Origin of the sequence: Streptomyces actuosus (assembly GCF_016921115.1) — a bacterium.
In the GTDB taxonomy this organism is placed as follows: domain Bacteria; phylum Actinomycetota; class Actinomycetes; order Streptomycetales; family Streptomycetaceae; genus Streptomyces; species Streptomyces actuosus_A.
In genome coordinates, this window is the sequence record NZ_JAFFZS010000001.1 from 170,963 (window position 1) to 285,031 (window position 114,069).

The window sequence follows — 114,069 nt, forward strand, 5'->3', positions numbered from 1 at the left end:
TGTGGCACGTACCCGTCCGTCACCGGAGAGCACTCGGATCCTGTTCTACCCCACCCGTGACAAAATCAAGCACCGACGGCGTCCATGTCTCGGCCGACACGGCACCCAGGGCGATGCCGGGCGCCGAAAAGCCGCGCGCCGTGCCCGCGACCTGCGGGGCCTTCGCCACTGCCTGGTCGTCGTGATGCCGCCTCGCGAAGCCGGACCAGCTCGTCGCGCTCGGTACGGGTCGGCGCACCCCCGGCCCCACGCCCCGGTCGCCCTGCTTCGCGGAGTGCCCCCGGCCCATGGGACCTCCGGTCCTTGTGAACGGCTGTCTTGGTCGACTGCCGGTTCTACCGGGGCCCCGCTCTTCGTGTCCAGCCGAACACCCACCTACAAGCCCCTGGACAACCCCGCACGACCCGCCGACTTCACAGCAGCGGCACTAGCCCGGCGCGACCAGGTCCAAGGCCCTTTCCCAGCCGAACCGCGGCCGGACGCCCCGCTCGTCGGGCTCGCCGGAGTAGCGGTCCCCGAAGCGGACGCCCATCGCGCGCAGCCGGGCCAGGCTCTCGCGGTAGGCGGGGTGGCCGGCGAGGGCGTCGGCCACGCACGGCAGGACGGCGACGGGGACCCCGAGACCGCAGGCCTCGCACAGCGTCGCCACGGCCAGGGTGTCGGCCAGGCCCTGAGCCCACTTGTTGACGGTGTTGAAGGTGGCGGGGGCCACCACGACGGCGTCGGGGGGCGGGAAGGGCCGCGGGGCACCGGGGCGGCGCCAGGCCGAGCGGACGGGGCGACCGGTGAGCGCCTCGGCCTCGGCGGCGTCGAAGAAGCCCTCCATGGCGGTGGGGGTGGCGAGGACGCCGGCCTCCCAGCCGCGTTCGTGCGCGGCGGTGATCAGCCCGCCGACACCGTCGGCGGCGCCGGCCGCGCAGACGACGACGTAGAGGAAGGGTCTCCCGGCGCGTTCGGTCCGTTCGGTCATCCGCCGCACTCTACTGAAGCGGGAGCAGGCGGCCCCGCTCGATGTCGGGCCGCGGTCCGTGGATGCGGCGCTCGGACACCTCGATGGGCACGTCGTCGATGCCGGCCTCGCGGCGGGTCATCAGTCCCTGCGCGTCGAACTCCCGCAGTTCGTTGCCGTAGGCGCGCCACCACCGGCCGTCCGCGTCGCGGCACTCGTACTGGAAGCGGACCGCGATGCGGTTGCCGTCGAAGGCCCACAGGTCCTTGCGCAGGGCGTACTCGCGCTCGCGCGCCCACTTCGCGGTCAGGAAGGCGACGATCTCGTCGCGGCCGGTGAGGAAGGTGTCGCGGTTGCGCCAGACCGAGTCCTCGGAGTAGGCGAGCGCGACCCGCCGCGGGTCGCGGGTGTTCCAGGCGTCCTCGGCGGCCTGGACCTTCTGCGCGGCGGTCGTGCGGGTGTACGGGGGCAGGGGAGGGCGGTCGGCCGTGAGGTGCTCCTGACGGGAACGGGGGACGGGACGGTCGGGCGGGGCGGTTGGAGCGGAGAACGGTCGTTCTCCATCTGGTCGCTCAACTAGGAGAACGTTCGTTCTCAGGTCAAGGGAGTGTGGTCCATGGACGGCGCGGACGCCCGCGAGCGGGCGCTGGACGCCGCCGAGCGGCTGTTCTACGCGCGCGGGGTGAAATCGGTCGACATGGACGACATCCGCGCCGCCTCGGGGGTCTCGCTCAAGCGGCTCTATCAGGTGTTCCCGGCGAAGGAGCGACTCGTGGAGGCGTGTCTGGAGCGACGCGACGTGCAATGGCGGGCCAGGCTCGCCGCGTACGTGGACGGTCGCACGGAGCCGCAGGAGCGCGTCCTGGCGGTCTACGACTGGCTGCGGGAGTGGTTCGGGGAGGACGGTTTCCGCGGGTGCGCGTGGATCAATGCCTACGGCGAGCTGGGCGCGACGTCGGAGGCCGTGGCGGCGCAGGTGCGGGCGCACAAGGAGGCCTTCCGCGGATACCTCGGCGCCCTGGTGGCGGATGCCGGGCTGCCCGCCGCGCTGACCGGGCCGCTGTTCCTGCTCGCCGAGGGCGCCATGGTGAGGGCGGGCGTCACGGGCAGCACGGACCCCGCGGCGGAGGCGCGGGAGGCCGCACGGGTGCTGCTGAGCCGGAGCCGCTGAGGTCGCGCGGGCGTGTCACGCACCCGTAGGCCCTGCGATGCCCCGCGGTGCGTTGCCACCGCGCCCGGCCTGCGCGGAGAGCGCCGGCTCGGCCCGTGGGGCGGCGGGTCGGCGGTGCTGGGCGGCGGGCCCGGGCGACGCCGGCGCCCCGTCGCCCCGCCCTGTTCGCGAGGGACGCCGGGCATCCCCGCGGCAGGCCTCGGCCGCGCATGGGGCCGGCCGCGGGACGTGGCCGCGCCCGCCCGGTTCCGCGAGGAGGGCTCCGGTCGGGCGCCGCGGGGCCCGCGCGGACGGCGACCGCGACCGTCCCGGGGCGGTGGCCCCGCTTCCCGGAACGGCCGTGGGCGCCGCACCTCGGGGTGCGCGAGACGAGGCCGTCAACCTCCTTGCCGGGACAGGGTGATGGCCCCGACCGGGCAGGCGCGGACGGCCTCCCCCACCATCGCGTCGCCGTGGCCGCCGTCCTCCCGGCCCGGCCGCAGCGTGCTGTACCCGTCGTCGTCCTGGGTGAAGACGGCCGGAGCGGTCAGGGCGCACTGGCCCGCCCCGATGCAGACGTCCCGGTCGATGTCGATGCGTGTGCCGGTGTGCATGCGCGGAACCTCTTACCAGGTCACGGGGAGTTCCAGCATCCCCTGGATCGTGTCGCCGGGCTTGAAGGGGATCCGGTCGGCTGGGATCGCCAGCCGCAGGCCGGGCAGCCGTGCGAAGAGGGTCTGCAGGGCGATCTCCAGTTCGGCGCGGGCCAGATTCTGGCCCAGGCACTGGTGGACACCGAAGCCGAAGGCCACGTGGTGGCGGGCCGGGCGGTGGAGGTCCAAGGCGTCCGGGTCCGCGTAGACGGTGTCGTCGCGGTTGACGACCGAGGTGGCGAAGAGCACCCCTTCACCGGCCCGGATCACCGTGCCGGCGACCTCGACGTCCTCGGTGGCCAGCCGCAGCAGACCGTCGGCGATCGACAGCATCCGCAGCAGTTCCTCCACGGCCGCCGGGACCAGCGCGGGGTCACCGCGCAGCTCGGCCAGCCGGTCGGGGTGCCGCAGGAGGGTGTAGGTACCCAGGGAAATCATGTTCGCGGTGGTCTCGTGCCCCGCGATCAGCAGGATGACCGCCAGGGCGACCAGTTCGTCCCGGTCGACGCCGCCCTCGCGCAAGCGCTCGCGGACGAGGTCGTCGAGGACGCCGTCGCCGCACGGTCCCGTGCGCTTGCGGTCGATGAGTCCGCCGAGGTACTCGTCCAGCCGATCGCGCGCATCCAGCGTGTCCTCGACCGAGGGACCGCGCAGCAGCCGCCGGGACTGCTCCTCGAAGAACTCGTGGTCGGCGTAGGGCACACCGAGCAGGGAGCAGATCACCATCGACGGCACCGGCAGCGCGAAGGCGGCGACCAGGTCGGCGGGCGGGCCCTGGGCGATCATCGCGTCGAGGCGCCCGTCGACGACGCGTCGGATGCCGGGCCTGAGGGCGGCGGCGCGCCTGAGGGTGAAGCTGGGGGCGAGCATGCGGCGCTGGGTGTGGTGCTCGGGGTCGTCCACTCCCAGCAGGGCCGTCCTGCGCCGGCGCGGCGACCCGAAGCGGGCGGTGGCCACGGGGAAGCCGGGGCGGGTGCGGTCGGACGACAGACGGGGGTCGGCGAGCAGTGCACGGGCAGCCGCGTGGCCGGTGACCAGCCAGGCGGGGCGGCCGTCGAAGAGGGTGATCCGGGCCAGTGGCCGGGTGGCGCGCAGCGGGTCGTAGGCGGCGGGCGGGTGGTAGGGGCAGGTGCGGTCCTGCGGGAAGGCGACGGGAGCGGACGGCTCCGCGGCAAGGGCCTCGGGAGCGGTGGCCGAGGCGGAAGGGCTGGAAGGGTCGGATGAGGTGGAAGACGCCGTCATGGCAGACCTCGCAGAGGAAGAGTGCGTTCCGTTCGCCATTAGATGCCTTGGGCACCTATGGGGCGATGTGCAGTTCGGCCAGATCGGCGACGGCACCGATCTGGCCGAACCACACCGGGGCGGCGCCGCTGAACCGCACCGGCGTGGCGCCGCACCGGGGGCGGGACGCATCGCGGCAGGGGCCGAGCGGGACCGGTCTGGCGCGAAGGCACCGCCCGGGGAGACCCGGCGCCCGCCGGATACCGGCCCGCGCCCCGGCCCGCCTGCGCGACACCGGGACACCGGGACACCGGGACACCGGGACACCGGGACACCGGGACACCGGGACACCGGGACACCGGGACACCGGGACACCGGGACAAGCGTGGCGGTGGCTCCCGGCTGGGCGGACGAAGGACGGCGGCTTCCACCGGGGTGGATGAAACACGGCGCGGAGCGTGTTGAACCGGTGGCGAATCGAGTGATCGTTGCCGGATCCCCGCCGGGTGGCGGGGCGGCATGACATGAGGGGACGGATGTCCATGCCCTTCCACGGCGAGTACGAGCCGAGCCCGACCCCGTGGGTGCGCAGGCAGGTGGAGCTGTACGAGAGCTCCGGCGGCACCGAGGGGACCACGCTGCAGAACACCGGGATGCCGGTCGTGATCGTCACGACGCTGGGTGCCCGGAGCGGGAAGATCCGCAAGACCCCGGTGATGCGGGTGGAGCACGAGGGCCGCTACGCCGCGGTCGCGTCCCTGGGCGGTGCGCCCCGGCACCCGGTCTGGTACCACAACCTCAAGGCCGACTCCCGCGCCGAACTGCAGGACGGCCCGCACCGGCAGGACGTCGTCGCCCGGGAGGTCACGGGCGCCGAGAGGGACGCGTGGTGGGAGCGGGCCGTGGCCGCGTTCCCCCAGTACGCCGACTACCGGAGGAGGACGTCCCGGGAGATCCCCGTGTTCGTGCTGGAGCCGGAGGCCTGGCCGGACGCGGGGAACGGGGCGCCGACAGCCGACGGGCGCGGGGACGGCCCAGGGGGAACGGGGACCGGAACGGCGTGACGAACGTGAAAACCGCATAGAAAAATCTGTTCCCGGCGTGCATGGACCGCCGCGTGCCGGGCACTTGACTCTCAGGCCCCGCCGCGTTCCCCCGTCGCGGCGGGGCTCTCGTACGACTCCCGGGCCGCCCGGTCGGTGATGTCGAGGAAGATCTCCGAAGCATCGGGCACGGCGTGCGAGACGGTCCTCTTGATGCGGACGGCGACTTCCTCGACCTGTTCGCTGTCGAGCCCGGGCACCAGGTCGATGCGGGCGGCCACCAGCGCACTGTCCATGCCGGTCTTCATGGTGAACAGCGCCTCCACACTGTCGATCTCCGGCTGGGCGCCGAGCACCGACCGGATCCTGTCGTCGTCCTCCGGGTCGGCCGCCACTCCGATCAGCTGGTCTCGGGCCTCCAGGCCCAGTCGGTACGCGACGTAGACGAGCAGCACGCCGATGGCGAGCGAGGCGGCGGCCTCGTACGCCACCTGCCCGGTGACCATGTGCAGGGCCATACCGACGGCGGCGAGGGCGACGCCGCACACCGCGGTGCCGTCCTCGGCGACGACGGTGCGCAGGGCGGGGTCGCGCAGCCCGCCGCTGCCTTCGCTGCGGCGCACCTGGTGCAGGGCCCTCACCAGCGAGATCCCCTCGGCGAGGAAGGCGACGCCGAGCACGGTCAGGCCGATGACATAGCCGCTGAAGTCCTCGTCGGCGCCGCCGCGCAGGGCCGTGACGCCCTGGTAGAACGAGAAGCAGCCGCCCATGACGAAGATCCCGACGGCGGCGAGCAGCGACCAGAAGAACCGTTCCTTGCCGTAGCCGAAGGGGTGGCGCCGGTCGGCGGGGCGGCGGCTGCGGCGCAGCGCGGCCAGGAGGAACACCTCGTTGAGACTGTCGGCGACGGAGTGGGCCGCCTCCGACAGCAGCGCGGGCGAGTGCGCGAGGAGACCGCCCACGGCCTTGGCGGCGGCGATCACCAGATTGGCGCCGAGGGCCACCAGGACGGTGACCCGTGTCCGGCGGTCGCCCGGCTCCCTCTCCCGTCGCTCGGGGGTCCTGTTTCGCTGCTGCTGGCTGTGCGTCGTCCCACTCACCTTGGCCGACTGCCCTCGGCGATCCGGCTCACACCGTGCGACGGGCGGTGAACGGGGAACCCGACCCGGCACACGCCGTCTTCAGGAGGGAGCGGTGACGATCGCCGAAGCCGGTACCCGGCCGCTCACCGCGACGGTGCGCTTCGATGGCGTCCGCCATGGCGGTCTCGGCTGCAACCACCGGAAGCCGGAGGGGTGTTCGGTGCCGCGGGATGGTGTCCGAGACTCCTTCCGGAGGAGGCGGGGGTCGGGCGCACGGCCGCCTTCGGACCCGTGGAGGGGGGACCTCCACCCCTCGGTGCGCCTCGTCGTCGATCCGACTCGGGCGGTTTTGCCGGGACCGGATGGCGCGGACGGGCGCACACCCTCCGGCCACGAGAGGCTGTGCGGACGGACCTGCGAGCACGGCACGCCGCCGGGCCCCGCCCCCGCGCATGAGGCGGTTCCGGGTCCCGGGCAGGCATGATCGGGGCAGACCGTCCGCGGCACCAGCGCAGGAAGAGGAGTTCCAGTGGGCAAGAAGAGGAAAAAGCTCCCCCTCGCCTACCAGCCCGTCGGGTTCATGCTCGGCTGGGCGGGCGGCGCGCTGGCCGGGCTCGCCTTCCGCAAGACATGGAAGGCGGTCCGGCACGAGGACGACGCGCCCGACGCGCTCGACCCGGACCGCGGCTGGGGGGAGATCCTGCTGGCCGCCGCGATCCAGGGCGCGATCTTCGCAGTGGTGCGCAGCGCGGTGGACCGTACGGGCGCGAAGGCCATCGCACGCTCGACGGGCGTCTGGCCGGCCAAGGACAAGGGCGGCCGGGACTGAGCACCCACGTCGGGGCGGTGCGCGTGCCCGGATGCCGGGTGACGGGGGCCGGGAAACGGGCAGCCGGGTGGCCGGGGAGCTGACGCGGTGGTACGAGGCCGGGCCCGGGAGCCGGCCCCGGTCGGGGGCGTCCGGTCCTGCGTCCGGGTTCCGGGGTGCCTCGCCCCGGCTGCCGATGCCCGGGGGTGGCCGGTGCCGCGGGTGTGGGAGCGCGCGCCGGCTCCGCGGGCTCCGGGCCGCAGCCGTCGCAGCGGGGGCTCGGCGCCGCAGTGCGCGCCCGGTGCCGGGTACCTCGGTCCCCCGGGCTCAGCCGCGCTTCGGCGCCGCCTGCGGGGTGCGGCGGAGGGTGAAGGAGTGGCCGGCCGGGTCGGCGAAGCTGCGTTCCTCGTGCGGGCCCGGGGCACCCTTGGCGCCCACGGGAAGGCCGCCCAGTGCGACGACCCGGCGCTCGGCCGCGTCCAGGTCCTCGACGAGGAAGTCGAGATGGATCTGGAGGGAGTTCTCGGGGCGGGGCCAGCTCGGCGGAGTCGCGTTGGCGTCGCGGCGCAGCGCAAGCCGCATCCCTCCGGGGGCCGTCAGCTCGACGTGGTCGACGGTCGTGTCCTTCTCCTGGGCGTCCAGGAACTCCTTGGAGAACTCGGCGAGTTTCTCGGGCTCGGCACAGTCGAGCACCACGACGCCTGCTGTCACCAGTGCCATGTCTCCTCCGCGGGTGGGTCCGGGGCGGGGCGACTCCCGCCCCGGACCTTGCGGTTACCCCGGATTCACTCGGCCACCAGCCATTTGGCGCCCCGCATCAGCTCCCGGCCGGCGGGCCCGTCGGCCTCGCGCCAGGCCTGGATGCGGTGCGGGTGGACGCGGAAGTACAGGAAGGGTACGGCTTCCTCACGGGGGTCGAAGCCGGTCTTGCCCGCGAAGATCTCCGCGTCCTCCTCGGGCAGATCGGCAGGCGGCACGGCGGTCGCGGTGCCCTCCACGAGCACGACGTCCCGGGGCTCGCCGACCGCGAGCCGGACCGCTCCGGTGCTGCGCAGGTTCCGGCCGGTCGGACTGTCGGCGCGGGTGGCCAGCAGCAGGACCGCACCGTCCCAGACGAACGGCAGCGGCATCAGTTCGGGGGCGCCCCCGTGTTCGCCGGCGGTGGCGACCCAGGCGTCGACGTCGTGTTCGAGGCGGTGCAGGGTGTCGAGCCTGCGCTGTTTCCCCGTGCGGGCGGGTGGTGGCGTCATGGTCCCAGTGTGACCGTCTCCCCCGTCCACGGCGGGTTGTGTGCAGGGCATGCCGCGCGCCCGGTCGCACACGCCGGTCTGTCCCCCGGTGACAAACAACATCCGGTCGACTGTCCGTTCGCGATGAGCCCCGTGAGTTACTCGCGGGTATCGTCGCATGGTGTCCATGAGAGCCGCACCGGTGGACGAGGAGCCGGAGGGCCCCTTCCGGGCCCTTCCGCCCGGCCTCCACGCGCAGTTGAGACCGTACTTCGCCGACATCACCGAGGAGGTCGTCGAGGCGATCCGCACGGAGATCGCGGAGTACGCCCGTCCGGCGGACGACACGTACATGCAGGGGGTGCACCGGGGCGTGGACCACGCGCTCCAGGGGTTTCTGGAACGGATGGCGACGCCGGACACGGACTGGGAGCCGGTGAAGGCGACGTACGAGCGGATCGGCCGCGGCGAGGCGGAGGAGGGACGCAGTCTGGACTCCTTCCAGGCCGCGCTGCGGCTGGGCGCACGCGTGACCTGGCGCCGGGTCAACGCCCTCGTGGACGCCGGGCTGTTGCCGCGCACCGTGCTCGGTGCGTTCGGAGAGGCGCTGTTCGTCCACCTGGACAGGATGGCGGCGGCGACGACCGCGGGCTACACCGAGGCACGGATGCACGCCGCCGGCGAGTTGCAGCAGCGCCGGTCCCGGCTGGTGGACCTGCTGACCGCGGACCCGCCGGCCTCCGCGGAGGCCATCGCCGGCCTGGCCCACACGGCGCGCTGGCCGGTGCCGCGTGCGGTGGCGGTGGCGGCGATCGACAGCGCGGCGCTGCCGGTGGCGCGGCCGATCGTGCCGCCGGAGTTCCTCGCCCGGTTCGACATGCAGCCGGGCGTGCTGGTCGTACCCGACCCGGAAGGGCCGGGGCGGGCCCGCGACGTGGCCGGGGCGCTGAACGGGCTGCCCGCCGCGATGGGCCCTGCGGTACCCCTGCGCGAGGGGGCGCGCTCGCTGCGATGGGCGGCCGAGGCGCTCGGACTGATGCGCCGGGGGGTCCTCGCGAGCACCGGTCTGATTCGCTGCCGGGACCACCTGTCGACGTTGCTGCTGCTGCGGGACGACGCGCTGGTGGACGCGATGGCGGAGCGCTGGCTGGGGCCGCTCGCGCAGGTGCGTCCACCCCAGCGGGAGCGGCTCGCGGAGACGCTGCTGGCGTGGCTGGGCAGTGGCCGCAACGCCAACGAGGTCGCGGACCGGCTCGCCGTGCATCCGCAGACGGTGCGGTACCGGATGCGCCGCCTGGAGGAACTGTTCGGGCGCCGACTCGCGGATCCGTCCGCCCAGTTCGAGATGCAACTGGCCCTGCGGGCGCACGAACTGCGCCGCCGCGCCCCGGCGGATGCCGCGGAGTGACCGCCCGGGACCTGTGGCCGTGCCGCTCGGCGATGCGGAGGGCGCCGAGGTCGTCGGCGTAGGCCGCCACTCCCCTGCCCGGCTACGGTGCGGCGGGTGTGCAGGGTGTCGCGGATTCCGTGGGAACGCGGGCAGGTGGCTCACCGCGGCGGTCCGGCCCACTGGCACGCCGTGTCGTATCACTTCACTCACGATGCGAAAGAAGTCAGTCGCAATTCGACGACATATGTCAATCGAACATGCTCAAATACATTCGCCCGAGGGTAACTTGCAGGGCGGGGAACCCAGTTGGAGACCCCTCCCCCCAGCCGCTGGAGGCGATGTCGTCGTGCAGCACGATCCCGCACCGCGCACCCCGCATCTGCGCGTCCGCCGCGACCGCGGCTACACGGTGCTGGAGTTCGCGGGCGAGATCGACATCGCCGCCGCGGCCGAGATCGCGCCGCATCTGGACTCCGCGACGGCGGGCGACTGTCCGCACGTCGTGATCGACCTGACAGGGGTCGAGTTCTTCGACTGCTCGGGGCTGCGCCTGCTGTACCGGGCCCGGAGCCGGACGCTGGACCGCAAGGGCCGACTCCACCTGGTGTGCACGCACCCGCTGACGCTTCGGATGCTGCGGCTCACGGGACTCTCCCGCCTGCTGCCGCCGCACCCCACCGTGGAGGCGGCGCTGGGCTGCCCGGAGGCCGCGTCCGGCATGGTGTGACCGGCGCCTCCGGCACCACGGGCGTTCGTCCCGGGCCTCCTGGCGGGCACCCGGTGCCGCGACGGCCTTCTCCCCGGCACGTCCGCCCCCCTGCCCCTTGAGCAGGACCGTCGGACCCGTCGGGCCGGAGACGTCCGCGTCGGAGAGGCTCGAACGGGCCACGGCGACTGTCGCCCAGGAGGGCGCGCCGGACGCCCCCGCTCGGCCTCGGCCCGTGCCCTGCCCCTGGCTCCGGGCCTGCCCCTGAGCCCGACGCCGACCGCGGTCCTGCCCCCGACTCCGACCGCGGCGGCTACGGCCGGCAGGCCGCGGCCGGCCGGCCCTCCGGCGCCGTTCGCCGCGTGCGGGCATCCCGGGTCGGGGCACCGGCCGCGTGTCCATGTACACCCCCGCCTCCCTGGCCCGCATGAGCGGCGCTTCCCGCCCCCCGTGCGCCCCCATGCCCCCGCCATGGAAACAGATCGGCCAACCTGCCGGTCTGGTACGGGATTTGAGGGGCATCCGGACAACAGGAAGGAGGACCGCCACCATGACGAATGCTCTCAGACGCCTGCCACGGCGGATGCCCGGCTGGGCCAAGGCGGTGACCGCGCTCGTGCTGGTGCTCGCCGTGTTCCTCGCCGGCATCCGCTGGAGCCTACTGCCCGGCCTGAAGGACCTGTTCGGCACCGAGAGCCGCGACCGGTCCGGTCCCGCCCTGCTGGAGTCGATCCAGGACATGAGCCGCTACGACGCCGCGTCGGGCAACTTCCAGGTCGTCGTGGACCTGGAGAAGAACGCGAAGTACCTGCCCGACGCCATCCACGGCACCCGCACCCTCTACGTCGGGGCCGGCACGGTGGACGCCTACGTCGACCTGGGCCGGATCGGCCAGGACGACGTGTCCGTCGACGAGGAACGCACCTCGGCCACGATCCGGCTGCCCCACGCGCAGCTCGGCAGGCCTGCCCTGGACGCCGACCGCTCCTACGCCGTCTCCAAGCAGCGCGGCCTGCTGGATCGGCTCGGCGACCTGTTCTCCGACAACCCCAACAGCGAACAGGCCGTGCAGCGGCTCGCCGTGCAGCACATCGGTGAGGCCGCCGAGGACAGCGGGCTGACCGAGCGGGCGGAGGCCAACACGACCGAGATGCTCGGCGGCCTGCTGCGTTCCCTGGGCTTCGAGGAGGTGCACGTGACCCACGGCGCCTGAGCACGAGCCCGTGCACCGCACGGGAACCGACGCCCCGACCGAGGAAGGCCACGGCTGGAGGACTCGTCATGCGAACTGCACCACGCCCCCGCACCACCCGCACGCCGGCCCCCGCACGGCGCCGCCCGCTGCCCCTCGCCGCGCGCCTGCCGGCCATGCTGCTCGCGTTCGCCGTCATGGTGGCGTTCGCCGTCGTCCTGGCCCGGCTCACCCTGGAGCCCTCCCCCGCCTCCGCGGCACTGACCCACACCAACCTCCGGCCGGGACGGTCGCTGAGGGCCTACCTGGAGCAGCCCGCGCTACGGGAGGCGGTCCGGCAGATCGGCGGGAACCTGCTGCTCGGGGTGCCGTTCGGACTGCTGATCCCGGTCCTGGCACCGGGGGCGCGGGGCATCGTGCGCGTGCTGGCCCTGACCGCCGTCACGATGCTGCTGGTGGAGCTGGCCCAGGGCTCACTGATCACCGGGCGCACCTTCGACATCGACGACGTCATCCTCAACACCAGCGGGGCGCTGGCCGGTTGGCTGCTGCTGGGCCGACGGCTGGGACGGGCGGTCCATGCGGAGAAGGAACGGGGGTGACGGCCGCCGATCGGTCCGTACCAATGTCTTGACGGCCACTTAACTCACTTCTTGAATAAAGAAGCGACGCATTCACCTGTTCACCCCCACGTCAGTCGGCGCACCCCGCACGCCGTACGGAAGGGAATGCCGTGGTCTCCCCGTGCCCGCTCCGCAGAGGTCTGTTCGCCGCCGCCCTGGCCGCCGCACTGATCGTGTCATCCGCCGGCGGCCCCGCCGGGGCGGATCCGCCCCGCCCCGTGGCCGCGGCGGTGGCCTTCTCCGACACGTTCGACGGTCCGGCCGGGGCGCCGGCCGACCCCGCGAAGTGGCAGTCGGAAACCGGCGACAACGTCAACAACCACGAGCGGCAGTACTACACGTCCCATACGGCCAACGCCGCCCTCGACGGGCAGGGCCATCTGGTCATCACGGCACGACGCGAGAACCCGGCCGGGTACCAGTGCTGGTACGGCACCTGCCAGTACACCTCCGCCCGGCTCAACACCGCCGGACGTTTCAGTGCGCGGTACGGGCACGTCGAGGCACGGATGAGGATTCCGCGCGGGCAGGGCATGTGGCCGGCGTTCTGGATGCTCGGCACGGACATCGGGCAGGTCGGCTGGCCCGCCTCGGGCGAGATCGACGTCATGGAGAACGTCGGCCACGAGCCGTCCACCGTGCACGGCACGATCCACGGCCCCGGCTACTCCGGCTCCGGCGGTATCGGTGCCGGCTACTCACTCCCGGGCGGACAGGCCTTCGCCGACGCGTTCCACACCTACGCCGTCGACTGGGCGCCCGGCTCGATCACCTGGTCGGTGGACGGGGCCGTCTTCCAGCGGCGCACTCCCGCAGACCTGGGCGGCAGGACCTGGGTGTTCGACAAGCCCTTCTTCCTGATCATGAACCTGGCGGTCGGTGGCTACTGGCCGGGCGACCCGGACGGCTCGACCGCCCTGCCCCAACAACTGGTGGTGGACTCGGTGTCGGTGACGACGGCCGACACCGCGACCGGCGTCCCGGTCCGCGGTCCGGGCGGCAAGTGCATGGACGTGGCCGGGGCGAACCCGGCCAACGGCACGCCCGTCCAGCTCTACGACTGCAACGGCACCGCGGCCCAGCAGTGGACCGCCGGCGCCGACGGCACGCTGCGCGCGCTCGGCAAGTGCCTCGACGTCACCGACCGCGGCACCGCGGACGGCTCGACCGTCCAGCTGTGGGAGTGCACGGGCTGGGCGAACCAGAAGTGGACCGTCACGGCCGCGCACGACATCGTCGATCCGCAGGCGGACAAGTGCCTCGACGTCACCGGCGGCAGCACGGCCGACGGGACACGGCTGCAGATCTGGACCTGCACCGGCGCCGCCGACCAGAAGTGGACCCTCGGCTGACGCCACGGCACCGACGGCGGGGCCGCAGCGACGGACCCGCCGGACGGCACCGTGACCGCGCCCGACGCCGCCCGGCGCCGGTGCGAGGCCTTCGCGAGGAGCCGCCGCAGCCCTTGCCCTTGGCCGTGCCCCAGCCGTAGCCGTAGCCGTAGCCGTAGCCGTAGCCGTAGCACCAGCCGCGGCTGTGCCTTCGCGCCGTCGTCGTCGGTCCCCGGGGGCGGCGCACCCTATCGTCCGGGTGGCCCGGCGGACCGCACATCCCGCGAAGACGGCGTACGGACCGGTCGGCGCACGCACACTCGTCCCGCATGCGGGCGTCCGCGGCCACGGGGCCGTCGTGGGGCGATCCGCCGGAGTGGTCCGGGGGGACGATGTTCGGGGTCATCATCAGACGGGTGGGTGCCCGGATGGTCGACGGGGTCTTCGTCATGCTGCCGACGGTGCTCCTGGGCTGGACGGCCGTGCCGCTGATGGAGTCCGTCCTGACGTATCAGGCGCGTCGGCTGCTCCGCCGCGGAGGCTCCCGGATCGTCTCGTCCGGTCTGGACGGCCAGGTGATCAAGGACAGTGCCCGCGAGTCGGTGGTCGTCCTCGCGAAGACGGGATCCGCCTTCCTCGTCGCCCTGACGCTCTTCGCGATGGGGTTCTGGCTGGTCTACGACTGGCTGGCGCACGCGGCGTTCGGCCGGACCCTCGGCAAGGCGGTGTTCGGCCTGGAGGTGGTGCGCTTCGACGGCGCGAAGCCCGGCGTGCTGTGCGGTCTGATCCGGGCCGCCGTGCTGATCGGCGCACCGGCGGCGACCGTGCTCTACGGCTGGGCGTACGCCATGGCGGGCCGTACCGACGAGCCGCTCGTCCTCCTGGTGATGCGGTGGGTGATCCTCGTCGGTCTGCTGCCGGCCCTGCTGCCGACCAACCGCGCGCTGCACGACTGGTTGTCGCTCACCCGGGTGCACTCCACCCGCTGAGGACCCGCCGAGGCCACCGGGCACGTCCCGTCGTCCGCCGGGTGCGGACATGCGTCCCGGACGCCGGTGCATGCCGCCGGAGCGGTACCGGGGAGTGCGGGCGTTCCGGGCGTCGCCGGGCGGGCGGGACGCGCGTCACGCTAGCGCGGGACCCAGGTGAACTTGTCTCCGCCCACCCAACGGACGACGTCCGGGTCGTCCAGGTCGTGGACCGGGATGCCGTACGCGGCGGCGACCTCCAGGACGTCGGTGATGGTCGTCGCCTGCCCGACCACCTGGCCGTCGATCTCCACGATGCGGAACGGCGGAGTACCCGGCTGGACCCCGAGCACCAGGATCCGCGGGCGGGACATGTGTGGGCTCGAAACTTCCGTCATGTCATCGAGGGTAAAGCGGAATCCGTACAAACGACGCACCCGGATCATGCATCGCCGAGCTCGGGAACGAGTTGTCCCGACGACGTCCCTCCTCACCGGCCGCACGAAGGTGCCCTGCTCGCCCCTCGGGGTGGACGCGGGTGCGCCGATCCGACCCGAGCGAGCGGCCCGGAGGCAGGTGAGCCCTTGGCCCGGGACCGCCCCGCGGGAGGGGTGCCGAGCCGCCGACCCACCTCCGTGACGGCCCGCGTGGTCAACCGGCACCGGGCCCGCGGCGGTGGTCCGCGCGTCTCCGGAACCTCCGCCGGTGCTCGCGGCAGCCCCGGGGCGGCGGGGGCTGGGCGGCCGTGGTGACCCTCTCTCCCCCCCCCGGGTCGCACACGGACGCGCCGTCGCGGCGCCCCGGGCCGCGCCGCGACGAGCCGCGCCACAGACGGCCCGCGGCCGGGCCGCTCGCCGTGCGGCTCGCCGTGCGGTGGGGAACCCTGGGGGCAGGAGGTGGCGATGGACCCCGTGGCGGCCCTGGACCGGATCGCCTTCCTGCTGGAGCGTTCTCTGGCACCGGCCTACCGCGTCCGTGCCTTCCGTACCGCGGCCCGGGTGGTTCGGGAGCTGCCCGAGGTGGAGCTGCAGGACCGGGTGGCCGCCGGGAGCCTGGAGGCCCTGCGTGGGGTGGGCCCGAAAACGGCCCAAGTGGTGCGGGAGGCCCTGGACGGGCAGGTGCCGGGCTATCTGGAGAAACTGGAGGCCGAGGCCGAGGCCGGCGCGACGGCGCGGGTCGCACGGGGCGGGGAGGGACTGAGGTCGCTGCTGCGCGGTGACTGCCACCTTCACTCCGACTGGTCGGACGGCGGCAGCCCGATCGAGGAGATGGGCCGCACCGCAGCCGCGCTCGGCCACGCATGGGCGGTGCTCACCGACCACTCGCCCCGGCTGACCGTGGCGCGCGGCCTGTCGGCGGAGCGGCTGCGCGAGCAGCTGACGGTGGTCGCCCGGCTCAACGAGACGTGGGCGCCGTTCCGGCTGCTGACGGGTATCGAGTGCGACATCCTCGACGACGGTTCCCTCGACCAGGATCCGCGGCTCCTCGCACGTCTGGACGTCGTGGTCGTGTCCGTCCACTCCAAGCTGCGCATGGACGCCAGGTCGATGACCCGGCGCATGGTGGCGGCGGTGCGCGATCCGCACGCCGACGTGCTGGGCCACTGCACCGGGCGGCTGGTGACGGGCCGGGGTCGGCCGGAGTCGCAGTTCGACGCCGACGAGGTGTTCGCAGCGTGCGCGGAATCCGGTACCGCGGTGGAGATCAACAGTCGTCCGGAGCGGCTGGATCCGCCGCGCCGGCTGCTGCGGAAGGCGGTCGAGGCCGGCGTGCTGTTCTCCGTGGACACGGACGCGCACGCCCCGGGCCAGCTCGACTGGCAGATCAACGGCTGTGCACGGGCCGAGGAGTGCGGGGTGCCGCCCGCACGGGTGGTCACCACGTGGTCGGCCGACGCACTGCTGACGTGGACCCGCGAGGGACGGATCCCGGTCGGCGTGCCGGGCGGCTGACCGGGGAACCGGAGCAGCGAGCCGCGGCGGGCGCCGGGGCGCGAGCGGGAGGAGCCCGCCCGCGCACGTGCCGACGGCGGGCGGCATGGCGTCGTCGAAGGCTTGCGACGCCGGGCGCTCGTTCACCGCGTCCGGTTGGCACCGCCCGGCGATCGCGGCTGATCAGCCCCTGCCCAACCGGTCCGACGATCTCCACGACCTGCGGGGGTCGCGGACACCGGCGCCGACGGACCGATCGGTCAGGACGTCGAGCAGGGCGGGTCCTCGCACCGAGCCAGTGGTACGCGCACCGGAACGGACGGCGTGCCGGCCGGAACGGACCGCGTGCCTCCGCGGCGCGGCGCGGGAAATGAGGCCGGGCACCGCGCAGGGGTGCGTAGCACGGGAGCACCCGGGAGGCGAGATCCCGTGCGCCGCTGAGGAGACAGCGGCGCACGGGAAAGCACCAGGACACGGCTCTTCCGCCCGCGGCGGCGAGGCCGGAAACGGGCCGGTGAGGCGTATCACCCCAAACGGAGACAAGCCCGGGAACATCGAAGGGTGGTTCGCCGTTGAACCAGACGTGGGTGTGGACGGAACAGTGTCCCCGGGCCCCACCATTCGCCCACAGGGATGATCGTTCGGCTGAAGCCCTGTGGAGCCTCCCGCCGAGAGGCGACCGCCGCCCGCACCCACCATCCGGGCGAGCCCCGGCCGCGATCCCCCCGTCCGGCCGGGGCTCTCTTCTGCCCGCGCGGGTTTCGCCCGAGCCGTCCTTGACTTCGAGCGCGCTCGAATACGTAGCGTGCCGGACATGAGCGACACCGCACAGCACAGCATCGGCTCGGGCTTCGGCGCCCGCAGCACCGCAGACGACGTTCTCCGGGGGATCGACCTGACGGGCAGGCTCGCCCTCGTGACCGGCGGCTACTCCGGTCTCGGCCTGGAGACCACCAAAGCGCTGGTCCGGGCCGGCGCCCGCGTCGTGGTACCCGCCCGGCGCCCCGACGCCGCACGCGAGAACCTGGCCGGGCTGCCCGGCACCGAGGTGGACGAACTCGACCTCGGGGACCTGGACAGCGTCCGGGCCTTCGCCGAACGGTTCCTCGCCTCCGGCCGCAGCCTCGACATCGTCATCGGCAACGCCGGGATCATGGCCTGCCCCGAGACACGGGTCGGGCCAGACTGGGAGGCGCAGTTCGCCACCAACCACCTCGGCCACTTCGCCCTCGTCAACCGGCTCTGGCCGGCCATCGAACCGGGCGGCGCCCGCGTGGTCTCCGTCTCCTCGCGCGGCCACCACCTCTCCGGCATCCGCTGGGACGACCCGCACTGGCAGCACGGTTACGACAAGTGGGCGGCCTACGGCCAGGCGAAGACGGCGAACGTGCTGTTCGCCGTCCAGCTCGACCGGCTGGCCCGGGACCGGGGGGTGCGCGCCTTCGCACTCCACCCCGGCGGCATTCTCACCCCGCTCCAGCGTCACCTGACCAGGGAGGAGATGGTCGGGCTGGGCTGGATCGACGAGGACGGCAACGCGCTCGACCCGGCGGGATTCAAGACGCCGGAGCAGGGAGCGGCCACCCAGGTCTTCGCCGCGACCTCGCCGCAGCTGGACGGCATGGGCGGCGTCTACCTGGAGGACTGCGACATCGCCGAGCCGGCCCCTGCCGACGGCGCGCGCTCCGGGGTCAAGGACTGGGCCACCGATCCCGAGCAGGCGGCCCGCCTGTGGGCGTTGTCGGCGCAGGCCACAGGCGTCGACGCCTTCGCGCCCGGCACGTCCTGACCGTCGCGCCGGCCTCGGGGCCGTGTACCGGCGAGGCGCTCCGGCCGCCGTAGGGGGCGGCGCCGAGTTCCCCGGGCGGGCGCAGGGCGGGGCCGCAGCCCGGTCCGAGAGGTCGTCGACGCGAAGGGCGGAGCGTGCCTCCACGAGGGGCACCGCCGGGTCCGGCCTCTCGGCCGGCTCGATCCATGCGCACTACCGCGACAAGGCCGACCTGGTACGTGCCGCCGCCCGCGAGGTGCTCGCCGAGCGCGCCGACGCCCTCGGCGAGTACGGCGCGGCCGACGCCCCACCCGGCCCCGACGAACTGCTCGCCCGCCTGATCGTCGCGATCGACCCGGCCGAGGCCCGGGTCGGCGTGCGGACCTGGGGCGAGACGACCACCGACCCGGCCGTCCGCGACATCGTCGTCGACATGACCTACCGGATGCGCGCGATGCTGCACGACTGCGTCGCAGCCTGGCTCGTCGAGGTCGAGCACCACGGGCCGCCCCGAGATCGGGAGCACGCCACCCCGATCGCCCACCGGGTCATGGCGCTCTACCAGGCCCAGCTGCTCCACACCGCCATGCGAACACCGAAGGAGGAGACAGCGTCATGACCACCGCGACCGCTTCGTTCGCCGCCCGCACGGTTTTCCGGATCGGCTACGGCGCGTTGCAGCTCGAGCGCCTGCACGACCGCCGCGGCGAGGCCGTCGCGCTGCTGCGCCGCGCCGTCGAGCCGGGCGTCGACCACGTGGACACCCCCGAGTACTACGGCTTCGGTTTCGCCAACGACGTGATCCGCGAGGCGCTGCGCCCCGAGGACGACGTCCCCGCGGCGATGAAGACCCCATCGGCTGACCGGAACCAACGTGGCCCGGGTCGCGACCACACCCCACGCCGGACACCCTGACGAACCGTCAGGCCATGCCGGGAAACCCCGCTCCACCAGAGATTCGATGTGAGTGACGGGCGTCGGCCTGTGGCCACAGACGCCGAATCGCCCTGGAGGCGATTCGCCATACCCTGCCCTGCTCCGCAGGAACCTCGCTTCCTCCCCGGCCTGAAGGCCGGGCTATCCACGAAGGAGACCCGATGAAGGCCATCGTCTACCGCGACAACGGCGCCCCCGACGTTCTCCAGTTCGTCGACCGTGACCTGCCCGCGCCCGGGCCCGGCGAGGTTCGCGTCCGGGTCGCCGTGTCCGGGGTCAACCCGACCGACTGGCAGGCGCGCTCCGGCGTCGGCCACCCCAAGCGCTTCTCCGAGGTCACCCCGCACCTCGACGGCGCCGGCACGGTCGACGCCGTCGGTGAAGGTGTCGACCGGAGCCGGGTCGGTCAGCGGGTCTGGCTGTTCATGGCCGCCGCCGGGCGGCCCACCGGGACCGCCGCCGAGTTCACCGTCGTGCCCGCCGAACAGGCCGTGCCGCTGCCCGACGAGGCCGGCTTCGACGTCGGCGCCGCACTCGGAGTCCCCGCACTGACCGCGCACCGCGCGCTCACCGTCGCCGAGGACGGGCCGCGTCGGCTGCGGCCCGGGGCACTCGACGGGAAGGTGGTGCTCGCCGCGGGCGGGGCCGGAGCGGTCGGGCACGCGGTGATCCAGCTGGCCCGGTGGGCCGGCGCCACCGTGATCAGCACGATCAGCAGCCCGGAGAAGGCCCGGCTGGCCACCGCCGCCGGAGCCCACCACGTGATCAACTACCGCGAGGACGACCCGTCCGCCGAGATCCGCAAGATCGCCCCGGACGGCGTCGACATCGTCGCAGAGGTGGCCCTGGGCACGAACCTCGCACTGGACCTGGCCGTGCTGCGAACCCGCGGCACGATCGCGACCTACGCCAACGACGGCGGCAGACCAGTGGAACTGAACGTGCCGCAGAACATGGTGCTGAACACACGCTTCCAGTTCCTGGTGCTCTACACGGCAGGTACGGAGGCACGCGCCGCAGCCGTCCAGGACGTCGCCGCCGCGGTGCGCGACGGCGCGCTGCCGGTCGGCGAGGAGCACGGCCTGCCGCTGAACCGCTTTCCCCTCGACCGCACCGCCGACGCGCACCGAGCGGTCGAGAGCCGCGCGGTCGGCAAGGTCCTCGTGGACGTCATCTCCTGACGTCCAGTCGGCCACCGCTCGCCCACCCTCCGCCCCGTGAGGAACCCGGCATGGGGCGGCGGGTGGGCGAACTCACCCCGACCTCTGTCCGGCCTGCGGCCAACCCACACCTCACGGGTTCTCATGAGCGATCCTTTGCCGGAGCAAGATCGAAAATGGCCCGTCGGGCGCTCGATGAAATCGAACGTTCTTCGCGGCGATGGCGGAGACCGAGCGGGAGAGCATCCGGGAGTCGACGCCGGAGGGGCTCGACACCGCCTCCCACAAGGGCAAGCACGGCGGCTGGCCACCGGTCATCACCGACGACATGCTCCACACCGTCCTCCGGCGCCGGGAGAACGGGGAGTCAGTCGAGCGGATCCAGCCTGACCCGATCATCCTCACCGGCAAGCGCACGGGGCGGAACCCGTCTGTCGCGAGCATCTACCGGGCGCTCGCCGAGCACGCCGAGCGCGAGGCGTACCCCGAGGCCGTCGAGCAGGCGCACACCGACTGCACCGCCCTTCGGACCGGCGAACTCCCCGGTCCGCGCGCCGAGAGAAGGCGGAGTGCGCCCGGTGACGCAGTGCCGCGTCAGCTGCTACCGCCGATTCCCGTTCCCGGCAGGCGTGCCGGGTTCCTGGTCGTCTGCCATCAGGGAGGCGAACTTCCTGATGTCCTCGGTGAGTTGTGCGGCATGTGTGGCGAACAGGCCGTGACCGCCGTTCTCGTACACCTTCAGCTCCGCCTGCGGGGCCAGTGCGGCGGTGCGGCGCCCGGTCAGCTCCAGGGGCGCGGACATGTCGCTGTCTCCGTGGACGACCAGGACCGGCAGGTCGAGTGCGGCCACTTCGGGCGCCAGGTCCAGCACGGCCATGAGGTCGCGCAGGGCGACGCCGGCACGCGGGGTCGACACGTGACAGGCGCGGACCATGGACTGCACATAGGCGTCGGAGAGTTCGTTGCCCGGCAGGTGGCGGGCGAAGAAGGCGTCCGCGCCGTCGGCGTAGAAGGCCGCCCGGTCCCGCCGGACGGTCTCGTTGAACGCCGCGAGCGTCTCGGGGGCGAGTCCGTCCGGATGGCCGGCGCACCGCACGAGCCCCGGCGCCACACCGGAGACGAGGGCGACCCGGTCCACCCTCCGGGTGCCGTTGCGGGTGAGGCAGCGCACGGCCTCCGCGGTGCCGACGGAGTGGGCGACCAGCGTCACCCGGTGCAGGTCGAGGTGGTCGAGCAGGCCCTGGACGTCGTCGGCGAGGGAATCGAGGTCGAATCCGCCCCACACGTCGTCCGAGCGGCCGTGCCCGCGCCGGTCGAGCCCGACGCAGCGGAAGCCCTCCTCGGCCAGTGCGATCATCTGCGCCTCCCACATGTCCGTGCCGAAGTAGGCGCTGTTCACGAAGGCGATCACGGGCCCGTCCGCGGGGCCGTGATCGACGTGGTGCAGCCGGGTGCCGTCGACGGGGCTGGCGAAATACGGCATGGGGCGTCCTTCCGTGGGAGGCGGGCGGGTACGTCCCTCATCGTTCCGGCCCCGCGGGGCGGGCGTCGATTACCTCCCGCGTCATGGCCGCTCGTCAGGCAGGTGACTCGTCCGGCACCGGGTGCTCCGGGTGGACGGCGCCCGAGTGCGCCGCGCCGCGCCGCCCGGTGCCCGCCTCGTCGGTGTCGGGGACGCCTTCGTCGGTCTCCGGCGTCTCACCGGTGTGCTGCTGGGCGACGTCCCAGGGGTCGTCGCCGTCGGTCGCCTGCTGGTCCGGCAGGTCCCGCGGGACAGGGGTGCCGGAGCTCCCGGGGTCGTGCGGGCGGTGGTCCGCCATGGCGCCCTCCTCTCGTCCTCCCGGGCAGCGGTCGCTGCGGCGGCTCGAAACGGGTACCTGCGGCCGCGCCGGCGAAACCTCAGTGCGGGGTCCGCTCCGCCAGCGCGGTGCGCCAGGCGGGTGCCGGCCCTTCGGGTTCCGGCTCGGGGCGCCGGCCGCCGCGCGCGAAGAAGTCGGCGAGCGGAAGGATCGCGGCGCCCACGGTGACCGCGTCGGGGCCGAGCCGGCCCAACTCGACGGTGACCCGCTCCGCGGGATGGCGCAGGGCGTAGGCGGCGGCGTGGCGGCGTACGGAGGGCAGGAAGCGGGCGCCGAGCTGGAGTCCCGCCCAACCGCCGATGAGGATGCGCTCGGGCTGGAAGAGATTGATCAGGTCGGACAGCCCGGCGCCGAGGTACTCGGCGGTCTCCTCCAGGACGGCGAGGGCCACCGGGTCGGGCTCGGTGCCCTCGGGAGGGTAGGCGGCGGCGAGCATCGCCGTCAGCGCGGCCTCCTCGTCGGTGTCGGGCGGCGGTGCGCCGCCCTCCTCCCGCCAGCGGGCGAGCAGGGACTCGGCGCCCGCGTAGGCCTCCAGGCAGCCGAGCGCCCCGCAGCGGCACCGGCGCCCCCGGACCCGTACGGTCAGGTGGCCCCACTCGACCGCCCGTCCGCTGTCGACGTCGGGGGTGACCAGGCACGCTCCGACACCGGAGCCGAAGAGGACGACGACGGCGTTGCGGGCGCCGCGGCCGCCGCCGAACCACATCTCGGCCTGGCCGAGGGTCTTGGCGCCGTTGTCGATGAAGTACGGCACGGCCGGGGGCAGCGGGGAGCCGTCGCGCAGCAGGCTCTCCAGCGGCACGGCGTCCCAGCCGATCGTCTGACCGTGCACGACGGCGCCGCGCACGGGGTCGCGTTCGACGATGCCGGGGACTCCCGTGCCGACTCCGAGGAGCCGCTCGGGCCCGACGCCCCCCGCGCTGAGCACGTCGGCGATGCCGTCGCGGATGTGACCGACGATCACCTCGACGTCGTAGCGCTGGTGTTCCAACGGGCGTTCGGCGCGGGCGAGTTCGGTGAGGCCCAGGTCGAACAGCTCGATGCGGACCCGGGTCTCGCCGACGTCCACGCCGATCATGTGTCCGCTGCCGGGGGCCACGCGCAGCAGAGTGCGGGGCCGGCCGCCGTCCGAGTCGACGCTGCCGGCCTCCTCCAGCAGGCCGTCGGCGACGAGGTCGGCGACGACGTTGCTGACCGAGCCGGAGCTCAGGCCGGTGGCCGGGCCGAGCTCGAAGCGGCTGAGCGGTCCGTCGAAGTAGAGCCGCTGCAGTACGGCCGTGCGGTTGGCCCGCCTGAGGTCGCGTACCGTGCGCCCGTTGCGCCCCGCCATGTGACTCCCTCCGAACCGTGCTCGACCTGCACCCTATCGCCACGCGGTCCGCAAGGACACCTTATCCCAGCACTTAATTCATGCAGCGAACTAAGCCGGGCCGGACCGCTCGCCGCTCGGGTCCCGGGCGGTGGCGGGCCGCAAGGCGACCCCACCCCGGCGGGCCGGGGCGGTCGGGAGCGGGCCCGCGGGGTCCCGTGATGGTCCCGGCGCCGCTCGTTCGCCCCGGGTCCTTCGGCACCGTCCCGCCGCGGCTCCTTCTCGGCGGACTCCGTGCGCCCCCCGGTGCGCTGTCCGGCACAGGCAGGATCCGCCCCGTCCGGGCGGCCACCGCGGCCGTGTCCGTCGTGCGGCCGCGGTACAGGGTACGGAACGGGGGCCCCGGTCGGCGACCCCGCGGCCGGCCGAGGCCGCGGCGGAGTGGGGAGCGGGCACCGGACTTCGACGGGATCCGCCTACATGGCCGGCGCACCGGGGTCCGGCGTGCACCCGTCACGTCCGGCGTCGGCGCCCGGGGAGCAACCGTCGTGACCAACGCCGGGCCCGGCGGCCGACTCCCCGTGCCCGTGGGCGGTTCCCGCGCCCGCGGGGGCACCGAAGCGGGCGAGTGTGTGCCACACCATCTTCAGGTCCTGGAGGGCGAACCGCCCGGTGCGGGCGGCGTCCCCGATGACCCGGGGATCCACCACGCCGTCGCGGGCGATGCGGGCGCCGAGGTCGGCAGACTCCCGTCCGCGAAAGTCGGCGTGGCGGTACAGGCCGGCGACGGTGATGCGGTAGCCGGGGTGCCATGCGAGGGGGCAGGGCAGCAGGCGGGCCGCGGCCTCGACGGGCGTGCCGCGGTAGCAGGCGTCCAGCACCAGCGCCTCGGCGTCCCGGGCGAGGTCGACGCCGCCGTGCACATGGGCTTCGACGTAGTCGTCGAGGGCGTCCCGGGCGTCCGCCGCGGCGAGCGCGACGAGGTGCGTGCCGGCGGCGACGCCGAAGTCGGTCGGCTCGGCCGCGCTGTCGGGGTAGCAGAACGTGGCGCGGGCCAGGACGTCCGGGGCGAGGCGGAAGTGCGAGGAGCCGAACCGCGGTGCGGCGCCGACGACCTGGCGACGGAAGTCCAGCGCACCGTAGACGGGGCGCTCGTGGGGTTCCGCGTCGTCGTAGGCTCCGCCGAAGATCCTGCTCTCCCAGCGCCAGCGGTCGCCTCCCGGCCGGGCGGTGAGGCCGCCGTTGCCGGTACCGGTCACGAACTGCGGGTGGTACGCACCGTCCCGGGCCATCGCGTGCAGGATCGGCAGGTCGCGGGCGGCCCGGTCCGGGTGGAAGTTCAGCGTGATGTGCAAGCGCGGGTCCACGGGCGGCCCCGCCGAGCGGGCCGCGACGTGCCGCAGCGCGGCCCGCGCGCGCGGCGCTGCGATCCTGTCGTAATTCACTCGCCCTCCCCCTCGGCGCCCGCCTAGCCTGACGCCACAAACCTAGAGCCCCTAGGTTTTCTTGTCCGTGCGATCACGAAAGCCCCACCATGAGACCACTCACCGAGCGGGACATCCGCAGCTCCTTCGTCAACTGCTCGCAGGGCGAGGCCAAGCGCCTGGCGGTCCCGCGCGATCTCGCCGAGCGCCCCTGGGCCGATCTCGACTTCCTCGGCTGGCGCGATCCGGGCGCCCCCGACCGCAGCTACCTGGTCGCCGAACGGGGCGACCGGCTGGTGGGGGTGACCATGCGGTTCCCGCCGGCACAACGCGGCTTCCTGCAGCGGAGTCTGTGCTCGCTGTGCCTGACCGCGCACCCGCGCGGCGGCGTGTCGCTGATGACGGCCCGCAAGGCGGGCGCGGCAGGGCGGGAGGGGAACTCGGCGGGCCTGTACATGTGCACCGACCTCGCCTGTTCCCTGTACATCCGGGGGAAGCGACTCCCGGACACGGCGCAGCGGTTCGAGGAGAGCCTCACCCCGGAGGAGCAGATCGCCCGGATGCGGGGACACCTGTTCGCCTTCCTCGACAGGCTGGGCGCTCGGCCCTGACGTGCCGCCGGGCCCGCGCGGGCGGAACCGTCCGGCCGAACGCCCGGCGTGCCTTCCGCACCTCCTGCGGCCTCCGGCGCACCATCCGAAGGCCCCGGTGCGCCGCCCCGAGGGCCTCCGCCGCAGCCGGAGGCCCGCCTCCTGAGGGCGACCGGCGACCGCCGGGTGTCGCGCAGGTGTTCGGCAGGGCCGCGGAAAGGGAACAGGCCAAGCGATGCAACGCGTACGGGAGCGGTCCGACACCGTGGTGCGGCTCGTGCGGCGGGGCCGGGAGCCCGTGGTCGTCCAGGCGCTGCGGTCGGCGACCGCTGCGACGATCGCGTACGTCGTCGCCCTGCACCTGAGCCCGGAACCGGCCCCGCTGACCGCACCCCTGACCGCCCTCCTGGTCGTCCAGGTCACTCTGTTCGCCACCCTGACCAACGGCATCCGCCGGGTGAACTCGGTGGTGGCGGGTGTCCTGGTGGCGATCGCCTTCAGCCTCCTGGTGGGCCTGACCTGGTGGAGCCTCGCTCTGCTGATCGTGGCGTCGCTGGGGGTCGGCCATCTGGTGCGCGTCGACGAGTACGTGCCCGAGGTGGCGATCAGCGCGATGCTCGTCCTCGGCGTCACCACGGTCGGCGACACCGCCTGGGCGCGGGTGCTGGAGACCCTGATCGGCGCGGTCGTCGGACTCGGCGTCAATGTGCTGCTGCCCCCGCCCGTGTGGGTGGGCGAGGCGGGCGAGTCGATCGAAGGCCTGGCGCGCCGGATGCGCCAGCTGATGCTGCGGGTGGGCGAGCAGGCCGCCGGCCGGACGCCGTTCGAACTGGCGGCGGCCCGGCTGCACGAGGCGCGCCGCCTCGATCACGCGATCGTCGAGGTGGACGCGGCGCTGCGGCAGGCCGAGGACAGCCTCCGGCTCAACCCTCGGGTGCGGGAGGGCCTGCTGCACCGGGTCGTCCTGCGCACCGGACTGGACACGCTGGAGATCTGCACCGTCGTGCTGCGTGTGCTCGCCCGCAGCCTCACCGACCTGGCCAAGGAACGCGATCCCGAGCCGCTGTTCCCGCCCGAGACCGGCGCGGTCGTCGAACAGATCCTTTCGGAGGTGGCCGACGCGGTGGTGAGCTTCGCGGTGCTGGTGACCACCCATGTCAGCCGCAGCGCCGAGTCGGCCGAGGACCGCCTCGCCGCGGAGCTGCACCAGGCCGCGGCCACTCGCGACAAGCTCGCCCAGCTGCTGCTGGAGGAGGTCCAGCGCGACGCCCGGCAGTGGCAGCTGCACGGGGCGGTGCTGACCGAGGTGGACCGCATGCTGGACGAGCTGGACACCGAGCACCGCACGCGCCGGCTGTTCGAGGAACTGGACCGGCACTCCCAGGAGCTGCGCGACCGGAAGCTGTCCGTGCCGTGGCTGAGGGAGCGGGTACGCCGGCTGGAACGGCGTCGGCGGAACCGGAGGGGGGCCGTCGGGCGTTCTCCGTGACAGTACGGCTCCGTCCGCGGTGTTCATCGGCGGCGGGGGGTTCAAGACGATCGAGGGGGACGGGCGGATGACGGATGTGCGGCTCGACGGGAACACCCTGCGGCTGCCGGGCGGCGTGGCGGTGCGGTTCGTGCGCACCCTGCGTCTGCCCGAGACGGGCACGCACCCGCTGCCGCCGGGGCTCGGCGAGTTCCCCGTGCGCCGGGTCGCCGACCACCCGGACACCGTGCCCGAGGCGTGGCGCTCGCGCGGCGGCGTGATGCTGCCGGTGTACCTGCGGGAGGCCATGTGGCTGAGCTTCGCGGGCACCACCGAGCCCGCCGCCCTCCAGGTCGGGGCCGGCAAGGTGTGCGCGGTGTCGGGCCGGCCGTGGAGCGGCCGGCTCTCCCGGAATCCGCAGAACTACCTGGTGCTGCCCCGCCAGCCCTGGCTGGACGGCATCAACTCCGGCAAGGGCACGGTCCGCCAGTTCGTCGCCGTGCCGCTCGGACTGGGCGCCACGGTGGAGGGCCAGGTCACCGGCGAGGAGGTGTGGGGCGGCGTCCAGTTGCAGTCCTTCCCGCTCGGCGAGCGCGCGCTGGCCCGGTGGCGTGAGGAGGAGCGGGACCGGGCGGAGCGGCGCCGGGCCGCCCCGCTCAGCGGGTACGGTGGCCCGCCGCCGGGCACCGGTGCGTTCCCCGCGGCCCCGGCAGCCGCCCCCGGGGCGGCCCCGGGCGCGGCGCCCCGCGCCGCCGCGGCGATGGGTCTCGGCGTCGGCGGGTCGATGCGCCAGGAGGTCTACCGCGACGACCGGCCGCCGACGGACTGGGCGGCGGAGCCCTCCGGCCGGGTCTTCGTGCACCTGGTGACGCCGCCGGAGTGGCGGCGCATCACCGGCGAGGAGCCGCCGCCCTCGCCCGTGGACCGGGCCGCTTACACCCGGGCGGGACTGCCCTGGTACGACTACTACGACGAGGGCGCCGAGGACCTCGCCCCGGCCGAGGCCCTCGGGGCCGTCAAGCCGGTCGGGGACTGGCTGGGCGACGACCACGAGCCCTGGCAGCCCCCGGCTCCGCACCAGGTCGAGCCGCTGGGGGACGCACCGGGCGAGCCGGTGCCCGACGGCGAATGGTGACGTCCCACCGCCCGTCCCCGCGCACCATGGCGGAGGCCGCGAGGTTTGCGTCCGGGGGTCCGTGCGGGTCAAGGTGACCGTCACGACCGGGACGGACGACAACCCGAGGTGCGCGGAGGGTGGACGGTGCGGTGGCGGAGCGAGGGGGCTGGAGCAGGCGGCGCTTCGTGGGCGCACTGGGCGGGGCGACGGTGGCTGCGGCGGTGAGCGGCTGCGGAGGCAGGCCCGTCTCCCCGGCCCCGGCCGGTGGCTACTCCTCCGCGTCCTCCCCGGCTCCGTCCGGTGACGCGTCCGCCCCGGCGACGAGGCCCGCCGCCCCGACCGCCGGCTCCCACCCGGGTCACCGCCCGCTGTGGCTGGGCACCTACACCTCGGCCGAGGGCGGCGGGCACGGCATCGGCCTCGCCGTCTACGACCCCGTGACGGGACGCGTCACGGGCACCGGCACCGTCAAGGGCGTGTCCGACCCGTCGTACCTGGCCGCGCATCCCGACGGGCGGACGCTGTACGCGGTGAGCGAGCGCGAGCACGGTGCGGTGGCCGCGGTGCGGCTCGCCGACCGCAGGGTGCTGGGCAACCGGTCCACCGGCGGATCGGGGCCCTGCCACCTGTCCGTGCACCCGGGGGGACGCTGGCTGCTGAGCACGCACTACGGCTCGGGCAGCGTGGCGGTGCACCCGATCGACGCAGCAGGCGCGCTGGGCGAGCGCACCGACCTGGTGGTCCTTTCCCGCCCGGCCGCAACGGAGGGGCGGCAGCCGCGCGCCCACCAGGTCGTCACCGCGCCCGACGGCAGGCATGTCCTCGCCGTCGACCTCGGCACCGACACCGTGTACACCTACCGCATCGACGCGCACGCCGGACGGCTGTCCGAGGTGGCGCGGGCCCGCACCGAGCCGGGCGCCGGTCCGCGCCATCTGACCTTCCACCCCGGCGGGCGGTACGCGTATCTGGCCAACGAGAACGACGACACGATCACGGTGTGCGCCTGGGATCCCGCCACCGGGCGGCTGACGGTCGGCGAGGCGCAGGCGACCGGGTCGGGCACGGGCCAGAACTATCCGGCGCAGATCCTGGTGACGGCGGACGGCTCGTACGCCTTTCTCGCCAACCGGGGCCACGACAGCATCGCCAGGTACGCCGTGGAGGCGGGCGGAGCGAGGCTGAGACTGCTGGGCACGGTACCGGCGGCCGGTGACTTCCCCCGGCAGATCGCCTTCTCGCCGGACGGGCGGCTGCTGTTCGCGGCGAACCAGCGGTCCAGCTCGGTCAGCGTGTTCCACGTGGACGGCGGCAGCGGTGCGCTGCGGCTCGCGGGGGCACCGTTCGCCTCACCCGTCGCGGTCTGTGCGGTGCCGCTGTAGGGCGCGGGGGCAGGTCGCGGTACTCGCCCGGGCCAGCAGGACGTGCATGCGCTCCGTGAGTTCCGCGATGTCGTCCGCGGGCGCGTGGAAGGTCAGGCGTACGTCGCCGTGGGTACGCGCGCGTTCGATGCGCAGCGTCAGTCCGTGCCGGTCCACGGCCAGGGGGCGGACCCGGACGGCGCCGTGCAGGCTGTCGCGGTCGACGAGACGGGTGAGTCGTTCGACGGCGTCGGGGTGGGCGTCGGCGAGGTGGGTGAGCAGCCGGGCCTCGGCGGCGACCAGCGGGTCGGGTTCGGCGGCGGCGTAGTCGGCGAGGTCGACGACGGCCATGCCGGTGGGCCGGCGCAGCGCGACGCGGGCGGGCCGGAGGACGACGCGGCCGCCCTCACGGGACAGCCGGCCGGCCAGCCAGAGCCTGGCCCGGATGCGGTGGCGCACGGGCACGGGGGCCACGTCGGCGAACTCCAGCACCGTGGACACCTCGCCGCGCGGTGCGCACAGGGCGGCCGCGGCCAGGGCGCTGTCCTCGGGCAGGTGCAGCAGGACCCGGCCGCCCTCGGCCACGGTGTGTGCGCCCGCCAGTTCCTCGCGGACGCCGCTCGCGGTCACCGCGCAGGACCATGCCGCGGCGAGCACCGACCGGGCCCGCTCCGCCGCGGCGGGCGCTGCCGTCCAGGTGTGCCTGTCACCCATCCCAACCTCCCTTAGGTAAGCCTTGCCTAACCTATCGGAGATCGGGGCGAACGCCAACCAGGCCCCACCGAGCGCGGCGGGGCTCAGGAGGGGGCGAGGTCACGGCGCGAGGACGCCCAGCAGCGCGCGGGCGCACAGGTCGCGCACCTGCGCCCGGTCCAGTTCCGCACCCCGCAACCACTCCAGGCACACGGCCGTGGTGAAGGCCAGCCAGCCCCGCACGGCGAGACGGGCGTCGGGGCGGCCGGAGACGACCGGCCCGAACTCGGGGTCGGCCGCCAGTGCCGCCAGGATCTGGCGCTCCTGGGCCGCCAGGGCGCGCCGGTAGACGCGCCGCACGGACTGGTCCCCGGCGGCGTCGGCGCGGTGGAAGGCGCGATAGCCGTGAGCGTGGGCCCGGACATGCTCCAGGTAGGCGTCGAGGCCCGCGGCGAGCTGCTCACGCACCGGCACACCGGGTTCGGCGGCCGTCATACGGAGCATCCGCTCGCTCTCCCGCTCCACGACGGCCGCGAAGAAGTCGCGCTTCGTCGGGAAGTAGTGGTAGAGCAGCCCGCGGGAGACGCCCGCGATCTCGGCGACCTGCTCGATCCACACGTCGTCGTACGGACTCTCGGAGAACAGGCAAGCACCCACCGACAGCAGTTGTTCCCGGCGTTCGGCGGTACTGAGCCGGCGACGGGTGCGTCCACCCTGGTTCGCGACCATGCACGCACTCTACTTGACGTGGATTCAACAACGGGACCAGACTGATGCCCGTTGTTGAATCCACGTACAACAGCTCGTACGAACCACTCACCTGCAGCCCGCTCCAGGGAGATCGCGTCATGGCGGAGACGAGGACCGAAGACGGACTGCCGAAGGGGTTCCGCAGTGCCGAGCACGGCTGGCCCGAACTGCGCCGGATCCCTCACCCGCCGGGACGCCTGCCACTGCTCGGCGACCTCATCGGCGCGAGCCCGCGCACACCGCTGCAGGACTCGATGCGCCATGCCCGCCGACTGGGGCCGATCTTCCGGCGCCGGGCGTTCGGCAAGGAGTTCGTCTTCGCGTGGGGTGCGGACCTGGTCACCGACCTCGCCGACGAGACCCGCTTCACCAAGCACGTCGGCCTCGGCATCGCCAATCTGCGGCCCGTGGTCGGGGACGCGCTGTTCACGGCCTACGGCCACGAGCCCAACTGGCAGCTCGCGCACGACGTCCTGGCCCCCGGCTTCAGCCGCGAGGCGATGGCGGCCTACCACCCGATGATGCTGGAGGTGGCCGGCCGGCTCACCGGGCACTGGGACCGCGCGGCGGCCGACGGGCGAGCGGTGGACGTGCCCGGGGACATGACGAAGCTGACCCTGGAGACCATCTCCCGCACCGGGTTCGGGCACGACTTCGGCTCCTTCGAACGCGCCCGGCCGCACCCGTTCGTGACCGCGATGGTGGGCACCTTGACCCATGCGCAGCGCCTCAACACCGTGCCCGGCCCCGCCGTACCGCTGCTGCTGCGGCAGGCGAGCCGGCGCAACGCCGCCGACATCGCCTTCCTCAACCGCACGGTCGACGAGATCGTCCGGGTGCGCAGGTCCTCGGGCGGCGGGGAAGGGGACCTGCTCGACCGGATGCTGGAGACGGCTCATCCCGAGACCGGGGAGCGGCTGTCGGCACAGAACGTCCGCCACCAGGTCATCACCTTCCTCGTCGCCGGGCACGAGACCACCTCCGGCGCCCTGTCGTTCGCCCTGCACTACCTCTCCCGGCACCCGGAGGCCGCCGCCCGCGCACGGGCCGAGGTCGACCGCGTCTGGGGCGACACGGAGAGCCCGGGGTACGAGCAGGTGGCGAGACTGCGGTACGTGCGCCGGGTGCTGGACGAGTCGCTGCGGCTGTGGCCGACGGCACCGGCGTTCGCCCGGGAGGCCCGCGCGGACACCGTGCTGGCCGGGAGGCATCCGATGCGGCGCGGCGCATGGGCCCTGGTGCTGGCCGCGATGCTGCACCGGGATCCGGCGGTGTGGGGCGACGGCGCCGACCGCTTCGATCCCGACCGGTTCGAGCCGGTGGCGGTACGGGCCCGGCCCGCGCACGTCTTCAAGCCGTTCGGCACCGGGGCGAGGGCGTGCATCGGCCGCCAGTTCGCCCTGCACGAGGCGACACTCGTCCTCGGCCTGCTGCTGCGCCGGTACGAACTGGTGCCGGACCCCTCCTACCGGCTGACGGTGGCCGAGCGGCTCACGCTGATGCCGGAGGGCCTGCGGCTGCACGTGCAGCACCGGACACCCCCGGCCGGCCGGCCCGGCCGGGACGGCGACCCGGTGCCCGAGCCCCGCTGCCCGGTCCACCCGGCCGCGCGCTGAGGGACACCCGGGCGACGTCTCGGGCGGCCACGGGGCTGCGGCACCACCGGGCGGCTGGTGGACCCTGCCCCGCCGGCCGGCCGGTAGTGCCGCAACCCCGAGCAACCGGCGAGGATCCATCAACAAGCTGACGCAACCTTCATACATGATCGAGGCCAACCGGACATCATTCGAAAGATCGGCAACATTCGAAGCGAGCGACGGTTTCTCGTGGAAGACTCCTCCCCGTTCTGATTCTCGGGGGGAGACCATGAGCGCACAGCATCCACAGCCGCCTACTCAGCCGGCAGCCCCGGCCGGGCGCATCAAGAGGTTTCCGCAAGCCTTGTGGTCCCCAGGAGGAGCCGCCTGGGCCGCCGCTCTCGCCGCCCTCGTCGTCGGCTTCCTCGGAGGCGCCGCCGCCGCGTCGTACGAAGTCGTCAACATCTTCCCCGGGCCCGGCGATGCCCCGCCGGCAGCGCCTTCCGACTCTGCTTCGTCGACGGTACCCGGGGCCACCGGCTCTTCCTCCGCAACGGCCGGGCCCACGGACAACCCCGCGGTGACTCCCGGGCCCGCCGACACTCCCGCGGTGACGCCCCGGCCCACCGACACTGCGCCCAACGCCGACTCCGCAGATGGCAGCGTCTACCGGGAAACCGGGAACACCCCCGTCACCATCAAGTGCCAGAGCAAGATCGACCTGGATTCGACCGCACCGGACTGGGGAACCGACACGGCGCGAGGCACCGACATCGGCTTCTGCCAACCCCTGGACTCCACCAGGTTCCTGTGGAGCCGGGACAAACTGTCGATCATCACCTCGGAACCCACCGTCGCCACGTGCGCCGCGACGACGATCAACGACCGCCGCCTCACCGCGGAGCAGACCCGCAAGGGCACCCAGATGTGCGTCCTGACCTCTGAGGGCCGCTGGGCCTACGTGTCCATCGCCGGCGTCGACCAGGAACGCGACACGATCTCGATGAACATCACGGTATGGAACACCTGAGGGCTTGCAGGGAATCAAGGTGTTGCTACCCGTTCTGGGAAGTGTCGGTGTGGTATGCGTATCCCGGACGAGATCCATCTCCAATTCGCCATGACGCATCCACCGACATGGTCCGCGAGTGGGGTTCGGGCGTGCTGGCCTGTCGGGTCGGCCGGTGATGGATCAGCAGGCGGCCTGCCGGGCGAGCACGAGCTCGGTGGTCGGCTTGCGGCGGGTCGGTCGGCGAGCCGAACGGTCCGGAACCGATGAAGCGATCGCCTGGTGGGTCACGGCGTAGTCCTCGTGTGAGCCGGTGTAGCGCTGGAGCACGCGCCGTTGCCGCACTGCGGCGTCGGCGTGCTCGACGCAGATCCGCTGCGAGGACTGCCGCCGGCGCATCTCCCGCCAGACGCGCTGCTCGCCGAGCGGCGCGTCGCCCTTCGGTCTCAGGATGGGTCAAGGCCGCACGGGCCCACTTCTTGGTCAGACTCGAAACCCGTGCGGCCACTGCCACCTCACGGCTGCCCGCCGGTGGTCAACGGGGGGGCTCTTCTGCGGGAACTACCCGAGCTGGGGTTTTTCCACGGAAGAGCAGAGCCACCGAAGCACCGGCCCGGGCCTCAGGGCCTCAGCAGTCCGCCCACCCACCAGTCGTGCGGCTTGCCGTCGTTGGCGATGCCGCGATTACGCAGTGTCCCTAGGACAGTGAAGCCGAGTTTCTCGGCGACGGCACGCGAGCCGGTGTTCCCGGCCATGGCCCACCACTCGATGCGGTGGACGTCGAGGGTGGCCCAGCCCCAGTCGCGCAGGGCCCGAGCGGCCTCCACCGAGTACCCGCGTCCGCGCTGATCCTTGACCGCCCCGTGGGAGGGCCTCGTCACCTTGCCCGACACCATCACCATGCACCTGGACACCAGCCGCGCTCTGCTCAGCGAACGCGGCCTGCACGGACGCATCGCGCACAAGGGAGGGAAGACGCCCATTCAAGCCAGTCGCCGTTGGCGCGTCGAACGCACCCACGCCTGGCAGAACGCCTTTCACCGTCTCGCCCGGTGCTACGAGCGTCGCGTCACCGTCATCGATGCCTTCTTCGACCTCGCCGACACAATCATCACCGTGCGCAGCCTGATCCGGCGGTCCTGGACAACTCACCGCTGGGACGAACGCCCGAACCGCCGACCATGACCACACGCCTACTGTCTCCGCGCGCCCTCTTACCGCAGCGCGACGCCCGCGAGTACTCCCCGCGCAGCCGTTCCGTCTGGCCAAATCCACCCGGCGACAAGGCATACGGACGACCTCTGCGCGGCCTCCGCCGACCGCAGGACACGGTTGACCTGAACGTCAAGCCCGTCGTCGGGGCCGGTTCCGTGCACGGTCACGGTCGGGTCAGGAGTGTCGCTCTTGCTCTGGTCCTGCGGCATCGCCTCGCCGCGCAGGAGCGCAAGCAACTGCGCCATCACCACCGGGTCGTGGACGCCATCGTAGATCCACCGGGTGCCGAGCACCCCATGCTCAGACGTTCCGATCAACGCCTCGCCGGGGACGCCCTCCAGCGCCGCACCGCGGTAGCCCATCGGCACCAAATACGCCACCGGCTCCTGCGCGGTGGCGTCCACCACGACCATGAACTCGATCCCGACCGCGCCATCCGGATCGTCCAAACGGAACCCACCGGCCTTAACCAGTTCCGGCGTTTCTGCGTCGCCCACGTACCAGTTCTGCTTCGGCAGCCAGCCGGTGAGCAGCTCCAGCTTGGTAGGCGTCATTGTCGTGCGATGGATGGCGGCCATGCGAGCTCCCTCACGCGTATAGGTCTGGGCCCGTCCTCCAACGGGAGGTGATCGAACCTATAGGACACCGCCGTGCTTCCCGAGCGGCAGCGAGTGGCCCCGCTACTGATGGTTCCGGTCCTCCCCAAGGGGCCTGTCTGCGCGACCTCTCAAGAGTCACCGGAACCATCGCGGCGGTATGACCACCGTCGACGAGCGGCGACCAGCGAGTATCCCGACCGAGCACCGCCCATCACAACGCCCCGGGCCGGTCAACGGCCGTCCCAGCAACGCAGATCAGGCTGCCCCGAGACGGAGCTGCACCCCCATCGATCGCGGAGCGAGCCGTAGACGTCGCGCACCGAGAGCAGTTCGACCGCTGCCCCGGACGACTCCGACAGTGGTGCGGTGGCAGGACGCCGGGGATGCCCGGTAGGCAGCGGGATCCTCGCTGCTGGGAAAGGGTACGAGGCGGGCCTCGACCTGATCGTCCAGAGTACGCGGTCGGCGCTCAAGACGCCCTCCGTGATCGGGCGGTGTACGGGTCGTGCGGATCAGTGGGCGTCGCAGCCGATGAGCAGTACACCGGTGAGGATGAGCCGAAGCCGGGGGGACTGAGCGGCTCAGTCGTGGAGAGTGACATTCGGCAGTGGGCGGCCAGTAGCATCGAACAACGCGGCTCCGCAATCGCAGTGCTCGTCGTCCAGGGTCTGGGTCGCCGACAGTTGCCGGACCAGCATCTCCGAGCAGTTCGGGCAGTCCAGGCTGACCGGCGTCACTTCGGCTTCCGCGTCCCAGGCCCGCACCGGGAGGCCCTGATGCATCAACCCGATCAGCTCACGCTCACCGGTCAGCGCGACCAGCACCTCGTAGGTGTCGGTGCCGTTGTCCCGCACCACGAGCGTGCAGCCGAGATTCGCCAGCACACCGGACAGATGATCGAGCTGGTGGACCGGGAAATCACCGCGGCGCAGAGTCGGGTCGGCCTCGGCCGCGCGGTAGACGACGTCGGTGTCGATGTCTGTCGGCTCCCCCCTGAAAAGCCCGTACCCGACCAGCCACGAACGCCGCCAGCTGGCCAGGGTGATCCTCGCCGGTCCAGGCCATCCTGAACATCACACTGTCGACTCGGACCCCCCGGGCCCGCTCGCCGGGAGTCAGGACCAGCTCTTCCAACTCTGTCACGGTGATCACGCTATCGACTGCCGGGTGGCGGACCGTACCGTTGTTGTGCCGTTGTCGTGCATGACCGACACCAGCCCCCACGCCCATCTGCGCGACTTCCCAGCCTGCCCGTTTCCACAGACCGCAGGGCCTGTGGAGTCCGTGCCCGCACCACGACCCGCTCGCCTTCGTCGACCGCATCGCCGATGAGTAGCGAGACAGCTCTGAAGGCACCGACTGCACACGCTCGTTGACATCCGTCACACGGACACCGACCACACCCCACGACTCTGTCAGTGGGCGGTTGTAGCTTCGGGGTCTGTTCGAGAAGTCGTGCGAGAGGGCGAATCGTTGAGCGTGGAGCGTGCGTCGAGGGTCGTTCTGGTCGATGCCAAAGACGAGGTGGTGAAGGCCTGGCGGTCTGCGTTCGCCGACACCCCCGGGGTCGAGATCCGGCGGGGGTCGATACTCGATGTGGACGTCGATGCGTGGGTGTCCCCCACCAATGCGCGCGGGCGGATGGACGGCGGTGTCGACGCCGTCGTGAAGCGGCATCTGGGTGCCGGCATCCAGGTGCGGGTGCAGCGTGCGATCCGTGACCTGTGCGGCGGGAGTCTGCCGGTGGGCAGTGCGGTGTGCGTGCCCTCCGGAGCCGAGGTGCCGCGATATCTGATCTCGACGCCGACCATGCGGCAGTCCTCGCAGAACATCAGCGAGACCATGAACGTGGCGTTGGCGTGCGCGGCTGCGTTCCAGGCGGTGCATCTGCAGAACCGGGCGAAGCCGGGCAGCATCCGGTCGGTGGCGCTGGTGGGCATGGGCGCGCAGACGGGCCGGGTGCCCGCCCAGGTGTGCGCCAATCTCATGTGGACGGGCTACACCCTGTTCCAGGATCACGGATTCGCGGACTACGACGCACTGCGGGCCGCGGTGTGGAGTCAGCTCCACGACATCGAGAGCGCGGGGTCCGCGCAGAGGGTGCGTATCAACGTGCCGGCGTCCGACTCGAACACACCTGCGTCCGGAGCCGCATCCGGGGAGAAGACCTCCGGCGATCCGGCCGGATCCGGCCATTCGGCCGAAGGGCCCGACGGGGCGCCCCAGCCCGGTTCCGGCGGTGGCCCGGCTCCGGTGGGTGGCGGTGCCGGCGTCCCCACCGCCGGCAAGGCGGAAGCCCCGGCCGACGACCCGCTGGGGCTGACCGAGCTCTTCACCGGAGGTGGTGAGCCGTGGCTGCCGCTGCTGCGTCCGGTGATCGCGGCGCAGCCCGGGGCAAGCGACGTCATCGGCCCCCAGCGCAGCCCGGAGGTGGTTCCGGTGCGCGAACTGACCTTCCAGGCGCTCAAGCCGCACCCGCCGCACAAGTGGAAGGTCGTCGTCTTCGGGCAGAACCCCTATCCGCGTGCGGAGAGCGCGACCGGTATCGCGATGTTCGACAACACCTTCCACGACTGGGAGGACAGCCGGTTCGGCCGCGTCGTCAGCATGCGCTGCATCATCAAGGCGGCAGCGATGTGGAAGTACGGCATCGCCAAGAAGACACAGGTCGCCGACATTCGCGCCTTGCTGAAGAAGGAGGACGCGGTCCGGCCTCCTGAGTGGTTCCAGGCCATGCTCACCCAGGGCGTGCTGCTGCTGAACGCATCCCTGACAGCAAGCGCGGACGGGGCGATGCCGACCGATCGGCACACGTCGTTCTGGCGCCCTGTGGCCGAGCAGATCATCGAGGAGATCCTTCGCGCGAAGCAGGACGCCGCCGAAGAGGACCGGGGTGTGGTGTTCGCCTGGTGGGGAGCGCACGCCCGAAGCCTGAAGCGGGTCGTACAGCGGCTGGAGAAGAAGTACCCGCAGGTCGAGGTCCGGCACCTGGATCACACGAATCCGGCTGCTCAGGGTGACGTCTTCTGCGAGGGGGACCACTTCGCGCAGGTCAACGACGCACTGGCGGTCTTGGGGGCCGAGCCGGTCGACTGGTTGCCGCGCAAGGACTGGAACGAGCACGCGGCCGACGCGGGCGGGGCTCCGGGCGACGGGGTCGCGGAGCGGATGGGGGCGTTCATCGCGTCGACGATGGAACTGCACCAGCTGTATCTGGAGCGGCTCACCAGCGTCAAGGACGAGGGGCTCGTACTGCCACCGGTCACAGGGGTGTTCGACACCCCGCTGATGAGTTTCGAAAAGGCCGTCGAGCCGGTGTCACGGGTGCTGAAGAATCTGAGCCGGCACATCGAACGGTCGGCCCGGTTCGGCCGGGCCAAGGCCGGCGAGACTGCGGCCATGGGCGCGGCATCGGATGAGGGCGCAGGTGGAGAGGGACTGTCGGCCGACGCGATCGCGGCGCTGTACCTGTACACCTGTGAGTCGGCGTTCTACCGCGAGATCAACACGGTACTGCGCTCCCCGGACCGCGAGAAGCTGGTGCCATACCTGCCTTACCTGAGGCTGTTGTTCTCGGCCGTGGCGGCGCTGCCCGCCCGAATGCAGCCGCTGTGGCGCGGCGTGGCCCTGGACCTGCGTTCCCAGTATCCGCTCGGCCGGACGGTGACCTGGTGGGGTGTGTCGTCGTGCACGTCGGAGTTGAACGTGGCGCGGGCGTTCCTCGGCCGCCGCGGCAAGCGAACCCTGTTCGAGGTGACGCCGGCGCGAGCGGTGGGGATCCGGCGGTTCTCCGCGTTCACGGGCGAGGAGGAGTACATCCTCGCGCCGGGCACCCAGCTGAAGGTGACCGATGTGAAGACCGAACGTGGCGGGCTGTGCACGGTGCGGCTGACCGAGCTGGACGGTCAGGGACTGGTGTCCTAGGGCGTGTTTCGAAAGTAGCGTCGTCCGCCCGAAGTGCGGGGCCCGCGGCGTCTGGTGCGGTGCATCGCAAGGCGGAGGGTCGTCCGCGTACTGGGCGTACGCGGACGATCCCGACAACGCAGCGAGGCGCCGTGCCAGGCGTCGCGGGCCAGACGGGACTTTCGAAACACGCCCTAGCGCCATCAGCGGCCGAGGCAGCATCGGCTGCCGGTGGGTCAGGGGCGGTACGGCCAACGCCCTTGCTTCAGCCACTGGTCGGCTGACGAGCGGAGGGCGGGGCACGCCTGCAACTCGCCCCGCCGTCCCGGGTCGCCGCGAGACCCGGTGGGTCTGTCAAGGCGTCCGCGCCGACGCCCGTCGGTCCCGTGTTCGTCGTGACTCAGCGGGCGAAGACCTCGAAGGTCACGGCCGGGTGGCCGCCGAAGCGTTCCGCCGCGCTCTCGGTGGTCCGGGTGAGGAACGCGCGGGCGTACGTCCGGGGGTCCTCGTCCGTCAGCGCCTCGATGTAGGTGCGGTGTTCGAGCAGGGAGGCGACGGCGCGCTCCATACCCGCCGAGGCGTCCACGGCGTGGGTGGGCGAGGCCGACCCCGCGACGGCGACCCAGCGCACCCCGTTCCACGGTTGGAGCCCCTGCTCGACGAGCTCGGGGAAGATCCAGCGGTTGCCCGCGTCGGCGGCGGCGTCCAGGGTGGCTCGGCCGACGGCGACGTGATCGGGGGTGTTCCAGGCCACGCCGCCCCAGGTGTCGCGGTGGTTGAGGGTGATCACCAGTTCGGGGCGATGGCGGCGGATCGCGGCGGCGATGTCACGCCGCAGGGCGATGCCGTACTCGATCACGCCGTCCCGGTGGTCGAGGAACTCCACCTCCGACACGCCGACGACCGCAGCGCTCGCCCGCTGCTCGCGTTCACGCAGCGGAGCGCACTTCTCGGGTTCCAGCGTGTCGATGCCTGCCTCGCCCCGGGTGGCCAGCACATAGGCGACCTCGCGTCCGGCGTCGGTCCAGGCGGCGATGGCCGCGGCGCAGCCGTACTCCAGGTCGTCCGGGTGCGCCACCACCGCCAGAGCACGCCGCCAGTCCTCGGGCATGGGCTGCAGTGGGGTGTTCGTCGGCTCGGTCATGACCGCAGACTAGTGCCGCGTCGAGCCGTGTTCGCCCGTCGCGGGGCTGTGTCCGGTGTGTCCTGCCGGTGTGCGGGCCGTACGTCCTCGTACGGGGGACGTCCCCGGCCCTCCGGCCGGTGCTGCGGAGCGTGCGTCGGCGCCGGGGCGGGCTCCTGCTGCCGCGGATCACAGGTGCCACGGGGTGGGACGGGTGGGTTCGCCACCGGTCCCGGCCGTGTCGTCCCCGGCGGCGGCCGGCGGTTCCTCGTCCCCCGGCCGGGAGGTCACACCTCGTCGCGGGCGAGCGCCAGCAGGCGGTCGAGGACGCGGGGGCCGCCCGCCCGGACCCCGTCGTGCTCGAACTCGTCGGTGACCCAGGTGCGCAGGCCGCGGATCGCGCGGGCGGTGGCGAGGGAGTGGGCGGTGTCGACGTACATGTCGTCGTGGTAGACGGCGGCGGCCACGGGTACCTCGTTGGCGGCCAGGCGCTCCGGGTCGTACAGGGGTGTCCAGCCGGTCCGGGCGGCGAGCAGTTCGGCCGTCTCCCGCAGCGGGCGCAGAGCCGGGTCGCAGTCGAACATCCAGGGGTGGATCGTCTCGCCGGTGAACAGCAGGGGCCCCTCGCCCGCGAGTGTCTTGGCGGCGTCGAAGCGGGGGAACTCGGCACGGACACGCTCGGCCGACCAGGCGGTGGGCCGGTGGTCCTGGCCGTAGATCGCCTCGTGGACGAGCGCGTACAGCGGGTGGCCCGCGAAGCTCAGCAGGCCCTGGGCCTCCTCACGGAAGGCGTCGGACAGCTCCGGGCCCCGCGGGGTGCGGACGAAGGCGTCCTCCAGCAGGTAGTGGAGCCGGTGACTGCCCTCGCCGCCGCCGAGGAGGATCCCGAGGGACTGGAAGGCCTCGGCCGTGAGCCGGTAGCCGCCCGGCAGGGTGACCTCGTGGGTGAGCAGGTGATCGGCCACGCGGCGGGCGCGTTCGACGTCCTGCGGGTAGCGGGCGTAGTGCGCGGCGACCTTGCGCTCGATGCGCGGGTAGGCGGCGCGGTAGACGTCGTCGGCGTGGGCGTGCAGGGAGGGCAGCCCGCCGGTGATGAGGGCCGCGGACAGGCCCTCGGGCGCGGTGGAGAGGTAGGTGACCGTGCAGAAGCCGCCGAAGCTCTGGCCGAGGACGGTCCACGGGGCACCGCCGGTGACCGCGGGGCGGATGGCCTCGCAGTCGCGGACGATGGAGTCGGCGCGGAAGTGGGTGAGGTAGTCGGCCTGGGCGGCGGGACCACCGCGCAGCGGGAGCGTCTGCCGATTGGCGGGTGTGGAGGCGCCGGTTCCGCGCTGGTCCAGCAGCAGCACCCGGTACTCCTTCAGGGCCCGGCCGAGCCAGGCCTGACGGCCCACGAAGCGGTTGGCGCCGAACCCGGGGCCGCCCTGGAGGTAGAGCAGCCAGGGCAGTTCCTGCCCTGCCCGGCCGGCCTTGTCGCTCGCGACGACCTCGCGGGCGTACAGCTCGATCGTCTCCCCCGCGGGATCGTCGTGATCGAGGGGGACGGTGAAGCGCCGGTCGGTGAGGACGACGCCGGGCTGGCGGTAGCTGTGGGTCAACACGACTCCCGGTACGAACGGTGGACGGCCCACGGTCTGCGGGCCGTCCCAGTTCAGCACACGCCGGGCCGGCGATCATGCGGGGGGAGCACGAGCGGCTACTGAACGGCGACTCAGTGACCGGGCGGGCCGGACCGGGGCACCACCGGCTCGGGCCGGCGCGCCTGCGGCTCTGCCCCGAACGCCACGCGGCACTCCCCGCGAGCCGCGGCGGCCCTCGGCCCTCCCGCACCGCCTTCGCGTCCGGCCGGTACTCCATCGGGTGGTGAGAGGGGGCCTCGTGCGGCGGGGGCAGGGACGGGGCGTAGGGCCGGGCCGCACGACTCTGCGGGGCGGCGGGGCCGACGTGTCGTTGCGGGCACCCGCAGGGCGCCGTTCGCCGACGCGCCGCGTGCTCCCGGTCCGCCGGCGCGCCGGTCCGGCCGCCGCCCCGCCACGCGTTCCGCAGTGGTGCGGCCGGTCGCCGTCGGGGCGCGCAGGCCGGGTCCGCCGTGCTGCGGGCCGGGTCTCCCGCACCTCGTGCGGCGGCAACTACGCTGCAACCGTCCGCTGATCGATCGCGAGGAGCCGCGATGCGCGTCGCCCTGTTCCTGACCTGTGTCAACGACACGCTCTATCCGGACACCGGCCGCGCGGTCCTGCAGTTGCTGACTCGACTGGGCGTCGACGTGGACTTCCCGATGGCGCAGACCTGCTGCGGGCAGGCGCACTACAACACGGGCTACCGGCACCAGGCGGAGCCGCTGGCCCGGCATTTCGCGGAGGTCTTCGGCGGCTACGAGGCGATCGTGACGCCGTCCGGGTCGTGCGGGGCGATGGTGCGGGAGCTGTACCCGCGCATCGGCGAGCGGGCGCGGGCCGAGGGGCGGGGGGACGTGCTCGCTTCCGTTCTGGCACCGGTGGTGCCGAAGACGTACGAGCTGACGGAGTTCCTGGTGGACGTGCTGGGGGTGACGGACGTCGGCGCCTGGTACCCGCACACGGTGACCTACCACCCCACCTGTCACGGCTTGCGCGGCCTGGGCCTGGGCGACCGGCCCCGGCGGCTGCTGGAGGCGGTGCAGGGACTGGAGCTGGTCGAGCTGCCGGACGCGGAGGAGTGCTGCGGTTTCGGCGGCACGTTCGCCTTGAAGAACGCCGACGTGTCGGCGGCGATGGGTGCGGACAAGGTGCACAGCGCCGCCTCGACGGGCGCGGAGGTGCTGTGCGCGGCCGACAACTCCTGTCTGATGCACCTCGGCGGGACCATGGCCCGACTGAGGGTGGGCATGCGGCCGGTGCACATCGCACGGATCCTGGCGAGCACCGAGGAGGAACCGGCCGCATGAGCGCAACGTATCTGGGGATGCCGGCCTTTCCGCAGGCCGCGCGCGAGGCGGTGGGTGACGCGACCCTGCGCGGGAACCTGCGGCACGCCACCGGAACCATCCGCGCCAAGCGGGCCGCCGCGGTCGCGGAGGTGTCGGACTGGGCGGCGCTGCGGGAGGCCGGTGGAAGGATCAAGGACCATACGCTCCGTCACCTGGATCGCTATCTGGTGCAGTTGGAGGAGTCGGTCACCGCAGCGGGCGGCACGGTGCACTGGGCGGCGGACGCCGACGAGGCCAACCGGATCGTGGTGGACCTGGTCAGGGTGACCGGCACGTCCGAGGTCGTCAAGGTCAAGTCGATGGCGACGCAGGAGATCGGGCTCAACGAGGCCCTTCTCGCGGAGGGCGTCCGGGCGTACGAGACCGACCTGGCCGAGCTGATCGTGCAGTTGGGCCGGGACCGCCCCTCGCACATCCTCGTCCCGGCGATCCACCGCAACCGGGGCGAGATCCGGGACATCTTCCGCTCGGAGATGGGCGCGTGGGGCCGGCCCGCCCCGCAGGACCTGGGCGACACACCGGCGGAGCTCGCGGAGGCGGCCCGGCTGCACCTGCGGGAGAAGTTCCTGCGCGCCCAGGTCGGTGTCTCCGGTGCCAACTTCATGGTGGCCGAGACGGGCACCATGGTGGTGGTCGAGTCCGAGGGCAACGGGCGGATGTGCCTGACGCTCCCCGAGACACTGATCTCGGTGGTCGGCATCGAGAAGGTCGTGCCGACGTGGCAGGACCTGGAGGTGTTCCTGCAGACGCTGCCGCGCTCGTCGACGGCCGAGCGCATGAACCCCTACACGTCCATGTGGACCGGGACGACCGACGACGACGGTCCGCGCGCCTTCCATCTGGTGCTGCTCGACAACGGCCGGACCGACACCCTCGCCGACGAGGTGGGCCGCCAGGCGCTGCGCTGCATCCGCTGCTCGGCGTGCCTGAACGTGTGCCCGGTGTACGAGCGGGCGGGGGGCCACGCCTACGGCTCGGTCTACCCGGGGCCCATCGGGGCGATCCTCAGCCCTCAGCTGCGCGGAACGGGGAGCGCGATCGACGCCTCGCTGCCGTACGCCTCGTCGCTGTGCGGCGCGTGCTACGAGGTCTGCCCGGTCGCGATCGACATCCCCGAGGTGCTGGTGCATCTGCGGGAGCGGGTGGTGCAGGGCGGCCCGGTGACCCGCGCCGGCAACAAGGTGGTGCTGAAACCGGCCAAGGGGCATGCCGCGGAGCGGGCGGCGATGCGGGCGGCCCGCTGGGCGTTCGGGCACCCGGGCGCGCTGCGCGGCGGCCAGCGGCTCGCCTCGCGGACCCGGCGCCTGCATCCGCGGTCGCTGCCGGGGCCGGGCCGGGCGTGGAGCGGGAGCCGGGAGCTGCCGGCGGTGCCGTCCGAGCCGTTCCGGGACTGGTGGCAGCGGACCCGGGGCGCGGGCGCGGGAAAGGAGGCCGCCGAGTGAGCGGCAGGGAACGGGTTCTGGGGCGGGTGCGGCGGGCGCTGGCCGACGTGCCGCGGGACGACAGGCCCTACGAGCGGGCGGTGGTGCGTGGCTACCTGCGGGTGCACGGTGAGCTGACGGCCGCGCAGACGGTGGATCTGCTGGCGGAGAACCTGGCGGACTACCGGGCGGTCGTGCACCGGTGCGCCGCCGCCGAGACGGCCGGTGTGGTCGGCCGGCTGCTCGCGGAGCGGGGCTCGTCGTCGGTGCTCGTGCCGTCGGGCCTGGACGAGGACTGGCTGCCGGCGGGCGGGGTGGAGCGCGTGGCGGACCGTGCGGAGAGCACGCCGCGGGAGCTGGACCGCGTGGACAGCGTCGTCACCGGCTGCGCCGTCGCGATCGCCGAGACCGGCACGATCGTCCTGGACGGCTCCCCCGGCCAGGGCCGGCGCCGGATCACCTTGGTCCCCGATCACCACATCTGTGTCGTCCGGGTTCCGGACCAGGTCGTCTCCTCGGTACCGCAGGCGCTCGAACGGCTCGTTCCGGACCGGCCGTCGACGTGGATCTCCGGGCCGTCGGCCACCAGCGACATCGAGTTGGACCGGGTGGAGGGCGTGCACGGGCCGCGCACGCTGGAGGTCGTCCTCGTCCGCTGAGCCCGGGGCGGCCTGCGCCCCGCGCCGGCGGCGCGCGGCGCACGAGAGCGGTCCGTCCGATCCGTGGCTCCCGGCCACCGCGGGTGCCGTGAGCTCGGGTCCGCTGAGCGTGGACGCACCGGCGAAGCGCGCGGGTCCCGGCCGGCGGCCCGAGCGATGTCGTGCCAAGGGCCCCCGGCCCGGCCCGCCCGGCCACCGAGTCGCCGGTCAGCCCGGTGCGGCCTGCGGGGTGGCAGAAGTGCGGCGCCGTGCCACGCGGCCGGTGCGGCCCCTGTGCCCGTGCGAGGCGGCCGGGGCGGGGGACGGCGGGCGAGCCGCGGACGGGGGCCGGACGGGGGCGGCGGGCCCGCCGCCCCAGAGATCGACGGAAAGCTACTGACAAGCGTGGTGAACAAGCGCTTAGATAGTAGGACCGCACGTGGCGGCCCCGTTCCGCCCTCGACCGCCGGAGGCGCACTTGTTCACGTCCGTCGACGATGTCTCGGCCCGCCTCGCCGAGACCGGCTATCTGGCGTCCCCGGCCGTGGCCACCACCGTCTTCCTCGCCGACCGGCTGGGCAAGCCACTCCTGGTGGAAGGCCCCGCGGGAGTCGGCAAGACCGAACTGGCCAAGGCAGTCGCCGAGGTCGCCGGCGCCCGGCTGGTGCGGCTGCAGTGCTACGAGGGCGTGGACGAGGCGCGGGCCCTGTACGAGTGGAACCACGCCAAGCAGCTGCTGCGCATCAGCGCCGGGCGCGACGAGACCTGGGACGAGACCCGCCACGACATCTTCAGCGAGGAGTTCCTGCTCCCCCGCCCCCTGCTGACGGCGATCCGCGGCGACGACCCGAAGGTGCTGCTCATCGACGAGACCGACAAGGCCGACGTCGAGGTGGAGGGCCTGCTGCTCGAGGTGCTCAGCGACTTCCAGGTGACCGTTCCGGAGCTCGGTACGGTCACGGCGACCCGGCGGCCGTTCGTCGTACTGACCTCCAACGCGGGCCGGGAGCTGTCCGAGGCGCTGCGCCGCCGCTGCCTGTTCCTGCACATCGGCTTCCCCGACGAGGAACTGGAGCGGCGGATCGTCCGCCTGAAGGTGCCCGGCCTGGAGGAGGCGCTGGCCGCGTCGGTGGTGCGCGTGGTCGGCGCGCTGCGGGCGATGGACCTGCGCAAGGCACCGTCGGTCGCCGAGACCGTCGACTGGGCGCGGACCCTGCTGGCCCTCGGCGCCGACACGCTCGACGAGGCGGTCGTACGGGACACGCTGGGCGTGCTGCTCAAGCACCAGGACGATGTCCTGAAGGCGGCGGCCAAACTGGATCTGAGCTCCGTATGACCGGCAAGGCGGACGACATGACCGGTGGGACGGACGTCGCGTCGCGGCTGACCGGGTTCGTCGCCGCGCTGCGCGACCACGGCGTGCGCATCGGCACCGGTGAGACGGTGGACGCGGCCGAGGCCGTGCGGGTGCTGGGGTTGGCAGACCGGGAGCTGCTGCGTGAGGGGCTCGCCGCCACGCTGCTGCACACCACCGGGCAGCGGCAGCTGTTCGACGCGGTGTTCGGCCTGTACTTCCCACAGGGCGTCGGAGCGCCGGGCGGGGACGCGGCCGGGCGCGAGGAGCTGCGCGAGCGGCTGGCGGAGGCCCTGGCCGCGGACGACAGCGCCCTCATGGGACGGCTGGCGATCGAGGCCGTCGACGGTCTGGGCGGATACGGGGGTGCGCCGGGAGCGGGCGGCTGGTCGTCGTACCAGACCCTGGAGCGGCTCCGCCCGCAGACGCTGCTCGCGCGGGTCCGCGACGACGTGCGGGCGCGGGGCGGCGGCGGAGGCTTCGCCGAGCGGCTGCTCGACGACGAGATCCGCCGTCGCATCGAGGTGTTCCGGGGGCAGGTCGCCGCGGAGGCGCGCCGGCGGGTGGCCGAGCGGCGGGGGCGCGACGAGATCGCCCGCCGTGCGGTCGCGCCGTCCGCCGACCGGGTGGACTTCCTGTACGCGGGCCGGGAGCGGCTGGCGGAGCTGCGCCGGACGGTCCAGCCGCTCGCCCGCACCCTGGCCACACGGCTGGCCGCCCGCCGCCGGAGGGCCGCTCGCGGCACGATCGATCTGCGGCGCACACTGCGCGGCTCGTTGTCGACGGGGGGTGTGCCGGTCCGTCCGGTCCTGCGTCGGCGCCGTCCCGCGCGGCCCGAACTGGTCCTGCTGTGCGACGTGTCGGGGTCGGTCGCGGGCTTCTCGGACTTCACGATGCTGCTGGTGCAGGCGCTGCACGACCAGTTCAGCAAGGTGCGGGTGTTCGGCTTCGTCAACCGGCTCGACGAGGTGACCGGGTTGCTGGTGCACGGCGCGGCGGACGCCGCGGGGCTCGGTGCGCGCATCCGGGCCGAGGCCCGGCTCACGGGCTGGCACGACAGCAGCGACTACGGCACGGCGCTGGGCGAGTTCACCGAGCGATACGGCGCCGCGGTGGGGCCGCGGACCACCGTGTTCGTGCTCGGGGACGCCAGGACCAACATGGCGGATCCGAACCTTCCGGCGCTGCGGTGGATCGCCGGGCAGGCCCGCCACGTCCACTGGCTGAACCCCGAGCCCCGCGCTCTGTGGGGCACGGGCGACTCGGCCGCGCCCGAGTACGCCGAGCTGGTGGCGATGCACGAGTGCCGCAACGCCCGCCAACTCGGCGCTCTGGTGGGCCGGTTGCTGCCCGTGTGAGACCCGGCGGGCTGGGCGGGCGCCGCCGGGGTCGGCCGGGTCAGCCAGGCCGGTCCTCCTCCGCCTTGGCGTACTCCTTCGCGGTCTGCCCCTCGAAGTCGAAGGCGATGACCTGCTCGTCACCCACGACCCACGCGTCGTGTCCGGGCGGGCACACGAAGACGTCGCCGGGGCCGATCTCCGCTTCGGCGCCATCGTCCATGCGGATGTGCATGCGGCCCTGCGCGATGTAGCCGTTGTGGTTCATCTGACAGCTTTCCGTGCCCGCGATCGGTCCCACGGCCTCGGACCAGCGCCAGCCCGGCTCGAAGGTTCCGACGGCGAAGTCGCACCCGGTCAGATGGACGGCTTCGAGGTGGCCGTGGGGAAAGTCCCTCCGCTCGTCCGGTTTGTCGAGCGTCTTCACTTCCAGCATGACACTCCTCCCTTCCGCCGCGTGCGCCACGGCCGGGGCCGTCCTCCGTCTCCCTGCGGCGCAGGTGTCACCGGCGGGGTCCGTGCCCCACGGCACCATCGTGCGCGCGCCCCTTCAAGAGCACCAACGGGTACCGGCCGCGAGCACGATCACTGCGGGGATCCGCAGAGCAGGCCGAAGCGTTCTGCGTCGATGTTCCCGCCGGACAGGATCAGGCCGACACGGCGTGGCAGCGGTCCGGCGCGGCCCGCGAGGAGGACCGCCAGCGGGGTGGCTCCGCTCGGTTCGAGGACGATCTTCAGCCGCTCGAAGGCGAACTTCATCGCGGCGCGGATCTCGTCGTCGCTCACCAGCGCGATCTCGTCGACGAGGCGCCGGTTCACGGAGAACGTGAGTTCACCGGGGATCTCCAGGGCCTGGCCGTCGGCGATGGTGCGCGGCACCGGGACCGCGACGCGGCGGCCCGCCGCCAGGGAGCGCCGGGTGTCGTCACCCGCCTCCGGCTCCACGCCGATCATGCGGATCCCTGAGCGCAGTCCCTTGGCGACCGTGGCGCTGCCCGCCATCAGCCCGCCCCCGCCGACCGGCACCACCAGTGCGTCCAGCTCCCCCACCTCCTCCAGGAGTTCGAGGGCGGCCGTGCCCTGCCCGGCCATGATGTGCGGGTGCTCGTAGGGCGGGATGAGGGTGAGGCCCCGCTCGGCGGCCAGGGCGCCGGCGATGGCGACGCGGTCGCCGCTGTAGCGGTCGTAGGACACGACCTCCGCGCCGTAGCCCTCGGTGGCGGCCCGCTTGGCGCGCGGCGCGTCCTCGGGCATGACGATGACGGCGGTGGTGCCGAGTTCGCGGGCGACCAGCGCGACCGCCTGGGCGTGGTTGCCGGAGGAGTAGGCGGCGATGCCGCGCGCGAGCTGCTCCGGGGCCAGGCGGGAAGCCGCGTTGTAGGCGCCGCGGAACTTGAAGGCGCCCATGCGCTGGAAGTTCTCGCACTTGAGGAACACCTCGGCGCCCACGAGCGCGTCCAGGGTGCGGGAGCGTACGACGGGGGTGCGGTGGACGGCGCCCTTGATCCGAGCGGCGGCGTCGCGCACGTCGTCGAGGGTGAGCGGCGGTGCGGTGGTCACGGTCGGTCTCCCTCGGGAGTGGGACGGGCGGCGGTGGCTCTGGCCTGGGAGAGGTAGTGGTAGGCGGACGCGCGGGAGATGCCGAGGCGTCCGGCGACCTGTTCGACGGCGCGGCGCACCGCGAAGACGCCGTGCTCGTCCAGGCTGCGGAAGAGCGCGAGGCGGCGCTCCCGGTCCAGCGCGGCCCAGCTGCGCTCCTGGCCGTGCAGACGGGTGTCGACGAGGGCTCCGACGACCGCGCCGACGTCGTTCCCGAAGGTCGTGACGGGCTCCTCGGCCGTCGCAGCCGCAGCTCCGGCGAGGGCGCCGAGGAGTGTGTGGGCCCGGTCGACGGCGGTGACGTCGACATTGACGCACAGGGCTCCGAACACCGCGCCGGAGGAGTCGCGCAGGACGATCGTGGAGGACTTCACCAGCCGGCCGTCGCCGGTGCGGGTGCGGTGGTGCAGCTCGTCGGCCGCGTCGTCGCCGCGGGCGAGGACGCGCATGCCGATCTCGCTCATGGCCCCGCCGACCGCGCGGCCGGTGACCGAGCCCGCGACCGCGGTCACCGACGCCTCGGGGGTGCGGTAGTCGTGCAGGACGACCTCGCACAGCGGACCGAAGGTCGCCGCGATGCCGTTCACGATCGGGCGCAGCGCGCCGAGGATCGCATCGCGCTCGGCCTGCGTCGCGGGCCGCTCGGACATCCGCCCCTCCTCCTGCACCGTGCCGGGATCCGGACCGCTGGTCTGCCGCACCGCTGGACTGTTGGTCCATGGCCTGGACACATGATCCAAACAGAACGGTCCGCCGAGGGCAAGGGGCAGGTGGAGAGGCCGGCCGGCGCGGGTACCGGTCCGGTGTCGTGCCGGTGGTGGTGCCGTGCCGGAGGTGGGCGGTCAGTCCATCAGTCCCGCTGCCACCGTCGCACCCAACTCCCAACAGGCCTCGGTGACGTCCTTGCCCGGCGTGCCGGTCGCGGTCACCGGGTCGGCGGCGCGCCGCCAGCCCAGACCGGTGGTGATCGACTCGATGCCGCGGACGGCACCCGTGACGTCGTTGCCGCCGTGGACGTAGAACCCGAAGGGCCGGCCCCGGGTGGAGTCCAGGCACGGGTAGTACACCTGGTCGAAGAAGTGCTTGAGCGCGCCGGACATGTAGCCGAGGTTCGCCGGAGTGCCCAGCAGGTACCCGTCGGCCTCCAGCACGTCGGAGGCGGTGGCGGCGAGCGCGGCCCGCCGGGCCAGCCGCACGCCCTCGATCTCGGGGGCGCTCGCTCCCGAGACGACGGCCTCGAACAGCGCCTGGCAGTTCGGGGACGGTGTGTGATGCACGATCAGCAAGGTGGCCACGGGCCACCACCCTGCCGGTGGGAGCGCACCTGCCGCAAGCCGGGCCGCCCGCGTGCATGCCCGCCGGACGTCGGGGTACCCCGGGCGCATGTCCGGTATCGAACTCAGCAGCAGCGCCTTCGGCGACCACGCCACGGTTCCCCGCCGGTACGCGTTGGAGGGCGAGAACGAGTCCCCTCCGCTGACCTGGTCAGGCGTGCCGGACGGCACGGCCGAGCTGGTCCTGCTGTGCGAGGACCCCGACGCCCCGTCGGGCACCTTCGTGCACTGGGTCGTCGTCGGCATCGACCCCCACGCCGGGGGCGCGCCCGCGGGCGGCGACCCGCAGGGCGGCACCGGTCTCGTCAACGGCTACGGCCGACGCGGCTGGGGCGGGCCGCATCCGCCTCCCGGCGACGAGGCCCACCGGTACTACTTCCGCCTGTACGCCCTCTCCGAGCCGTGCGTCCTGCCCGACGCGCCCGCGGCCGGCCAGGTGCACGAGGCGGTCGAGCGGGGGCAGCTGGCGAGCGGCACCCTGGTGGGCCTCTACCGGCGCTGAGGCGGCCCGGCCCGGCCGGCCCGCGGGCCAGGCACCGCCCCCTCCGACCGGCGCCCCTCTGCGCTCGCCGGCGGGACGGAGCCGCCTCGGGGCCCGGGGTGACGCGTCAGGCCCGGACCGGTGCGGCGCGCAGGGCCCGCAGCACATCGTCGTCCGAGACCTGCTCGAAGTCCTCGTACCAGAGGCCGACGGCCCTGAAGTCGGGCGGCATGGACAGGCAGACGAGATCGTCCACCTCGGGGCGCAGCGACCGCGCCGCCTCCGGAGAGGAGACCGGCACCGCCAGGACGACATGCTCGGGGGCGCTGCGGCGCACGGCGCGCAGGGCGGCGCGCGCGGTCGCGCCGGTGGCGAGGCCGTCGTCGACGACGATCGCCGTCCGGCCCGACAGATCCGCTGCCGGGCGGCCCTCCCGGTAGAGCCGCTCGCGGCGGCGCAACTCGGCGCGCTCCCGCTCCACGACGGGGGCGAGATCGGCCTCGTTCAGACCCAGCAGATCCAGGCTCTGCCGGTCGTACAGCGGCGGTTCGTCGCCCGCGAGGGCGCCGACGCCCAGCTCCGGCTGGAAGGGGGCGCCGATCTTGCGGGCGACCAGCACGTCGAGAGGGGCCCGCAGCTCGCGGGCGACCTCCAGGGCGACGGTGACTCCGCCGCGCGGCAGTGCCAGGACCACCGGGTGAGGCAGGGCGCCGCTGTCGTACAGGGCGCGCAGCGGCACCGCGAGTTCCCGTCCGGCCTCCTGGCGATCCCGGAAGCGCATGGCTCAGCCCTCCTTCGGCAGGGGCCGCCGACGCCGTCCGGACCGCTGCCGGGCACCCGCCCGGAAGACGCGTCACGGTCCGGCCGTGCCCCGGGGCCCGGGCAGGGCGGTCACCCGCCGCGCGTCACCTGCTGCGCGGCGGCCAGCCGGTCCAGGCACCAGGTGCGTGTCGTCTCGGCCACCTCCTCCAGTGTGCCCGGCTCCTCGAACAGGTGACTCGCGCCGGAGACGATCCGCAGTTCGTGGGGGGCGTGCAGGGCGCGGGCGGCGGCCTCGTTGAGCCGCAGCACCTCCGGGTCGTGGCCGCCGACCAGCAGCAGCACCGGGGCTCGGACCTCCGGCAGCGCGTCGGCGGCGAGGTCGGGCCGACCTCCGCGGGACACCACCGTGAGGACGCCGTCCGGGTGCTCGGCCGCCGCCACCAGAGCCGCCGCCGCTCCGGTACTGGCCCCGAACAGGGCGACGGGCAGGTCACGGGTGGCGGGCTCGGTCAGCAGCCAGTCGAGCGCGCCCGTCAGGCGCCAGCCGAGCAGGCCGATGTCGAAGCGGAGCTCGGCGGTGACCCGGTCGCGGACTTCCTCCGCCTCGGTGAGCAGGTCGATCAGGAGGGTCCCGAGGCCGCCGCCGCGCAGCCGTTCGGCGACCATCCTGTTGCGGGGGCTGTGCCGGGAACTGCCGCTGCCGTGTGCGAACAGCACCACCGCCCCGGCTCGCTCCGGCACCTCCAGGTCGCCGACGAGGACCGCGTCACCGGCGGGCACCTGGACCGTTCGGGAGATCATGACACTCCCCTTCCGGGGTCGGATCGCGTCCGGGCACGGCGCACGCCCGAGCGCCCTGTGCGGGCCTCCAGTACCCGTCGCGCGCAGGTGGAAACGTTTGCGCCCTTTCCGCTGCTTTCTCGCCGGAACACCATGGAAAGGGGGGCCGAAGTATGCTGTCGGCCATGTGCCCCGGAGCGTCCGGCGTAATCGCCGCGCGGGAAGGGCACGTTGCGCATCATGCTCCCCTCGGGCGCGATGGGACGCAGCAGTGCACTGCCCGAGCGGCAGCTGTCCGGTTACGCTGAAATCGGCGCCTGTCGGGTGGGGAGCTCGGCTCCGGGGGGGGTGAGGCGTTGCCTGTTCAACCGTATTCCGACGCGTATCTCGACACAGTGGCCGGCGGTCGTGCGGACGTCGATCGCGGCACCGGTCGCCGGGGCGTCGGCGATGCCGCACACGCCGCCCGCCACGACACCCGGGCGGACACACAGCACGACACCCGTGTGGACACTCGGGTCGACGCGCATGTTGACGCATATGTGGCGGACGGGGTCCCCGAGTACGGCATGATGGGCGCTCCGCGCCGCCGCGCCACCGCATCCTGCGGGCCCCGGCCCCCGGCCGCGCGACCGGAGCCGATTCGAGGGCGAACGGAGCGTCGGCCTTGGGACTGAACCCGCTGCGTGGCAGCACCCGGCTCGGCCTGCCGCGCGTCGTCGTCGGCGCCGGGGCCGCGGTCTGCCTCGGTCTGGTGGCGGGCGCCGTCTGGCGGCCCGACACGTTCATCGGCAATCCCGGGTACGGCTACACCGCCCTGCTGCTCCTGTCGATCGGTCTCTACGGCAGCACGCACGACATCGATCTGTCCGAGGTCAGAGGATCCTTACGCGTCGTGGTGGTCGCCGTCACCGTCGGCGTCGTCCTCAAGGCGACGCTGATCGCGGCGGTGATGGTGCTCGCCTTCCACCGCACCGAGTACCTCGTGCTCGGTATCGCCGTGGCCCAGATCGACCCGCTGTCGGTGGCGGCCATGCAGGACAACGAGCGGGTCACACCACGCGCCAAGGCGATCCTGTCGATCTGGGCGTCGTTCGACGACCCCATGACGGTCCTGCTCACCGTCTACTTCTCCGCCCTCGCCCTGCGCATGGGGGCCGTCGGCAACCCCTCCGGGTCGGTGGCCTCGGACACCGCGGACGTCTTCGGCAACCTGCTGCTGAACCTGCTGCTCTTCGGGGCTGTGGTCCTGCTGTGGACGCTGGTGCGTGTGCGACGGCTGCTGCGGCGGCGCCGGGCCGCGCCCGGCACCGCGGGAGCGCCCACCGCCGCCCTGGCGGGGTTACCGGACCGGCCCCGCCACGTCGACGTGGTGGCGCTGGTGCTGGTCGTCGTGCTCGTGGCGGTCGCCGCGTCCACCACGCTGGTCCTCGCCGTGGCGCTGGCCGGACTGGTGGTCCGCCTGGGCCGCTTCGCGCCCGCCCTGGAGGGCGCGGTGACGTTCGCCTTCCTCGCCGCCTCCGCCCTGCTCGGGGCGGTGCTGTCCGGCGGCATCGACTTCTACCAGGGGCTCGTCCTCGGCGTGGCCGCCTTCGCAGCGCAGTTCCTGGTCACCCTGCTGATCGGCCGACTGCTGGTGCGGCCCCGGCTGAGCCGGGCGGACCGCGCCCACCTGGGCCTGGGCCAGCAGAACGGCATCACTGCGATCACCCTGGCCCTGACCCTGGAGTCGACGTTCCCCGACACCGTCGCCGCCGTCGGGCCGGCCATCGTGACGGTCAACCTCCTGCACTACGGCTTCCAGTGGGCCCGCGCCGACACCTGGAGCTGGGCGGCGGTGCGCGCCCGGGTACCGGCCCGGGCGCGGCGCGCCCGTGTGGGCCTGTCCTGGTCCTCCCTGTCCCCGACCGCCCCCGAGGATGTGCCGCACGGTCTCGGCGCGCCGGAACCGGAGCTGGGCGCGGATCCGGACCCGGGCGGGATGAGTACGCCGTCCCCCGAACGGGGATCGCCCTGAAGAGGGAAGCGGGACGGGACCGCGCGGGCCTGTCGCGGACGTCCCGACATGAAGTGAATGCCAGTCATGAATCGTATGCGACACGGAGGTTCGTCCTCAGGGGGAAGATGTGACACAGCATCGGAAAGCCGCGGGCGGTACCGGCCCGCGCCACGGCGTGGCGGGAGGTCCGCACCACCGCCCGCCACCGCTCCGGCAGCGGATGCCGGACGCACCGCACGACCATCACCACCACCGGGCAGCCCTCGCGGACAGGCCTCCCGGAGCACCAGTACGGGGGGACACGTACCATGCCGCACACCAGCTGCAGCCTGTTCGGAACGCCTCCCGAAGACGGCGTCGCGCCCTGGCCCACCTATGTGCCGCTCGCACCCTGGTTCATCCACGGGCACGAGACGCTGTGGGTCGACATCGACTCCACCCCTGAGGCGCTGAAGACCTTCCGGGAGAGGCTGAGGCCCATGGCGCACGGGATCCGGCCGGGCAGTGAGGGACACGGGCACCTGGTCGTGGTGAGCGGATTGTCCGGGACCGGCAAGAGCAGTCTGCTGCACCTGTGTGTGCACGAGCTCGTGCAGATGCTCGACGTCGCGGCCGACCGCGGAGCACACAAGCAGAACGGCGACGGATCGACCGCCGGTCACAACCCGCTGTGGAGCCGCCGCGCCCCCGCACGGTCGACCTGCATCGTCGGGCTGGACGGCAGCGGCAACGACGGCCACGGCATCGGCTCGCCTCCGGGCAGAACCCCTGAGACGTCCCAGTTCGAGATGGTGATCGAGCGCGTCGTCGAGGTGGTCGCCACGGAACTGGGCCAGGGCCCCGGCTTCTCCTCCGCGCATCCCGATCCGTTCCTGGCCTGGCGGGCCCTGACGGACATACTGGAGGCACGGGACCGGCGGCTCGTCGTCATCGTGCCGCACATCCAGTGGAACGACGCGGAGCTGAGCCGCATGTTCCTGCGGTTCTGCTACGACCGGTGCAGCCGAGGCGTCGTCTTCTTCGTCGAGACGACCAACACCGAGGTCGCGAAGGATCTCCTGCCCTTCACGGAGCGGGAACGCAAGAGCATCACCCACCTGCGGACCACGCACCTGCAGGCCGGGGACTGGGCGAAGTACCTCGAAGTCTGGATGGAACAGGACGGCGTGCCCGCCCCGACGGTCGCCATCGACGACGACGTCCTGGACTTCCAGCCCGACGCCTGGGCGCTGGCCAGCATCTCCACGCTCCAGGACTGCCTGCGCCGGGTCGTCGAGGAGGCGCTGCAGGAGAACGCGGGTCATCTGCGCCGACAGCACGTGGCCCACTGGTTCGAGGCGCACCGGCCCAGCCCGGACGATTTCAAACGGAGAGGACCGACGCGATGAGCTCCGCCCCCCTCCCCTTCTCCGAGGAGAACCCCTTCCGGGACAGCACGAGCGTCCAGTTGGAGGGGTTCGGCGACACCACGCAGATCGGTGCGGGCCCACCTCGCCCGCGGGTCGACGTGCCCGGTCAGACCAGTGCGTGGTTCATGAGCCACGTGGAGCGATACCTCCGCCACGACGGTCCGCCCCAGACGCGGGGCCGGGCCCTCGCCCTGGTCGGCGAGTTCGGGCTCGGCAAGAGCCATCTCGCCGAGCGGGCCACCGCGGCCCTCAGGGCGCACATGCCCGCTCCGCCGGTGTGGGTGATCGCCCAGCCGTCCCTGGACATGGACGCCGTCTTCCGGTACCGGTTGATGAGCCCGCGCGACGACTACGACGCCTTCGTCGACTTCGAGCAGGCGATCACCGACTACTACGCCGACGTCACCGCGGAGCTGCTGGAGGCCGACAGCACCGGGCGGCTCGGCCCCGCCCGGGACGAGTTCCTGCGCGGCCTGCGCGAGCGGCGGCTGGACCCGGACAAGATCGCGCGGGCCTTCGACGTCGACGAGGAGCGGATCCACCGCCATCTGCGCCAGCACCTTCGGGGCATCACCGACCACCGCGCCTTCGCCACCGCCCTCGCGCTGCTCGTCAACGACCTCCACCAGAACGAGGCGATGGCCTGGCTGTCGGGCGACGAGCCCACGGCGTACCTGAGGGAACGGGGCGTCTCCGCACCGATCCGGGGCATCCAGGGCGTCTTCGACGCGCTGTCGGTGTTCAGTCTGGTGTACGGCCAGAGCGGGCGGCCCTACGCCCTGGTCCTGGACGAACTCGACAAGACCACCCAATGGCCCGCACTCGAACGCGCCCTGTTCAGCGACGCGTTCGAGATGCTCGTCCAGCGCTACGTCAACCAGGGCGGTCTGCTGGTGTTCTGCGTCCGCCCGGAGCTGTGGGGCAGGCTGCCGCTGTCACTGCACGAGCGGGTGCTGCCCCTGTGGCTGGACAGCTGGGCGCGCCCGGAGACGCAGAGCCTGATCTCACGTCACATCCACCGCGGAGCCGAGCCCCCGCCCCCAGGCGACCCGTACGCCCCGTTCACCGAGGACGCCGTGGACGAGATCGTGCTGCAGTCCGACGGGGTGCCGCGGCAGATCCTGCAGATCTGCGCCGGGGCCTGGGAACGGGCGGCGGCCGCCGGGGGCCGCCCGGCGGAGATCGGTGTGGAGGCGGTGCGCGAGGCCCTCCGCACGGCCCACCAGAAACGGCCGATGGCCGAGGTGGCGCACCGGTTGGAGAACGTGCTGGCGCGCCGGCAGTGGTGGCACCACCTGGCTCCGACGGGCCTGAAGGACGTGCCCCATCCGGCCGGGGCGGGCGAGCCGCGCTGGATCCAGGTGACGCGGAAGGCGTGGATCGCCCTGCTGGCGGTGCCGTCGGTCCTCACCCGCGCCGACGTGGCCTCCGCGGTGTCCTTCGCCTCCCGGGTGCGGGACGTCCTGGGGCCGGACGACTCCGAGATCCTCGTGATCGTCAACGGCCACGCCTGCCGCAAGCGGCGCAACGCGATCGCCGAGGCGACCGGCGTGGTGCCCCTGGTGTTCGACAACCCCCACTTCGAGCGGATGCTGCTGGACAGCGTCGACAGCCTGATCACCCGGCTGCGTGCCAATCAGCGCAACACCGTCCTGACGGAGATGCGGGACCGGCTGGACGGGCTCGCCACGCAGCAGAACACCATGCTCGGCCGGCTGGAGTTCGTCCAGCGAGCGGTCGAGCATCCCCGGTTGTCGGCGCCGCTGCCCGCTCCGGCCGGGGCCGAGCAGCGGGTGCCGCTGCCGGTGCGCGAACCGTTCCGGCGTGTCCAGGAGACGCTCGACCGGCTGCTGGAGGACGGTGTCGGGCAGCGCCCCCGGCTCGGTGCCGCCGCCACGGGCGAGGGGCAGCGGCTGCCGCTGGCCCGCCGGTCCGCCATCGCCCGCGACGATCTCGAACAGATGGGCGCTCTGGTGCACGCCCGTCGGTTGGTGGAGGCGTTCCGGGAGGCGATCGCGCACTGGTGGGAGGGCGGCACCGGGCGGGTCGGACGCGGCAGCGACGAACTGTTCGCCATCTGCCGAAGCTTCGAGATCTCCGTGGAGGTGCTGCCCCGGATCGAGACGGTCGAGGGCACGCCGCCCGTCGCCCTCCGGCCGGGTGGGCGTGGCGGTGGGAGCGTGGAGACGCTGCTGGCCGATGTCGCCGACGAGGTGCTGCGGTTGCTGCGGCCGGAGGTCAGTGACGGCGCATATCACGGATGAGGTCGCCGAGCCGCTCCTCGGCGACGTGCACCTGCCTCTGCCGCGCGGTGACGCCGACGACGAAGTCGCCTGCGGCGGGATCGAGCCAGTGCAGGTAGAACGCGCCCTGCTGGACGTCGAGTACGAGCCGTTCCACCGGGTCGGGGGTGACCGGTTCCAGGATCTCCGTGAGGTCGGTCAGCCATGAGTTGAGCCGGAAGACGAGGTCGCGGTACATCGCCCGGCGGTTCTGGGCGGGCACGGCGATCAGGGCCTCGCTGAGGGCGCTGTGCTCGAAGCAGTCCCCGGCGCACACCGGCGACCAGGCGCGGTAGTAGGCGGCGTAGTGCAGGTCGTACGGGTTGAGGTGGCGCTGCCAGACACCCCGTAGCCGGTTCTCCTCGTCCTTGTCGCGGGTCGTGGCCTGCACGGTCAGCGGGACGTGTTCGGTCAGCATCCGCTTGACCTGGTTGTGGTCGCCGCCGGGGTACTCGTTGCCCTGGTCCCAGTGTCCGGTCCGCAGACCGGTGGTCATCTTGTTCACGGCGGTGTCCATCGCGTCGCTCTCCACCCCCGTCCTGGCTATGCCGACCACGTACTGGCCGTCGCGCAGCCGCGAGTACTGCATGCCGCCGGAGCGCGTGACAGCCAGGACCCGCATCAGTTCGCCGGTCCTCAGCTGCCGCATGGTGTCGTCCGCCTCCAGGGCCCAGCGCACGAACCGCTGCGCGGGCTGTCCCTCGACCTCGACCTCGTCGTCCCAGGGCAGCGCGCCCGGGAACGGAACGGCGCTGGCGGCCCGGACGGTGAAATCGACGGTGTTGTCGGTGAGATGGGTCAGCGACCGGATGCCGGAACAGGCCGCCGCGGTGTCCCGGCATGCCTCGATCACCTGGTCGTAGCCCCGGCCGGCATGCGGCGCGACCAGGGTCTTCAGACCGCTCGCCGCTTCGTCGGCGTCCTGCTTCATCTTTTCGCACGCTCCTTTCGGCCCGCGACGGACCGGTGCGCCACGGCCTCGTTCACAGCAGTTCGAGGTCGATGTCCTTGCGGACCCGGGGAAGTTCACCGCCGGGCGGTGCTCCGCCCTTCTCGGCACGGGTCATGGCGAGGTTGTCGGCGACGACCACCCGGTCCGGGTGGCGACCGAGGCCGGTGCGGTCGTATCCCTGCACCGCGGCCTCCTCCAGTTCTCCGGCCGCGTCGAGGTCGCCGAGGGCCACGAGGGTGTTCGCCAGGCTCGACGCCGCCGCCAACACCCACGGGTGGTGGCGGGCCAGCCGTCGCTCCAGTCCCGCCTGCGCGTCCCGGCCCGCCTCGGCGGCGGCCTCCGGGCGGCCCGCACCGCGCAGGTGCACACCGACCCGGACCCGGCACAGGTGCGTGGTGGGGTGCTCGTCGCCGAGCGTGTCCCGCAGGACGCCCAGGCAGGCTTCCGCCTCCCGTACGGCCCCGTCGTGGTCACCGACCAGATGGTGGTCGGCGGCGAGGCTGAACCGGCAGCACAGCGTGAACAGGCTGCGCTCCCCGAGGACGGCCGCGGCCAGGCCCAGGGTGCGGGTGTCGCGCTCCCGGGCCCGGTCGTGGCGGCCGAACCGGCGTTCGCTGACCGCGAGGCCGTTCTCCGCCTTGACGCGCAGCGGTACGCCGGTGCTCCACGGCTCGGGCGGGTGGCTGAGGATGCGGGACGTCTTCAGCAGGTGGTAGGACTCGCTGTTCTGGCCCAGCAGCCGGTGCATCTGCGCCAGGTCGGGCACCATGTCCTGGACGTCGCCGTGGTGGTCGCCGTGGATGGCGCGCAGGAGTTCGTACAGCCGGCGCAGGACGCGCAGCCCCTCGGTCGCGTTGCCGACCAGCGCATACCGTTCGGCGAGGTTGCGCCGGGCCTGTACGCAGGCCCAGTGCCGCGGTCCGAGCAGCCGCATCATGCTGCGCGCGACGTGCACCGACTCGTTCAGGGCGTTGCCGAAGTGGCCGGCGGCGACCAGATTGGCGGCGTACGCGTCGGCCATCAGCTGCGAGCGCGGGTGGGTGAGGCCGAGCTGTGTGCGGTAGGCCTGCAGGACACTGCGGGCGAGCCGGGCGGAGTCGCCGTACTCCTGCATCAGGCGCAGTGTCTGGGACATCATCGAGCGCACGCGCAGTCCCTCGAACGACTCGGGCTGCCAGTGCTCCTCGGCGAGCCGGGTCAGGCGCAGGGCCTCGTCCAGGGCCTGCTTCTCCTGGCTGACGATGAGGTCGGAGACGTGCCCGAGCAGGGCGGACTGCACCTCGGGCCGCTCGTCCTCCCACAGGCGCAGCGAATCGATCTGCCGGCCGCGGCGCAGCAGCTCCACGGGGGTGGGGGTGGGGCGGTCGTCCTCGTCCGCCTCCAGCCGGGCGGCGGCGACGGCGGCGCGCAGTTCGTTCTCCCGGACGGCGAGCACGTCGTCGCTCATGCCGGCGAGGACGAGGCCGCGCAGGACGCGGTGCTGGCGGACGGGCTGCCGGGGCCGGGCGAAGTCGAAGTCGATCAGTCCGTGGCGGTTCAGGGCCCACAGCGTGGCGTCGACCAGGGGCTGGTCGCAGGGGCGTACAGCGGTGCTGCCCGTGGCGGGGCCGGGGCTGCTGCGGGCCAGGGCCAGGGCCAGGGGCCTGGAGCGCAGCAGGTGGAGGTCGGAACCGGCGGAGGTGAGCAGGGCACAGGCCTGCAGGAGCCAGACCAGTGCCTCGCTGCCCACGTCCTCGCGGGCCCAGGCAGCGGCCGCGGGGCTCCTGAGGAGGGAGGCGCGGGTCAGATGGAGCAGGACCTCCACGCTGGGCAGCGGCGCCGCCGCATGGGCCTGTTGCCGGTCGTCGTAGGCGCGGCTGAAGTCGTTGACGGCCAGGGACAGCGCCTCCTGGTCGAACTTGTTGCGTGCCTCGGCCCGGACGGTGGCCACACGCAGCCAGCAGGCGGCCAGGCGGACGGCCAGCGGCAGCGAGCCGACCCGTTTGGCGACGTCCTGGGCGTCCGTCGGGGTCAGCCCGCGGACCATCGTGGTGAGCAGTGCCTCGCTCTCCTGGCGGGTGAACGGCGGCACCTCCACGGCGGTGGCGGCGGAGGTGTGGCTGCCGCGCACACCGAGCAGGACGTGGCAGCGTTCGGAGGGCCGGGGCAGTTGCTCGGCGACCGCCGCGGCCCGGCCGGTGTCGTCGATCTCGTCGCAGACCAGCAGCCAGCGCCGCCCCTCGGCGTCGGCCCGTGCCCGCAGTGCCCGGACATGGGCGGCGGGGTCCTGGGTGGTGGGCTCGCCGAGGGCGTCGCCGAGCGCTCCGAGTCCGGCGAGGGCCTCACCGGGAGTGTCGGCCTGCATCCACCAGACCAGGTCGTAGGAGCCGCCGAAGCGATGGCAGAACTCGAGCAGGGTCTCGCTCTTGCCGACCCCGGGTGCGCCGACGACCAGGCAGGGCCGTGCCCGGCCCGCGAGGTCGGTCAGGGTGGTGCGGAGGTCTCCGAGGAGCCCTTCGCGGCCGACGAAGGCGGTGTTGCGGGCGACGATGTTGGTGCGGCCGGGCAGGCTGGGGAAGCGGCGGCCGCGGGGGGCGGTGGTGCTGGGCATCTGCAGGCCGAGGCTGTGGCTCAGCCGGACAGCGGCCTGCTGCTCGGACAGCCGGCGCAGGTCGATCTGCTGGTGGTGGGCGAACGCGCGGGGCAGGGCCTCGTCGTCGACGAGGACGATGCGGATGCCGGGGTCGGACAGCCAGCGCAATGCCTGCTCGTCCTCGGGGCCGGGCGCGGTCGGCGGCAGCAGGAGCACCACCTCCTCGTCGGCCGGGGGTTCGGGCCGCCAGTCGGCGTAGGAGCGGAGGGTGACGTCGACTCCCGCCCCCCACAGCAGGTCCCGGATCCACTCCGCCCAGACCGCGTGCCGTGGGCTGTGGACGAGGACGGCGCGCGACGGCGGTACGAAGCGGGGCCGGTCCAGGGTCCTGACGAGCCGTTCCAGCGCGGGCCGCACCCGCTCGTCGAAGCCGTTGCCCGGCTCGGTCTCCGTGCCCAGGCGCGTACTGCGCTCGGACAGGGCGTGGTACGGGATCTCCAGGTGCCGCACGGGCCGGTCGGCGCCCAGCGGGGCGAACTGCTCGTGCACCCGCTCGCGGGCCAGCCGCAGCTGGTCCTCGTGGGCCGGGTCGGTCTGCAGCGCGAGGGCGACGACGTCGAAGGGCCGGCCGGCAGCCCGGCGCAGCCGCCCGGCGAGCTCGACCGCGGACTCGATGAACGCGGAGGCGGCGGTGAAACAGACGACGAGCACCGACGGCAGCCGGGCCAGGTCGGCGGCCTGCCGGTCGGTGCGGACCAGCGGTGCGTCGACGAGGACGTCGTCGTAGCGCCGGAAGGCGGGGTCCTCGGGTGCCGGGAGCCCGGCCAGTGCCTCCGGGCCCTTCAGGGTGACGATGCCGATGGGCCGGGCCGCGCCGGCCGGCAGCCACTCCTCCACGGCGGGGCCGTCCTCGGTGCCCGGCAGCAGGGCCGGGCCGGGGACGGCCGAGCGGACGTAGGTGCGGGTGCGGGTGTCGGCCTGGCGCCCGTCGAGGACGAGCACCCGGCGACCCGACCGGGCCAGGAGCACGGCGGTGTTGAGCAGGGTCGTGGTCTGGCCGATGTTCTCCGCCGTGGAACAGAACACCGTCACGCGGGGGCTTGGCATGCGGCCGTCCGCCTCGGACATCTCGGCTCCGCTTCGCTTCGTCGGTGAGGCGCGGTCCCGCCCCGTGGCTGCGGGCGGCTGCGGCGCCCGCTCGGGTCACTCCCCCGCAGACCCGGCAGGGTCGATGCTGGGTTTCTGCGTGAAGTCCGTGGTGAACAGCGCATCGGGGTGGTCGGCTTCGGCCCGCACCCGGCGCAACGCGTGAACGAGTGCGGATTCCGGAAGTACGGCGATTTCCTCGAAGGGAAATTCGGACAGGTCGATCAACGGCGATTCCAGCGTGTTCCGCGCCTCGCCCTGCGCATCCATATACCAGCCCCGTCGTCCCGAGTGAGTCGAGAATCCGCCACGGTGTGGAGGACTGCCGGACAGTTGTGGTTTGGCCGATCAACCCGGCTGCCAAACAACCGACTTGCTGCCACACTTCGAAGTCTACCGGCATCGGCGGCGCCCGGAGCGTTCGGTGACGCGGCGCGTCACCGAAGACCGGCCCGCAGGATCGCGAATACGCGGCACGCAGGAACCGACGAGAGGTCCGACGGGAGTTCCATGGGCGCTGAAACGGAGGGGTTGGAAAGCCCCGCGTCAATTCCGTTCCACACCTTCGTCCTCAAGCTGCACAGTCGTTGCGATCTCGCTTGTGACCACTGCTACATGTACCGTGCCGCGGACCGGAGCTGGCGCGATCAGCCGCGTGCCATGTCCCCGGCGGTGATCGCGTGGACGGCGCGCCGGATCGCCGAACACGTCGGCACGCACGGCCTGCGGGCCGTGACCGTCGCCCTGCACGGCGGGGAGCCGCTGCTGGCGGGTCAGGCGCGGGTGCGCCGGGCGGTGACGGAGATCGCAGGCGCGGTGGGCCCCGATGTCCGGCTGGATCTGTGCGTGCAGACCAACGGGATGCAGCTGGACGAGGCGTGGCTGGAGCTGCTGGACGAGCTGGACGTGCGGATCGGGGTGAGCCTGGACGGTGACCGGGCCGCCCACGACCGGCACCGGGTGCGGCCTGGCGGGCAGGGCAGCCACCAGCGGGTCGCCGACGCGGTGCGGCGGCTGGCCGAGGGCCCGCACCGCAGGCTGTTCGCCGGCCTGCTGTGCACCGTGGACCTGCGCAACGATCCGGTGGCCACCTATGAGGAACTGCTGCGGTACCGGCCGCCGATGGTCGACTTCCTGCTGCCGCTGGGCACCTGGGCGGCGCCGCCGCCCGGCCGTGTGCCGGGGCGGGCGGACACGCCGTACGGCGACTGGCTGGCGGCGGTCTTCGAGCGCTGGTACGCGGCGCCGGTCCAGGAGACCGACGTGCGGGTGCTGCACAACCTGCTCTCGCTGACGTTGGGCGGACGCCCGCGCACCGAGGGACTGGGCCTGGAGCCGGTGCGGTACGTCGTGGTCGAGACGGACGGTTCCGTCGCCCTCGACGACACGCTGCGCGTGACGTACCACGGGGCGACCGCCACGGGCCTGCACGTGGCGCGGGACCCCTTCGACCGGGCGCTGAGCCACCCGGAGGTGGCGGTCCGTCAGGCGGGGGCGGCGGCGCTGTCCGCGGTCTGCCGGGGGTGCACGCTGATGCAGGTGTGCGGCGGGGGCCACTATGTGCACCGCTACCGCGCCGACGGCTCCGGTCACCGCAACCCGAGTGTGTACTGCCCCGACCTCGCGGCGCTCATCCGGCATGTGCACCGGCGGGTGGCCGCCGACACCGTGCGGTTGGGGCGGCGGGAGCGGGAGGTGTGCCCGTGACGCTGCGCCCGTTCCGGATCGGGGGCCCGCTCCTCGATGCACTGGCCCGGGGCGGCGGCGGAGCCGGGGCGGTGCTGCTGCTCGCCGACGCCGAGTACGGCAGACGGCTGCTGCTGCTGCGCGCGGTGCTGGATCGCGCGCGGGAGCACGGTGGCGCCGTGGCGGCGGGCGCGGCCGGCCTGTTCGGGGTGCTGGCCGAGGCCCGGCGAACCGCGCCGGACGCCACGCGCCGGGTGCTGGGCCATCCGTCGGTGGGGCCGCGGCTGGTGATGTCGTGGCGGGCGCTGGCGGAGCCGGGACCGGTGGCGTCGCTGCCGCTGTCCGACGTGGCGGCTGCCGTCGCGGTCGCCGCCGGACAGGATGCCGAGGTGACACTGACGGCGTCGGGGCCCGGGGCGGTCCTGCCCGGTGTGGGCACCGCGGTGCTGCCCGGGGCCACCCGCGGATCGGCGGTGGTGCTGCGCGGCGGGGTGCTGGAGACCGAGGGCGGGGCACGGCTGCGGGTCACGGCGCCGGGGCCCCGGTGCGAGGGCGGTGCGCCGGTGGGGGCTCCGGATGCGGAGGGGGCCCGGTGGTGGTCGCTGCGGGGGGTGGAGGGCACCCGGGCGGTGCTGGACGACGTGGATCCTGTGGCCGCGGCCGGGGCGAAGCGGACCCGGCTCGCCTGCGAGGAGGTGCGGGCGTGGCGGTCGGGGACGGCGGGTGCGCTGTGGCTGCTGCGGGCGCGGCACCCCGTGCACGCCGCCGAGGTCGCAGCGGGACTGCGTGCGCTGGTGCCGCTGGCGGCGGCCGGCGGCAGCGTGCACCGCAGCGGCAGCGCGGCGGAGATGTTCGGCGGCGTGGCCCTGACCCTGCCGGCGTCGGCGCCGGCCTTCGCCGAGACACTGGTGCACGAGTTGCAGCACAGCAAGCTGGTCGCCGTGATGCATCTGGTCGACCTGCTGGACACCGCGCCGCAGGCGCAGCAGCAGCGGCTGTACGCGCCGTGGCGGGACGACCCGCGCCCCCTGTCGGGGCTGCTGCACGGCACCTACGCCTTCCTCTCGGTCGCCCGGTTCTGGTTCGTGGAGGCGCAGTCCGCCCGGACCGCGCCGGAACGGCACCGGGCGCAGGTGTGGTGCGCGCGCTGGCGGGAGGCGGCGGCGGAGGCGGCCGCCACGCTCCTCGCCCATGAGGACGGCCTGACGCACACCGGGCACCGTTTCGTCGCCGTCATGCACGCCGCCCTCGCCGAGTTGAGGGGCGTGCCGCTGCCGGCGGCGGCCGTCCGGGAGGCACGCCGGTACGCGGAGGGCCACCGGGTGCGCTGGATGGCCCGCAACGCGGCCGACCCGGCATCGGTCTGATGCCCACAACCACCATGCGAACAGGCGTTCTTGATGGGACATCAGGTACGGGTTGCGGCGAACCGCGCGCGGGGTAGGAGTCCCGGCACATCCGGTGGGGACCTCGGGGGGTGGTCGGAGTGGGGCCGGTCGTACTCGTGCACGGCATCTGGAACGCGGAGCCCGGACTGGCGCCGGAGCAGGCGGCCCGGGAGAAGGCCGAGGACGCCGCGAAACGCATGCGCGAGGGGCTCTCCGCGGCGCGCCTGTCACACATCGGGGTGCCACCCCTGGTGATGGCCTACTACGCCCACCAGCTCACCGACGACTACCGCCCCGAACAGCAGTCCACGGGGCAGGAACGGCTGGAGGACCTGTCGGACGACCAGCTGACGGAGGCATGGGAGTGGCTGCGGGCGGCCGGGGTGGAGCCCGTCGAGTCGCAGGCAGCCCTGCTGGCCCCCCTGCGGTGGGGCATCTCACGGCTGGTGGCGCGACGGACCCGCGGTACGGCGCCCGGTGCCCGGGAGCGGCTGGCGGAGCTGGTGTCGCGCCTGGTGGTCGCCACGCTGCAGGACACCGACGCCTACACCTCCCGGCCCGCGCGGCGCCGCGCGGTGCGGGCGACGGTCGCGGACGCGGTCCGCCACAGCGGGGCACGGGTGCTGGTGGCGCACTCGCTGGGCAGCGTGGTGGCGTACGAGACCCTGCACGCCCACCCGGACCTGGAACTGGACCTGCTGCTGACGGTGGGCTCCCCGCTGGGCCTGCCGGCTCTGATGCGCAAGCTGGAGCCGGAACCGGTGGCCGGTCGCGGCGCCCGGCCGAGCGGTGTCCGGCACTGGGTGAACATCGCCGACGTGGGGGACCTGGTGGCCGTACCGCCGCGACTCGGCGACGCCTTCCCGGTGGACCTGCACGAGACCACGGACATCGGCCTGTTCGATCCGCACACGCTCGGCGGCTATCTCTCCAGTGGGCTCACGGCCGCCGCGCTCGCCCCCTATCTGGCGGACTGACCCACCGGCCCGGCGGAAGGTGGACGCGTTGGCGAGGGGGGCCCGCAGGTGACGGTGCACGCGCTCGTGGTGGGCGCCGGGGGCTTTCCTCGGCGTCCCTCGGACGAGGGGAGCCGCGCGAGGGGGGAGCCCGTGCTCCGGCCCCTGCCGAGCGTACGGAACGCGGTCCTGGACGTGGCCCGGGCCGTCGACGCGCTCGGCATCCGGGTCTCGGACGTGCTGCACGACCCGACGCTGGAACGGTGGACCGCCGCCTGGAAGGCGGTGTGCGAGCGGGCCGGCGACGAACCCCTGATCGTGCACTTCAGCGGGCACGGACTGTCCGTCGACAAGGACCTGTACCTGGCCGTGTACGACACGGACCCGCGGCCCGGGCACGTCCACGGCTCGGCGGTCGAGGTCGCGGCACTGCTGAGGGCCGTCGACCGGGGTACCGGCGGGCCGGTGCTGTTCCTGCTCGACGTGTGCGGCGCCGGCGCGGCACTGCGTCCGCAGCTCGTCGCTCAGCTGGCCGAGGTGAGGAAGCGCAGGGCCTGGGTGATCGCGGCCTGCCCGGCCGACGAGATCACCTACGGTGCACGGTTCAGCGCGGCGGCGGCGACCGTGCTGGAGGAGATCGCGCGCCGCGAGCTGTTCGTGCCGACCTCGCGGCCGTACGTCCCGGTCGAGTTGCTGGCTGCGAGGATCGACGAGGTGATGGCCCGCGCAGACGCCGAGCAGGGCCGGCCCAAACAGGACGTGGTGCGCACCTCGTACGACGAGGCGGTGCTGCCGACGGCACCTTTCCTGGCCAACCCGTGGTTCCGCGAACGCCCGTCGGACGCCTACCTCGCCCATCTCGACGAGGGGCTGCACCACTTCGTCGGCGCCCTCGATCCACGGTTCGACGTGGTCCACTTCGCCACCCGGGCCGCCGGCACCGCGGACGGGGAGCTGTTCCACTTCAGCGGCCGGGCACGGCAACTGACGCGCGTGAAGGAGTGGCTGGACGACCCGTCGGGCGTACAGGACCGGCTGCTGGTGGTCACCGGGAGCCCGGGGGCGGGCAAGTCGGCACTGCTCGGGGCGGCCGTGTGCAGTGTGCACCCCACGCTCGTGGCGCTGCGGGCCCGCCTGGACCTCAGGGGGTTCCGCCCCGAGCCAGACCCCCGGCTGCTGGCGGTCCACGCCCGGCGGCTGACGGTCCGCCAGGTCGTCGCGTCGCTCCACCGTCAGGCCCGTGCGGTGGGTGCGCCGCCGGGCGACGATCTGCCGTACGGGCCGGACGAGGCCGTGAGCCCGCAGGAGTTGTTCGCCGCCCTCGCGGAGGGCGGCGGGGCGACCGTCGTGGTGGACGCCCTGGACGAGGCGGACGACCCCGAGGAACTGCTGCGGGAGGTGGTCCTGCCGCTGGCGGGACGTCCGCAGACCCGGACGACGCCGGGCTGCCGGGTGCTGCTCGGCACTCGGATGTGGCCGGATGCCCTCCTCGACCTGCACTCCGTCCTCGACGAACGCCCCGACCTGCGGCTCGACCTCGACCGCGAGGAACCCGAGGTGCTCGCCGACGATCTCGGGGTCTACCTGGAGAAGCTCCTGGACCCCCACTACAGCGCCGCGACGGCACAGGCGATCGCCGGCCGCCTGGCGGAGTCGGCGCAGGAGGGGCACTTCCTGACGGCTTTCCTGTACGCCACCCATCTGCAGGCGCGGCACGCCGCCGGCTCACCGCCCGCACCCGCGGAGATCGTCGCCGGTCTGCCGTCCGATCTGCCCGGCGTGCTCGACCTGAACCTGCGGACCCTGACGGCCGAGGACCCCTGGACGGGGCCGGTCCTCGCCGCCGTCGGCCGAGCGGCCGGTGCCGGTATGCCGCTGGAGCTGGTCCACGCGGTGGCGCTGGAACTCGCCCCCGAGACTCGGGACCGGCTGCTGCCGCCCCGGCCCGAGGACACCCGCCGGGCGCTGGAGGGCGCCCGTTTCCACCTCCGCACCACGACGGACGGCGACCGGCAGCTGTACCGGTTCTTCCACCAGGCGCTCGCCGAGCACATGGCTCCCCGGGCCGCCCCCGCGGCGGTCCTCGACGCACTGCTGGCGAAGGTGCCGGCCGAAGGCGGCGTCCGCGACTGGTCGGCGGCCGACCGGTACCTGCGGCGGCATGCGGCCGACCATGCGGCGGAGGCAGGCGCACGGGAGCTGGACGCGCTGCTGGCGGACCCGGGCCATCTGCTGCACGCCGAGCCGGACCGCCTGGTGCCGCACCTGCACCGAGCGCAGCGGCCACGGGCCCGCCGCAACGCCGACGTCTACCGGCAGACCACGGCCCACCATCCGCTGCGGGACAGCCCGACCGCCCGGCGAGATCTGCTGGTTCTGGACGCTGTCGTGTGGCAGGACGCGGATCTGGCGGCGGCCGTCGCCGCCTCGGCCGGGCCGCCCCCGTCGTTCGTGCGGCCCCGCTGGGCGCTCAGCCGTACGGCGGCTGCGGCCCGGCTGCACGTGCTGGGCGCGCATGCCGGGCCCCTGACCCGGGTGCTGCTCGCCGAGCCGTCCGACGCGGTCCACGGGGTCGCCGTCACGGCCGGGGCGGACGGCCGGGTGTGTCTGTGGGACCCGCTGAGCGGCCGGGCGCTGGGCGACCTCGACGCGGCCGCCGGGGCGGTGCGCGCCGTGGCCGCGACCCGGCTGGCGGACGGCCGGGAGGTGCTGGCCCTCTTCGGCGGCAGCGGTCTCCGGGAGCAGGACTGGCTCCTCGGCAGCGCCGGCGGCCGGCTGTTCGTGCACGACCTGGGCACGGGTGACCTCCTGGGCGCTCTGGAACCGGAGGTCCCCCGGCCGACCCTGCTGAGCACGCTCACCCTGCCGGACGTCGGTGCCCGCGCCGTCTCGGCGGGCAGCGGCAGGAAGGTGCAGTTCTGGGACCTGGAGGCCGGCCGCCTGCTGTTCGAGCGGGACAGCCCCCTGCCGCTCGTGCGGGCCCTCGCGACGGGCGTACGGCGCGACGGCAGGGCCGTGGCGATCGCCGCCGGGGACGAGTACGCGGCGATGGTGTGGGACCTTCGGACGGGGCGCAGGCTGCACCGGCTCGGTCCGCACGGGGACTTCGTGTCGGCCGTGGCCGTCGCCCACCGCGCGCGCGGCAGCGTGGTGGCCGTCACCGGCGGCGTGGACGCGACGCTCCGCGTGTGGGACCTGGACGACGGCGGTGGCCTGCTGCACACCCTGTGCGGCCACCGGGCCTGGGTGACGACGGTCGTCTCGGGCACCGACGGCGGTCGCTCACTGGCGGTGAGCGGAGACCGTCAGGGGCGGGTGCTGGTGTGGGACCTGGACCGGGGGCACCTCCTGCACGACCTGCGCGGCCGACACGGGGTGATCACCTGTGCGGCCGTGCTCGGGGACCCTCGTGCGGGCCTGGCGGTCACCGGGTGCGCCGACGGACGGGTGGCCGTCTGGAACCTGCGCACCGGCGCCCGCACCCACTGGTTCGCCGCACATGCCGAGGGGGTGCAGGACGTCGCCGTCCGCCGGATCGGCGACCGGGTGCTGGTGCTCAGCGGCGGCATGGACGGGCGCGCTGTGGTGTGGGAGGTGACGCCCGAGGACGTCGGCGGCACGGCGGAGCCCCCCGACGACCGTGCCGACGGGCCGTCGGGCGGCCGTTGCGCGAGCCCCTCCGCCGACCCGTCCGGTGGCCCCTCCGCCGACCCACCCGGCGATCGGTCCACCGACCGCGGCGTCGGGCCGTCCGGCGACCTGCGGGTCGACCGTCCCGACGGCGGGCGGGCCGGGGGATCTGATGCGGATTCCGCCGGAGGGGCGAACGAGGCGGCGGCTGTGGGGACGGTGGGAGGACCGGCCGGAGCGGCCGTCGGAGCGGGCACGGTCCGGGGGGCGGAGGGAGCCGACCGGGGGGTCGGCGATGCGCCGCCCGAGGCCTCGGCCGGTGCGGCGGGTGCGCAGGCGGTGCCGAAGGCGCTCGCTGCGGCGGACGGAGCGGGCGATGCGGGTGCGGAAGCGGCCCCGGACGGGGGCAGCCGGGGCCGTGCGGAGGTGGCCGGGGCCGGTCGAGTGCCCGCGGTGCGGGGCGAACCGGTCGACTCCGTCGCGCTCGCCCTGCCGGGGGCGGGGCCCGCCCTGCTGGTCGTCGGAGGCGGAAGCGCCCTGGAGGTGCGGGAGTTCGCCACCGGCCGGCACCGGCACCGGCTGGCGGCCGCGGACCGGCGGCGGGTGCGGGCCGTGGCCACGGCCGAACTGCCGGGCGTGGGCCCGGTCGCCGTGACGGGGGGTCGGGACGGGCTGCTGCGGACCTGGGACCTGACGAGCGGGGCGCACCTCTCCTCGTTCGACGGGCCACGCCGGATCCGCGCCCTGGACTGCGGGCGGACCATGGACGGCCGTCCCGTGGTGGTCGCGGGCGGCGACGACGGCACGGCTGAGGTCCGGGACCTGGCGACGGGGGCCTTGGTGAGCCGATTCCTCGGGCATGCCGGCGCCCGGATCCTCTCCCTCGCTGTGGCCGAACCGCCCGGCGCCCCCGGTGTCGTGGTCAGCGGGGACGCGCTCGGCGGGCTGCTGGTGTGGGATCTGTCCTCCGGGCACGGTGCGGGCACCCCGGCGGTCCGGGCGACGCCGGTCCATGCCCTGGCCACCGCGGTGCTGCCGGGCGGCCGGGCTGTGGCCGTCGCAGGCGGTGAGGCCGGCGAGGTGCGGGTGTGGGACCTTCCGGCGCCGGAGGCCCCGCATCATCTGACCGGCCTGGAACGCCGGGTGACGGCCCTGTCGACGGCGCGGCTCGCGGACGGCACCGTCGTGGCCGCAGGTGGCGGTGACGACCGCTGGGTGGCCTTCTGGGACCTGCGGACGCGCCGGGAACTGCGGCCCGCGTATCACGTCCCCGCGGACGTGTCGGCGCTCGCGGCCTGCCCGGCGGGGCTCGCCGTCGCCCATGCCGAGGGCACGGCAGCCCTGCGCTGGGCACCCCCGCGCACGACCTCGCATCACCCAGGGGGTTCGGAGCGGCCCTCGCGGTGACCGGGCGGCACATGGGGCGCCACCGTCCCTGCCGCACACCGGGGGCGTCCCTCCGGCAGCCGTCGGCGCACACGCTCCGGCGGCTGCCGGGGAACCGGGGGCGCGCCGGTGCCCCCGGTGTGCCCCGACCCGCGGTCGGGTGCCGGGCCGGCGGCCCCGGCCGGCCCGGCGCGTGGCCCCGGTGCGTCTCGGGGTGCGCGGCATCCCGTACCATCCGCTGTCGAACGGGAACGGACGATCATCGGGGGGGGCCCCTGTGAACGGTGCGGAACGAACGGCGACGGGCAGCGGGGAAGCGGTGGGCGGACGCAACCGGGCGGCGAAGGTCAGCGCCTTCTTCGCCCTGGGCTGCGTCGGAGCACTGGGCAACTTCGTCACCGGCATCGCCTGGCTCAACCCGGGCGTCTTCGTCCTGATGGCGATGCTGTGCGCACTGGTCGCGGTCGCCGCCGGGCACGTGGGCCGGTTCCGGGGACGCCGGTTGGGCGGCGAGGGGCGCGGGCTCGCGCTGGCCGGGCTGCTCGTCGGCTGGCTCACCCTGCTGGTCTGCGTGCTGGCGGGGCTGGCCCTGGCCGGGCTCGCCGCGGGGCTGGCAGTGCTCGTCGACCACGCCTGACGGTTCGTCAGCCGGTGGTGCCGGGCGCGCCGCGCAGGTCCGCGCCAGGAGTGACGACCCGGTGGTCGGCGCGCAGAGGCGAGGTCCGCCGCCGCCTGAGCGGCGTCCCGGCGGACCTTGGCGGCGATGCCCTCCCTCGGCAGCGGGCCGCCCGGTTCGGCCGTCATCACCGGATCGCATCGCATCCGGACGAAGGCATCGACGTCGTTCTCCGTCACGTCACGCAGCCCCACCGGGGCAGCCTCCTGGTCGTCACCGCCGCGGTGGACCGTACGCGCGGCATGGGACCGCCGACGATACGGCGTCGGCCCGCCCGGGAAGCCCGCCCGTCACGCGGTGCACGGTGCCCTGCCGGGGCGGGTCGGCCCGCCCGGCCCTCGCCTCCACCGTGCCGACGGCCGAGGGTGGTTCCGGGCCGCCGCCCGGAGCGCCGCCGCCTCCCCCTGCCTGCCGGGGACGGGGCCGCCGACGGCCGTTCACACCGCGCGGGCCCTCACTCGTGCGGGACCAGGGCAACCGGGCACCGCACGTGGTGGATCAGGGCGTGGGCGACCGGGCCTGTGTGCCCGCCGACGGGGCGGCCGCGCCTGCGGGTGCCGATCACGAGCAGCCCGGCGCCGCCGGCGGCCCGCACCAGGGCGTGGGCAGGACGTCCCTCGTGGAGGGCCTCCCGGACGACCACGGTGGGGTACTTGCGGCGCCACGGGTCGAGACGGCCGGCGAGCTCGCGCTGCGCCGCCGCTCTCATCCGGCCGCGCTGCTCGGCGTCCGGCAGCGCGTGGGTGACGGGCACGTGCCAGGCGTGCAGGGCACGCAGCGGGGCGTGCCGGAACTCCGCGGCGCGGAAGGCGAAGTCCAGGACGTCGTCGGCGGACGGTTCCGCGACGTCCACGGCGACCGCCACGTCACGGAACGGCGTGTGCAGCGACGGTCCGGCGTGGGCGTCGGGAAGGTGGTCGGCCTCGGCGGTCCGGCCGGCCCGCACGAGGACGACGGGCCGCCGGCTGCGGGCGGCGACGGCCGGGGCGACCGCCCCGGACACGAATCCGCCGAGGCCGCTGCGCCCCTGACTGCCGATGACCAGCAGGTCTGCGTCCGCCGCCTGCGCGAGCAGCGCGGCGACGGGATCCCCGGCCACCTGCTCCGCGGTGATGGTGAGTTGCGGGTAGCGCTCGTCGAGCCGATCGAGCGCGTGGTGCAGCAGCAGGCGGGCGTGCTGTTCGGGGGCCGTCGGTTCGGACAGGTCGGCGTCGGGCGTGCCCCGCGGCGGGCCGGGCTTCCGGGCGTGCACGAGCCGCAGCGGCAGTCCTCGGCGCAGTGCCTCGCGCGCGGCCCAGTCGGCTGCGTCGAAGCCCTCGGCCGAGCCGTCCACACCGGCCACGACCGACCTGTTCACGGCGGACACCTCCCGGTCCCTGATACGTGCGCGGGGCCGGCCGCCGCGGCCGGCCCCGCCGGGGTCATGCGTGGGGTACGACGGCCACCGGGCAGCCGACGTGGTGGATGGCGGCGTGGGTGACGGGACCGGTCCTCGGGCCCACGGGCCGGTCGGGGACACGGCGGCCGACGACGAGGAGACTCGCTCCGGTCGCGGCCCGCACCAGCGCGGTACCCGGCCGGTCCTTCACGACCGTCTCCGTGACGGGGACGTCCGGGTACTTGTCCCGCCAGGGGCTCAGGACCGCGGAGAGGAACCCGAGCCACTCCTCGGCCCGGTCGGGCTCGTCCACCAGAGCGATGTCGCCCTGACCGAGGCTCAGCGGCCCGGGGGCCCGCCAGGCGTGCACGGCACGCAGGGCCGCCCCACGCTGCCGGGCCGCCTCGAAGGCGAATTCGACGACCTCGTCGCAGGGCCGCGAGAGGTCGATGCCGAGCACGACGTCCCGGTAGCCGGTGTGCACGGAGAGACTGCCGTCGCCCGCCGGGAGGTGCTCGTCGGCCGCCTCCTCCCCCGCGCGGACGAGGACGACGGGGCCGAGGGCCCGCGCGACGACGCCGAGCGCGACCGATCCGACGAGGAACCCGGTGAAGCCGCTGAGCCCGCGTGAGCCGAGCACCAGCAGTTCGGCCTGCTCGGCCGCCTTCGCCAGGGCCTCGGTCGCGGGGCCCGGCACCTGTTCGTCGGAGAGCCGGACGTCGGGGCATGCGGCGCGGACCGCGTCCTCCGCCTCGCGCAGGCAGCGCCGCGCCAGATGCCGCTGCACGGCGTCGCCGGGCTCGCCGTCCCGCTGGCCGGGGTGCCAGTTCCAGACGTGCAGCAGGTGGAGCGGCCGGTCGCGGCGTACGGCCTCGCGGGCCGCCCACTGCGCGGCGGTCAGACTTTCGGCGGATCCGTCGATTCCGGCGACAACGGGCTGCACCATGACGCACACCTCCTGAAAGCTCGGTCGGCTTCCGCTTCCCAGCCTCCGGCGGACCGGGCGGCCCGAGGAGGGGCCATGGGGCCCGGCCCTCCGCCATCCGGCCCTGGATCCCGCGCCGGACCCGGCAGTGCCCCCGGACGCTGCCTCCCGCCCCCGGCCCCGTCGCGCCTCCTCCCGGCCCCGCCAGGCGCCGGCACCTCCGGGACCCCGCCCGCCCGACGCCCGGGTAACCGCCGCCCCGAGATCCCCCGCACCCCGGGTGGACGCGTCCTGGGCCTCCGTGCGGTGGCCCCGACCGTCGACTCGCCGAAGGACCAGCGGCCCCCGGACCACGGCGCCGGCCCGGCGGCCGCACCCGGGGACCCCACCCCGGGCTTCCTCCGCACCCGGCGCCCCGAGGGACCACCGGCCCCGGGCTCCGGCGGCACACCGGGCGGACGATCCCGGGAACCCCGGCGCTCTTCCCGCCCGGCCCGCCGAACCCACCGCCCCGTGGCACCCGGCCTCCCTCACCGCAGGGGGTCAGCGCGACCGCCCCGCGGTCCCGGCCCTCCCCCCGCTCACGGTGCGTGCGGGATCACCGCCACCGGGGCCTCGGCGTGGTGCAGCAGGGCGTGGGCCACTCGGCCGAGCCGGGGTCCGAGGGCGCCCGGCCGCCGGTGGGCGCCGATCACCACGAGGTCGGCGGCGGCCGACCGCTGCACCAGCACCTTGCGGGCCGGACCCTCCACGGCCGTGCGGCGCACCCGTACCCCGGGGTGCTCGGCACTTGCGGGGCCGAGCAGTTCGGCCAGCCGGGCACGGGCCTCCTCCTCGTGGGGGCGGCCGGGTGCCCCGCCGGGGCGTCGGTGGCCGCCGCCGTCGTGTGCCGGGCGGCGCCAGGCGCGCACCGCGTCGAGCTCGCATCCGCGGACCTCGGCCTCCCGGAAGGCGAACCGCGCCGCCTCCCCGCCGTCCGCCGGCTCCCCGGCGCCGAGGAGGATCCGGTCGTGGCGGCCGGCCAGTCCGGCCGGGTCGCCCCGCACCACGATCACCGGGCAGCGCGCGCGGGCCGCTACCGCGGGGCCGACCGGGCCGAGCAGCAGCCCGGCCGCCTCACCGAGCCCGCGCGCGCCGGTGACCAGGATGAAGGCGTGGTCGCCCGCGGCGAGCAGCGCCTCCACGGGATCCGCAGGGACGATGTCGGTGGACACCTCCACCGTGGGGTTGCGCCGCCGGGCGCGTTCCGCGGCCGGGGCGACGATCCGGTCGGCGGGCTCGTGCCGGGCCGGGCTCGCCGGGTCCGCCGGCCGGGTGACCCGCGCGTGGTGTGCGTCGTGGGTGCCGTGGACCAGGCGCAGCGGCGCGCCGTGCCGGGCGGCCTCGCCGACCGCCCAGTCGACGGCCGTGAGGCTGCCGGGCGATCCGTCGACGCCCACGACGAGGGGAAGTACCGTCGTCATCGTTCCCACCGCCTCCGGCCGGGCGGCACCCCCGACCGGTTCCACCGTGGTCGGTGCGGTGGCGGGCCGGGAAGGGCGGTTCGGCCCCCGCCGGGGCCCATCGGCCCCTCCTCGGGCCGGTGCGGCCGGCCGAGGATGATCGGGTGGCCGCAGTGGCCCGTCCGCCGGAACGAGGGAGCGGAAAGATGTCCGTGGCCTCCCGGATCGTCGTCATCGGGGTCGGCAACGAGTTCCGTCATGACGACGGCGTGGGCTGGGCGGTGATCGCGTGCCTGCGGGAGCGGGCGCGCGGCAGGCCCCTGCCGCCCGGAACCGTCCTGGAGACCTGCGACGGCGATCCGGGGCGGCTGCTCGCGCTGTGGGAGAACGCCGCCCTGGCCGTCGTCGTCGACGCGGCGCAAGCCGACCCGCCACGTCCCGGGCGCGTCCACCGGCTGGCGCTGGACGGCACGCCGCCCGGCCCCACGGCCACCAGTTCGACCAGTTCGCACGGGCTGGGCCTCGGCGAGGCCGTCGAGTTGTCCCGGATCCTCGGCCGGCTGCCGGGCCGGCTCGTGGTGTACGCCGTGGAGGGCGCCGACCATGCGCTGGGCCGGGGCCTGTCCGCGCCGGTGGCGGCCTGCGTCGAGACGGTGGCCGACGCCGTCGCGGCCGACGTCGCCGGGCACGTGGCGGGGCACGGGGCGGGCGGTGAGCGGCCATGAGCGAGCGGCGCACCCAGCGCATCGAGGTCTTCGGCCGGGTCCAGGGCGTGGGATTCCGCCCGTACGTGCACCGGACGGCGACCGAGCTCGGCCTCGACGGGTGGGTGTGCAACGTCGACGGCCATGTCGAGCTGACCGCCTCGGGGCGTCCGGGAGACCTGCGCGAACTGGTCGACCGGCTGCGCGGGCAGGCGCCACCGCTGGCCGCGGTGCGCCGCGTCGAGGTGCGCGACGTGCCGCCCGAGGCGGCCCCCGCAGGCGCGGGCTTCTGCGTGGTCGCGAGCCGGGAGGCCCCGGCGGCGGCGCCGCGGGAGGTCCCGCCGGACGCCGCGATCTGCGCGGCGTGCCTGCACGAGCTGTTCGACCCCGCGGACCGCCGCCACCGGTACCCGTTCGTCACCTGCTCCGACTGCGGGCCGCGGGCCACCGTCATCGAGGACCTGCCCTACGACCGCGCGCGCACCACGATGCGCCGGTTCCCGCTGTGCCCCGCGTGCGCGGCCGAGTACGCCGATCCGGCGGACCGGCGCTTCCACGCGGAGCCGCTCGCCTGCCCGGCGTGCGGTCCCAGGCTGGCCTGGGAGACCAAGACCGGCGAGGAGGCACTGCGGGCGGCGGTGCGGACGGTGGCGGGCGGCGGCATCGTCGCCGTGAAGGGGCTCGGCGGCTACCAGCTGGTGTGCGACGCCGCCGCCGCGGCGGCGGTGGCCGAGCTGAGACGGCGCAAGCGCCGCCCCGCCAAACCGCTCGCGGTCATGGTGGGCGATCTCACCGCGGTGCGGCGGCTGGCGTACGCCGGCCGCACGGAGGCGGCCGTCCTCGGCTCGCCGCAGCGGCCCGTCGTGCTGCTCCGCGCCCGCCGTCACGGAGAGCTCCTCGCCCCGCAGGTGCATCCCGGCACCGACCGCGTGGGGCTGTTCCTGCCGACCACCGGGCTGCACCACCTGCTGCTGGCCGAACTCGCCCGGCCCCTGGTGGTGACCAGCGGCAACCTCGCCGGCGAGCCCATCGCCACCGACGACGCCGACGCCCGCCGGGCGCTCGGCGCGGTCGCGGACGGCTTCCTCACCCACGACCGGCCCGTCCACGCCCGCTACGACGACTCCGTCGTGCAGGTCGTGCAGCGCGGCGTGCACGTGCTGCGGCGGGCTCGGGGCTACGCCCCGGCGCCACTGACGCTGCCGGTGCCCGCCCGGCAGCCCGTGGTGGGGGCCGGTGCCCAGCTCAAGCACTCCTTCACGCTGGCGGAGCGGGGGCGGGCGCACACCGGGACGCACACCGGGGACCTGGCGGACGCGGCGACGCTCGACGCCTTCGAGGCCGGCTACGCCGACCTGACCCGCCTGACCGGCATCACGCCGCGCACCGTCGCCCACGACCTGCATCCCGGGTATCTGTCGACGCAGTGGGCGCGCAGCGGGCGCTTCGCCCGGCGGATCCCCGTCCAGCACCATCACGCCCACGTCGCGGCGGTCGCCGCCGAGCACGGGCTGACCGAGCCGTTCGTCGGCGTCGCCTACGACGGACTGGGCCTGGGCGACGACGGCACCCTGTGGGGCGGCGAGGTACTGGTCGCGGGCCTCACGGGGTACCGCCGCACGGGCCGCTTCGCGCGGGCGCCGCTGCCCGGCGGGGAGGCCGCGGTGCGGCATCCCGCCCGCATGGCCCTCGGCTACCTGTACGGCGGGGAGCCGCTGGGCGTGCCGCGGCCCGCGCCCTGGCTGACCCGTCCGTTCACACAGCGGCTCGACGACCCGGTGACGCGCCTGGTGCGGGCGATGGTGGAGCGCGGCGTGAACTGCCCGCAGGCGTCCAGCGCGGGCCGGCTGTTCGACGCGGTGGCGAGCCTGCTCGGGCTCGGGGACACGGTGTCCTACGAAGGACAGGCGGCCCTCGCCCTGGAGGGCGCCGCGGGCGCGCTGCGGGCCGGTGCGCTGCCGTGGCGGCTGGTGCGGGTGGAGGGCCTGTGGGTGTACGACCCCGCCCCGACGCTCACCGCCCTGCTGGAGCGGCTCGCCGACGGTGTCGCCGTGCCCCCGCTGGCGGCCGCCTGGCACACCACCGTCGCCGAGGTGACCGCTGCCCTGGTCGAGCGGGCGGTGACCGCTGGGGCCCCGCGCACGGTGTGCCTGGGCGGCGGCTGCTTCCAGAACCGCCGGCTGCTCGCGGAGGTCGACCGGCTGCTGCGCGGGCAGGGCCTGCGCGTCCTGACGGGCTGTCGCGTCCCGGTCAACGACGGCGGTATCGGCTTCGGGCAGGCGGCGGTGGCGTCCGCGCTGCTCGCGGATGAGGAGTGAGCGCGATGTGCCTGGGCATCCCCGGCCGGATCACCGAGGTCCATGAGGAGGCGGGCGTGCGGATGGGGACGGTCGACTTCGGCGGCGTCCGCCGGGAGGTGTGCCTCGCCTACACGCCGGAGGCGGGTGTCGGCGCCTATGTCGTGGTCCATGTCGGCTTCGCCATCACCCGGGTGGACGAGGCCGAGGCGGAACGCACCCTGGAGGTGCTGCGGGCCATGGCGGACGCGGTGGCGGGCGAGCTGGGAGAGCCGCTGCCGGGCACGCCGGACGCGGACGGCCGTCCGCGCTGACTCCCGCCGGCCCGCGGGGACGGAGCCTTCCGGCGCTCGCGCACCAGCCGCTCCGCCGGGGCGTGAGGGACCGGCCCCGCGGGGCGTCCGGGCACGCCCGCCGGAGCGCGGGCCGGTGTGGGCCGAAGGGCCCTCGCCCGGGCCCGGGCGGCCCGTGGCGGCCCGGGCCCGGGCGGGACAGTCTGGACTCAGCAGTCCCACCGCGCCTGGGAGGGCACGATGCCAGACCGCCGTACGACCGCCGTCCTGGACCTCAGCGGGCTCGACGCCCTGGTCGAGGTGCTGCGCGGGCAGGGACGCACGGTCGTCGGACCGACGGTGCGGGACGGGGCCGTCGTCCTGGCCGAGCTGGACTCGGCCCGCCGGCTGCCGTTCGGCTGGGGCACCGAGGTCGAGGCCGGCCGCTACCGGCTGGTCCCGCGCGCGGACGGCGCCGCCTTCGCGCACACCACGGGACCACAGTCGTGGAAGGCGTTCCTGCACCCGGAGCGGGAGAAGCTGTGGAGCGTCGACCGCGGTGCGGACGGGGAACTGTCGGTGACCGAGGAGCGGCCACCCCAGCCGTCGTACGCCTTCCTCGGGGTGCGGCCCTGCGACCTGCGGGCCATCGCGGTGCAGGACCGTGTGCTGGCCGGGGGCAGGTACCCGGACAGCGGATACCGGGAGCGGCGCGTGGGCGCGTTCCTGATCGCGGCCGAGTGCACCGAACCGGGAGCCACCTGCTTCTGCGTGTCCATGGGCGGCGGCCCGGGCGCCGACGCCGGTTTCGATCTCGCGCTGACCGAAGTGGTCGACGCCGACGGTCACCGCTTCCGCGTACGCAGCGGCAGCGACGCCGGCGAGGAGGTCCTCGCGGCGGTCCCGCACCACCCGGACGATCCGGCGACCGGGACTGCCGCCCGGTCCGCGGTGGACGCCGCGCGGGAGCGGATGGGCCGGGCCATGCCCCCCGTGGACCTGCGCGCCCTGCTGGCCGGGAGTCTGGAGGCCGAGCGCTGGGACGACGTGGCCGCCCGCTGTCTGACCTGCGGAAACTGCACCATGGTGTGCCCCACCTGCTTCTGCACCACCACCGAGGAGGTCACCGACCTCACCGGCGACCACGCCGAGCGGTGGCAGCGCTGGGACTCCTGCTTCGACCTCGACTTCTCCCTCCTGCACGGCGGCCCGGTGCGGGCCTCGGGGCGCAGCCGGTACCGGCAGTGGCTCACCCACAAGCTCTCCACCTGGTACGACCAGTTCGGCAGTTCGGGCTGCGTCGGCTGCGGGCGCTGCATCACCTGGTGCCCGGTCGGGATCGACATCACCGAGGAGGCAGCGGCGCTCCAGGCGGAGACGTCCGCGGGCCTGCCGCACGACGACCGTGAGGAGCCGCGACGATGACCTCGACCGCCTGGGACTCGGCGCTGGGAGCGGAGCACCGAGCGCGGCTGACACGGATCGCCCGCGAGGTGTCCTTCCCCGCGGGCACCCGCCTGTTCGAGGAGGGCCGGCGCGCGGACCGGTTCTGGATCGTGCGCGCCGGGACGGTCGCCCTCGACATCCATGTCCCGGGGCGGCGGGCCGCCGTGGTGGAGACGCTGGGCCGCGGCGAACTCGTCGGCTGGTCCTGGTACTTCCCGCCCTACGAGTGGCACCTGGGCGCGGAGACGACGAGCACGGTGCAGGCCTACGAGTTCGACGCGGCGACCGTGCGGCTGCTGTGCGAGGAGGACGCCGGGTTCGGCCGGGCGGTGGCGAGCTGGGTGGGCGGAGTGGTCGCCGACCGGCTGCGCGCGACCCGCATCCGGCTGCTCGACCTGTACGCCCCCTATGGCAGCGGGGACCTGACATGACCGGGGTGCCCGTGCCCTACCGGGTGGTCCGGACGAGGCCCGAGACCGCCGACACCGTCAGCATCACGCTGGCGCCGGCGGGCACGGCGGCGCTCGCGCCCTTCACACCGGGCCGGTTCGCCATGGTGTACGCGTTCGGGGTCGGGGAGATCCCCGTCTCGGTGTCCCGCATCGGCGCGGGCGAGCTGGTCCACACGGTGCGCTCGGTCGGCGCGGTGTCGGCGGCGCTGTGCGCGCTGCGACCGGGCGACCGGGTCGGGCTGCGCGGCCCCTTCGGCACCGGCTGGGAGCTGCCGAGGGCGGCCGGCCGGGACGTGCTCGTGGTCGCCGGCGGCATCGGCCTGGCCCCGCTGCGGCCCCTGGTCCTGGCCGCGCTCGCCGCCCCCGACGCCCACGGGCGACCGAACCTGCTCGTCGGTGCCCGCACCCCCGGCGACGTGCTGTACGCGAAGCAGCTCTCCGACTGGGCGGCGGGGGGCGGCCCGCTGCACTGCGCGGTCACCGTCGACCGCCCCTCCCCCACCTGGCGCGGCCGGGTCGGCCTCGTCACCGAACTGCTGAACGAGGCCTGGTTCGATCCGGCGAACACCACGGCATTCGTCTGCGGGCCCGAGGCGATGATCCGCGCGACCGCCCGAGAACTGGTGCGCCGGGGGCTGGCGCCGGACCGGGTCCGGGTGTCGCTGGAGCGGAACATGCGCTGCGGCACCGCGCACTGCGGCCACTGCCAGCTCGGCGGTGCGCTGCTGTGCCGGGACGGGCCGGTGATCGGCTGGGACCTGGCCCGCGACCTGCTGACGGTGAGGGAGTTGTGACCGTGTCCGCACCCACCCTCGCGGTGTTCAAACTGGCCTCCTGCGACGGCTGCCAGCTCACGCTGCTCGACTGCGAGGACGAGCTCCTCACCCTCGCCGGCCGGGTGCGCATCGCCCACTTCCTGGAGGCGTCGAGCGCGGTGGAGCCCGGACCGTACGACCTCGGGCTCGTCGAGGGCTCGGTGACCACCCCGGACGACGCCCGGCGCATCCGGGAGATCCGCGCGCAGTGCCGGGTGCTGGTGACGATCGGCGCGTGCGCCACCGCCGGCGGCATCCAGGCACTGCGTGACTTCGCCGACGTCGAGGAGTTCCGGCGCACCGTCTACGCCCGGCCCGAGTACGTGGAGACGCTGGCGACCTCCACACCCGTGTCCGCGCACGTGGACGTGGACTTCGAACTGCGCGGCTGCCCCATCGACCGGGGCCAGTTGCTGGAGGTCGTCACCGCGTTCCTGGCCGGGCGCAGGCCGGACGTGCCGAACCACAGCGTGTGTTTCGCGTGCAAGCGCCGGGGCACGGTGTGCGTCACGGTCGCCCACGGCACCCCCTGCCTCGGGCCGGTCACACACGCCGGCTGCGGGGCGATCTGCCCGGCGTTCGGCCGTGGCTGCTACGGCTGCTTCGGACCGTCGGGCTCGGTGAACCTTCCCGCCCTGATCCCGCTGCTGCGCCGCGACGGGCTCGACGAGCGGGACGTGCGGCGTCTGCTGCGCACGTTCAACGCCACCGCCTTCGACCCGCCCGGCCGGGACACGGGGGCGGACGCCACGGACGAGGAGGTACGGCCGTGACCCACCGCGGTTCCCGTGTCCTGCGCGTCGGCTCGCTGGCCCGGGTGGAGGGCGAGGGCGCCCTGCACCTGCGGGTCGCCGCCAGCCGTGTCGAGGAGGCACGGTTGCGCATCTACGAGCCGCCGCGATTCTTCGAGGCGTTCCTGCGCGGCCGGGGGCACACCGAGCCGCCCGACATCACCGCCCGGGTGTGCGGCATCTGCCCGGTGGCCTACCAGATGAGTGCCTGCCAGGCCGTCGAGGACGCCTGCGGCGTCACGGTCGACCCGGCGGTGCAGGACCTGCGCCGGCTGCTGTACTGCGGCGAGTGGATCGAGAGCCACGCCCTGCACATCCACCTCCTGCACGCGCCGGACTTCCTCGGCTGCGACGGCGCGATCGATCTGGCGCGCACGCAGCGGGCCGCCGTGGAGCGGGGACTGCGGCTGAAGCAGGCCGGCAACGCGCTGCTCGAACAGCTCGGGGGCCGCGCCGTCCACCCCGTGAACGTCCGGCTCGGCGGCTTCCACCGCGTGCCCGCGCAGGGCGAGTTGAGGCCGCTCCGGGAGCGGTTGCGGCGCGCCGCCGACGACGCCCGCGCAACGGTGCGCTGGGTGGCGGGCTTCGACTTCCCGGACGCCGTCACCGACGCCGACTTCCTGGCCCTGGCCGCTCCGGACCGGTACGCCGTGGAGCGGGGCACCCCGACGGTGCTGCGCGCGGACGGCGTCCGGAGCAGCTTCGCGCTGCCCGGCTTCCTCGACCACGTCCGCGAGGAGCAGGTGCCGCACTCGACGGCGCTGCACTCCCGGCTCGACGGGCGGAACCACCTCACCGGCGCCCTGGCCCGGTTCGCGGTGGGCGGCGCGCAGCTGTCGGCCGGGGCACGCGAGGCCGCCCGCGAGGCGGGGCTCGGCGACCCGGCGGAGGGTGCGGTGTGCCGCAACCCCTACCGGTCGATCCTCGTGCGGGCCGTGGAGGTGGTGTACGCCGTCGACGAGGCGCTGCGACTGATCGACGCGTACGAGCCGCCCTCCCGTCCGTACGTGGAGGTGCCGCCGGCCGCCGGTACCGGTCACGGTGCGACGGAGGCGCCGCGCGGACTGCTCTACCACCGCTACCGGCTGGCCGCGGACGGCACCGTCACCGACGCCCGGATCGTGCCGCCCACCGCGCAGAACCAGGGGGCCATCGAGGACGATCTCGCACGGACCGCGCAGGCGGCCCTCGCTGCGGGTGACCCGGGCGACGAGGAGCTGACCCGGCTGTGCGAGCGGGCCGTCCGCAACCACGACCCGTGCATCTCCTGCTCCACCCACTTCCTCGACCTCACCGTCGAACGCACCTGACCATCCGAGGAGAACGACCATGCACGGCAGCCCGCACATCGTGAGTGACGTCATGACACGCGAGGTCGTGGCGGTGGGCCGCGACGCCCCGTTCAAGGACATCGTCACGCTCATGGAGCAGTGGAAGGTCAGCGCGGTTCCGGTACTGGAGGGCGAGGGCCGGGTCATCGGGGTCGTCTCCGAGGCCGACCTGCTGCCGAAGGAGGAGTTCCGCGACTCCGACCCGGACCGGTTCGTCCAGCTCAGCCGGCTCACCGACCTGGCGAAGGCGGGCGGAGTGCGGGCCGAGGAGCTGATGAGCGCTCCGGCCGTCACCGTCCACTCCGACGCCACGCTCGCGGAGGCGTCGCGCATCTTGGCCCGGCGCGGTCTGAAGCGGCTTCCGGTCGTCAACGGCGAGGGGCTGCTGGAGGGGATCGTGAGCCGGGCGGACCTGCTGAAGGTGTTCCTGCGGTCCGACGAGGACATCGCCGAGGAGGTCCGCCGCGAGGTCGTGTCCTACCTGTTCCCCGTGCCCCTGGAGCCCGTGCGGGTGGCGGTGGACGACGGGGTGGTCACGCTCACCGGCCGGATCCGGGACACGTCCCTGGTGCCCGTGGCGACCCGTCTGATCCGCGCGATCGAGGGCGTGGTGGGGGTCGAGTGCGACCTGGTCGCGGGGTCCGCGCGGGGTGAGCCGCGGTGAAGTATCTCGACGAGTACCGCGATCCCGCCCTCGCCCGGCGGCTGCTGGAGGAGCTGCGCCGCACCGCGACCACACCCTGGCGGATCATGGAGGTGTGCGGCGGGCAGACGCACACCCTGGTCCGGCAGGGCATCGACGAGCTGCTGCCCGCCGGGATCCGCATGATCCACGGGCCGGGCTGCCCGGTGTGCGTCACCCCGCTGGAGACCCTGGACCGGGCCATGGCGATCGCCGCGACGCCCGGCGTGATCTTCACGAGCTTCGGCGACATGCTGAGGGTGCCCGGCACGGACACGGACCTGCTGGCCTTGCGCGCCCGAGGCGCGGACGTCCGGGTCGTGTACACGCCGATGGACGCCGTGCGCCTGGCCGCCGTGCATCCGCGGCGCGAGGTGGTGTTCCTGGCGGTCGGCTTCGAGACCACGGCGCCCGCGGCCGCCATGGCGGTCCTGCACGCCGACCGGCTGGGTCTGGACAACTTCTCCATGCTGGTCAGCCATGTGCTGGTGCCGCCCGCCATGACCGCGCTGCTCGACGACCCGCACTGCGAGGTGCAGGCGTTCCTCGCGGCCGGGCACGTGTGCGCGGTGATGGGCTGGCGCGAGTACGAGCCGATCGCCGCCCGCTACCGGGTGCCCGTCGTGGTGACCGGCTTCGAGCCGCTGGACCTGCTGGAGGGCATCCTGATGACGGTACGGCAGCTGGAGTCCGGCCGGCACGAGGTGGAGAACCAGTACGTGCGGGCCGTGCGCCGCAGCGGCAACACCGAGGCGCAGGACGCCGTCCGCGAAGTGTTCGAGGTCACCGATCGGGCCTGGCGAGGCATCGGCGCGCTGCCCGGCAGCGGGTTCGAACTCGCCGCGCGGTACGCCCGCTTCGACGCCGCCCACCGGTTCGCCGTGGACGGGCTGCGCCCGGTGGAGGACGCCGCGTGCATCGCCGGCGCCGTGCTCACCGGCGCCCGGCTGCCCACCGACTGCGCCGCCTACGGCAGCCGCTGCACGCCCCGCCATCCGCTGGGTGCCCCGATGGTGTCCGCGGAGGGCACCTGCGCCGCCTTCCACGCGGCGGGCCGCACGAAGGAAGGGTCGCTGTCATGACTGCCGTATGCCCCAGCCCGCACCACGAGGACGATGTCGTCCTGCTCGGTCACGGCGCGGGCGGCCGGCTCACCGCCGAGCTGCTGGACGCCCTGGTGCTGCCGGCGCTGGACGGCCAGAGCGGGCCGCTGGAGGACGCGGCGCTGCTGCCCGGCCACCCCGACCTGGTGGTGAGCACGGACAGCTTCGTCGTCAGCCCGCTGTTCTTCCCCGGCGGGGACATCGGCTCGCTGGCCGTCAACGGCACGGTGAACGACCTCGCGATGCGCGGTGCCCGCCCGATCGCCCTGTCGGTGGCGCTGGTCGTGGAGGAGGGCCTGCCGCTCGCGCAACTGCGCGCCGTCGTGGAGTCGATGGGCAAGGCGGCGCGCGAGGCCGGGGTGCCCGTCGTCACCGGCGACACCAAGGTGGTGGGCCGCGGCGCCGCCGACCGGGTCTTCGTCACCACGACCGGCGTCGGGCAGCGCCGCCTGGGGCTGCGTCCGTCGGCCGCGCTGGCGCGGCCCGGCGACGCGGTGCTGCTGTCGGGGCCGATCGGGCTGCACGGCACCACGGTGCTGTCCACGCGCGAGGGACTCGGTTTCGAGAGCGACATCGCCTCCGACAGCCGTCCCCTGCACGGGCTGGTGGCGGCGCTGGGGCCGCTCGGCGAGCAGGTGCACACCCTGCGGGACCCGACCCGGGGCGGCCTGGCCGCCGCGCTCAACGAGATCGCCCGTGACTCGCGGATCGCCGTCGAGATCGACGAGGACGCCGTACCCGTGCCCCGGGCCGTCGCCGCCGCATGCGATCTGCTGGGACTTGATCCCCTCGTCGTCGCCAACGAGGGCTGCCTGGTCGCGTTCGTGGCGCAGGAGGCGGCGGACGCGGCGCTGACGGCGCTGCGCTCGCGGCCGGAGGGCCGGGACGCGGTCCGGATCGGCGAGGTGTCCGCGGACGGTCCAGCGGGCCGGGTCGTCCTGCGCACGCTGGTCGGGGCCCGCCGCGTGGTGGACCTGCCGATCGGCGAGCTGCTGCCCCGCATCTGCTGACCGGGTCAGGGGCCGACCGGCCCCACCGCGGGGGTCGGGCGGCATCTGCCTCCGCCCCGGCGGTGGCCCGACGCTGGAGGGGACGGAGCCAGCAGCCACGGAGCCGAGGAGCAAGGTGTCATGGTGCCTTACGTGTACGACTTCAGCGCGGGTGGCCGGGAGCTGGCCGACCTGCTCGGCGGCAAGGGCGCGAACCTCGCCGAGATGACCCGGCTGGGACTGCCGGTCCCGCCGGGTTTCATCGTCTCCACCGAGGCCTGCCGGGAGTTCCTGCGCACCGGAACCGAACCGGAGGGTCTGTTCCAGGAGGTCTCGCGGCACCTGTCGGCGATCGAGGCCGGCGCCGGACGCCGCCTGGGGCAGCCCGACGACCCGCTGCTGGTGTCCGTCCGGTCCGGTGCCCGTTTCTCCATGCCCGGCATGATGGAGACGGTCCTGGACATCGGCCTCAACGACGACTCCGTGACCGGCCTGGCCAAGGTCTCCGGCAGCGAGCGTTTCGCCTGGGACTCCTACCGGCGGCTGGTGCAGATGTTCGGCAGCACGGTCATGGGCGTCGACGGGGAGCTGTTCGACCGGCTGCTGACCGAGCTCAAGGAGCGGCGGGGCGCCCCCGACGACGTGCATCTGGAGGCCGCCGATCTCACCGACCTCGTCGAGGCGTACAAGCGGCTCATCCACGAGCGGACCGGCGACCACTTCCCGCAGTCCCCCGCCGAGCAGCTGCGCCGGGCGGTCCTCGCGGTCTTCCGTTCCTGGAACGGCGAACGCGCCCGCCTGTACCGGCGGCGCGAGCACATTCCCGACGACCTGGGCACCGCGGTGACGGTGCAGCGGATGGTCTACGGAAACCTCGGCACCGACTCCGGCAGCGGGGTCGCGTTCACCCGCGACCCGGCCACCGGCCTGCCCGGCCTCTACGGCGACTACCTGCCCAACGCTCAGGGCGAGGACGTGGTGGCCGGTATCCGCAACACCGTGCCGCTGGCCGAGCTGGAGCAGCTGGACCCGGAGTCGTACCACCGGCTGCGCGACCACATGGACACGCTGGAGCGGCACTACCGGGACCTGTGCGACATCGAGTTCACCATCGAGCGCGGCACGCTGTGGATGCTGCAGACCCGGGTGGGCAAGCGGACCGCCGAGGCCGCGTTCGTGATCGCCGCCCAGCTGGCGGACGAGAAGCTGATCACGGAGCGGGAGGGCCTCGCGCGGGTCGGCGGCGACGGGCTCGCGCGGCTGATGTTCCCCCGTTTCGACGCCGCGGCCACCGGTGCGCCCCTCGCCCGCGGCATCGCGGCCTCTCCGGGTGCCGCGGTCGGCGCGGTGGTCTTCGACTCCGCCGAGGCGGCCCGGCGGGCCGCAGCCGGCGAGAAGGTGGTCCTGGTCCGCCAGGAGACCACCCCCGACGACCTGCCCGGCATGGTCGCCGCGCAGGCGGTGCTGACCAGCCGCGGCGGCAAGACCTCGCACGCGGCCGTCGTGGCCCGCGGGATGGGCAAGGTCTGCGTGTGCGGGGCCGAGGAGCTCGCCGTGGACACCGCGGCCCGACGCTTCACCACCCGCACGGGGACCGTGGTGGAGGAGGGCACGGTGATCTCCGTCGACGGCTCCGCGGGCGCCGTGTACGCCGGAGCGGCGCCGCTGGTGGACTCCGAGGTCATGCGATACCTGGAGACCGGGGAGCGCTCCACCGGTGCGGTGGACGCGGTCGCCTCGGCCCTGCGGCTCGCCGACGAGGTACGCCGGCTGGAGGTGCGCGCCAATGCCGACACGCCGGAGGATGCGGCTCGGGCCCGCCGGTTCGGCGCGCAGGGCATCGGGCTGTGCCGTACCGAGCACATGTTCCTCGGGGAGCGGCGCGCGCTGGTCGAGGAGATGATCCTGGCCGGTGACGACGTCGCTCGCGACCGTGCGCTCGGGGCGCTGCTCCCCCTCCAGCGGCAGGACTTCGCGGGCATCCTCGCGGCGATGGACGGACTGCCGGTCACCATCCGGCTGCTGGACCCGCCGCTGCACGAGTTCCTGCCGGACGCCACGGAGCTGGCCGTGCGCGTCGGTGCCGCCGAGGCCCGCGGGGAACGGCCGGACCCGCACGACGCCGCGGTGCTCGCCGCGGTGCGGCGCATGCACGAGGAGAACCCCATGCTCGGCCTGCGGGGCGTCCGCCTCGGCCTGGTGGTGCCCGGTCTGGTCGCCATGCAGGTGCGCGCGATCGCCGAGGCGGTCGTGGAGCGCAGGCGGGCCGGCGGCACGCCCGAGGCGGAGATCATGGTGCCGCTGGTCGGCGACGTCAGGGAACTGCGGCTGGTGCGCGACGAGGTGGAGCGGGTGCTGGCCGCCGTCTCGGAGGAGTCCGGGATCGACGTGCGCTGCCCGGTCGGCACGATGATCGAGCTGCCGCGGGCGGCGCTGACGGCGGGACGGATCGCCGAGGTGGCCGAGTTCTTCTCCTTCGGCACGAACGATCTCACCCAGACCACCTGGGGATTCTCCCGTGACGACGTCGAGGCGGCCTTCTTCTCGGCCTACCTCGACAAAGGCGTCTTCGCCACGTCGCCGTTCGAGACGCTGGACCGCGAGGGCGTCGGCCGCCTGGTCGGCATCGCCGTCGCCGAGGGCCGGGCGGCACGCCCCGGCCTGAAGATCGGTGTCTGCGGCGAGCACGGCGGCGACCCCGACTCGGTGCACTTCTTCCACGGCGCCGGCCTGGACTACGTGTCCTGCTCGCCGTTCCGGGTGCCGGTCGCCCGTCTGGAGGCCGGGCGCGCCGCACTCGCCGGGGAGTCGGTGAGCGACACCAGGTGAGATCCCCTCACCCGGTTCGGCCCGCTTCAGGGGCGGGCGCCAGGGCGGCGAGCCCCACGAGGGGTTCGCCGCTCAGGCGGCAGACCGTCCACTCGTCGAGGAGTTCCGCCCCGAGCGCCTTGTAGAAGCCGATCGCCGGGTCGTTCCAGTCCAGCACCCACCACTCGAAACGCTCGTAACCGTGACGCAGGCACAGGCCCGCGAGGGCGGCGAGCAGGGCCTTGCCGTGTCCGCCGCCGCGGGCGTGCGGCCGCACGTAGAGGTCCTCCAAGTGCATGCCGCGGGTGCCGGTCCAGGTGGAGAAGCGCGGGAACCACAGGGCGTAGCCCACGGTGTCGCCGGTGGTGTCGTCCTCGGCGACGAGCGCGTGGGCGGCGGGGTGCGCACCGAAGAGCGCGTCATGGAGCTGCTCGTCGGTGGCGCGGGCCTGGTCGGCGGCCCGTTCGTACGCGGCGAGTTCACGGATCATCGCGCGGATGTCGCGGATGTCGTCGACGGTGGCGGCCCTGATCATGCGGCTGATCCTCGTTCACCGAAGCGGGAGGTGTCCACCGGGGCGGATGACGGCCCCACCTCGGCTGCCGCTGGGTGTCGGGGGCTGGAGCGCGCCCGGCGGGACGGCGGGCAGCGCGCCGGAACGCCTCCAGGCCAGGGCGGGGGCGATGGATGTCGGGGGTGATGGTGCATCCGTGCACGCGGGAGCGGGTGACGGCTGGCCGGTGTGGCACCGAGCAGGTGGCGTCCCGCCGGCATCGGCTCGGGTCCGAGGCCGTGCGCCGTCCTGCCCCCGGATGTGGGCCCGCCGGATCCGGTCCGGGGGCAGGAGCCCGGTGCCGGGAGCCGGAGCGCGCCCGGCGGGACGGCGGGCAGCTCGCCGGGCCGCCGGAACGCCCCTCGGCCGGGGGCGGGGGCGATGGCCCGGGCGGCGGCACCGGCTCCGGGGCCGTGGCGCGGCGGCGCGGGCCCCGGCCGGTGGTGGTGCCGGGGTCCGCGTCGCGCCGTGGTCCGCCTCAGTCCGTCAGTGCGTGGCCGATGCCGGCCGCCCACGTCTCGATCTGCCCGAAGTCGCGGAAGTCGCCACCCTTTCCGTTGCGCACGATCATCCGGGCGATCCAGCCCTTGGCACCCTCCTCCAGGCAGCCGCCGAAGGTGACGTGGCCCCGGGCCTCCAGCCGGTCCATGGTCCTCTTCACGCCGGGCACCGGGGGGATGTCCCGCTCGCCGGCCGAGGCGTCGAGCGGGCCGCTGCTGAAGAGCCACAGCGGGCGCCGGGACAGTGCCTCGCCGTGGCGCCGCACGAAGCGGCGGGCGTCGCGGTGCCAGCGGCCGCCGTACAGGCCGCCGCCGACCACGACGGCGTCGTAGGGGTCCGTGTCGCGCACGGAGCCGGCCGGACGCGCCTCGGCCGTCAGGCCCTCCTTGCGCAGCACCTCGGCGATGGTCTCGGCGATCTCCGCCGTCGACCCGTTGGTCGTTCCGTAGGCGACCAGCACGTTCGCGGTCATGGCGGTCCGCCTCCTCTCACAGTTTGCGCAGCCACTCGTCGGCCACCCCGTGCAGGGCCTGGGCCTCGGGCTGCAGCCGGCTGTCGTCCAGGCGCCAGGTGAGGTCGCCGACGACGCCGACCACGCCGTCGATCTGCCGGGTCATGGAGACGGCGATCTCCGTCTCGCTCCGCCGTTCCAGCTGACCGGAGAGCGTGACCACGCCCTCGGTGACGGAGACGTCGATGCTGCGCGGCGCCAGCCACAGCGTGCCCACCAGGACCTCCTCGAGGACCTCGTCGCGGATGTCCGCGTCGGGCCGCAGGAAGACCTGCAGCAGGTCCCGCCGCGTGACGATGCCGACCAGCCGGTCCTCCTCGTCGAGCACGGGAAGCCGCTCGACGTGCCGCTGGGCCATGGTCCGCGCGGCCTCGACGATGGTGTCGGAGGCGTGCACGGTGACCGGCGGCTCGCTCATCAGCTGGCCGGCGGTGCGGGCCTCGGCCTTGGCGTTCCGGCGCCGCCCGGCGGGCGTGAGCGCGGCCAGACGGTGGTGGCGCTCGGGCTCGTAGGGGTCGGGGACCGCGGCCTGGTGGATCATCAGATCGGTCTCGGAGATCACTCCGATCACCCGGTCGTCCTCGTCCACCACGGGCAGTCCGCTGATCCGGTGGTCCGCCAGCAGCCGGGCGACCTCTTTGAACGGGGTTCCGTAATCGGCGCGCACCACGTCCGTGGTCATCACGGAGCCGACCTTGTTGTGTTTCACGGTTCCTCCTGGGGCTGCCTCGGCCGGCTAGCGGAGCCGGCGCAGATAGGGGTCCTGGGCCCGGCGCGGCAGCAGCCGCAGCCGGGAGTCGAGCACGGTGACCGCTCCGGGCGTGGCGAGGACCGGGTTGACGTCGGCCTCCGCCAGCTGCGGCAGGTCGCTCGCCATGCGCGACAGGCGCAGCAGCACCTGTTCCAGCCCGGCGAGGTCGACGGGCCCGCTGCCGTGCGCGCCGAACAGCAGCGGCGCACAGCGCGGGGACGTGATCAGGTCGTGCACGTCCTGATCGGTGAGCGGGGCGAGCCGGGCGGCGTGGTCCGCGAGCACCTCGGTGGCCGTGCCGCCGAAGCCGAACAGGACGAGCGGCCCGAAGACCTGGTCCTGGACGACGCCGGCGAACAGCTCGGTGCCGCGTGCGGCGAGCGGCTGGATCACCACGCCGGTCAGCAGGCCGTCGAAACGGGTCTCGAAGTCCCGGAAGGCGGCCCGCACCTGGGCGTCGCCCTGCAGGTCGAGGTGGACGGCGTGCGCCTCGCTCTTGTGCACCAGACCCGGCCAGTGCGCCTTCATGACCACCCGGCCGTCCGCGCCGCGCAGCCGCCGGGCGGCGCGCACGGCGTCGTCCTCGGTGTCGGCGAAGGCCCAGGGGATCTGCGGGATGCCGTAGGCGTCGAGGAGTTCGGCGCACGTGCCCGGGTCGAGCCAGCCGCCGTCCGGATGGGCTTCGAGGAAGGTCTCGGCGACGGCGTGGGCGCGGGCGGTGTCGATGCCGGACGGGTCCGGCACGGTGCCGGCCGGCCGGCTCAGCCAGGCCGCTCGGCGTGCCGCGTGGGCCAGGGCCCGCGCCGCCGCCTGCGGTTCGGCGTACGAGGGGACGGATCCGCCGCCGGCGGCGGGCAGCAGCGTCACCGGGACGTCCTGCTCCAGCCGTACGAGGGCGACCGGGCGGGTCCCGGGGGCGGGAGCCCGGGTGACCGCCCGGACCAGGTCGTCCCCGGTCGCGGCGGCGACGGCGGTCGGGACCAGGGCGACGACGACGGCGTCGATGGCGCCGTGCTCCGTGAGCCGGTCCACGCACCGCGCGAGCTGCTCCTCCGTGACCGAGGCGGTGGCGTCCACCGGGTTGCCGACGGTGGCGCCGGCGGGCAGCACGGCGTGCAGGGCGTCCGCCGCCTCCGTGCCGAGCGGGGGGAGGACGAGCCCTGCCTCCGCGCAGGCGTCGGCGGTCAGGACGCCGGCGCCGCCCGCGTTCGTCACGACGGCGACGCGGGTGCCGGCGGGCAGCGGCTGGGTGTGCAGCAGGGCCGCGGTCTCCAGCAGTTCGCCGACGGAGCGGGTGGCGGTGACGCCGGCCTGGGTGAACAGTGCCTGCCGGGTCATGGTGCGGGTGGCGGCGGCCGCGGTGTGGGAGGCGGCGGCCTGCCTTCCGGCCTCGGTGCGGCCGGCGTCGACGGTCAGCACGGGCATGCGGCGCGTCACGCGCCGGGCCGTGCGGGAGAAGGCGCGCGGGTTGCCGAAGGACTCCAGGTGCAGCAGCGCCAGGTCGGTGCGGCCGTCACTCTCCCACCACTGGAGCATGTCGTTGCCGCTGACGTCGTACTTGTCGCCGAGGGAGACGAAGGAGGAGATGCCGATGCCCAGCCGGGACAGCCCGTCGAGCAGCGCGATGCCGACGCCACCGGACTGCACGGCGACACCGGCGGTGCCGGGCCGCGGGTGGCCGGCGGCGAACGTGGCGTCGAGGCGCAGTTCGGGGTCGGTGTGGGCGATGCCGAGGCAGTTCGGCCCGACCAGGCGCATGCCGTGGGTGCGGCAGGCGGCCAGGAGGGCCCGCGCCTGCTCGGCATCGAGCCCGGCGGTGACGACGAGCAGGGCCCGCACGCCCGCCGTACCGCATTCCTCGGCGGTGGCCGGCACGGCGGCGGCGGGTACGGCGAGGACGGCCAGGTCGGGCGTCCGGGGCAGGGCGCCGACGGACGGGAAGCAGGGCACGCCGAGGATCGAGGTCGCGGCGGGGTTGACGGCGAACAGCCGCCGGGTGAAGCCGCCGGCCTTCAGGTGGTGCAGGACGGCCCGGCCCACCGACCCGGGCCTGCGCCCGGCTCCGACGACGGCCACGCCGTCCGGCCGCAGCAGGGGCCGCAGGCTGGCCACGGCGGCGGCCCGGCCCCGCGCCTCCACGGCCGACAGGTAGGTGTCGTCCTGGTCCAGCCGGATGGTGCAGTGGACCTCGGGGCCGTCGAAGTGGCGGGCGGTCCGCAGGCCGAGGTCGGCGAAGAGCCGCAGGATGTCGCGGTTCTCGCTCAGGGCGTCGGCGGTGAACGCGGTGACGCCGTCGGCGCGCGCCGCGGAGACCAGGTGTTCGACGAGGAGGGTGCCGACGCCGCGGTGGTGCAGGCCGTCGGCGACGGCTACGGAGATGTCGGCCGTGTCGCCCTTGCCGCCGGTGTCGTACTCGGCGAGGCCGATCACCCGTCCCTGTGTCTCCGCGAGGAGGGCGCGGTAGCCCGGCCGGGCCGGGGCGCAGGCCCGGTCCGCGGCACGGAGACCGGACCGCCGGCTGATGCTGAAGAACCGCAACCGCAGGTTGTCCGCGGACATCGTGTCGTACAGCGCCCGCAGCCGCTCGTGGTCCTCGGGCCGAACGGTCCGGATGCACACGGTGGTGCCGTCCGCGAGCAGCGCGTGGACGGGGGGCCGTTCGAGCACGTGGTGCGTCATGGTGGTCTCCTCCGGCCCTGCGGCCTGCGCGTCTCCCGACGTTCCGAGCATCCGGCGGATCAGGCTCCGGTCCCATGGGCTGACCGGGGTCGGGCCGGGACCGATCGGCCCTACGGTGCGGCGGACGGGCCCGGCGCATCCTGGAGGCCGACGGCGGAGGGCGGCTGATGGACCGGGGCGCGGCGGGTGGACACACGGGGCGCCGTCCCCTGCCCGGTGCCGCCCGGCTGTGGAGCCGGGCACGCACCCGTGCCCCCGCTGCCGCGCTGCGGGCCGTCCCCGGGCTCACCACTCTCGCCGGCTACCGCAGGGAGTGGCTGAAGGGCGATCTGCTGGCCGGTGTCACGGTGGCCGCGTACCTGGTGCCGCAGGTGATGGCGTACGCGGGTGTGGCCGGGCTTCCACCGGTGGCGGGGCTGTGGGCGATCCTGCCCGCGCTCGGGCTGTACGCCCTGTTCGGTTCGTCGCGGCTGCTGTCGGTGGGGCCGGAGTCGACGACCGCCCTGATGACGGCGACGGTGGTCGCTCCGCTCGCCGCAGGGGACCCGGGCCGCTACGCCGCGCTGGCGGCGGCCCTCGCGGGGACGGTCGGTCTGCTGTGCCTGGTCGCGCGGGCGGTGCGGCTGGGGTTCCTCGCGGATCTGCTCTCCCGCCCGGTCCTGACCGGCTATCTCGCGGGCGTGGCAATGATCATGACGGTGGACCAGCTGCCGAACCTGACCGGGGTGGACACCTCGGGCGACGGGTTCCTCCCGAAGCTGTGGTCCTTCGTGCGCGGCGTGTCCGACGCCGACGCGGCGACGGTCGTGCTGTCCGCCGCCGCCCTCGCGTTCCTGTTCGCGGTGGCCCGGTATCCGCGGGCGCTGCCCGGACCACTGCTCGCCGTGGTGCTGGGCACCGCGGCCACGGTGGTGTTCGGCCTGGACGACCGGTACGGCGTTCAGGTGATCGGCGCGGTACCGGCGGGGCTGCCCGGCATCGCGGTGCCGGATCCGGGCGAGCTGCCGCGGCTGGTGCTGCCGGCGCTCGGTGTCCTGCTCGTGGCGTACACCGACTGCATCTTCACCGGGCGGGCGTTCGCCGGGCCCGGCGGTGAGGGGCCGGAGCTCGACGCCGACCAGGAGTTCACGGCCCTGGGCACGGCGAATCTCGGCTCCGCGCTGCTGCACGGCTTTCCCGTCAGCAGCAGCGCCAGCCGTACCGCCCTCGCCTGCTCGACCGGGGCCCGCAGTCAGGGGTACTCACTGGTCGCCGGCGCCGCGGTGCTCGCCGTGCTGCTCGTGCTGGGGTCGCTGCTGGCCCGCACCCCCTCCGCCGTGCTCGGCGCGATCGTGGTGTACGCGGCGGTGCGCATGGTGGACTTCGCCGGGTTCCGGCGGCTGGCCGACTTCCGGCGCCGCGAACTGCTCCTCGCGCTCGGCTGCCTGGCCGGTGTGCTCGCCCTGGACGTGCTGTACGGCGTGCTGGTGGCGGTCGGCCTGTCGGTGGCCGAGTTGCTGCTGCGGGTGGCCCGCCCGCACGACGCGGTCGAGGGGCTGGTGCCGGGGGTGGCGGGCATGCACGACATCGACGACTATCCGCAGGCCCGGACGATCCCCGGCCTGCTGGTCTACCGGTACGACTCACCGCTGTTCTTCGCCAACGCGGAGGACTTCCGGCGGCGGGCCCTGGCGGCCGTGGAGGAACAGACCGGGCCCGTGCGCTGGTTCCTGCTGAACATGGAGGCCAATGTCGAGGTCGACATCACCGCCCTGGATGCGGTGGACGCGCTGCGCCGCGAACTCGCCGACCGCGGCATCGTGTTCGCCCTGGCCCGGGTCAAGCAGGACCTGCTCGACGACCTGGTGGCCTACGGCCTGGCGGACACGGTCGGCACGGACCTGATCTTCCCGACCCTGCCGACCGCCGTGGCGGCGTACCGCCGACGAACGGGCGCCCGACCGGACTGAACGGGCGGCCTGACGGACCGGGGCGGGCAGGGCGGGGCGGCTACCCGCCTGAGGTTTTCGGCCTGGGGTGACGGTGATCCCGCTGGTGGGTGTATCCCGGTGTCATGTGGTGTCCCGAGGGAGGTGGCCTGACCACGAAGCAGCGGGCTCAGCGGGAGCAAGTACGGTTCGAGACCGCCGAGTCGTTCACGCAAAGGGTGGTGCCTTCGCGGCTTCGCGGGTCGCGCGGCGATCACGGGTCTCCCGCGAGTCCGCGTATGCCGGGCACGCTCGCCGGCGGGAGGCGGCGTTGAGGCCCTGCGGTCCAAGGGACCGTCCGGACGGTGCCACCGCAAGAGAACGGCGGGAAGTGGGGGCGGCATCCACGGCTTCGGCCTGGGGCTGGTCGGTGCACCCCCGCACCGGTCTCACCCGGTCGGCCCAGCCGAACCGGGCCACCCCGGCCCCGCGGCTGACGAACTCACCGGGCGGGCAGGACGCCCGTCCGTCGCACACCTCGCCGAAAATCCGCAACCCGGTGCGAGCCCCGACTGCCTTCCGCACCCAGCCCCGCCGAACTACGGCAAACGACTCGATCTACGGCTGAAGGGTCAGCAATCGAGGATGAACGAGTCCACATATCACTTCGGAACGCTCACCTTGTGGAAGTAGATCTCTGTCACAGGTGACCCGTCGATTCTGGTGAGGGTCTCCCGCATCAATCCACGGTCGATCAGGACGTAGTCGGCACGCAGAGTGACGGCGTCACCGTTGTTGAAGCAGGTGATGACGAACTTGTCGGAGGTCATCCTGGGGCCTGCCACAACACCGTCGGAGAAGGAGAACAGGGCACGGTCCGTGCCGCCGCACAACGTCACGTAGGAGTCGCGACCTGCCAGCGAAATCTCGCCGTCGGCGTTGCGCCTGAAGCCTCGCCGCGAGTCGCCGCCATCGAGCGGATCCGTACCCATCCAGTAGCCGACCGGCCAGTTGCTCGCCCTGGTCGGTCTTTGCGCTGGCGCATCATCGGTCGCGGCCGACACCAACCCACCTGACGCAAGCCCCAGCACGCTGACCAATGCAACCGTGACAACCGGCAGGCGTCGCATGATCGAACCTTTCTGCTTCACCGGGCTATCGACCCTTCACACGCTGGACCTTAATGCCCGATTCCCGGGGGAACGGGACGACCCGCCGAAGCGAGGCACATGTTCAGCAGGCAATCGGACCCTTCAGTCGTAGATCACGGGAATCGCTGTATTTTCGTCGATCTGATTTCACGGGCCGCTGCCCGATATGAAGGCGGAGTTGCTCGATCTCTCGACGGCCGTGACGGACGCGGAGTGCGCTGAGGGTGTCGCCGACCGGCTCGACGACGTGCTGCTCGACATCGCCGGGACGTTCCGGCCCGCACGCCCGGAACGCTCGGTGCCGCGTGGTGCCTCGGCCACGGCGTGCCCCGTGCGGGCAGTGCCGGTGTTTCGGGGTGACCGTCCGGGCGACGCGGCGGTGGTTCCGGGGGCCGTCGCGCAGCGCGGGGGCACCGGCCGCCGGTCCGGAGGGCGCGGGCCGGACGGCCCACGGGCCGGGCCCGGGCGGGCCCTGTGCAGGCGGGCGCGCACCGACCAGGCTCAGCGGCAGAGGCCTTCCGTGAGGCCACCGGCCCGGCGGGCCGGGGGTCCGTCGAGGAGATGTCATGAACGATGCCGCGCCGCAGCCCGTGCTCGACTGCGCGCACCTGGTTCGGCGGTTCGGCGATCGCACCGCCGTCGACGACGTGAGCCTGCGCATCGCGCCGGGCGAGACCTACGGTCTGCTCGGGCCGAACGGCGCGGGCAAGACCACCGCCATCCGCATGGTGTGCGGGCTGCTGCGGCCCGACGCGGGCACGGTACGCGTCGCGGGCCTTCCGGTGAGCACGGCCGCCGGACCGGCGAAGCGGCTCATCGGCTTCGTGCCCCAGGAGGTCGCCCTGTACCCGGACCTGAGCGTCCGGGAGAACCTGCGATTCTTCGGCCGGCTGTACCGGCTGCCGCGCCGCCGGCTGGAGGCGCGGGTGGCGGAGGTGCTGGACCTGATCGGCCTCACCGCGCGCGCCCGGGACCGGGTGGACTCCCTGTCGGGCGGCATGCGGCGGCGGCTCAACATCGGCGCCGGGCTGGTGCACGCGCCGACCCTGCTGGTCCTGGACGAGCCGACGGTCGGGGTCGATCCGCAGAGCCGGCACGCGATTCTGGAGAGCGTCACACGCTTCGGCGAGCAGGGCATGGCCGTCCTCTACACCACGCACTACATGGAGGAGGCGGAGCGGCTGTGCGACCGGGTCGGCATCATCGACCGGGGGCGGCTGATCGCCGAGGGCACCCCGCGGGAGCTGGTGTCGCTGGTCGCCGAGCGCGACCGGGTGCGGCTCACCGCCGTCGGCGACCTCGATGCCTTCGCGCGGGCGTGTCGCCGCTTCACGCGCGTGGAGGGCGCGGCACGCGGCGGGGACCGGGACGACGTGGTGGAGGTGGTCGTCAAGGACGCGCGCAGCCTGCTGCCGGAGCTGCTGGACCTGGCACACCGGCAGGGTGTCCACGTCAGGAGCGTCGAGATCGACGAGCCCGACCTGGAGACGGTCTTCCTGCATCTGACCGGCACCGCCCTGAGGGAGTGAGCCGTCGTGCGTGTCGTTCTGTCCATCGCGGCCAAGGACCTGCGGCAGCGTCTGCGCGACCGGTCGGCCTGGGTCATCGTGTTCGTGGCGCCGGTGCTGATCGCGGGCCTGATGGCCCTGGCGTTCGGCGGCGACACGGAGTTCCGTGCCGACATCGGCGTCGTCGATCTGGACCACGGGCCGGCCGCCGCCGGGCTCACCCAGGTCCTCACCGGCCCGGAGTTGCGCGGCACCGTGCGCGTGCGGGAGTACGGCGACGCGGCGACCGCACGGCGGGCGGTGGACTCCGGGCGCGCCCACGCCGCGATCGTCGTCCCGGCGGGGTTCACCCGGGCGTTGCGCGGCGGCAGCCCCTCCCCCGTCGTCGTCCTGGACAGCGTCGACCACGGGCTGGAGGCGCAGCTCGCGCGCGCCGTCGCCGAGTCGTACGTGGCGCAGGTCAACGCCGACCGGCTGTCGGTCGCCACGGCGGTTGCGGCGGGGGTGCCGCAGGAGGACGTCCCCCGGCTCGCCGCGCGGGCGGCGCTGCTGCGTCTGCCGGAACAGGTGCGCCCGGAGGGCATGGCCGACGACCCGCTGGAGGTCATCAGCTACTTCGGACCCAGCATGGGCATCTTCTTCGTGCTGTTCACGGTCGGTTTCGGGGCGCGCGGCTACTTCGCGGAGCAGCAGCAGGGCACCCTGGACCGGATCGCGGCGGCCCCGGTGGGACGGGGTGCGCTGCTGCTCGGCAAGTCGCTGTCCACGTTCGGCTACAGCCTGGCCGGGCTCGCCACCGTCACGCTCGTGTCCTGGCTGGCCCTCGGCGCCCGCTGGGCGGACCCGGTGGGCGTGGCCGTCCTCGGACTGGGCATGGCGGTCGCCGTGGTCTGTCTGACCGCCCTGGTGATCGCGGTCGCGCGGACCGAACGGCAGGCCGAGGGGCTGGCGTCGGTCGTGGTGTTCGGACTGGCCCTGGCAGGCGGCAACTTCGTCTTCGCCTCCGGCACGTCGTTCATGCACCGGCTGGCGTTGTTCACTCCCAACGGGTGGGCGCTGCGCGGCTTCACCGATCTGGGCACCGGGGTGCGGGGCTGGGCGGCGGTCGGCGCTCCCCTGCTCGGCATCGCCGGCTTCTGCGCGGCCGTGACCGCGGTGACGGTCCTGCTGCTCCGGCTGAGGAGGACACCATGACCGCACTCGCCGTGGCCCGGGCCACCGTGCTGCGGGCGCTGCGCGACCGGACGGCCCTGTTCTTCATGGTGCTGCTGCCGGTCGCCATCATCGTCGTCATCGGGATCACGGTCAGCGGGTTCGACCGGTTCCGGGTGGGTGTCGTGCCCGCTCCGCGGCAGGGCCCCGTCGCCCGGGAGCTGGTGGCCGACCTGCGGTCCGACACCGGGCTGCGCACGCGGGTGTTCGGCAGCGCGGGGGACGCTCGGAACGCGCTGCGCCGTGCCGAGCTGGACGCCGTGGTCGTGATGCCGGCGGGTCTGGACGAGGACGTGCGCTCGGGACGGTCCGTCGCGGTGCCGGTGCTCGTGGAGCCGTCGGGCAACGCCGGGCACTCCGCGGTGTCGACCGTGTCGGCGGTGGTCGCCGGTCACGCGGCGAAGCTCCAGGCGGCGCGCTTCGCCGCGCAGGAGGCCGGCGGCACCTTCGAGACGAACCTGGACCGGGCGCGGGGCGTCGAACGGGCCGCCTCCCCCATCGCCGTTCGCGCCGAGACCGTCGACGGTGTCAGCGAGTTCCTGCCGCTCGGCTACAGCTACAGCACGCCGACGATGCTGGTGCTGTTCGTCTTCGTGAACGCGCTGGCGGGTGGTGCCGCCATCGTGCAGACACGGCGCACGGGGGTGTACACCCGGGTGCTGGCGGCTCCCGTTCCGTCCCGTGCCCTGGTGCTCGGCGAGACGGCGGCCTATCTGCTGCTGGCGCTGGTGCAGTCGGTGCTGATCGTGGGCATCGGCGCCCTCGCGTTCGGCGTGTCCTGGGGTGATCCGCTCGCCGCCGCCGCCCTGGTGGGTGTGTGGGCGCTGGTCGGGACCGGTGCCGGGGTGCTGGCGGGTGCGCTGTTCCGGACGCCGGAGCAGGTGCACGCCCTCGGTCCGTCCCTCGGCATCACCCTGGGCATGCTCGGGGGCTGTATGTGGCCGCTGGCACTGGTCCCGGGCTGGCTGAGGACGGTGGGCCATGCCGTACCGCACGCCTGGGCCGTGGACGCGTGGACGGAGCTGCTGTCCAGGGGCGGCGATCTGGGCGCGATCCTCACCGATCTCCTGGTCCTCCTGGGCTTCGCGGTGGTGCTCCTCACCCTCGCGTCCCTGGCGTTGCGTCACCGTCTCACCACGTCCGACCGGACCTGATGGCACGTCAACTGCACTGGTTCTACGTGCACCTGACCGACCCCGGGCAGGCGGGTCGCCAGGACCCGCGCGGATGCCGTGCTCGGGGCCGTACGGTCCCTGGCGGGCGGCCCGGGGCGGTGCTTGTCTGGACGTGTGGGAGGAGGTCGCCATGAACAGCAGATCCCCCGCTCCCCGCCCGCGCGGGCGCCGTTCGTGGACGTGCGCCGCCGCACTGGTGCTGCCGCTGGCCGTCGTCGTCGCGTGCGACACCGCGGGCAGGTCTCCGGCGCCCGGCACCGGCGGCCGGCCGTCGGGCTCCCCGACGGCCGAGGGAACGCCGGGAGGGGCGTCGCCGGGCTCCTCGGGGACCGCGCCGCCGACCGGCACGGCGGGAGTGCCGGGCACGGCGACCGTGCCCGGGTCGTCGCCGGACCCGTCCGCGGGAGGCGGGGCCCGCAGCGTCCGCACGGCGGTGTACTTCCTGCACGGCGAGTACGTCTCCCCCGCCCCGCGCACCGTGGCCGCTCCGGGCACGGCCGCCGGCGCGGTCCGCGCGCTGCTGGCCGGCCCGAACGGCTACGAACGGGCCCACGGGCGCGGCACGGCCATCCCGTCCGGGACGGCCCTGCGGTCGCTGGTGATCCGCGACCGGGTCGCGACCGTGGACCTGTCGGGGCGGTACGACGACGGCGGCGGCAGCCTCTCCCTGCGGGAGCGGCTCGCCCAGGTCGTGTTCACGGTCACCCGGTTCCCCTCCGTCGACAGGGTGCGCTTCGCCCTCGACGGCACGCCGGTGGAGCATTTCGGCGGGGAGGGCATCGTCCTCGACCGGCCGGTGGGCCGGGCGGACTTCGAGGACGTCGCCCCGGCCGTTCTGGTGGATTCGCCCCTGCTCGGCGACACCGTCGGCTCGCCTCTGCGGGTGCGGGGCAGCGCCGACACCTTCGAGGCCGTGTTCCGGCTGAAGGTCACCGACGTCACCGGCCGCACCGCGGCCGACGTGCAGGTCCGGGCGACCTCCGGCACCGGGACCCGCGGCACCTTCGACGTGACGTTCCCCTGCAAGCCCCGCAGGAGCGGTCCTGGACTGCTGACGGCGTACTTCGACTCGCCGGCGGACGGCCGTCCCGTGACCGTGGACACCGTCCCGCTGACCGTGCGGCGCTGACGGGGCCGCACGGCTCCGAGGGGGCCGTGCGGCTCCGGCGTGGCACGCGGCGCGGGCGCAGGGTGGAGTGCGCACGGGGTCACGTCGCGGGGAAGTGGTCGCGATGGACGCCGAGGAACGGACCGTGCGGATCCACATCACCGAGGACGGTGACGACACGCGTGCGCGTGCCGTGCTCACCACCCGCGACACCGCGGACCTCACCGGCCGCGGCAGGGCACGCAGCAACCCGGTCGACCGCCCCGTTCCCGAGATCGGCGACGAGTTCGCCGCGAGCCGGGACCTGGAAGATCTCGCCGTACGGCTGCACGACGTGGCCGCCGGCGACATCGTCACCCCGGCGGGGCCGGTCCAGGCCTGACGGGCACCTGCCGGGGCCACTCGGCCCGGCGTCTGCCCCGCTCAGCCCATGGGCCCGTGGGTCCCTTCCGGCGGACGCTGGAGGAAAGGCGGAGGCCGCGGCCCGCGGGCGCACCGCTCGCGGGGCGCGGCCGGAATCCGAAGGGACCGGTTCCATGAGCACGAACAAAACGCCTGCCTCGCCGTCCGACCAGGTGCCGCCGCCCCATCCGGCACGGCTGACCGCGGTCCTCGACGCGCCGCTGTCCCGCTGGCTGTGGCTGGTGAAGTGGCTGCTCGCCCTTCCGCACTACGTCGTCCTGTTCTTCCTGTGGGTGGCGCTCACGGTCACGAGCGTCGTGGCGTTCTTCGCGATCCTGTTCACCGGCCGCTACCCGCGCCCGCTGTTCGACTTCAACACCGGTGTCCTGCGCTGGACCTGGCGTGTGGCCTACTACGCCTACGGTGCCCTGGGCACCGACCGGTACCCGCCGTTCACGCTCGCCGACGTTCCCGACTACCCGGCGCGCTGGCAGCTGGAGTATCCGGAGGAGCTCTCCCGCGGCCTGGTGCTGGTGAAGTGGTGGCTGCTGGCCATCCCGCAGTACCTGGTCGTGGCGTTCCTCGTGGGCGGCGTGCGCGCGGGCTGGTACGGGGGCGGGCTCATCGGTCTGCTCACCCTCTTCGCGGGCGTCTCGCTGGCGGCGAAGAGCGTCTATCCGCGCGGGCTGTTCGACCTGGTGATCGGCCTGAACCGGTGGGTGCTGCGCGTGGCCGCCTACGCCGCGCTGCTCACCGACGTCTACCCGCCGTTCCGGCTCGACCAGGGCCCCGACGAGCCGGTGTCGGCGCCGTGAGCCCGGCGCGGAGCAGCACGACGCGAGCGAGGTGAAGATCATGGACATCCTCGTGGGGCACGCGTCCGTGCACGGCTCGACGCGGGAGATCGCCGAACGGATCGCCGCGGTGCTGGGCGAGCGGGGGTGGGCCACGGAGGCCCGGCCGATGGCGGAGGTGGAGGACGCCGACGCCTACCGGGCCTTCGTCCTCGGCAGTGCGGTGCACGGGCAGCGGTGGCTGCCCTCGGCGAGCGACTTCGTCCAGGAGAACCTGGACGTGCTCGTGCCGCGGCCCGTATGGGTGTTCAGCGTCGGGATGCCGGATGCCCTGCGGGGTCCCTGGCGGCGTCTGGCTCCCACGGAGGCGGGGGTGATCGAACAGGCTCTGCCCGCCGGGCCGGCCTATCGGGAGCATCGCCTCTTCACCGGTGTGGTCACCGCGGACCAGCTGCCGCGCAGCGGGCGCCTGTTCTTCCGTCTGGCGGGCGGCAGGTTCGGGGACCACCGTGACTGGGCGGCCGTCGAGGCGTGGGCGGACGGGATCGCCGAGGACCTGCACGGCGGCTCCGACGGCGCGCGGTCGTCGGCCGGCCGGCCCGGCGCGGGGGACGGCCCCGGCCGGTGATCCGACCGGCCCGTCACGGGTCCCGGCTCGGTGTGTCCGAGGCGCCCGGTCCCGTACAGAGCGTCCGGGGGCCGGATCCGTGCACATCGTCCGGGGCGCCGGATCCCGTGCAGAGCATCCGGGCGCCGACACCCCCCGCCGGCTCCGGTCGCAGCCCGCTTCCGGCGCGCCCCCCGGCTCCCGTGCCGCCCGGAGTCGCGGACGCGGCGCCGCCCGCGCCCCGCGCCGCGGTCGCGGCTCCGGCTCGTGTGCCGGTCGCTGCTCCGATTTCGGCTCCGGCTCGCGCCCCGATCCCGGTGGGACAGCCCGGGATGCAGCGGATCCCGCAGGGCGCCGGGCAACGGGCGCAGAGGGCGGTGGGCACGGAGGGCGGTGGGCACGGAGGAGTGCGCGGCCGGTGCGTCCACCGGCCGCGCACTCCTTACGCGATGCGGCTGCGCCTCTCCGTCCGCTCAGGCGTGCCGCACCTTGATGGTCCTGGCCTCCGTCGTCTTCTCCTCCGGAACCGGAACCGTGACCGTCAGCACGCCGTCCCTGTACTCGGCGCTCGCCTCGTCGCCCTTGGCGCCGGCGGGCAGCCGCACCGAGCGGACGAAGGTGCCGTAGCGGAACTCCGTGCGGTGCTTCTCCGTGGTCTCCTCACTGCGTTCGGCCCGCAGTGTCAGGATCCCTTCCTCGACGGTGATGTCGACGTCCTTCTCCGGGTCGATGCCCGGGAGTTCGGCCCGAAGGACGTACGCGCCGTCACCGATCTGCTCCTCGATCCGGATGCCGTGCAGCCCGGGAACGTGCGTCCCCGGGAGTCCCGACTCGACCCAGCCGAACAGGTCCGGGAGTGTCGGCCAACCCGGCAGCCGCTCCAGCACGCTGGTCATCTCGGCCTCCTCTCCTCGCACTTCCATCGTCCCGCCCGGTCCCGTCCCGTGCCAGGGCCGGCCGGCCCCCGTCCGGGACCGGCCGGCCCTGGGCGCCCGTGCGCCACCGGTGCCGTCACCCGCCTCACGGTGTCCGGTGCGGGCCCGGGGTTCCCGGGTCGTCGTCGGGCGGCACGAGGTCGGGTTCGAGAGCCGGACGGTGACGGGGCCCGGCGAGCGCGCAGCGCACGTCCACCACGCCCTCGACGGAGCGCACCAGCCACACCGCCAGCGGCACCACGGAGGTGTCGCGGACCCGGCCGGTGAGGGTGACGACGCCCTCGTGGACGTCGACCCGGACCGCGTCGATCTGCTCGGGGAACCGTCCGACGACGATCTCCCGGCGGATCTCCTCCGCGATGTCCTCGTCGGACCGGAGGAACACCCGCAGCAGGTCGGACCGGCTGACGATGCCCTTGAGCACGCCGTCGTCGTCGACCACGGGCAGGCGCTTGACCCCTCGGTGGGCCATGACGCGCGCCGCACGGGCGAGGGTCGCGTCCGGGTGGACGGTGACGGCGGGCGAGGTCATCAGGTCCTGCGCCGTCACGCCCTCCGCCTTCTCCCGCCCGGACGGACCGGGGGCGCCGGGCGGACCGGTCGGCGCGGTGTCGCGGAACTCCTCCTTGCGCAGCAGGTCCGCCTCCGAGACGACACCGATCACGCGGCCGTGCGCATCCAGCACGGGCAGGGCGCTGACGCCCCACTGCTCGACGGTCCTGACGATCTCCTTGAACTCCGCCCCGCCGGCCAGGGCGACCACGGTGCGGGTCATGACGTCGTTCACGGTGTACGGAGAACCGGGCATGGCGCCCTCCCAACTGCTCGGTGTGTTCGGGGCCGTCAGGCTTCGCCCACGGGGACGACCTCACGTTGCGGCCCGCCCAGCACGACCTTCAGCGCCCCCGTCTCGGCGGCGCCGGCGAAGACGTCGTAGGCCTCCTGCATCCGCTCCATCGGGAAGGTGTGGGTCACCAGCTGGGCGGTGGGAAGCCGGTCCGCCGCGGCCATCCGCAGCAGGGTGGGCGTGGTGCGGGTGTCGACCAGGCCGGTGGTCAGGGTGATGTTCCTGCTCCAGAGCTCCTCCAGGTGCAGCGTCGCCGGCCTGCCGTGCACGCCGACGTTGGCCACCCGTCCGCCGGGCCGCACCATGCGCGTGCACATCTCGAAGGTCTCCGGCAGGCCCACGGCCTCGATGACCACGTCCGCCCCGAGTCCGTCGGTGAGGTCCGCGATCAGCTGCTCGGGGGTCTCCCGGGCGTCGGCCACGGCCTCGGCGCCGAGCTTGCGGGCGGCCTCCAGGCGGGCGGTGGCCACGTCCACGGCGACGATCCGCTCGGGCGCGAACAGCCGGGCCGTCGCGACGGCGGCCAGGCCGACGGGCCCGGCGCCGACCACGACGACGGTGTCGCCGGGGCGTACCCGGCCGTTGAGCACGCCCACCTCGTAGGCGGTCGGGAAGATGTCGGCCAGCAGTACGGCGTCCTCGTCGGCGACCGAGGCGGGCAGGGGATGCACGGAGAGGTCGGCGTGGGGCACCCGCACGTACTCGGCCTGGGTGCCGTCGACGGTGTGCCCGAGGATCCATCCCCCGCCGCCCCGGCACTGGCCGTACATGCCCTCACGGCAGTAGGAGCACCGTCCGCAGGCGCTGATGCAGGAGACCAGGACCCGGTCCCCCGGCCGCACGCTGCGCACGTCGGCGCCGATCTCGACGATCTCGCCGACCGCCTCGTGCCCAAGTACCGTTCCGGGGCGCACGTCGGGAACGTCGCCCCCCAGGATGTGCAGATCGGTTCCGCAGATCGTCACCGCGTCGACCCGTACGATCGCGTCGCCCGGCTCCATGACGCCGGGGTCGGGGACCTCCTCCCAGGCGGCTTCTCCGGGGCCGTGGAAGACGTAGCCTTTCATGCCGTTACCTCGCCCTCTTGCGCTGCGGCGGACCCCGGTCGCGGGCATCCGCGTGCGGGCCGGGTCCGGGCACCGGCAGGAGTCCGCGGGCCCGCAGCTCCAGCCTGTCCGCCGGGCCCGGAATCCGCATGGGCCGGTCGGTCCCCCGGTCCGCCTGGTGGGCCCCATTGCGGTGCCGTGCACGCCTGCGGCACCCCCCGGCTGGCGTCGGGGGCCGGAGGCGGGCAGCGTGGAGGCGGGGACAGCTTCTGCCGAGTGAGGTGACCATGGAATCCACTGAGCCGGAGCGCCGGGTGGTCGTGGGCGTGGACGGATCCCCGTCGTCGTACGAGGCGCTGCAGTGGGCGGCACGCTACGCCCGGGACGTCGGCGGCGTCGTGGACGCCGTGCACGCCTGGGACACCCCCTCGGCGGCCGGCTGGGCCGGACCGGCGATCGACCCGGAGCTCGACCTGGAACAGGCCCGGGAGCGCTTCGCGGCGGAACTCCAAGCGGTGTTCCCGTCCGGGCCTCCCGCCGCCGTACGGGAGCACCTGATCGAGGGCGACCCCTCGGAGGTGCTGATCAGGGCCTCCGAGGGGGCCGATCTGCTCGTCGTGGGCCACCGCGGCCGGGGCGGATTCGCGCGGTCCATGCTCGGTTCCGTCAGTCACCGCTGCGCCCAGCACGCGGCCTGCCCGGTCGTCGTGGTGCGGCACGAGGGGCACCGCCGGCATCACGCGCACTGACCGGTGACGGCGTTCCCGGGCGGCGGTCGGCAGCCGGGGTCCGGCGGGCCGCGCCCGCCGGCCGGGGGTCCCGTCGGCCGCGCCGCGGCCGACGTGTGGACCGTCCGGCCCTACGCCGCGGCGCCGGGTCGGCGGAGGGTGGTGGTGGGGAGGGGACCGCGACGACCACGGGAGGCCGCTGTGAACGAGCGCGAGAGCCACTCCGCCGCGTCCGAGGCACGACACGGCGGACCGGGCAGGCGGCCACGCCCGTCCGGAGAGCCGCACGAGGATCTGCTGCTGCGCTATCTGAGCGCGATGTCGGCCCTGTCGTCACGGCAGACGGCGGCCAGAGCCCCCGGGGGGCACGTGGCCGCCGGAAGGCCGGACCGGGCGGCCGAACCGCCCCCGGCAGTGGGGCCGGCACAGGAGCCGGGACCGGCGGGGGCGCCGGTGCTGGTCCGGGACGTCATGCAGGTCCCCGCACCCTCCGTCGCCTGGGATCTGGCGTTCCAGGAGGTCGCACGGGTGCTGGCGAGGGAACACGCCGGATCCGTCGCCGTGGTGGACGACGACGACCGCGTGCTCGGCGTGGTGTCGGAGTCCGACCTGCTGGCCAAGGCGGCCGTCGAGGCGTCGCAGGAGCGTCCCGGTGCGCTGCGGCGCATCCGGGGGCACCGGATCATGGAGAAGGCGGGCGGGGACACGGCGGAGGCGCTGATGACCAGCCCCGCGATCACCGTCCTGCCCGGTGCGACCGCCGCCGAGGCGGCGTGGCTCGTGGCCCTGTCACGTCTGAAGCGCGTGCCGGTCACGGACCATCAGGGGCGCCTGGTGGGCACCGTCGACCGCACCGTGCTGCTGCAGGCGCTCATCCGGGACGACGCGGGCCTCGAGAAGGAGGTCCGCCGTCTGGTGACCGTGGTCGCCGGCCCGGTCGCGGCGGACGACGTGCACGTCGCCGTCCACGCCGGTGTGGTCGACCTGCGGGGCCGGCTGCCCGGTGCCGCCGCGGAACGGCTGCTCGCGGAGGTCCGGGGCCTGGAGGACGTCACCGAGGTGCACGCCGACCTGGGTTCGGCCTGACGGTCACGGCGGTGCGGCCCACCACGCACGCGGTCGCCCAGTGCCGCGGCAGGAAACGTTCGCGCGTCGAGGAGCGGGGTCCGGTGCGTGCGCCCGGTGCGCCGGCCGGAAGTCCTCGTACCGGGCGTACTCGGGCTTCCGCCCGGTGCGCCGGGTGGGGACACCTCCCACCCCTTGGGCAGACGGGGGAGCGTGCCGGGCGTCGTGACCGGGCGGACGTCGCCTGCTGCGGCACCAGGTGCGGCCCGAGTCCCGCGGCCCGGGCCGCACCGCGCTGTGCGCGTTCCGGCCTCGCCGCACCGTCGCGCCCCGCCTGCCCGCCCGCCACACCCTCGCGGATCCTCCGCACCCACGCGGTTCCCTGCGTACCCGCGTGCCCGTCGCATCCCCGTCGTGCCTTCGAGGTCCCTCACGTCCCTGCCGATCTCCGCCGAGCCCCGCGCGCCTGTCGCGCATCTGTCCCCTCCAGCCGGTCCGGCCGGTTCACCCCTCCACCGAGGTGATCCGGCGTCCGGTGATGCGCTCGGGGCGGAGCTCCACCCACAGGCCCCGTTCGCCTCCCGCCCAGGGGTCGCTGTGCGCGTACTCCCCCAGCCGTGCCATCGCGTCGGGGTTCGTGACGGCCCGGGCGGGGCCTACGACGAGCACACTCCAGCCCTGGCTCATGGCGTCGTCGATGTGGTCGGCCTCGAAGGCGACCGTCTCTCCGACGACGGCGGCGAGGGCCGAGCCGGGCGCGGTGCGGTAGACGATGGTGCCGTCGATGACGTCGTAGTTGACCGGGAGGACGGCGGGACCGTCGGCGGTGGTGACGGCGATGCGCCCCACCCCGTGTGTGGAGAGCCGGGTCCAGCATTCCTGCGGTGGCAGATCCTCCAGACGGGGGTGGAGGAGTGCGCGTCCCTGCCCCGGTGGCCGGTCCTGGTCGGCGCCCTGCAGTTCGATCAGGGTCGTCCCCAGGGCGTCGGCCAGCCGGACGAGGGTCGCCATACCGGGATCGGCGGCATGGCTCTCCAGATAGGCGAGGTAGTCGGGGGACATGCGGGCCCTGCGCGCGGTCTCCGCCAGGCCGAGGCCACGCCTGCCGCGGGCGGCGGCGAGGCGCCGCCCGATGTCGCCGGGCTGCGCGGCACGACCGCCGGGCTCCGGGGTGCCGAGCGGGGGTGGGGGCGCGGACGCCGTGGCCCTTGCCCGCTCCGTCTCCGGCCCCTCGGGGTGCTGGATGCGGGCGTCCGGGCCCGGGAACACCAGGGTGGTCTCGCCCGTGTCCGCCCATTGGACGTCGTAGGGGGGCGTGCCGTCCTCGTGGTGCAGGCCGACGATCTCGCCGTCGCGCCGCATCGCGCCGGTGACGGGGCTTTCCACGATCAGTCGGTCGCCGAGATGAGCCTGCATGATCGTGCCTCTCTTCGCGTGTCCCCCTCCTCTCACCATCACGCGCGACGAAGGGCGCCGAACGGGCCGAAGGTCCCGCCCGTCGGGGTCGAACGGCTCGTTGTGCTGCGCGTTGGCCCCATGCGGATGACGGGCTCCGCTGCCACCCTGGCAGTGCGGCATCCTCGGGCGGCCTGCCGCCCGGCACGCCGCTTCCGGTCGGGAACCGAAGGGTCGGGGGACCGAAGGGAGAAGTGTCATGCAGCACCGAACGGTCGGCGACCTGATGACCCGTGACGTGGTCCGGGTCCACCGGGACGCACCCTTCAAGACGATCATCCGGCTGATGGCCGAGAGCGAGGTGACCGCCCTGCCGGTGGTCGACGACCTGGACCATCCCGTCGGAGTGGTGTCTGAGGCCGATCTGCTGCGCACGGTGGCCTCGCACCCCGATCCGGCCGGGCTTCCACTCTCGCCGCACCTGCTGCACGAGGAGCGGCCCGAGGCCGAAGGCGTCACGGCCGGGGAGCTGATGACGGCTCCGCCGGTGTGCGCGCGGCCGGGTTGGACGGTCGTGGAGGCGGCGCGCCTGATGGACGCCGAACGCGTCAAGCGACTTCCGGTGGTCGACGAGACCGACACGCTGGTGGGCATCGTCAGCCGCGCCGACCTGCTGCGGATCTTCCTGCGCCGGGACGAGGCGGTGCGCGACGAGATCGTCGTCGACGTCCTGACCCGGACCCTGGGTCTCGCGCCCACCGACGTGGTCGTCGCCGTCCAGGACGGCAGGGTGACGCTCAAGGGGAGCGTGGACGCGCCCAGTCTCGTCCCGGTGATCGAGCGGTTGTGCCGGGGTGTGGACGGCGTCGTGTCCGTGTCCCTGGACCTGAGCCTTCGCGCGCAGGGCGCCGGGACGCACGGGGGCGTCTCCTGATCCGTACGCCTCGATGGCGCAGGCGGGGACGTCCGGGTGACGGACCCGGGGTCCCGGGCCCCTCGTCAGTCGTCCTGCGGAGTCTCCGGCCGTGCGGCCGCCTGCCGCACGGGGGCGTGCCACACCAGTCGGGTGCCGCCGCCGTGCGGGCTGTCCACCTCCAGGGCTCCGCCGAGCCTCCGCGCCCGCTCGACCATGTTGAGCAGGCCGCTGCGGCGGCCCTCGGGCGGGATGCCCACGCCGTCGTCGGTGACGGTGAGCCGGACCTCTGTGCCGTCGGTCTCCAGGACGACGTCGGCGCGTCCGGCGCGGGCGTGCCGGGCGACGTTGGCGAGTGCTTCCGACAGCACCGCCACGACATCACCGGCGGTCTCCTCGGGCACGTCGGTGTCGAGCAGGCCCTGCATGCGGAGACCGGGGACGAAGCCGAGCACGGGCGCGGCGTCGCCGACGGCCTGCGCCACCCGGGCCCGCAGGCCGGAGGCGGAGACGTCCTCGCGCGAGCGCAGGCCGAAGATGGTCGAGCGGATGATCTTGATGGTCTCGTCGAGGTCGCCCACCGCGCGCAGCACCCGCCGCGCCGCCTCCTCGTGCTCGATGAGCCGGCCGGCGCTCTGCAGGGTCATACCGGCCGCGAACAGCCGCTGGATGGCCAGGTCGTGCAGGTCGCGGGCGATGCGGTCGCGGTCCTGCAGAAGGACGATCTGCTCGGCGTCCCGGCGGCGTTCGGCCAGTTCCATGGCGACGGCCGCCTGCGCGGCGAAGACCTGGAGCGGCTCCGTGTCCTCCTCGGTGAACAGCCCGTGCCCCGCCCGCCGGACCAGCAGCACCACCCCGCGCACCCGGTCGCCCGTCCCGATCGGCACCGCCACGGCCGGGCCGATTCCCCCCGGCCGCGGCGGGCTCGCCGTGACGGGCTCGTCCACACGGACGTCCGCGCTGCAGACCGGTGCGGCCCGCAGGAACGCCTCCCCCACCAGCGTTCCTTCCACGGGCAGCACCACCCCGCGCAGGGACTCGGCCTCCGCCCCGAGGGCCAGCTCCACGGTCAGGGCGTCGGCGCCCTCCATCGGGATGGCCACCAGGGTCAGGACGGCTCCGGTGATCTCGCGGGCCCGCCGGGCGATCAGGCCCAGTACCTCGACCTGGCCGCTGCCGGACATCAGGCTGTGGGTGATCTCCGCGTTGGCCCGCAGCCACCGCTCGCGCAGCCGCGACTCCTCGTACAGGCGGGCGTTGTCGATCGCGACACCCGCCGCCACGGCGAGCGTGGACAGGACCGACTCGTCCTCCTCGTCGAACTCCGCCCCGCCGCGCTTCTCCGTCAGGTACAGATTCCCGAACACCTGCTCGCGCACCCGGATGGGAACACCGAGGAAGCTGTTCATCGGCGGATGGTGCGGCGGGAACCCGTACGACGCCGGGTGCTGCGACAGCTTCGCCAGCCGCAACGGCTCCGGATGCCGGATCAGCTCGCCCAGGATGCCGTGCCCCTCCGGATACGGCCCGATCCGCGCGATCTGCTCCTCGCTCACCCCCACCGTGTGGAACGCCGACAGCCGCTTGCCGTCCGGGCCGATCACACCCAGCGCCGCGTACTCGGCGTCCACCAGCACCGCCGCCGCCTCCACGATGCCGTGCAGGGCCTGCTCCAGGTCCAGCTCACGCCCGACCGACAGCACCGCCTCCAGCAGACTGAGCACCCGGTCCCGGGTACCGCGCGCCGCGTCGATCCGGGCCTGGAGCTCCTCCAGCAACTCGTCCAACCGCAGCTGCGGCAGAGGTACGCGGACCTCCGCCGGGTCGTCCGAGCCTGCCATCGCTCGTCCTCCAGCCACACGTGGGCGCCGGCCATCGCTTTCCCTGCCACGGTAACGGCACGGCAGGCAGCACGACACGCGACAGCGCCGGGCCAGCCCGGCCGGCCTTCGG

At 74.1% G+C, this 114,069-nt stretch carries 100 protein-coding genes and 2 pseudogenes; 60 read left to right on the plus strand and 42 right to left on the minus strand.

Going from position 1 to position 114,069, the window contains the following annotated elements; genetic code table 11:
• Nucleotides 1-427: 427 nt before the first annotated feature.
• Together JS756_RS00765 and JS756_RS00770 are read right to left on the minus strand one after the other, a co-directional pair.
• On the minus strand, nt 428-970 hold the full coding sequence (locus JS756_RS00765; protein ID WP_205380900.1) for a flavoprotein: 543 nt from the start codon (nt 968-970) through the stop codon (nt 428-430).
• Between the two features lie 10 nt (nt 971-980).
• Entirely contained in the window at nt 981-1,421 is a 441-nt protein-coding gene (locus tag JS756_RS00770; protein ID WP_205381272.1) for a nuclear transport factor 2 family protein, read from the minus strand.
• Nucleotides 1,422-1,565: 144 nt separating this feature from the next.
• Here JS756_RS00770 and JS756_RS00775 point away from each other — a divergent pair, with 144 nt between their 5' ends.
• On the plus strand, nt 1,566-2,120 hold the full coding sequence (locus JS756_RS00775; RefSeq protein WP_205380901.1) for a TetR/AcrR family transcriptional regulator: 555 nt from the start codon (nt 1,566-1,568) through the stop codon (nt 2,118-2,120).
• Nucleotides 2,121-2,497: 377 nt separating this feature from the next.
• Here the strand turns inward: JS756_RS00775 and JS756_RS00780 are convergent, their stop codons facing one another.
• Both JS756_RS00780 and JS756_RS00785 read right to left on the minus strand, forming a co-directional pair.
• A complete protein-coding gene (locus JS756_RS00780) occupies nt 2,498-2,713 on the minus strand; it encodes a ferredoxin (protein WP_205380902.1) in 216 nt (71 codons plus the stop codon).
• 12 nt (nt 2,714-2,725) lie between these two features.
• The gene (locus JS756_RS00785) at nt 2,726-3,994 is read right to left on the minus strand and encodes a cytochrome P450 (RefSeq protein WP_205380903.1); all 1,269 of its coding nucleotides are present in this window, start codon (nt 3,992-3,994) and stop codon (nt 2,726-2,728) included.
• A 521-nt stretch (nt 3,995-4,515) separates the two neighbouring features.
• Here JS756_RS00785 and JS756_RS00790 point away from each other — a divergent pair.
• The gene (locus JS756_RS00790) at nt 4,516-5,037 is read left to right on the plus strand and encodes a nitroreductase family deazaflavin-dependent oxidoreductase (protein ID WP_205381273.1); all 522 of its coding nucleotides are present in this window, start codon (nt 4,516-4,518) and stop codon (nt 5,035-5,037) included.
• A gap of 71 nt (nt 5,038-5,108) precedes the next feature.
• Here the strand turns inward: JS756_RS00790 and JS756_RS00795 are convergent, their stop codons facing one another.
• The gene (locus JS756_RS00795) at nt 5,109-6,023 is read right to left on the minus strand and encodes a cation diffusion facilitator family transporter (RefSeq protein ID WP_240203139.1); all 915 of its coding nucleotides are present in this window, start codon (nt 6,021-6,023) and stop codon (nt 5,109-5,111) included.
• 604 nt (nt 6,024-6,627) lie between these two features.
• Here JS756_RS00795 and JS756_RS00800 point away from each other — a divergent pair.
• Nucleotides 6,628-6,927 carry a DUF4235 domain-containing protein gene (locus JS756_RS00800; RefSeq protein WP_205380905.1) on the plus strand — a complete coding sequence of 100 codons (300 nt, stop codon included), beginning with the start codon at nt 6,628-6,630 and terminating at the stop codon, nt 6,925-6,927.
• A 306-nt stretch (nt 6,928-7,233) separates the two neighbouring features.
• Here JS756_RS00800 and JS756_RS00805 read toward each other — a convergent pair whose 3' ends face one another.
• Both JS756_RS00805 and JS756_RS00810 read right to left on the minus strand, forming a co-directional pair.
• A complete protein-coding gene (locus JS756_RS00805; protein ID WP_205380906.1) occupies nt 7,234-7,626 on the minus strand; it encodes a VOC family protein in 393 nt (130 codons plus the stop codon).
• A gap of 65 nt (nt 7,627-7,691) precedes the next feature.
• Nucleotides 7,692-8,156 carry a pyridoxamine 5'-phosphate oxidase family protein gene (locus tag JS756_RS00810; RefSeq protein ID WP_205380907.1) on the minus strand — a complete coding sequence of 155 codons (465 nt, stop codon included), beginning with the start codon at nt 8,154-8,156 and terminating at the stop codon, nt 7,692-7,694.
• A 157-nt stretch (nt 8,157-8,313) separates the two neighbouring features.
• On the opposite strand from JS756_RS00810, the gene JS756_RS00815 reads away from it, so the two are divergent.
• From JS756_RS00815 to JS756_RS00840, 6 genes are all read left to right on the plus strand, one after another.
• Nucleotides 8,314-9,543 (plus strand): PucR family transcriptional regulator, encoded by a 1,230-nt coding sequence (locus JS756_RS00815; RefSeq protein ID WP_240203083.1) that lies wholly within the window; start codon nt 8,314-8,316, stop codon nt 9,541-9,543.
• Nucleotides 9,544-9,871: 328 nt separating this feature from the next.
• A complete protein-coding gene (locus JS756_RS00820) occupies nt 9,872-10,252 on the plus strand; it encodes an anti-sigma factor antagonist (RefSeq protein WP_307790176.1) in 381 nt (126 codons plus the stop codon).
• A gap of 529 nt (nt 10,253-10,781) precedes the next feature.
• On the plus strand, nt 10,782-11,444 hold the full coding sequence (locus tag JS756_RS00825; RefSeq protein ID WP_205380909.1) for a DUF4230 domain-containing protein: 663 nt from the start codon (nt 10,782-10,784) through the stop codon (nt 11,442-11,444).
• Nucleotides 11,445-11,512: 68 nt separating this feature from the next.
• Complete coding sequence (locus JS756_RS00830) at nt 11,513-12,025, plus strand: VanZ family protein (RefSeq protein ID WP_205380910.1); 513 nt, start codon at nt 11,513-11,515, stop codon at nt 12,023-12,025.
• Between the two features lie 131 nt (nt 12,026-12,156).
• Entirely contained in the window at nt 12,157-13,398 is a 1,242-nt protein-coding gene (locus JS756_RS00835) for a ricin-type beta-trefoil lectin domain protein (protein WP_205380911.1), read from the plus strand.
• 308 nt (nt 13,399-13,706) lie between these two features.
• Nucleotides 13,707-14,366 (plus strand): RDD family protein, encoded by a 660-nt coding sequence (locus tag JS756_RS00840; protein WP_205380912.1) that lies wholly within the window; start codon nt 13,707-13,709, stop codon nt 14,364-14,366.
• Between the two features lie 140 nt (nt 14,367-14,506).
• On the opposite strand, the gene JS756_RS00845 is transcribed toward JS756_RS00840, so the two are convergent.
• Nucleotides 14,507-14,743, minus strand: coding sequence for a hypothetical protein (locus tag JS756_RS00845; RefSeq protein ID WP_205380913.1), 237 nt, complete (start codon nt 14,741-14,743; stop codon nt 14,507-14,509).
• 504 nt (nt 14,744-15,247) lie between these two features.
• Here JS756_RS00845 and JS756_RS00850 point away from each other — a divergent pair.
• The 5 genes from JS756_RS00850 (at nt 15,248) to JS756_RS00870 (ending at nt 20,161) form a co-directional block, all read left to right on the plus strand.
• Nucleotides 15,248-16,297 carry a PHP domain-containing protein gene (locus JS756_RS00850; protein WP_205380914.1) on the plus strand — a complete coding sequence of 350 codons (1,050 nt, stop codon included), beginning with the start codon at nt 15,248-15,250 and terminating at the stop codon, nt 16,295-16,297.
• 793 nt (nt 16,298-17,090) lie between these two features.
• Entirely contained in the window at nt 17,091-18,065 is a 975-nt protein-coding gene (locus tag JS756_RS00855) for an SDR family NAD(P)-dependent oxidoreductase (protein ID WP_205380915.1), read from the plus strand.
• A 22-nt stretch (nt 18,066-18,087) separates the two neighbouring features.
• On the plus strand, nt 18,088-18,663 hold the full coding sequence (locus JS756_RS00860) for a hypothetical protein (RefSeq protein ID WP_205380916.1): 576 nt from the start codon (nt 18,088-18,090) through the stop codon (nt 18,661-18,663).
• Entirely contained in the window at nt 18,660-18,959 is a 300-nt protein-coding gene (locus tag JS756_RS00865) for an aldo/keto reductase (RefSeq protein ID WP_438817274.1), read from the plus strand. The genes JS756_RS00860 and JS756_RS00865 overlap by 4 nt, the downstream gene beginning before the upstream one ends.
• Nucleotides 18,960-19,141: 182 nt before the next feature.
• Nucleotides 19,142-20,161: an NADPH:quinone reductase gene (locus JS756_RS00870; RefSeq protein WP_205380917.1), complete on the plus strand. Its 1,020-nt coding sequence runs from the start codon at nt 19,142-19,144 to the stop codon at nt 20,159-20,161.
• 580 nt (nt 20,162-20,741) lie between these two features.
• On the opposite strand, the gene JS756_RS00875 is transcribed toward JS756_RS00870, so the two are convergent.
• The 4 genes from JS756_RS00875 to JS756_RS00890 form a co-directional block, all read right to left on the minus strand.
• On the minus strand, nt 20,742-21,623 hold the full coding sequence (locus JS756_RS00875; RefSeq protein WP_205380918.1) for an alpha/beta fold hydrolase: 882 nt from the start codon (nt 21,621-21,623) through the stop codon (nt 20,742-20,744).
• A 94-nt stretch (nt 21,624-21,717) separates the two neighbouring features.
• Entirely contained in the window at nt 21,718-21,960 is a 243-nt protein-coding gene (locus tag JS756_RS00880) for a hypothetical protein (protein ID WP_205380919.1), read from the minus strand.
• Between the two features lie 79 nt (nt 21,961-22,039).
• Nucleotides 22,040-23,329, minus strand: coding sequence for an ROK family transcriptional regulator (locus tag JS756_RS00885; RefSeq protein ID WP_205380920.1), 1,290 nt, complete (start codon nt 23,327-23,329; stop codon nt 22,040-22,042).
• A 455-nt stretch (nt 23,330-23,784) separates the two neighbouring features.
• A complete protein-coding gene (locus JS756_RS00890; RefSeq protein WP_205380921.1) occupies nt 23,785-24,753 on the minus strand; it encodes a DUF3626 domain-containing protein in 969 nt (322 codons plus the stop codon).
• A gap of 89 nt (nt 24,754-24,842) precedes the next feature.
• Between JS756_RS00890 and JS756_RS00895 the strand changes: the two genes are divergently transcribed.
• The 4 genes from JS756_RS00895 to JS756_RS00910 all read left to right on the plus strand — a co-directional run bounded on the left by JS756_RS00895 (nt 24,843) and on the right by JS756_RS00910 (nt 29,289).
• On the plus strand, nt 24,843-25,343 hold the full coding sequence (locus tag JS756_RS00895) for an FBP domain-containing protein (RefSeq protein WP_205380922.1): 501 nt from the start codon (nt 24,843-24,845) through the stop codon (nt 25,341-25,343).
• 214 nt (nt 25,344-25,557) lie between these two features.
• On the plus strand, nt 25,558-26,811 hold the full coding sequence (locus JS756_RS00900) for an FUSC family protein (RefSeq protein ID WP_205380923.1): 1,254 nt from the start codon (nt 25,558-25,560) through the stop codon (nt 26,809-26,811).
• A 67-nt stretch (nt 26,812-26,878) separates the two neighbouring features.
• Entirely contained in the window at nt 26,879-27,925 is a 1,047-nt protein-coding gene (locus JS756_RS00905) for a hypothetical protein (protein WP_205380924.1), read from the plus strand.
• A gap of 131 nt (nt 27,926-28,056) precedes the next feature.
• Nucleotides 28,057-29,289: a lactonase family protein gene (locus JS756_RS00910; RefSeq protein WP_307790181.1), complete on the plus strand. Its 1,233-nt coding sequence runs from the start codon at nt 28,057-28,059 to the stop codon at nt 29,287-29,289.
• Here JS756_RS00910 and JS756_RS00915 read toward each other — a convergent pair.
• Both JS756_RS00915 and JS756_RS00920 read right to left on the minus strand, forming a co-directional pair.
• Nucleotides 29,257-29,982 (minus strand): DUF2470 domain-containing protein, encoded by a 726-nt coding sequence (locus tag JS756_RS00915; RefSeq protein WP_205380926.1) that lies wholly within the window; start codon nt 29,980-29,982, stop codon nt 29,257-29,259. The genes JS756_RS00910 and JS756_RS00915 overlap by 33 nt on opposite strands.
• A 99-nt stretch (nt 29,983-30,081) precedes the next feature.
• Nucleotides 30,082-30,690 (minus strand): TetR/AcrR family transcriptional regulator, encoded by a 609-nt coding sequence (locus tag JS756_RS00920; protein ID WP_205380927.1) that lies wholly within the window; start codon nt 30,688-30,690, stop codon nt 30,082-30,084.
• A gap of 119 nt (nt 30,691-30,809) precedes the next feature.
• Between JS756_RS00920 and JS756_RS00925 the strand changes: the two genes are divergently transcribed.
• Together JS756_RS00925 and JS756_RS00930 are read left to right on the plus strand one after the other, a co-directional pair.
• Complete coding sequence (locus tag JS756_RS00925; RefSeq protein WP_205380928.1) at nt 30,810-32,327, plus strand: cytochrome P450; 1,518 nt, start codon at nt 30,810-30,812, stop codon at nt 32,325-32,327.
• Between the two features lie 325 nt (nt 32,328-32,652).
• Nucleotides 32,653-33,318: a hypothetical protein gene (locus JS756_RS00930; RefSeq protein WP_205380929.1), complete on the plus strand. Its 666-nt coding sequence runs from the start codon at nt 32,653-32,655 to the stop codon at nt 33,316-33,318.
• A gap of 162 nt (nt 33,319-33,480) precedes the next feature.
• On the opposite strand, the gene JS756_RS00935 is transcribed toward JS756_RS00930, so the two are convergent.
• Complete coding sequence (locus JS756_RS00935; protein ID WP_205380930.1) at nt 33,481-33,696, minus strand: hypothetical protein; 216 nt, start codon at nt 33,694-33,696, stop codon at nt 33,481-33,483.
• A 221-nt stretch (nt 33,697-33,917) separates the two neighbouring features.
• Entirely contained in the window at nt 33,918-34,280 is a 363-nt protein-coding gene (locus JS756_RS00940; protein WP_307790184.1) for a GNAT family N-acetyltransferase, read from the minus strand.
• On the opposite strand from JS756_RS00940, the pseudogene JS756_RS00945 reads away from it, so the two are divergent.
• Nucleotides 34,165-34,482: pseudogene (locus JS756_RS00945) on the plus strand (IS5/IS1182 family transposase); the annotation flags it as partial. The gene JS756_RS00940 and the pseudogene JS756_RS00945 sit on opposite strands and share 116 nt — an antisense overlap.
• Nucleotides 34,483-34,511: 29 nt before the next feature.
• On the opposite strand, the gene JS756_RS00950 reads toward JS756_RS00945, so the two are convergent.
• Both JS756_RS00950 and JS756_RS00955 read right to left on the minus strand, forming a co-directional pair.
• Nucleotides 34,512-35,090: a maltokinase N-terminal cap-like domain-containing protein gene (locus JS756_RS00950; RefSeq protein ID WP_205380931.1), complete on the minus strand. Its 579-nt coding sequence runs from the start codon at nt 35,088-35,090 to the stop codon at nt 34,512-34,514.
• Between the two features lie 602 nt (nt 35,091-35,692).
• Nucleotides 35,693-35,995 (minus strand): hypothetical protein, encoded by a 303-nt coding sequence (locus tag JS756_RS00955; RefSeq protein WP_205380932.1) that lies wholly within the window; start codon nt 35,993-35,995, stop codon nt 35,693-35,695.
• Between the two features lie 595 nt (nt 35,996-36,590).
• On the opposite strand from JS756_RS00955, the gene JS756_RS00965 reads away from it, so the two are divergent.
• The gene (locus tag JS756_RS00965; RefSeq protein ID WP_307790256.1) at nt 36,591-39,035 is read left to right on the plus strand and encodes an ADP-ribosyltransferase domain-containing protein; all 2,445 of its coding nucleotides are present in this window, start codon (nt 36,591-36,593) and stop codon (nt 39,033-39,035) included.
• 379 nt (nt 39,036-39,414) lie between these two features.
• Here the strand turns inward: JS756_RS00965 and JS756_RS00970 are convergent, their stop codons facing one another.
• Both JS756_RS00970 and JS756_RS00975 read right to left on the minus strand, forming a co-directional pair.
• Nucleotides 39,415-40,158 carry a PIG-L deacetylase family protein gene (locus tag JS756_RS00970; protein WP_205380933.1) on the minus strand — a complete coding sequence of 248 codons (744 nt, stop codon included), beginning with the start codon at nt 40,156-40,158 and terminating at the stop codon, nt 39,415-39,417.
• A gap of 266 nt (nt 40,159-40,424) precedes the next feature.
• A complete protein-coding gene (locus tag JS756_RS00975) occupies nt 40,425-41,735 on the minus strand; it encodes an alpha/beta fold hydrolase (protein WP_205380934.1) in 1,311 nt (436 codons plus the stop codon).
• Between the two features lie 572 nt (nt 41,736-42,307).
• Between JS756_RS00975 and JS756_RS00980 the strand changes: the two genes are divergently transcribed.
• The 5 genes from JS756_RS00980 (at nt 42,308) to JS756_RS01000 (ending at nt 47,876) form a co-directional block, all read left to right on the plus strand.
• Complete coding sequence (locus JS756_RS00980; RefSeq protein ID WP_205380935.1) at nt 42,308-43,063, plus strand: (Fe-S)-binding protein; 756 nt, start codon at nt 42,308-42,310, stop codon at nt 43,061-43,063.
• Nucleotides 43,060-44,547, plus strand: a complete 1,488-nt coding sequence (locus tag JS756_RS00985; RefSeq protein ID WP_205380936.1) for a lactate utilization protein B — start codon at nt 43,060-43,062, stop codon at nt 44,545-44,547. Before JS756_RS00980 ends, JS756_RS00985 begins: the two co-directional genes overlap by 4 nt.
• A complete protein-coding gene (locus tag JS756_RS00990) occupies nt 44,544-45,185 on the plus strand; it encodes a LutC/YkgG family protein (RefSeq protein ID WP_205380937.1) in 642 nt (213 codons plus the stop codon). The genes JS756_RS00985 and JS756_RS00990 overlap by 4 nt, the downstream gene beginning before the upstream one ends.
• Before the next feature lie 457 nt (nt 45,186-45,642).
• A complete protein-coding gene (locus JS756_RS00995; protein ID WP_205380938.1) occupies nt 45,643-46,500 on the plus strand; it encodes an AAA family ATPase in 858 nt (285 codons plus the stop codon).
• Complete coding sequence (locus tag JS756_RS01000; protein WP_240203087.1) at nt 46,497-47,876, plus strand: VWA domain-containing protein; 1,380 nt, start codon at nt 46,497-46,499, stop codon at nt 47,874-47,876. Before JS756_RS00995 ends, JS756_RS01000 begins: the two co-directional genes overlap by 4 nt.
• A 40-nt stretch (nt 47,877-47,916) precedes the next feature.
• On the opposite strand, the gene JS756_RS01005 is transcribed toward JS756_RS01000, so the two are convergent.
• The 4 genes from JS756_RS01005 to JS756_RS01020 form a co-directional block, all read right to left on the minus strand.
• Complete coding sequence (locus JS756_RS01005; protein ID WP_205380939.1) at nt 47,917-48,291, minus strand: cupin domain-containing protein; 375 nt, start codon at nt 48,289-48,291, stop codon at nt 47,917-47,919.
• Nucleotides 48,292-48,440: 149 nt separating this feature from the next.
• The gene (locus JS756_RS01010) at nt 48,441-49,415 is read right to left on the minus strand and encodes a pyridoxal-phosphate dependent enzyme (protein WP_205380940.1); all 975 of its coding nucleotides are present in this window, start codon (nt 49,413-49,415) and stop codon (nt 48,441-48,443) included.
• A complete protein-coding gene (locus tag JS756_RS01015) occupies nt 49,412-50,104 on the minus strand; it encodes a helix-turn-helix transcriptional regulator (RefSeq protein ID WP_205381277.1) in 693 nt (230 codons plus the stop codon). The genes JS756_RS01010 and JS756_RS01015 overlap by 4 nt, the downstream gene beginning before the upstream one ends.
• Nucleotides 50,105-50,296: 192 nt before the next feature.
• Complete coding sequence (locus tag JS756_RS01020) at nt 50,297-50,749, minus strand: flavodoxin family protein (protein WP_205380941.1); 453 nt, start codon at nt 50,747-50,749, stop codon at nt 50,297-50,299.
• A gap of 88 nt (nt 50,750-50,837) precedes the next feature.
• Here JS756_RS01020 and JS756_RS01025 point away from each other — a divergent pair, with 88 nt between their 5' ends.
• A complete protein-coding gene (locus tag JS756_RS01025; RefSeq protein ID WP_205380942.1) occupies nt 50,838-51,290 on the plus strand; it encodes a YbhB/YbcL family Raf kinase inhibitor-like protein in 453 nt (150 codons plus the stop codon).
• Nucleotides 51,291-51,396: 106 nt separating this feature from the next.
• Here the strand turns inward: JS756_RS01025 and JS756_RS01030 are convergent, their stop codons facing one another.
• Both JS756_RS01030 and JS756_RS01035 read right to left on the minus strand, forming a co-directional pair.
• Nucleotides 51,397-52,050, minus strand: coding sequence for a phosphoribosyltransferase (locus JS756_RS01030; protein ID WP_205380943.1), 654 nt, complete (start codon nt 52,048-52,050; stop codon nt 51,397-51,399).
• A gap of 110 nt (nt 52,051-52,160) precedes the next feature.
• Nucleotides 52,161-52,832, minus strand: a complete 672-nt coding sequence (locus JS756_RS01035; protein WP_205380944.1) for a dienelactone hydrolase family protein — start codon at nt 52,830-52,832, stop codon at nt 52,161-52,163.
• 646 nt (nt 52,833-53,478) lie between these two features.
• Between JS756_RS01035 and JS756_RS01040 the strand changes: the two genes are divergently transcribed.
• From JS756_RS01040 to JS756_RS01050, 3 genes are all read left to right on the plus strand, one after another.
• A complete protein-coding gene (locus tag JS756_RS01040; RefSeq protein ID WP_205380945.1) occupies nt 53,479-54,828 on the plus strand; it encodes a cation:proton antiporter domain-containing protein in 1,350 nt (449 codons plus the stop codon).
• Between the two features lie 290 nt (nt 54,829-55,118).
• Nucleotides 55,119-56,198 (plus strand): ATP-binding protein, encoded by a 1,080-nt coding sequence (locus JS756_RS01045; RefSeq protein WP_205380946.1) that lies wholly within the window; start codon nt 55,119-55,121, stop codon nt 56,196-56,198.
• Nucleotides 56,195-58,483: a hypothetical protein gene (locus JS756_RS01050; RefSeq protein ID WP_205380947.1), complete on the plus strand. Its 2,289-nt coding sequence runs from the start codon at nt 56,195-56,197 to the stop codon at nt 58,481-58,483. The genes JS756_RS01045 and JS756_RS01050 overlap by 4 nt, the downstream gene beginning before the upstream one ends.
• On the opposite strand, the gene JS756_RS01055 is transcribed toward JS756_RS01050, so the two are convergent.
• The 3 genes from JS756_RS01055 to JS756_RS01065 all read right to left on the minus strand — a co-directional run bounded on the left by JS756_RS01055 (nt 58,458) and on the right by JS756_RS01065 (nt 63,441).
• Complete coding sequence (locus JS756_RS01055) at nt 58,458-59,432, minus strand: hypothetical protein (protein WP_205380948.1); 975 nt, start codon at nt 59,430-59,432, stop codon at nt 58,458-58,460. The two genes, JS756_RS01050 and JS756_RS01055, sit on opposite strands and share 26 nt — an antisense overlap.
• A gap of 52 nt (nt 59,433-59,484) precedes the next feature.
• Nucleotides 59,485-63,132, minus strand: coding sequence for an FxSxx-COOH system tetratricopeptide repeat protein (gene fxsT / locus JS756_RS01060; protein ID WP_240203088.1), 3,648 nt, complete (start codon nt 63,130-63,132; stop codon nt 59,485-59,487).
• Between the two features lie 96 nt (nt 63,133-63,228).
• A complete protein-coding gene (locus tag JS756_RS01065; RefSeq protein WP_205380950.1) occupies nt 63,229-63,441 on the minus strand; it encodes an FxSxx-COOH-like cyclophane-containing RiPP peptide in 213 nt (70 codons plus the stop codon).
• A 345-nt stretch (nt 63,442-63,786) separates the two neighbouring features.
• On the opposite strand from JS756_RS01065, the gene JS756_RS01070 reads away from it, so the two are divergent.
• The 5 genes from JS756_RS01070 (at nt 63,787) to JS756_RS01090 (ending at nt 72,854) form a co-directional block, all read left to right on the plus strand.
• On the plus strand, nt 63,787-64,878 hold the full coding sequence (locus JS756_RS01070) for an FxsB family cyclophane-forming radical SAM/SPASM peptide maturase (RefSeq protein WP_240203089.1): 1,092 nt from the start codon (nt 63,787-63,789) through the stop codon (nt 64,876-64,878).
• Nucleotides 64,875-66,224: an aKG-HExxH-type peptide beta-hydroxylase gene (locus JS756_RS01075; protein WP_205380952.1), complete on the plus strand. Its 1,350-nt coding sequence runs from the start codon at nt 64,875-64,877 to the stop codon at nt 66,222-66,224. Before JS756_RS01070 ends, JS756_RS01075 begins: the two co-directional genes overlap by 4 nt.
• 119 nt (nt 66,225-66,343) lie before the next feature.
• Entirely contained in the window at nt 66,344-67,222 is an 879-nt protein-coding gene (locus tag JS756_RS01080; protein WP_205380953.1) for a hypothetical protein, read from the plus strand.
• A 132-nt stretch (nt 67,223-67,354) separates the two neighbouring features.
• Nucleotides 67,355-72,238 carry an AAA family ATPase gene (locus JS756_RS01085; protein WP_205380954.1) on the plus strand — a complete coding sequence of 1,628 codons (4,884 nt, stop codon included), beginning with the start codon at nt 67,355-67,357 and terminating at the stop codon, nt 72,236-72,238.
• 298 nt (nt 72,239-72,536) lie between these two features.
• Nucleotides 72,537-72,854, plus strand: coding sequence for a DUF4190 domain-containing protein (locus JS756_RS01090; protein WP_205380955.1), 318 nt, complete (start codon nt 72,537-72,539; stop codon nt 72,852-72,854).
• A gap of 493 nt (nt 72,855-73,347) precedes the next feature.
• Here the strand turns inward: JS756_RS01090 and JS756_RS01095 are convergent, their stop codons facing one another.
• The 3 genes from JS756_RS01095 to JS756_RS01105 all read right to left on the minus strand — a co-directional run bounded on the left by JS756_RS01095 (nt 73,348) and on the right by JS756_RS01105 (nt 76,659).
• Nucleotides 73,348-74,250: a universal stress protein gene (locus JS756_RS01095; protein ID WP_205380956.1), complete on the minus strand. Its 903-nt coding sequence runs from the start codon at nt 74,248-74,250 to the stop codon at nt 73,348-73,350.
• A gap of 64 nt (nt 74,251-74,314) precedes the next feature.
• Entirely contained in the window at nt 74,315-75,217 is a 903-nt protein-coding gene (locus JS756_RS01100; protein ID WP_205380957.1) for a universal stress protein, read from the minus strand.
• A 560-nt stretch (nt 75,218-75,777) separates the two neighbouring features.
• Nucleotides 75,778-76,659, minus strand: coding sequence for a universal stress protein (locus JS756_RS01105; RefSeq protein WP_205380958.1), 882 nt, complete (start codon nt 76,657-76,659; stop codon nt 75,778-75,780).
• A 185-nt stretch (nt 76,660-76,844) separates the two neighbouring features.
• Here JS756_RS01105 and JS756_RS01110 point away from each other — a divergent pair, with 185 nt between their 5' ends.
• The 12 genes from JS756_RS01110 (at nt 76,845) to ppdK (ending at nt 90,349) form a co-directional block, all read left to right on the plus strand.
• Entirely contained in the window at nt 76,845-77,363 is a 519-nt protein-coding gene (locus JS756_RS01110; protein ID WP_205380959.1) for a hydrogenase maturation protease, read from the plus strand.
• Nucleotides 77,360-79,660, plus strand: coding sequence for a carbamoyltransferase HypF (gene hypF, locus JS756_RS01115; RefSeq protein ID WP_205380960.1), 2,301 nt, complete (start codon nt 77,360-77,362; stop codon nt 79,658-79,660). The genes JS756_RS01110 and hypF overlap by 4 nt, the downstream gene beginning before the upstream one ends.
• A gap of 5 nt (nt 79,661-79,665) precedes the next feature.
• Complete coding sequence (locus JS756_RS01120; protein WP_205380961.1) at nt 79,666-79,953, plus strand: HypC/HybG/HupF family hydrogenase formation chaperone; 288 nt, start codon at nt 79,666-79,668, stop codon at nt 79,951-79,953.
• Between the two features lie 219 nt (nt 79,954-80,172).
• Nucleotides 80,173-81,336, plus strand: coding sequence for a 4Fe-4S dicluster domain-containing protein (locus tag JS756_RS01125; protein WP_205380962.1), 1,164 nt, complete (start codon nt 80,173-80,175; stop codon nt 81,334-81,336).
• On the plus strand, nt 81,333-81,788 hold the full coding sequence (locus JS756_RS01130; protein ID WP_205380963.1) for a cyclic nucleotide-binding domain-containing protein: 456 nt from the start codon (nt 81,333-81,335) through the stop codon (nt 81,786-81,788). The genes JS756_RS01125 and JS756_RS01130 overlap by 4 nt, the downstream gene beginning before the upstream one ends.
• Nucleotides 81,785-82,603 (plus strand): FAD/NAD(P)-binding protein, encoded by an 819-nt coding sequence (locus tag JS756_RS01135; protein ID WP_205380964.1) that lies wholly within the window; start codon nt 81,785-81,787, stop codon nt 82,601-82,603. Before JS756_RS01130 ends, JS756_RS01135 begins: the two co-directional genes overlap by 4 nt.
• 2 nt (nt 82,604-82,605) lie before the next feature.
• Nucleotides 82,606-83,397 carry an NADH-quinone oxidoreductase subunit B family protein gene (locus JS756_RS01140; protein ID WP_205380965.1) on the plus strand — a complete coding sequence of 264 codons (792 nt, stop codon included), beginning with the start codon at nt 82,606-82,608 and terminating at the stop codon, nt 83,395-83,397.
• Nucleotides 83,394-84,725: a Ni/Fe hydrogenase subunit alpha gene (locus tag JS756_RS01145; RefSeq protein ID WP_205380966.1), complete on the plus strand. Its 1,332-nt coding sequence runs from the start codon at nt 83,394-83,396 to the stop codon at nt 84,723-84,725. The genes JS756_RS01140 and JS756_RS01145 overlap by 4 nt, the downstream gene beginning before the upstream one ends.
• Before the next feature lie 19 nt (nt 84,726-84,744).
• Nucleotides 84,745-85,410 (plus strand): CBS domain-containing protein, encoded by a 666-nt coding sequence (locus JS756_RS01150; RefSeq protein WP_205380967.1) that lies wholly within the window; start codon nt 84,745-84,747, stop codon nt 85,408-85,410.
• Nucleotides 85,407-86,510 (plus strand): hydrogenase formation protein HypD, encoded by a 1,104-nt coding sequence (gene hypD, locus JS756_RS01155; RefSeq protein WP_205380968.1) that lies wholly within the window; start codon nt 85,407-85,409, stop codon nt 86,508-86,510. Before JS756_RS01150 ends, hypD begins: the two co-directional genes overlap by 4 nt.
• Nucleotides 86,507-87,541, plus strand: coding sequence for a hydrogenase expression/formation protein HypE (gene hypE, locus JS756_RS01160; RefSeq protein ID WP_205380969.1), 1,035 nt, complete (start codon nt 86,507-86,509; stop codon nt 87,539-87,541). Before hypD ends, hypE begins: the two co-directional genes overlap by 4 nt.
• Nucleotides 87,542-87,661: 120 nt before the next feature.
• On the plus strand, nt 87,662-90,349 hold the full coding sequence (gene ppdK / locus JS756_RS01165; protein WP_205380970.1) for a pyruvate, phosphate dikinase: 2,688 nt from the start codon (nt 87,662-87,664) through the stop codon (nt 90,347-90,349).
• A gap of 7 nt (nt 90,350-90,356) precedes the next feature.
• Here ppdK and JS756_RS01170 read toward each other — a convergent pair whose 3' ends face one another.
• The 4 genes from JS756_RS01170 to JS756_RS01185 all read right to left on the minus strand — a co-directional run bounded on the left by JS756_RS01170 (nt 90,357) and on the right by JS756_RS01185 (nt 95,323).
• The gene (locus JS756_RS01170; protein WP_205380971.1) at nt 90,357-90,863 is read right to left on the minus strand and encodes a GNAT family N-acetyltransferase; all 507 of its coding nucleotides are present in this window, start codon (nt 90,861-90,863) and stop codon (nt 90,357-90,359) included.
• A 496-nt stretch (nt 90,864-91,359) separates the two neighbouring features.
• Nucleotides 91,360-91,854: a flavodoxin domain-containing protein gene (locus JS756_RS01175; protein WP_205380972.1), complete on the minus strand. Its 495-nt coding sequence runs from the start codon at nt 91,852-91,854 to the stop codon at nt 91,360-91,362.
• A gap of 16 nt (nt 91,855-91,870) precedes the next feature.
• The gene (locus JS756_RS01180; protein WP_205380973.1) at nt 91,871-92,602 is read right to left on the minus strand and encodes a CBS domain-containing protein; all 732 of its coding nucleotides are present in this window, start codon (nt 92,600-92,602) and stop codon (nt 91,871-91,873) included.
• A 27-nt stretch (nt 92,603-92,629) separates the two neighbouring features.
• Entirely contained in the window at nt 92,630-95,323 is a 2,694-nt protein-coding gene (locus tag JS756_RS01185; protein WP_205380974.1) for a bifunctional acetate--CoA ligase family protein/GNAT family N-acetyltransferase, read from the minus strand.
• A 167-nt stretch (nt 95,324-95,490) separates the two neighbouring features.
• Between JS756_RS01185 and JS756_RS01190 the strand changes: the two genes are divergently transcribed.
• Complete coding sequence (locus JS756_RS01190; protein ID WP_205380975.1) at nt 95,491-97,272, plus strand: SulP family inorganic anion transporter; 1,782 nt, start codon at nt 95,491-95,493, stop codon at nt 97,270-97,272.
• A 104-nt stretch (nt 97,273-97,376) separates the two neighbouring features.
• Nucleotides 97,377-97,611, plus strand: a pseudogene (locus JS756_RS38490) (IS630 family transposase); the annotation flags it as partial.
• 281 nt (nt 97,612-97,892) lie between these two features.
• Here the strand turns inward: JS756_RS38490 and JS756_RS01195 are convergent.
• Nucleotides 97,893-98,381, minus strand: a complete 489-nt coding sequence (locus JS756_RS01195) for a hypothetical protein (protein WP_205380976.1) — start codon at nt 98,379-98,381, stop codon at nt 97,893-97,895.
• Nucleotides 98,382-98,947: 566 nt separating this feature from the next.
• Here JS756_RS01195 and JS756_RS01200 point away from each other — a divergent pair.
• The 7 genes from JS756_RS01200 (at nt 98,948) to JS756_RS01230 (ending at nt 105,208) form a co-directional block, all read left to right on the plus strand.
• Nucleotides 98,948-99,910, plus strand: coding sequence for an ABC transporter ATP-binding protein (locus JS756_RS01200; protein WP_205380977.1), 963 nt, complete (start codon nt 98,948-98,950; stop codon nt 99,908-99,910).
• 6 nt (nt 99,911-99,916) lie between these two features.
• On the plus strand, nt 99,917-101,083 hold the full coding sequence (locus tag JS756_RS01205) for an ABC transporter permease (protein WP_205380978.1): 1,167 nt from the start codon (nt 99,917-99,919) through the stop codon (nt 101,081-101,083).
• Complete coding sequence (locus JS756_RS01210; protein ID WP_205380979.1) at nt 101,080-102,255, plus strand: ABC transporter permease; 1,176 nt, start codon at nt 101,080-101,082, stop codon at nt 102,253-102,255. The genes JS756_RS01205 and JS756_RS01210 overlap by 4 nt, the downstream gene beginning before the upstream one ends.
• A gap of 151 nt (nt 102,256-102,406) precedes the next feature.
• The gene (locus JS756_RS01215) at nt 102,407-103,405 is read left to right on the plus strand and encodes a GerMN domain-containing protein (protein ID WP_205380980.1); all 999 of its coding nucleotides are present in this window, start codon (nt 102,407-102,409) and stop codon (nt 103,403-103,405) included.
• A gap of 103 nt (nt 103,406-103,508) precedes the next feature.
• Entirely contained in the window at nt 103,509-103,766 is a 258-nt protein-coding gene (locus tag JS756_RS01220) for a dsRBD fold-containing protein (RefSeq protein WP_240203090.1), read from the plus strand.
• A gap of 154 nt (nt 103,767-103,920) precedes the next feature.
• A complete protein-coding gene (locus tag JS756_RS01225; protein WP_205380982.1) occupies nt 103,921-104,601 on the plus strand; it encodes a DUF4389 domain-containing protein in 681 nt (226 codons plus the stop codon).
• 40 nt (nt 104,602-104,641) lie between these two features.
• Entirely contained in the window at nt 104,642-105,208 is a 567-nt protein-coding gene (locus JS756_RS01230; protein ID WP_205380983.1) for a flavodoxin domain-containing protein, read from the plus strand.
• 452 nt (nt 105,209-105,660) lie between these two features.
• Here the strand turns inward: JS756_RS01230 and JS756_RS01235 are convergent, their stop codons facing one another.
• From JS756_RS01235 to JS756_RS01245, 3 genes are all read right to left on the minus strand, one after another.
• A complete protein-coding gene (locus JS756_RS01235) occupies nt 105,661-106,083 on the minus strand; it encodes an Hsp20/alpha crystallin family protein (protein ID WP_205380984.1) in 423 nt (140 codons plus the stop codon).
• A 124-nt stretch (nt 106,084-106,207) separates the two neighbouring features.
• Nucleotides 106,208-106,930 (minus strand): CBS domain-containing protein, encoded by a 723-nt coding sequence (locus tag JS756_RS01240; protein WP_205380985.1) that lies wholly within the window; start codon nt 106,928-106,930, stop codon nt 106,208-106,210.
• 35 nt (nt 106,931-106,965) lie between these two features.
• Nucleotides 106,966-108,036: an alcohol dehydrogenase catalytic domain-containing protein gene (locus tag JS756_RS01245; protein ID WP_205380986.1), complete on the minus strand. Its 1,071-nt coding sequence runs from the start codon at nt 108,034-108,036 to the stop codon at nt 106,966-106,968.
• Between the two features lie 266 nt (nt 108,037-108,302).
• On the opposite strand from JS756_RS01245, the gene JS756_RS01250 reads away from it, so the two are divergent.
• Both JS756_RS01250 and JS756_RS01255 read left to right on the plus strand, forming a co-directional pair.
• Nucleotides 108,303-108,764, plus strand: a complete 462-nt coding sequence (locus tag JS756_RS01250; RefSeq protein ID WP_205380987.1) for a universal stress protein — start codon at nt 108,303-108,305, stop codon at nt 108,762-108,764.
• A 180-nt stretch (nt 108,765-108,944) separates the two neighbouring features.
• Nucleotides 108,945-109,829, plus strand: a complete 885-nt coding sequence (locus tag JS756_RS01255; RefSeq protein WP_205380988.1) for a CBS domain-containing protein — start codon at nt 108,945-108,947, stop codon at nt 109,827-109,829.
• 483 nt (nt 109,830-110,312) lie between these two features.
• On the opposite strand, the gene JS756_RS01260 is transcribed toward JS756_RS01255, so the two are convergent.
• The gene (locus tag JS756_RS01260) at nt 110,313-111,224 is read right to left on the minus strand and encodes a pyridoxamine 5'-phosphate oxidase family protein (protein WP_205380989.1); all 912 of its coding nucleotides are present in this window, start codon (nt 111,222-111,224) and stop codon (nt 110,313-110,315) included.
• 238 nt (nt 111,225-111,462) lie between these two features.
• Between JS756_RS01260 and JS756_RS01265 the strand changes: the two genes are divergently transcribed.
• A complete protein-coding gene (locus JS756_RS01265; protein WP_205380990.1) occupies nt 111,463-112,137 on the plus strand; it encodes a CBS domain-containing protein in 675 nt (224 codons plus the stop codon).
• Nucleotides 112,138-112,202: 65 nt separating this feature from the next.
• On the opposite strand, the gene JS756_RS01270 is transcribed toward JS756_RS01265, so the two are convergent.
• A complete protein-coding gene (locus JS756_RS01270) occupies nt 112,203-113,957 on the minus strand; it encodes a sensor histidine kinase (protein ID WP_205380991.1) in 1,755 nt (584 codons plus the stop codon).
• Nucleotides 113,958-114,069 lie beyond the last annotated feature (112 nt).

Bases quoted from the DNA above. Each gene is read 5' to 3' on its own strand.
- JS756_RS00765 (WP_205380900.1), bottom strand. From the start codon at position 970: ATGACCGAACGGACCGAACGCGCCGGGAGACCCTTCCTCTACGTCGTC.
- JS756_RS00775 (WP_205380901.1), top strand. From the start codon at position 1,566: ATGGACGGCGCGGACGCCCGCGAGCGGGCGCTGGACGCCGCCGAGCGG.
- JS756_RS00780 (WP_205380902.1), bottom strand. From the start codon at position 2,713: ATGCACACCGGCACACGCATCGACATCGACCGGGACGTCTGCATCGGG.
- JS756_RS00785 (WP_205380903.1), bottom strand. From the start codon at position 3,994: ATGACGGCGTCTTCCACCTCATCCGACCCTTCCAGCCCTTCCGCCTCG.
- JS756_RS00790 (WP_205381273.1), top strand. From the start codon at position 4,516: ATGCCCTTCCACGGCGAGTACGAGCCGAGCCCGACCCCGTGGGTGCGC.
- JS756_RS00805 (WP_205380906.1), bottom strand. From the start codon at position 7,626: ATGGCACTGGTGACAGCAGGCGTCGTGGTGCTCGACTGTGCCGAGCCC.
- JS756_RS00810 (WP_205380907.1), bottom strand. From the start codon at position 8,156: ATGACGCCACCACCCGCCCGCACGGGGAAACAGCGCAGGCTCGACACC.
- JS756_RS00815 (WP_240203083.1), top strand. From the start codon at position 8,314: ATGGTGTCCATGAGAGCCGCACCGGTGGACGAGGAGCCGGAGGGCCCC.
- JS756_RS00825 (WP_205380909.1), top strand. From the start codon at position 10,782: ATGACGAATGCTCTCAGACGCCTGCCACGGCGGATGCCCGGCTGGGCC.
- JS756_RS00830 (WP_205380910.1), top strand. From the start codon at position 11,513: ATGCGAACTGCACCACGCCCCCGCACCACCCGCACGCCGGCCCCCGCA.
- JS756_RS00840 (WP_205380912.1), top strand. From the start codon at position 13,707: ATGCGGGCGTCCGCGGCCACGGGGCCGTCGTGGGGCGATCCGCCGGAG.
- JS756_RS00845 (WP_205380913.1), bottom strand. From the start codon at position 14,743: ATGACGGAAGTTTCGAGCCCACACATGTCCCGCCCGCGGATCCTGGTG.
- JS756_RS00850 (WP_205380914.1), top strand. From the start codon at position 15,248: ATGGACCCCGTGGCGGCCCTGGACCGGATCGCCTTCCTGCTGGAGCGT.
- JS756_RS00855 (WP_205380915.1), top strand. From the start codon at position 17,091: ATGAGCGACACCGCACAGCACAGCATCGGCTCGGGCTTCGGCGCCCGC.
- JS756_RS00865 (WP_438817274.1), top strand. From the start codon at position 18,660: ATGACCACCGCGACCGCTTCGTTCGCCGCCCGCACGGTTTTCCGGATC.
- JS756_RS00870 (WP_205380917.1), top strand. From the start codon at position 19,142: ATGAAGGCCATCGTCTACCGCGACAACGGCGCCCCCGACGTTCTCCAG.
- JS756_RS00875 (WP_205380918.1), bottom strand. From the start codon at position 21,623: ATGCCGTATTTCGCCAGCCCCGTCGACGGCACCCGGCTGCACCACGTC.
- JS756_RS00880 (WP_205380919.1), bottom strand. From the start codon at position 21,960: ATGGCGGACCACCGCCCGCACGACCCCGGGAGCTCCGGCACCCCTGTC.
- JS756_RS00885 (WP_205380920.1), bottom strand. From the start codon at position 23,329: ATGGCGGGGCGCAACGGGCGCACGGTACGCGACCTCAGGCGGGCCAAC.
- JS756_RS00895 (WP_205380922.1), top strand. From the start codon at position 24,843: ATGAGACCACTCACCGAGCGGGACATCCGCAGCTCCTTCGTCAACTGC.
- JS756_RS00900 (WP_205380923.1), top strand. From the start codon at position 25,558: ATGCAACGCGTACGGGAGCGGTCCGACACCGTGGTGCGGCTCGTGCGG.
- JS756_RS00905 (WP_205380924.1), top strand. From the start codon at position 26,879: ATGACGGATGTGCGGCTCGACGGGAACACCCTGCGGCTGCCGGGCGGC.
- JS756_RS00915 (WP_205380926.1), bottom strand. From the start codon at position 29,982: ATGGGTGACAGGCACACCTGGACGGCAGCGCCCGCCGCGGCGGAGCGG.
- JS756_RS00920 (WP_205380927.1), bottom strand. From the start codon at position 30,690: ATGGTCGCGAACCAGGGTGGACGCACCCGTCGCCGGCTCAGTACCGCC.
- JS756_RS00925 (WP_205380928.1), top strand. From the start codon at position 30,810: ATGGCGGAGACGAGGACCGAAGACGGACTGCCGAAGGGGTTCCGCAGT.
- JS756_RS00935 (WP_205380930.1), bottom strand. From the start codon at position 33,696: ATGCGCCGGCGGCAGTCCTCGCAGCGGATCTGCGTCGAGCACGCCGAC.
- JS756_RS00940 (WP_307790184.1), bottom strand. From the start codon at position 34,280: ATGGGCGTCTTCCCTCCCTTGTGCGCGATGCGTCCGTGCAGGCCGCGT.
- JS756_RS00950 (WP_205380931.1), bottom strand. From the start codon at position 35,090: ATGGCCGCCATCCATCGCACGACAATGACGCCTACCAAGCTGGAGCTG.
- JS756_RS00970 (WP_205380933.1), bottom strand. From the start codon at position 40,158: ATGACCGAGCCGACGAACACCCCACTGCAGCCCATGCCCGAGGACTGG.
- JS756_RS00980 (WP_205380935.1), top strand. From the start codon at position 42,308: ATGCGCGTCGCCCTGTTCCTGACCTGTGTCAACGACACGCTCTATCCG.
- JS756_RS00985 (WP_205380936.1), top strand. From the start codon at position 43,060: ATGAGCGCAACGTATCTGGGGATGCCGGCCTTTCCGCAGGCCGCGCGC.
- JS756_RS01000 (WP_240203087.1), top strand. From the start codon at position 46,497: ATGACCGGCAAGGCGGACGACATGACCGGTGGGACGGACGTCGCGTCG.
- JS756_RS01005 (WP_205380939.1), bottom strand. From the start codon at position 48,291: ATGCTGGAAGTGAAGACGCTCGACAAACCGGACGAGCGGAGGGACTTT.
- JS756_RS01015 (WP_205381277.1), bottom strand. From the start codon at position 50,104: ATGTCCGAGCGGCCCGCGACGCAGGCCGAGCGCGATGCGATCCTCGGC.
- JS756_RS01025 (WP_205380942.1), top strand. From the start codon at position 50,838: ATGTCCGGTATCGAACTCAGCAGCAGCGCCTTCGGCGACCACGCCACG.
- JS756_RS01030 (WP_205380943.1), bottom strand. From the start codon at position 52,050: ATGCGCTTCCGGGATCGCCAGGAGGCCGGACGGGAACTCGCGGTGCCG.
- JS756_RS01035 (WP_205380944.1), bottom strand. From the start codon at position 52,832: ATGATCTCCCGAACGGTCCAGGTGCCCGCCGGTGACGCGGTCCTCGTC.
- JS756_RS01045 (WP_205380946.1), top strand. From the start codon at position 55,119: ATGCCGCACACCAGCTGCAGCCTGTTCGGAACGCCTCCCGAAGACGGC.
- JS756_RS01050 (WP_205380947.1), top strand. From the start codon at position 56,195: ATGAGCTCCGCCCCCCTCCCCTTCTCCGAGGAGAACCCCTTCCGGGAC.
- JS756_RS01055 (WP_205380948.1), bottom strand. From the start codon at position 59,432: ATGAAGCAGGACGCCGACGAAGCGGCGAGCGGTCTGAAGACCCTGGTC.
- fxsT (WP_240203088.1), bottom strand. From the start codon at position 63,132: ATGCCAAGCCCCCGCGTGACGGTGTTCTGTTCCACGGCGGAGAACATC.
- JS756_RS01065 (WP_205380950.1), bottom strand. From the start codon at position 63,441: ATGGATGCGCAGGGCGAGGCGCGGAACACGCTGGAATCGCCGTTGATC.
- JS756_RS01070 (WP_240203089.1), top strand. From the start codon at position 63,787: ATGTACCGTGCCGCGGACCGGAGCTGGCGCGATCAGCCGCGTGCCATG.
- JS756_RS01100 (WP_205380957.1), bottom strand. From the start codon at position 75,217: ATGGTGCAGCCCGTTGTCGCCGGAATCGACGGATCCGCCGAAAGTCTG.
- JS756_RS01105 (WP_205380958.1), bottom strand. From the start codon at position 76,659: ATGACGACGGTACTTCCCCTCGTCGTGGGCGTCGACGGATCGCCCGGC.
- JS756_RS01110 (WP_205380959.1), top strand. From the start codon at position 76,845: ATGTCCGTGGCCTCCCGGATCGTCGTCATCGGGGTCGGCAACGAGTTC.
- hypF (WP_205380960.1), top strand. From the start codon at position 77,360: ATGAGCGAGCGGCGCACCCAGCGCATCGAGGTCTTCGGCCGGGTCCAG.
- JS756_RS01120 (WP_205380961.1), top strand. From the start codon at position 79,666: ATGTGCCTGGGCATCCCCGGCCGGATCACCGAGGTCCATGAGGAGGCG.
- JS756_RS01125 (WP_205380962.1), top strand. From the start codon at position 80,173: ATGCCAGACCGCCGTACGACCGCCGTCCTGGACCTCAGCGGGCTCGAC.
- JS756_RS01130 (WP_205380963.1), top strand. From the start codon at position 81,333: ATGACCTCGACCGCCTGGGACTCGGCGCTGGGAGCGGAGCACCGAGCG.
- JS756_RS01135 (WP_205380964.1), top strand. From the start codon at position 81,785: ATGACCGGGGTGCCCGTGCCCTACCGGGTGGTCCGGACGAGGCCCGAG.
- JS756_RS01150 (WP_205380967.1), top strand. From the start codon at position 84,745: ATGCACGGCAGCCCGCACATCGTGAGTGACGTCATGACACGCGAGGTC.
- hypE (WP_205380969.1), top strand. From the start codon at position 86,507: ATGACTGCCGTATGCCCCAGCCCGCACCACGAGGACGATGTCGTCCTG.
- ppdK (WP_205380970.1), top strand. From the start codon at position 87,662: ATGGTGCCTTACGTGTACGACTTCAGCGCGGGTGGCCGGGAGCTGGCC.
- JS756_RS01170 (WP_205380971.1), bottom strand. From the start codon at position 90,863: ATGATCAGGGCCGCCACCGTCGACGACATCCGCGACATCCGCGCGATG.
- JS756_RS01175 (WP_205380972.1), bottom strand. From the start codon at position 91,854: ATGACCGCGAACGTGCTGGTCGCCTACGGAACGACCAACGGGTCGACG.
- JS756_RS01185 (WP_205380974.1), bottom strand. From the start codon at position 95,323: ATGACGCACCACGTGCTCGAACGGCCCCCCGTCCACGCGCTGCTCGCG.
- JS756_RS01190 (WP_205380975.1), top strand. From the start codon at position 95,491: ATGGACCGGGGCGCGGCGGGTGGACACACGGGGCGCCGTCCCCTGCCC.
- JS756_RS01200 (WP_205380977.1), top strand. From the start codon at position 98,948: ATGAACGATGCCGCGCCGCAGCCCGTGCTCGACTGCGCGCACCTGGTT.
- JS756_RS01210 (WP_205380979.1), top strand. From the start codon at position 101,080: ATGACCGCACTCGCCGTGGCCCGGGCCACCGTGCTGCGGGCGCTGCGC.
- JS756_RS01215 (WP_205380980.1), top strand. From the start codon at position 102,407: ATGAACAGCAGATCCCCCGCTCCCCGCCCGCGCGGGCGCCGTTCGTGG.
- JS756_RS01220 (WP_240203090.1), top strand. From the start codon at position 103,509: ATGGACGCCGAGGAACGGACCGTGCGGATCCACATCACCGAGGACGGT.
- JS756_RS01225 (WP_205380982.1), top strand. From the start codon at position 103,921: ATGAGCACGAACAAAACGCCTGCCTCGCCGTCCGACCAGGTGCCGCCG.
- JS756_RS01230 (WP_205380983.1), top strand. From the start codon at position 104,642: ATGGACATCCTCGTGGGGCACGCGTCCGTGCACGGCTCGACGCGGGAG.
- JS756_RS01235 (WP_205380984.1), bottom strand. From the start codon at position 106,083: ATGACCAGCGTGCTGGAGCGGCTGCCGGGTTGGCCGACACTCCCGGAC.
- JS756_RS01240 (WP_205380985.1), bottom strand. From the start codon at position 106,930: ATGCCCGGTTCTCCGTACACCGTGAACGACGTCATGACCCGCACCGTG.
- JS756_RS01245 (WP_205380986.1), bottom strand. From the start codon at position 108,036: ATGAAAGGCTACGTCTTCCACGGCCCCGGAGAAGCCGCCTGGGAGGAG.
- JS756_RS01250 (WP_205380987.1), top strand. From the start codon at position 108,303: ATGGAATCCACTGAGCCGGAGCGCCGGGTGGTCGTGGGCGTGGACGGA.
- JS756_RS01260 (WP_205380989.1), bottom strand. From the start codon at position 111,224: ATGCAGGCTCATCTCGGCGACCGACTGATCGTGGAAAGCCCCGTCACC.
- JS756_RS01265 (WP_205380990.1), top strand. From the start codon at position 111,463: ATGCAGCACCGAACGGTCGGCGACCTGATGACCCGTGACGTGGTCCGG.
- JS756_RS01270 (WP_205380991.1), bottom strand. From the start codon at position 113,957: ATGGCAGGCTCGGACGACCCGGCGGAGGTCCGCGTACCTCTGCCGCAG.